We start from the raw sequence: 115343 nt of genomic DNA, 5'->3' as shown, positions 1-115343 counted from the left end.
GCGGCGGGCGGCATGGGCGGCTCCAGCGGTGGTGGCCGGGCGGTTCAGCGGGCGGCGCCGGGGCGGCGGGGCGGGCCGGGTGGGGCGGGTGGGACGGCCGGGTCCGGGCGACGGCGGGTGGGGCGGACGGAACCGCCGGCGGTGGGTGGGGCGGCCGGGTTCGTCAGCGGTGGGTGGTCCGGTTGCGGCGGGTCAGCCACAGGGTGCCCGCCGCACCGGCGAGAAGGACCGTGCCGCCGAGTGTGCCGAGGGCCACCGCGGAGTCCTCGGGGCCGGTCTGCGGAAGCTGCCCGCCGGCCGACGAACCGCCGGACCCGGAGGCGGAACCGGAGCCGCCGCCCGAACCGGAGCCGCCGCCCGAGCCGGAGGTGCCGCCCGAGGAACCGCCGGCCGCTGTCACGTCCAGGGTGAGGGACGCCTTGGGGCTGTTGGTCGGCGTGCAGGTCGTCGTCGTACCCAGCGCCTTGATGGTGAGCGTGCCCGCCGTGAAGGTGACCTTGCCGGTCTTCTTCGGCGTGTAGGTGCCGCTCAAGTCGCTGATCTTGATCGGGGTGTTGGCGGGGATGGCGGCGGAGTTGGCGGGACCGCTGACCGCGAGGGTGCCGCTGTCGGCGCCGCCCAGCTGGATGGTGGCGCTCGGGCTCATCGCCCCCTTGCCCAGTTCGACCGGACTGGAGGAGACGCCCTTCTGCCAGGACATGGTGATCCGGTAGCCGGTCCCGCTCTTGACGCCCTTGATGTCGATCGGCGAGACGGCGCTCTTGACGCCGATCGGCGTCTGGCAGCGGTAGTTGACGTCGACGACGTCGGCGTGGGCCGCCGGTGCGGCCAGCAGCACCGCCGCGCCGGCCAGGGCCGCGGCGGACGCGAGCGCGGCGGTTCGGTTCGGGTACGACACGTTCGGTCCACCCCATTCATTCCTGACGGCGTATCAGATTCGGCCGTCAAGGTACGCCCGGGGTCGCGAGGAAGGAAGACGCGTCACACGCCGGAGTTGTCGCGATCCGGCGTGTGTGACGGGGTGCCGGAGTGGAGACGGGGGCCCGGGTGGCCGCCCGGGTCGGTCAGGCGGGCGCGCCCAGTTCCGCCCACACCGTCTTGCCCGGCGCCCCGGTGACCCGGACCACGCCCCAGTCCAGGCACAGCCGCTGCACGATGAACATGCCGTGGCCGCCGGGGCGTCCGGCGCGGTGCGGGGTGCGCGGGGCCGGCTGTCCGGCGCCCCGGTCGGAGACCTCGATCCGGATCACCTTGTTGTCGCAGGCGAGCCGCAGTTCGTCGGGACCCTCGGCGTGCAGGCAGGCGTTGGTGACCAGTTCGGACACGACGAGCAGCACGTCCTCGGCCGCGGCCCGCTGGTCGGCGGTGGCGGCGGGCATCCACTCCCACGCGTACAGCGCCTGGCGCGTGAAGTCGCGGGCGAGCGGGACGACCGCGCTCTCGCCTTCCAGGCGGAGTCTGCGCACCTGCCGGCCACGGGCCTGCGGTGTGCCGCCGGTCGGCCCGGACGGCACGGACGGCGCGGCTGCCCCCGCGGCTGCGCCGACGGCCGGCACAGCCACCTCGGACGCCCCGGAAGCGCCGCTGGGCTCCGGGCCGCGGTCGCCCGGCGAGCAAGGCCGGGTGGTGCTCATCAGCGCTTCACCTCACCGATCCACCAGTTCACGATTCAAAAAGTCCGGTCAACAGTCCGGCCGGACGCCCGGCACCGTCGGCGCCGCCCGGTCGTCACGGCCTCCGGCCGCCGGCCGGGCACCGTACGCCCGCCGTCCGGGCGGGTTCCCGTACCCGCTCGTCCGCCGGACACGCGTTCCGTCCAGGTCGCTCGTCCGTACGTCCCGTCCGGGCCGTGCACCGGTTCCCATGGGATCCGACGGCCGGCGGAACGCCTCCTGCCTTCTTCTGCCCTCTCCTGCCCGACCGATCCGGCGGAACACCCCCGTATTGGACGTGACACGCGCAACGCGGCCGGGGCCGGCACACGGGCCGGGCCGGACGGGAGGGGGCGGCGGGTCAGTCGGCACCGTCGGCCAGCGCCGCCTCCAAGGAGTCGTGGACGGTGAAGACCGCCTCGGCTCCTGTGATCTCGAACACGCGGGCGACCACCGGCAGCATGCCGGCCAGGTGGACCCCGCCGCCGGCGGCGTCCGCCTTCAGCCGGGCGCCTAGCAGCACGTTCAGGCCCGTGGAGTCGCAGAACTCCAGGCGTGAGCAATCCACCACGAGCCGCGAGAAGCCCTTGGCCAGAAGGTCTTCGAGGGGCTCGCGCAAAAGATCGGCGGTGTGGTGGTCGAGCTCACCCGCGGGTGTCACAACGGCGCTGGAGCCCTGTTCCCGCACCTCCACCAGAAGCCGGCCCGACTGTGCGCTGCCGACCGTCCCGTGGTCCATGCCGTCTCTCTCCCGAGGTCGTGGCTGCTGATGCCCTCGAACATTACGCCTTCCTTGCGCACTCCGACACCCGAACAACCGCACACAAACGGACATATCGTCACGGAACGCACTTGCGACTCGCCGCGTGCAGCGGGTAGGGCTAGAAGGACACACATTCCTACACGCCGGCTTCGGAGGCGCCGCACACCGCAGTGCACGTACTGGCTTCGGCAGCCATATGCCGAGAACGATGGAGGACACCCATGTCACCCCGGCTCGACGAATCGCATACCCCGATCGCGACGTCGACACCCCCACCGGAACAACTGGATCATCCCATCTATCCTCTCGATCTCTTCGAGGGTCTCCCGGAGATCCCCCCGTACGACGAGATCGGCCCGGTCGACGCCCGGGCCCTGTCCAAGACCCTCTTCGAGCGGCTGGAGTCGCTGGAGGAAGGGACGCACGAGTACTCGTACGTCCGCAACACCCTCGTCGAGCTCAACCTCGCGCTCGTCAAGTTCGCCGCCTCCCGCTTCCGCTCCCGCAGCGAGCCGATGGAGGACATCATCCAGGTCGGCACCATCGGCCTGATCAAGGCGATCGACCGCTTCGAGCTGTCCCGCGGTGTGGAGTTCCCCACTTTCGCGATGCCGACCATCATCGGCGAGATCAAGCGGTTCTTCCGTGACACCTCGTGGTCCGTGCGCGTCCCGCGCAGGCTGCAGGAGCTGCGGCTCGACCTCGCCAAGGCGGGCGACGAGCTGGCACAGCAGCTGGACCGCGCCCCCACGGTCGCGGAACTCGCCGAGCGCCTGGGCATCTCCAACGACGAGGTCGTCGAGGGCATGGCCGCCTCGAACGCGTACACCGCCTCCTCGCTGGACGCCCAGCCCGACGAGGACGACTCCGAGGGCGCGCTCGCGGACCGCATCGGTTACGAGGACCACGGGCTCGAGGGCATCGAGTACATCGAGTCGCTGAAGCCTCTGATCGCCGACCTCCCGCCCCGGGACCGGAAGATCCTCTCCCTGCGCTTCGTGGCGAACATGACCCAGTCGGAGATCGGCGAGGAGCTGGGCATCTCCCAGATGCACGTGTCCCGGCTGCTCGGGCGCACGCTGGTACGGCTCCGCAAGGGGCTGACGCTGGACGAGTGACCTCCGTCCGGACCGTGGAAACGGCCCGGAGCGGCCCGTGACGACGGACCACCAGAACGGCCTGCGGGAAGCGGCCCGGCGACAGCGCCGGGCCGCTTCGCCGTGTCCCGGGGCCCAACTCACCGGGTGGTGGGTACCCGGCGCGCCGGCCGTCACACCGCCCTGTCCGTGTGCTGCACGCTGTTCGCGTTCTTCGTGCAGATGCGGCGGTCCGGCGCACCTCTCCGTCCCGGGTCAGCCTGCTGCTCGGCACGGAGCCGGTGTGGGCCGCGGCCGTCGGCATCGCCGTGGGCGGCGACCGGCCGGGCGTACCCGGACTGCTCGGCGCGGTCCTGGTGCTCGCCGGTACGGCGTGGGGCCGGACGACGGCGGACCGGGAACGGGGGACCACCGGAGCGGGAGCGGACGCCGGGGCGGTCGCCGGGTCCAGAGCGGGCGGCGGGGCGGTCGCCGGGTCCGGAGCGGGCGGCGGGGCGGTCGCCGGGTCCGGAGCGGGCGGCGGGGCGGTCGCCGGGTCCGGAGCGGACGGCGGGGCGGTCGCCGGGTCCGGAGCGGACGCCGGGACGTACGCGGGGACGGGAACGGACGGCGAGACGGACGCCGGGGCGGGAGCGGGCGGCGGGGTGGCCGCCGCGCCCGTCCGGGGTTCCTGACCGCCGGTCAGACGACGCGTACGCCCCCGCGCCACACCCCGCTGACCAGCGGCACCCCCGGCCGGTAGGCCAGGTGGACATGGCTCGGGGCGTCGAGCAGCGTCAGGTCGGCGCGGGCGCCCGGGGTGATCCGGCCGATGTCGGTGCGGCGGAGGGCTGCGGCACCGCCCGCCGTGGCCGACCAGACCGCCTCGTCCGGCGTCATCCGCATGTCGCGGACGGCCAGGGCGATGCAGAAGGGCACCGACGAGGTGAAGGACGAGCCCGGGTTGCAGTCCGTGGAGAGCGCGACCGTCACGCCCGCGTCCAGCAGACGGCGGGCGTCCGGCCACTCGGCCCGGGTGGAGAACTCGGCGCCCGGCAGCAGGGTGGCGACCGTGTCGCCGTTCGCGAGGGCGTCGACGTCCGCGTCCGTGAGGTGGGTGCAGTGGTCGGCGCTGGCCGCGTCCAGCTCGACGGCGAGTTGGACGCCGGGGCCGTAGGAGAGCTGGTTGGCGTGGACGCGCGGGTGCAGGCCCCTGGCCTTGCCGGCCGTGAGGATCGCACGGGCCTGGTCGCCGTCGAAGGCGCCCTTCTCGCAGAACACGTCGATCCAGCGGGCGTGCGGCGCGCAGGCGTCCAGCATCTCGCCCGTGACCAGGGCGACATAGGCCGCCGGGTCGTCGGCGTGGTCCGGGGAGACGATGTGCGCGCCGAGGTACGTCACCTCGTCGGTGTGGCGCGCCGCGATGCGCAGGGCGCGGGACTCGTCCTCGACGGTGAGGCCGTAGCCCGACTTCGTCTCGAACGTCGTCGTGCCCTGGCGCAGGGCCTCGCCGAGGTAACGGGTGAGGTTCGCCTCCAGTTCCGCGTCGCTCGCGGCCCGGGTGGCCGCGACCGTGGTGCGGATGCCACCCGCGGTGTAGGAGCGGCCGGACATGCGGGCGTTGAACTCCTGCGTCCGGTCGCCCGCGAACACCAGGTGGGAGTGAGAGTCCACGAAGCCGGGCAGCACCGCCCGGCCGCCCGCGTCGACCCGGTTGTCAGTGGCGGGTGCTTTGCTCGACTCACCGGTCCACGCGACGCGGTCGCCGTCGACGACGACGGCCGCGTCCTGGATCAGACCGAGGGGGGAACCGTCGCCGAGGGAGGGGTCGTTGGTGACCAGCGTGGCGATGTTGGTGATGACGGTGCTGCTGCTCATGGTGTCGTCCTCGTGGGGGTCGGCGTTCCTCAGCCCCGCAGGGCTTCGACTGCGGCGGCGAGCGCCTGGGGCACGTCCGGCACGAGCGTGTGCGCCCCGTCGCGTACGACGTGCCGGCCGCCCACGACCGTGTGCCGTACGTCCGCCGCGCCCGCCGCGAATACGGCCGTCTCGGCGCCCAGCCTGGGCAGCGGCCCGGCCGTCCTGACCGAGTCCAGGGCGATCGTCGTCAGGTCGGCGAGCGCTCCGGGCTCGATGGTGCCGGCCTCGTCCCAGCCGAGGGCGGCGTGGCCGTCGGCGGTGGCGGCCCGCAGCAGCGCCGCGGCCGTCCAGTGGCCCCGGGTGCGGGTGCGCAGCCGCTCGTTCAGCTCCATCGCGCGCGCCTCTTCGAGCAGGTCGATGACGGCGTGGCTGTCGGAGCCGAGGGAGAGCGGGGAGCCGGCCCGCTGGAGGGCGACGGCCGGGCCGATGCCGTCGGCCAGGTCCCGCTCGGTGGTGGGGCACATGCAGGTGCCGGTGCCGGAGCCGCCGAGCAGGGCGATGTCCTCGTCGGTGAGGTGGGTGTTGTGCACGCCGGTGGTGCGCGGCCCGAGGACACCGTGGTCGGCGAGCAGCCGGGTGGGCGTGCGGCCGTGCGCGGCGAGGCAGGCGTCGTTCTCGGCGGTCTGCTCCGACAGGTGCACGTGCAGCGGGGCCCGCCGCTCCTCGGCCCAGCGCGCCACGGTTCCCAGCTGACCGGCGGGCACGGCCCGTACGGAATGGATCGCCGCACCGATCCGCGCGTGGTCCCGCTCCTTGAGAAGTGCACAGCGTTCGGCCCAGGCCTCCGCGTCGCCGTCGGAGAACCGCAGCTGCTCGGCGCCCGGCGGCGCCCCGAAGCCGGAGGAGAGGTAGCAGGTGTCGAGGAGGGTGATCCGGATGCCGGCCTCGGCGGCGGCCGCGATCAGCGCCTCGCCCATGGCGTTGGGATCGGCGTAGGGGGTGCCGCCGGGGGCGTGGTGCACGTAGTGGAACTCGCCGGCACAGGTGATGCCGGCGAGGGCCATCTCGGCGTACACCGCGCGCGCCAGGGCGTGGTAGGTCTCCGGGGTCAGCCGGTCGGCGACGGAGTACATCACCTCGCGCCAGGTCCAGAAGGTCCCGGAGCCGACCTGGACGGTGCCGCGCAGTGCCCGGTGGAAGGCGTGCGAGTGGGCGTTCGCGAGGCCCGGCAGGGTCAGTCCGCGCAGCGCCTCGGCGCCGGGCGGCGGGGCGGGCGAGTCCGTGCGGACGGCGCTGATCCGGCCGTCCGCGACCTCGACCACGACCCCCGGCTCGACGTAGGTGCCGAGCCAGGCGTGCTCCAACCAGTAGGTCCGCGTGGTCACCTGCAGGCCAGCCCTTCCAGTACGTCGGCGAGTGCGCGCACCCCGGCCACGCAGTCGTCCTCGGCCGCGAACTCGGCCGGGGAGTGCGAGACCCCGGTGGGGTTGCGTACGAACAGCATGGCGGTCGGGACGCGTCCGGAGAGGATCCCGGCGTCGTGTCCGGCGCCGGTTCCGAGGACCGGCACCTTCAGGCCGGTGTCCTTGCCCAGGATGCGGCCGAGTTCGTCGCGCAGGGCGTGGTCGAACTCGACGACCGGGGTGAAGGACTCCCGGACGACGTCGAGGTCGACGCCATGGGCGTCGGCGTACTCCCGGGCCGCCTTCTCGATGCCGCTGACGACGGTGTCGAGGGTGTCCTGGCCGGCGGCGCGCGAGTCGAGCCAGCCGCGCACCAGGGAGGGGATGGCGTTGACGCCGTTCGGCTCCACGGAGATCTTGCCGAAGGTGGCGACGGCACCGGCGAGTTCGGCCTCGCGGCGGGCGGCGAGCACGGTCTCGGCGTACGGCAGCATCGGGTCACGGCGGTCGGCCAGCCGGGTGGTGCCCGCGTGGTTGGCCTCGCCGCGGAAGTCGAACCGCCACCGTCCGTGCGGCCAGATGGCGCTGGCGACGCCCACGCGGTCGCCGGACAGGTCCAGCGCGCGGCCCTGTTCGACGTGCAGCTCCACGAAGGCGCCGATCCGGGCCAGCCGCTCGGGGTCGGGCCCGATGGCCTCGGGGTCGTAGCCGGCGGCCTCCATGGCCCGCGGCAGCGTGATCCCCTCGCCGTCGGTGAGCCGGTGGGCCTGCTCGACGGTCAGCTGCCCGGCGGTGAGGCGGGAGCCCACACAGGCGAGCCCGAACCGGGCGCCTTCCTCGTCCCCGAAGTTGACGAGGGCGAGCGGCTTGTCGAACCGCGCTCCCCTGTCGCGCAGTTCGTCCAGCGCGGCGAAGGAGGACACGACCCCGAGGGGCCCGTCGAAGGCGCCGCCGTCCGGTACGGAGTCCAGGTGGGAGCCGGTGACGACGGCGTCCCCGGCGGCCGGGTCCCCGAGCCAGGCCCACTGGTTGCCGTTCCGGTCGACCTCGTACGCCAGCCCCCGCGCCTCGGCCTGTTCCCGGAACCAGGCCCGGCAGTCGGCGTCGGCCGGGGTCCAGGCGAAGCGGCGGTAGCCGCCGGGGGCGGAGCCGCGGCCGACCGGCAGCAGCTCCGCCCACATGCTGTGGAAGGTCACGCCTGGTCACCCTCGCGCATCGGCACCCGGACCCCGCGCTCCTCGGCGACGGACTCCGCGATGTCGTACCCCGCGTCCACGTGCCGGATGACACCCATGCCGGGGTCGTTGGTCAGCACCCGGCGGATCTTCTCCCCGCCGAGCTTCGTGCCGTCGGCGACCGTCACCTGGCCGGCGTGGATGGAGCGGCCCATGCCGACGCCGCCACCGTGGTGGAGGGAGACCCAGGAGGCGCCGGAGGCCACGTTGACCATGGCGTTCAGCAGCGGCCAGTCGGCGATCGCGTCGGAGCCGTCGAGCATGGCCTCGGTCTCGCGGTACGGGGAGGCGACGGAGCCGCAGTCCAGGTGGTCGCGGCCGATGGCCAGCGGGGCCGCCAGCTCACCGGAGGCCACCATGTCGTTGAAGCGCTCGCCGGCCTTGTCGCGCTCGCCGTAGCCGAGCCAGCAGATGCGGGCGGGCAGGCCCTGGAAGTGGACGCGCTCGCCGGCCATCTTGATCCAGCGGTGCAGGGACTCGTTCTCCGGGAAGAGCTCCAGGAGCGCCTTGTCGGTCTTGGCGATGTCCGAGGCCTCGCCGGACAGGGCGGCCCAGCGGAAGGGGCCCTTGCCCTCGCAGAACAGGGGGCGGATGTAGGCCGGGACGAAGCCGGGGAAGGCGAAGGCGCGGTCGTAGCCGGCCAGCTGGGCCTCGCCGCGGATGGAGTTGCCGTAGTCGAAGACCTCGGCGCCGGCGTCCATGAAGCCGACCATCGCCTCGACGTGCTTGGCCATGGACTCCCGGGCCCGCGTGGTGAAGCCCGCCGGGTCCTTGGCGGCGGCGTCGGCCATGTCCTCGAAGGCGACGCCGACGGGCAGGTAGGCCAGCGGGTCGTGGGCGGAGGTCTGGTCGGTGACGATGTCGATGGGGGCGCCCATCGACAGCAGCTGCGGGACCAGCTCGGCCGCGTTGCCCAGCACACCGATGGAGAGCGGCTTGCGCTGGTCGCGGGCCTCGGTGGCCAGCTGGAGGGCGTGCTCCAGGCTGTCGGCCTTCACGTCCAGGTAGCGGTGCTCGATGCGGCGCTCGATGGCGCGCGGGTCGCAGTCGACGCAGATGGCGACGCCGTCGTTCATGGTGACGGCCAGCGGCTGGGCGCCGCCCATGCCGCCGAGGCCGGCGGTGAGGGTGATCGTGCCGGCGAGGGTGCCGCCGAACTTCTTCGCGGCGACGGCGGCGAAGGTCTCGTAGGTGCCCTGGAGGATGCCCTGGGTGCCGATGTAGATCCAGGAGCCGGCGGTCATCTGGCCGTACATGGTCAGGCCGAGGGCCTCCAGACGGCGGAACTCCTCCCAGTTGGCCCAGTCGCCGACCAGGTTGGAGTTGGCGATGAGGACGCGCGGGGCCCACTCGTGGGTCTGCATCACGCCGACCGGGCGGCCGGACTGGACCAGCATGGTCTCGTCCTGCTTGAGGGTGCGCAGCGTGCGGACCATGGCGTCGAAGGAGCGCCAGTCACGGGCCGCCTTGCCGGTGCCGCCGTAGACGACGAGCTTGTCGGGGTGCTCGGCGACCTCGGGGTCGAGGTTGTTCTGGAGCATCCGCAGGGCGGCCTCCTGCTGCCATCCCAGGGTGCTCAGTTCCGTGCCGCGCGGTGCTCGTACGGGGCGGGGTCCCGACATCGTCTGCCTCCTCCATGCCTATGTCTATTCACATCCTGTCCCTCTGAATAGAGCTAGTCAATACGTCGAGGCGGCCCCGTCCGCGCGTCGCGGGTGTTTGGCTGGAAGCACCGGTGGCCGACACAGGACGGGGAAGCCGTGGAACACGACATGGAGCGCGAGGCACGGGAGCGCGCCGCCCGCCGCGACCGGGCGGTGCGGGCCGCGGTCGAGCAGGGGCTGCTGGGGCCGGACGCGGCCGTGGTCGGGCTGCTGGACGTCGTCGGCATCCAGCGGGCGGCGGCGGACCTGCGGGCCGCCTTCGACGCGGTCACGGCACCCGGCACGCCGGTGCTGCACGCCTTCGCGGTGAAGGCGACCCCGCTGGTGCCCGTGGTGCGGCTGCTGCACGAGGCGGGCATCGGCGCGGAGGTGGCGAGCCCCGGCGAGCTGGCGCTGGCCCGGGCCGCCGGGGTGCCGCCCGCCCGGACGGTGCTGGACTCACCGGCGAAGACCCGGGCGGAGCTGCGCGAGGCGCTGGCCCTCGGCATCGCCGTGAACGCGGACAACCCGCAGGAGCTGGACCGCCTGGACGCCCTGGTCGGATCCGCGCCCACCCGGTCCCCGCTCGGCCTCCGGGTCAACCCGCAGATCGGCGCCGGCACCATCGGGGCGACCTCGACGGCCACGCGGACCTCGAAGTTCGGGGTGGCGCTGCGGGACGAAGGGGCGCGCGCCTGGGTCGTGCGCGCGTACACGGAGCGGCCGTGGCTGACCCGGCTGCACGCGCACACCGGCTCCCAGGGCGTCCCGCTGTCGCTGCTGGGCCGGGGGGTGGCGGAGGCGTACGCGCTCGCCGAGGAGATCAACGCCGCCGCCGGGCGGCGGCAGGTCGACACGATCGACATCGGGGGCGGACTGCCGGTGAACCTCGCGTCGGAGGGGACGACACCGTCGTACGCGCAGTACGCGCGGCTGCTGGCCGGCGAGGTGCCGGGGCTGTTCGACGGGCGGTACGGACTGGTGACCGAGTTCGGACGGTCGCTGCTGGCCAAGCAGGGGACGGTGGTGGCCCGGGTGGAGTACGCCAAGAGCGCGGGCGGACGGCGGATCGCGGTGACGCACGCGGGTGTGCAGGTGGCGACGCGGACCGTGTACGCGCCGGGCACCTGGCCGCTCCGGATCGCCGCGTACGACGCCACGGGACGGCCGAAGACCGGGCCGGAGGTGGAGCAGGACATCGCCGGGCCGGCCTGCTTCTCCGGCGACCTGCTCGCCGAGGGACGCGCGCTGCCCCCGCTGGAGCAGGGCGACTACGCGGCGGCGCTGGACACCGGCGCGTACTACTTCGCCCACCACTACGCCTACAACTCCCTCGCCCGGCCCGGCATCCACGGCTACGCGCCGGTCGGCGACGGCGGCATGGTGTTCGCGACCGTGCGGGAGGCGCAGACCGTCGCCGAGGTGGTGGCGGAATCCGGTGGGGCGCATGCGTCCGCGCTCACCACCCTGCGCACGCCCGCGAGCCGTTGACGCACTCCGGCCGCCCCTCGAACAAATGGTTCAACGGCGTTGTGACACACCTCAGTTGACCAACCCTAGTACGCCGGACGCATGTTCCACCGGAAAATGCCAAAGGCCTCACCTCTCGCGCACACGTTGCGTAGTGTCAACGTCACTCAGCCGGAGTCCCAGGCGGGAGGGGAGCCACGGTGCCCGGAATCGACGAGTGCCTACTGGAAGCGATGCGGCTGCCCGGTGCCCGGGGGGCCGCGCTGGTCGACTGGACCAGCGGACTGGCCCTCGGCACGGTCGGGGACGCCCCCGGCGGCGATCACGAGACGACCGCGGCCGAGGCCGCCGAACTGGCCCGGATGGCCGCAGAACACGGCACCTTCGCCGCGCACGGCGACGAACTGCCACCGGTGGAGGACGTGATCATCAGCAACGGCGACAGCTATCACCTGCTGCGCTTCGTGGACACGTCCTTCGACAGCAGCGTGTTCCTGCACCTGTGGCTCGGCCGCGAGGACGGCAACCTCGCGCTCGCCCGCATCCGGCTCGGCGAGATGGCCGCCCGGCTGGTGCTGGGATGACCATGGTCAGGACCACTCCGCCGGCCCTGCCGGTGCGGGACCGACAGGCCACGCGCGCGCTGTCCCCGATGCTGACCCGGCTCGCCGAGGAGCGGGCCACCGGCGTCCTGGTCCGCGAACACGGCGTCCTCTACCTCGCCGAAGGCCGGGTGGTGCACGCAGAGAGCCCCCACGCACCCGGCCTCGACGTGCTCCTCACGGCCCACGGCACCCTCGCGGGTGCCGCCTGGCAGCAGGCCGCCGCACAGACCCCGGGCCCCCTGCACGCGGCCGAACTCCTGCTGCGCTCGGGCATATTGCCCACCGGGGCGCTGGAGCTGTGCCACCTGGACGCGCTGTACGACGCCGGGTACTTCGCGCTGGCACCGAGCAGCACCCCGGGCCGCTTCCGGTACGACCCCGCACCCCGGCCCGGCCCACTGCCCTCGGTCCCGGTCGTGGCGCTGGAGCGGGAGACACTCCGCCGCCGCCTGCTGCTGCACCGGCTGTGGCCCGACCCGGCCGCCGACAGCACCCCGCTGATCCGCGCGGACCCGGCCGCCGGCCGTGCCCCGGCCGCACCGGTCACCCCCCGGCAACGGGCCGTCCTGGACCGCGTGGACGGCCTGCGCACCGCCGCCGACATCGCCCGGAACCTGGGCCGGCAGGCATACCACACGCTGGTCGACGTGCGCCGGCTCACCGCGGCCGGGCATGTGTCGCCGACGGCACCGGCGCCACCGGCCCCCGTACCACTTCCGCCCCACCAGGTCACCACCGACCCCGACATCGCGCTGCTGAAGAGGCTCAGGGATGCGCTTGAGGCGCTTTGAACGGCACCGCCCCGCCGAGAGGAGACACCCGATGGTGGCCGAAGAGGACCTGCAGACCGTCCTGGACGAGCTGCGCCGGCTGCGCACCCGGGTACCGCAGCTCACCGGCGCGCTCGCGGCGGGCGTCGACGGCCTCGTCGTCGCCCACGACACCCCCGGCGTCGACCCGGAGGGCCTGTCCGCGCTCACCGCCGCGGCGCTCGGCGTCGCCGTGCGGGTGGCCGACGCCACCGGCAACGGCGGCTTCCGGGAGCTGCTGGTGCGCGGCGAACGCGGCTACATCGCCACCTACGCGGCCGGCCGCACCGCCGTCCTGACGCTGCTCGCCCAGGACCGGGTCAACGTCGGCCGGCTGCACCTGGAGGGCCGCCGGTCCGGCGCCCGCATCGGGGAGGTGCTGGACGCCGCCGAGGCCGCCGCCCGGGCCGTACCCACGGCCGCCCGAATCCCACCCGCACGATCCCGTACCGCACGCGCGCCACGCACCACGGCCGCCGAAACACGCACCGCGACAGACAGCTGAGAGGACCATCATGGCCAACACCGAAACCGCGCTGAAGGAAGCCCTCACCTCCATCGAGGGCACCACCGGCGTCGCGCTCGTCGACTACACCAGCGGGATGGCGCTGGGCACGATGGGCGGCAGCAAGAGCTTCGACCTGAACGTGGCCGCCGCCGGCAACACCGACGTGATCCGCGCCAAGATGCGCACGATGGAGATGCTGGGCCTCAAGGGCGAGATCGAGGACATCCTCATCAGCCTGTCCGACCAGTACCACCTGATCCGCCTGCTCAAGAGCCGCGGCGGCAACGGCCTGTTCCTCTACCTGGTGCTGGACGCGAGCCGGGCCAACCTGGCGATGGCCCGGCACCAGCTGAAGAAGATCGAGGAGGACCTGGAGGTCTGACGAGCGGTCAGACCACGGCCGCGGTACGGCGGCGGGCCCCGCCCGGGGCCGCGTCGCCGGCCGCGATGCCCGTGCCGCGCAGGCCCTTCACGGCCCGGCCCGCCGGCCGCCCGCCGCGCCGGTCGAGCCGGTCGACGCGCACCCACAGCAGGGTCTCACCGGTCCGCTCCAGCCGCCCGAGCCAGGCGGCCTTCAGCCACAGCCCGGTGCCGAGCCCGGCCAGCAGCATGCCGCCGGCCGCGGGCACCACGAAGGCGGAGCCGAGCGCGACCGCCCAGCCCAGCAGCAGCCACCAGCGGTGCCCCCGGCGCCAGGCGCGGACGGTCACCGCCCGGTCCTGCAGCACGTCGTACTTGCCCGCGCGGGCCGCCTCGCGGGCGAGGGCGGCGTACCGGCCCCGGCGGGCCAGCGCCACGCCGGCCGCGCCGATCAGGAACAGCGCCGCCCCGGCCGGCACGCCGATCCGGCGCCCGGTCACCCCCTCCGGTACGACACCGATCCCCGCGGCGGCCACTCCGAGCCACCACAGCGGCGCGGCACCCGCCCGTACGACGACGGCGAGCCGTGCCAGCCCCTGTCCTCCGCGCGCCACGCCGGCCTCCCGTGTCCCATGTCCGCACTGCGCGTCTGTTCCGCGGGGACGCTAGCGGCCGAACGTGAGACGAGTCTGAGAGCCGCACCGCTCCCGGACGGAGCCGGGAGCGGTGCGGACCGGTCAATCGACGAACAGCTGGCGGGTCGCCGCCCGGGCGTCGAACTCCTCCAGGCGGGCCTGGGCGTCCGGCAGGTCGTCGCAGAGCGCCTCCAGCAGCACCCGGCCGAGCAGCATCGGCGCGCAGGCGGTGTCGAAGGCGAGCCCGGTGCCGACGGCCGCGGGCAGCAGCAGGTCGGAGTACTTGGCGACCGGCGCGAACGCCGAGTCGGCGACCGTGACCACCGTCAGGCCCGCGTCCTTGGCGTACGCGAGGGTGTCCACGACCTCCCGCGGATGCCGGGGCAGCGCGAAGCAGAGCAGGGCGGTGGCGCCGGCCCGGACCGCGGCGTCCACCCGGTCCTGGATCATCGTGCCGCCCTCGTGCAGCAGCCGGACGTCCGGGTGGACCTTGGCGGCGAAGTAGGCGAAGCCGTAGGCCTGGGAGGCGGCGGCGCGCAGCCCGAGCACCGGCAGCGGGCGGGATGCGGCGAGGATCCGGCCGGCCCGCTGCACCGGGCGCGGGTCGGCGAGCAGCTCGGCGAGGTGCCTCAGGTTCTCGATCTCGGCCTCGACCGCCTGCTGGTACTCGTTGTAGGCGCCGGCCCCGGCGGCCGGTTCGGCCGGGACGACCTCGCGCAGGTGCTTGCGCAGGGCGGGGTAGCCGTCGAAGCCGAGGGCGACCGCGAACCGGGTCACCGACGGCTGGCTGACCCCGGCCAGTTCGGCCAGCTCCACGCTGGACAGGAAGGGCACGTCGGCGGCCCGGCGCACCATGCTGTGCGCGATGCGGCGCTGGGTCGGCGTGAGCCGGTGGCTCTCGAAGAGCGCCTGCAACCGGTTCGCAGGGCTGTCGTTCGCGCTCATGACGTACTCCCCCTCCAGATCTCCTCGACGCCCCGGGAGAGTACAGCGCCGGGGCATCGACAAACACCGGCCGTCTATTCAGACAGTGTGCCGCTGCATACCGTTATACAGCCCAGCGTGGGGAGAACGCATGGCACAGCTCGTGGAACCGCGCTCCGCAACCAGCGGGTACAGCACCGCCGGCACTGCCGCGGCGCGGTGGTTGTCCCGGCCCCGGAAAGGGGGGTTGACCCCAGTGCGGCGGAGCGGACCGCTCCCTAGGCTGACCGGTATGAACACTCTCGATCCGCGTGACGACGTCCACCTCGGGGAGGACCCCGGCCTCGGGACGGACCCCGACTTCAGGAAGGACCTCGACGCGACCGTGCGGGCCCGCGGGGAGCTGGGCGACGCATACGACTCCGCGCTGGTGGACTCGTTCCTGGAGAAGGTCGAGCGGCGGATCGACGACACGGTGGACCGCCGGGTGCGCCGGCAGCTGGCCGAGCGGCAGATGGCGGCCGCGCGCGAGACCCGGCGGCCGAAATCGTCCGACTCCTGGGCGGAGCGCTACGGCTTCGCCCTGATCACGCTGGTCATGGCGATCCCGCTGTCCGCGATCGCCGGTGCCCTCGCCGGACTGGCCGGGATGGTGGTCACCTGGATCGGCATCATCGGCGTCAACGCCGTGCAGGCCGTCCGTCTCAACCCGGAACTCCTCGGGCGCGGCGGACCGGACCGGTCGGCCGAGAACGGCTGAGCCGGGGGCGGCCGAGGCGGGGGCGGCCGGGCGGACCGGCCGTCCGGCGCTCACGCCTGCCGGGTCGGGAGCACCACGATCCGGCGAAGGCTGACGTGCCGGGGCCGGCTGGTGGCGCAGGCGACGACGTCGGCGACCTCCGCCGCCGAGAGAGCCACGGCGGCGAGCGGCCACGTCCGCGAGAGCGGCGCCGGCTCCGGCGCAAGGGGTGTGTGCGCGGGGACCGCCGCACCCCCGTTGCCGGGGGGCGGGACGACGGCGGTCCCCGCGGGGGACGCGGGCCGGGTCAGGGCCGGGCTTGCGCGTCCGTGGCGTCCATGGAGGTCCGGGAGCCGCTCCGGAGGTCCTTGACGCCGTTCGGCGCCGGCCGGGCGGGGAGCCTCCCCCAGTGCTCAACGCCTGGGAGGTGCCCATCGCCCTGCCGACACCGTCCAGCGTGCCGGATCCGTGTTAAGCGGGTGCTGCGCGCACGTGACACGCTCGTACCACTTGCGCGAACCGCGTCTCCCAAGTTCACCGCGGACCAGGGCGGTTCACCGGGCGTTCGCTACTTGTTGCCGCCCTTGGCCAGGAAGGCCAGCAGGTCCTGCCGGCTGACCACACCGGTCGGCTTGCCCTCGACCAGGACGATCGCCGCGTCCGCCGTGCCCAGCACCTGCATCAGGTCGCCGACCGGCTCGCCGGAGCCGACCTGCGGCAGCGGGGCGCACATGTGCTTCTCCAGCGGGTCCTCCAGCGAGGCCCGCTTGCTGAACAGGGCGTCGAGCAGCTCCCGTTCCACCACGGAGCCGACGACCTCGGCGGCCATCACGTCCGGGTGGCCGGCGCCCGGCTTGACGACCGGCATCTGCGAGACGCCGTACTCGCGCAGCACCTCGATGGCCTGGCCGACGGTCTCCTCGGGGTGCATGTGCACCAGGGAGGGGATGGCGCCGGCCACCTTGTCGTTCAGCACGTCGGCGACGCGGGCGCTGGGGCCCTCGTCCTCCAGGAAGCCGTAGTCGGCCATCCACTCGTCGTTGAAGATCTTGCTGAGGTAGCCGCGGCCGCTGTCCGGCAGCAGCACGACCACGACGTCGTCCGGGCCGAGCCGCTCGGCGACCTCCAGCGCGGCCACGACGGCCATGCCGCAGGAGCCGCCCACCAGCAGGCCCTCCTCCTTGGCCAGCCGGCGGGTCATCTGGAAGGCGTCCTTGTCGGAGACGGCCACGATCTCGTCCGCCACGGTGCGGTCGTAGGCGGTCGGCCAGAAGTCCTCGCCGACGCCCTCGATCAGGTACGGCCGCCCGGACCCGCCGGAGTACACCGAGCCCTCGGGGTCGGCGCCGATGACCTTGACCTTGCCCTGGCTGGCTTCCTTGAGGTAGTTGCCGGTGCCGGAGATGGTGCCGCCGGTGCCGACGCCCGCCACGAAGTGGGTGATCTTCCCCTCGGTCTGCTCCCACAGCTCGGGGCCGGTGGAGTGATAGTGCGAGAGCGGGTTGTTGGGGTTGGAGTACTGGTCGGGCTTCCACGCGCCGGGCGTCTCGCGGACGAGCCGGTCGGAGACGTTGTAGTAGGAGTCCGGGTGCTCGGGGTCCACGGCGGTCGGGCAGACCACGACCTCGGCGCCGTACGCGCGCAGTACGTTGATCTTGTCGGTGCTCACCTTGTCGGGGCACACGAAGATGCACTTGTAGCCCTTCTGCTGGGCCACGATGGCAAGACCGACACCGGTGTTCCCGCTCGTCGGCTCGACGATCGTGCCGCCCGGCTTCAGCTCCCCGCTCTGTTCGGCGGCCTCGATCATGCGCAGGGCGATGCGGTCCTTCACGGAGCCGCCGGGGTTGAAGTACTCCACCTTGGCCAGGACGGTCGCCTGGATGCCCTTGGTCACGTTGTTGAGCCGCACCAGCGGGGTGTTGCCGACGAGGCTGATCATCGAGTCGTGGAATCGCACCGTTGTCTCCGGTCGCTGCAAAAAGATGTGTTCGTAGTGGTGTCGCCAGCCTAAGGCCAGCTGTGTGGAGAGCGTGGCCGTTCACTGCGCGTTGAGATTGGCACACGGCCTGTACGGGGCAAGGAGTGGTTGTACGGCTACGAGGAGGTGGCGGCGACGCATGACGAGCATGTCGAGGGCGAGGGTGGCCCGGCGGATCGCGGCCGGCGCGGCGTACGGCGGTGGCGGGGCCGGGCTGGTGGGAGCGGCGGCCGTCGGACTGCTGCTGGCGGAGGTCCGGCTGGCGCGGCGCCATGTGGGCAACGGCAGCAGCGACCGGGTACCGGTGGCCGACGGGGTGTACGGGCACGCGTACGACATCCCCGGCGAGCTTCCCCTCCGCCTGGTCATGCTCGGTGACTCGACGGCGGCGGGGCAGGGCGTGCACCGGTCGGGCCAGACGCCGGGGGCGCTGCTGGCCTCCGGGCTGGCGGCGGTGGCGGAACGTCCGGTGGAGCTGCGGAACGTGGCGCTGCCCGGCGCGCAGTCCGACGACCTGGACCGCCAGGTGGCCCTGGTGCTGTCCGCCGCCGCCCCCGTCCCCGACATCTGCGTGATCATGGTCGGGGCGAACGACGTGACGCACCGGATGCCGCCGACCCGCTCGGTGCGGCACCTGTCGGCGGCGGTGCGGCGGCTGCGCACGGCCGGCGCCGAGGTGGTGGTCGGCACCTGTCCCGACCTCGGCACGATCGAGCCCGTGCAGCAGCCGCTGCGGTGGCTGGCCCGGCGGGCGTCCCGGCAGCTGGCGGCGGCCCAGACGATCGGGGCGGTGGAGCAGGGCGGGCGCACGGTGTCGCTGGGCGACCTGCTCGGGCCCGAGTTCGAGGCGAATCCGCGGGAGCTGTTCGGGCCGGACAACTACCACCCCTCGGCCGAGGGCTACGCGACGGCGGCGATGGCGGTGCTTCCCACGGTGTGCGCGGCGCTGGGGCTGTGGCCGGCGGAGGAGGAGCGGCCGGACGTGTCGCGTCGCGAGGGCTTCCTGCCGGTGGCCCGCGCCGCGGCCGAGGCGGCCTCGGAGGCGGGTACGGAGGTCACCGCGGTGATGCCGACGGGGCCGCGGGGACCGTGGGCGCTGCTGAAGCGCCGGCGCAGGCGGCGGGTTCCCGAGGCGGAGCCGGCGACCCCGTCGCTGTGAGCGCCTGGGCACTCCGCCGGCGGCTCGGCAAGCAAGCGCTTAGTAAATTGCGGTCAGTGTCACACCCCGACACCGATGACCTCGCAGGTACGGCCGGGTAACTTCCGAACCGCCCCTGCCCAACCCGCTTTCTCTGGAGCCGTGATGCCCGAAGCCGTCATCGTCTCGACCGCCCGCTCCCCGATCGGCCGCGCCGGCAAGGGATCCCTCAAGGATCTGCGCCCCGACGACCTGACCGCCACGATCATCCAGGCGGCGCTCGCCAAGGTTCCCGAGCTTGACCCGCGGGACATCGACGACCTGATGCTCGGCTGCGGCCTGCCCGGCGGCGAGCAGGGCCACAACCTCGGCCGGATCGTCGCCGTGCAGATGGGCATGGACCATCTCCCGGGCTGCACGGTCACCCGTTACTGCTCCTCCTCCCTGCAGACCTCGCGCATGGCGCTGCACGCCATCAAGGCCGGCGAGGGCGACGTCTTCATCTCGGCCGGCGTCGAGACGGTCTCCCGCTTCGCCAAGGGCAGCTCCGACGGCCTCCCGGACACGCACAACCCCCTCTTCGCCGAGGCCGAGGCCCGCACCGCAGCCGTCGCCCAGCAGGAGGGCACCACGTGGCACGACCCGCGTGCGGACGGCCTGATTCCCGACGCGTACATCGCGATGGGCCAGACCGCCGAGAACCTGGCCCGCTGGAAGGGCGTCACCCGCGAGGAGATGGACGAGTTCGGCGTCCGCTCCCAGAACCTCGCCGAGCAGGCCATCAAGAACGGCTTCTGGGAGCGCGAGATCACCCCGGTGACCCTCCCCGACGGCACGGTGGTCAGCAAGGACGACGGACCTCGCGCCGGTGTCACGCTGGAGGGCGTGTCCGGGCTGAAGCCGGTCTTCCGCCCGGACGGGCTGGTCACGGCCGGCAACTGCTGCCCGCTCAACGACGGTGCCGCGGCCCTCGTCATCATGTCCGACACCAAGGCCCGCGAGCTGGGCCTGACCCCGCTCGCCCGGATCGTGTCCACCGGTGTCTCCGGTCTCTCGCCCGAGATCATGGGCCTCGGCCCGGTCGAGGCCAGCAAGCAGGCGCTGCGGCGCGCGGGGCTCACCATCGACGACATCGACCTGGTCGAGATCAACGAGGCCTTCGCCGCCCAGGTGATCCCGTCCTACCGGGACCTCGGCATCGACATCGACAAGCTGAACGTCAACGGCGGCGCCATCGCCGTCGGCCACCCCTTCGGCATGACGGGCGCCCGGATCACCGGCACGCTCATCAACTCGCTGCAGTGGCACGACAAGCAGTTCGGCCTGGAGACGATGTGCGTCGGCGGCGGCCAGGGCATGGCGATGGTCATCGAGCGCCTCAGCTGACCCACCGTCCGTAGCGGATCACGCACGTCACGTCGCAGAAGGGCCCAGAACCTGGGAAACGCCAAGGTTTTGGGCCTTTCCGTGATCCAATCCCCCCCAGGATGTGACCTAACTCGCTCCCCGGGCATATCGATGCAGGTCAGCGTGGGTCAGCACAGCGCACGACGGAATGGTGAGACCAAAGTTCTGTCCGTTTCGTGATGTTACGCACTGACAGCTGGTTAGTCCGCCCTTCAAGCTGATGTAGGAAGTCGGGGGTCGACTTTGGAACCGGGAGTATGTCAGTGAGCGCCATGCCGATCGCCCTGCTGCTCACCACGGCAGCCACCGGCGCCGTGGGCGTCGCAGTCCTGCGTACCGTGCTGAAGCTGCGCCGCCAGCTCACCGAGCTGCAGCGCCAGCTCGGGCAGGAGCAGGCGGCCACCGCGCGCGCCCTGCTGCCGAACGCCCGCAGCGCCGCCGACACCGACCGGATACGGGCGGCCGTGGCCGAGGCTCTCGCCGAGGAGCGGGAGCGTGAGCTGGCCGAGGCGCGCGCCTTCTGGGCGGCGCAGGAGGCCCGCGACGCATCCGAGGCACCGTCGCTGTTCGGTCTGCCCGAGGCCGATCTCTTCATGCCCCGGCAGGCGGACTTCGTGGGCCTGGAGCCGGTGTCCGAGCCGGCCGCCGACGCCGACGAGTTCTCCCCCAAGGACTTCGTCCAGGGCGGCACCCCCAGCGAGTCCCCGGAGCTGGCCGCGGCCCGCCGCCGCCACCCCTCGCACCCGGACTTCGTTCCCGTCCAGTCCCCGGCCGTGAACGACCACGAGCGCACGGTGACCGCCCTGGAACAGCTCGCCGCGGAGCAGGTCGAGCTCTCCGACGTCCGTCCCGGCCCGCTCGGCACGCTCGACGTCTACGTCTTCGCCGACGGCACCACCCTGTGCATGACCCCGGGGCACCGCGAGACGGCGGAGCGCCTGGCCGCGGCCCTGGAGTCGGGCGAGTCCCCGTTCCTCCTGGGCGGCTCGGGCATCTCCGGCGCGTACGCGCTGACCTTCGCGTGCGGCGAGGACATGGTCTACATCCTGGCCGACCGGGTCATCGCGTCCCTGTAGGGTGCGCCTCGCGGGGGCGGGGAACCGCGCGCCGGACTCCGGCCGGCCCGCCCGCGGGCCGCGGCCTCACACCCCCGCCCGCTGCCGCGCCTCCTCCACCAGCCGCACGGCCTCGGCGACCTGTTCGTCACTCCGTACCGCCACGGCCAGGTCGTGCGCGGCCACGAGGATCTGGTCCGCGACGGCGAACATCCCGGCGTCCGGCATCTCCCGGGGCTCGCTTCCGGGCTCCTCCAGCGCCTGGGCCCACCGGGAGAGTTCCCGCGCCATGGCCAAGGCCTCGGCCGCGGCGCTGCGTTGGAGCCGGCTCTGCGGTGCCGCCCGCAACCGGTCGGCGAAGTGATCCACTGCTTGGGTCAAGGGCGTCGTATCAACCACCCGCCGAGCGTAACGCGCCGCACTGTTGCCAATACGCGAACGCTCAGGCACGGTGACGTGAAGGACCGGCTTACATCCCCTTTGCGTTCGGAGGCGCCGATGTCCCACGTCTTCTCCGAGGAGACCCACCGCAATCTGCTCGCCCGCATCCCGCACTGCACCGGTCGTGAGGTCTCCGACTGGCTGCGCACCGTCGAAGAAGGCCCCGCACTGTTCCGCTTCGAGGAGAAGGTCAGCTGGCTCCGGCACGAGTACGACCTGGCGTACGGCCACGCCAAGGCGATCGTGCACGAGTACGACCTGAGGAGGGCGGCGCGCAAGCTGCTCTGAACGCCGAAGGGCCCCGGGTGTGTTGCCCGGGGCCCTGCCGTACGGCCGGCGCGACGCGCTAGTCGTTACTGCTGAAGATCGCCACCAGCCGCAGCATCTCCACGTAGATCCACACCAGGGTCATGGTGAGGCCGAACGCGGCGAGCCAGGACTCGTTGCGCGGGGCGCCGTAGGCGATACCTTCCTCGATCTGCTTGAAGTCGAGGGTCAGGAAGAACGCGCCGAGCACGATCGCGATGATGCCGACGAGCGCGCCGAGCGGGCCGAAGCTGCGCAGTCCGCCGTCCTCGGCGACGCCGAAGGCGACCAGCAGCAGGTTCACGGCCATGACCACCAGGAAGGCCATCGCGATGGCCATGCCGATGCGTGCGTAGCGGGCGGTGACGCGGATCCAGCCGGCCTTGTAGATCAGCAGGGTCGCGCCGGAGACCGCCATGGTGCCGAGCACCGCCTGGAAGGGGGCCCCGCTCCAGCGGCTGTTGTACATCTCGCTGATGACGCCGAGGAAGACACCCTCGAAGGCGGCGTACCCGAGGATCAGCGCGGGCGACGGGGTGCGCTTGAAGCTCTGCACCATCGCCAGGACGAACGCGATCAGCGCGGCGCCGACGGCCAGGCCGTAGCTGGTGCCGGAGACCGGCAGCAGCGCCCAGGCGAGGACGGCGCCGACGGCGACCGTGCCGAGCGTGATGGCCGAGCGGACGACGACGTCGTCCATCGTCATCCGGTCGGTGGTGGCCGGGGCCTGCGGCGGGGCTCCGCCCTGGAGGTCCGCCTGCGCGTAGGGGTTCTGGGCGTAAGGGTTCTGCGCGTACGGGTTGCCCTGTGCGTACCCGGCCTGCGGTGCGGTGTTGAAGCCGGCGTAGCCGTTGTCGCGGCTGAACCCCCGTCGCGAGAAGACCGGGTTACTGCTCCTCATTTCGCTCCTCCATGACTGCCGAGTGCAGTCTTGGCTCAAGAGTAATGGATTGGCAAAGGATCGACCATGGTACCTGAGGAGGATCTTTCCCCTGCCGTGCTGCGCAACACGCTACGCGCACGTCCCATTCCCGGCCATGGCCGGACGGCTAACCGAGCGGAAACCCCGTGTACGCCTCCGCCAGATCGGTCTCGGCCGCGCGGGAGGACGCGATCCGCTCCAGGCGGGCCGACTGGAGGCGGGCGTCGAAGGCGGTGGCGTCCGGGGCGCGGTGGAGCAGCGTCGTCATGTCGGAGGAGAACCGCTCGGTCTGCCAGACGCGGCGCAGACAGGTCGCGGAGTAGGAGTCGAGCAGGTCCGGGGAGCCGGTCTCCTTCTCGTGGACGAGGGCCCGGGCGAGGGTGACGACGTCGCCGACGGCGAGGTTCAGCCCCTTGGCGCCGGTCGGCGGCACGATGTGGGCGGCGTCGCCGGCGAGGAAGAGCCGCCCGTGCCGCATCGGCTCGTGCACGAAGGAGCGCATGGGGGTGACCGACTTCTGGGTGACGGGCCCGCGCTCCAGCCGCCAGTCGTCGTCCGTCTCCAGGCGCCGCTCCAGCTCGTCCCAGATCTCCTCGTCGCTCCACCGGCCGGCGTCCGTCCCGGCGGGCACCTGGAGGTAGAGCCGGGAGACGGACGGGGAGCGCATGGACAGCAGGGCGAAGCCGCGTTCGTGGCGGGCGTAGACGAGTTCGTCGTGCGAGGGCGCGACGTCAGCGAGGACGCCGAGCCAGGCGTAGGGGTACGTCCGCTCGAAGACACGGCGGCCGCCGGCCGGGAAGGCCTCGCGGGCCACCCCCCGGAAGCCGTCGCAGCCGACGGCGTAGTCGCACTCCAGCACGTCCTCGCGGCCCTGGTGGCGGAAGGGGATCCGCGGCCGGCCGCCGTCCGCCCCTTCCACCGCCAGCGCCTCGGCCTCGAACAGCAGCGGGCCGCCCTCCTTCAGCTGAAGCGCGATCAGGTCCTTGCAGACCTCCGTCTGGGCGTAGACGGTGACGGACCGCCCGCCGGTGAGCGCGGGGAGGTCGACCCGGTGACGGTGCCGGTCGAACCGCAGCTCGATCCCGTCGTGCCGCAGTCCCTCACGGTCCATCCGCTCCCCGGCCCCGGCGGCGCGCAGTGCGTCGGCCGTGCCCTGCTCCAGGATCCCGGCCCGCTGCCGTCGCTCGACGTAGGCGCGGTCGCGGCTCTCCAGGACGACCGAGTCGACGCCGGCGCGGTGCAGCAGCCGCGCGAGCAGCAGACCGGCCGGTCCCGCTCCGATGATCCCGACGGTGGTGCGCATCGGTCGCCCCCTCCCCTGCCGCGTCCCGCCGCAAGGACTCCCCCCGGACGGAACCTTGTTCGCCTGGTGAACTTTTCTTCACCAACTTCTGGACGTGAGTCTCCGACCGCACGGCGCCGCTGTCAACGGTCGCGGGGGTCCGCGCCCTACCTCGGCCCACCCGCGCCCGCCGCGGCCCCGCCCCGTCCGGCCCCCGACTCACCGCCACCGAGCGGGCCGCTTTCTTCCGCCGCATGCGAGCCACCGCCGAGCAGGCGCGCGGCGCCGACCAGTTCCTACTGCGCCGCCAGGCCCTCTACCTGTCCGGCTACGACCGGGAGGCGGAAACCGCCGGCTGGCTGGCCCACCAGCAGCGCACCGAACGCCCTGACGACTGGCTGACGGCCTGGCTCAACAACCGCTCCGTGGCCGCCGTCGCCGCCCGACACGGCGACCGGGACCGCATGGCCCACTTCATCGACACCTCCCTCCGGGACGACGACCCCGGCGAGGCCGCGAACCTGGCGTACTGGGCGTACTGGGTGGGCGAGGCACCCGTCCCCCAACTCTCGGACGACTTCATCGCGAACGGCTCCCTGGGCCACTGGCACGGGGACAAGCTGCTCGCCCACCTCGTGGCCGGTATCGCCCCCCAGCACGGCTACGTGGACCTCAACATCCACAGCGTGTGGGCACTGCTCCAAGCACGCCCCAACCTGCTCCGGTCCGGCCAGGCCGCCCACGCCCTACACGAACGGCTTCCGATCATGCTGGATAGCCGAGGCCTCTCGTCGCGCGCGCGGCGGGAATTGGAGAGCATCCGGTACGCGATCCGCCTCACCGAGGCGTGAGAGGAGGCCCACGGTGTCCGAGGACCAGGAGCTGACTGCGGTAGCGCGCTTCCTGTACGAGGCCGGGACGCTCAAGAACACCAGGCGCAGCGGCTGGTGGATGGCCGGGATCAAGGACCCGGAGTCCGTGGCCGACCACTCCTGGCGCACCGCCCTCATCGCCTCGATCATCGCCCAACTGGAAGGCGCCGACCCGGCACGCGCCGCATTCCTCGCCGTGTGGCACGACTCCCAGGAGACCCGCACCGGCGACGTCAACCACCTGGGCAAGCGGTACACCAAGGGCGAGGCGGACCCGCGCGACATCACCGCCGACCAGGTCGCCGGAATGCCCGAGGGCCTGGCCGGCGCCATCCGCGCACTGGTCGGCGAGTACGAAGCAAAGGAAAGCCCGGAGGCCGTCTGCGCCCGGGACGCCGACAAGCTGGAGTGCATGATCCAGGGCCTGGAGTACCGCGCCCAGGGCTACGCCGACGTACAGCGGTGGATCGACAACTCCCGGGGCCGGATCACCACCAAGAGCGGCCAGGCCCTGGCGGACGCCGTACTCGAAACCGGCTCCCTGGACTGGCTGCGGGCCGCCCTCGGTGAGCCACGGCGCGAGCCGTGATCGGGATACGGGCACTGTCAGACCACGCCCTTAACGTGGGTGTACGGCCAACTCCCTTCGGCTGCCGGGCACTCAGTCCTCCCCCACTCGGGACGACCTCAACGACGCCATCCGCACTCTGACGGACCAGGTGTTCGAGCGGCGCGGCATCCAGGCCGCCGTCGACCTCGACGAGCGCGCCCGGAGCTGGCAGCCGCATACGCGTGATCCGGTCGGGCGGGGGTGTCAGCCCCCGCCCGTACCGTAGGGGGCATGCCTCACGGCACCCGGATACCGGGCTCGTTGTGCTGCCCATGCCCGGCCCTCACGGCCTCCGCAGCCGCCACTTCACGTGGTAGCTGGTGATCTCCCCGTCGGCGTTCTTCCGCTTCGCGACATGCGCCATGGCAGGGCACCGTAGACCACCGTGCGCCCGCGGTGCGCCCGTTCGGGAAACACGAAACGGCCCCTCCGGGCCGTTCGTGCGGGGCAGACGCGTTTTTGATCCAGTGCCCGGAGCCGGACTCGAACCGGCACGCCCGCGAAGGGGCAGCGAGGTTTAAGCTCGCCGTGTCTGCATTCCACCATCCGGGCAGGCCATGGGCTCCGCAACGAGGTTCCGAGCCTATCGGGACCCATCCCCCGAACAGCGGCAGGGTGGACCGATGTTGTCTTATTTTATTGACGTCTGAGGGTGCATCAGCCCCCGGAACGCGCCATCCGCACTTGCCAATAGCCTGACGGGGCGGAAGTGTCCGCGTACGTGAAATGACGGAATTTCACCGCCCGAACGAGGGCGGTCCACCGGTTCTTGACACCCGGCGGGGCATTCGGCGCCGACGCCCTCTCGGGGTCGGCCGTCCTCCCCAGGTATGACGCGGCGGCCTCCTGTCCGACCCCAGTCGCCCCTCGGAACCGGAACAGCGACTGACTACACGCGCGCCCCGCGCCGGGACGATGGAACGGTCCGCAGGAACACACGCCGTCCCGACAGGAGCACCGCCCCGTGACCACCACACCCACCGCCGGCCGGACCACCGCCGTGGCCGCACGCGCCACGGAGCTGTCGAAGATCTACGGGCAGGGTGAGACCCGGGTGGTCGCCCTGGACCGGGTCTCGGTCGACTTCCGGCAGGCCGAGTTCACCGCGATCATGGGACCGTCCGGCTCCGGCAAGTCCACGCTGATGCACTGCGTGGCCGGTCTGGACACGTTCTCCTCCGGGTCGGTGCGCATCGGCGACACCGAGCTGGGCAAGTTGAAGGACAAGCAGCTCACCAAGTTGCGCCGGGACAAGATCGGCTTCATCTTCCAGGCGTTCAACCTGCTGCCGACGCTGACCGCGCTGGAGAACATCACCCTCCCGATGGACATCGCCGGCCGCAAGGCGGACAAGGCGTGGCTGGACCAGGTCATCCAGATGGTCGGGCTGTCCGGACGGCTCGGTCACCGGCCCTCCCAGCTCTCCGGCGGCCAGCAGCAGCGTGTCGCCGTCGCCCGTGCCCTCGCCTCCCGGCCCGACATCATCTTCGGTGACGAGCCCACCGGAAACCTGGACTCCCGCTCCGGCGCCGAGGTCCTCGGCTTCCTGCGCAACTCCGTGCGCGAACTGGGCCAGACGGTGGTCATGGTGACCCACGACCCGGTGGCCGCCGCCTATGCCGACCGCGTCGTCTTCCTCGCCGACGGCCGGATCGTCGACGAGATATACGGCCCCACCGCCGACTCCGTCCTCGACCTGATGAAGCAGTTCGACGCGAAGGGCCGTACCAGCTGATGTTCCGCACCGCCCTGCGCAACGTCCTCGCGCACAAGGCCCGGCTCCTGATGACCGTGCTCGCCGTCATGCTCGGCGTGGCGTTCGTCGCCGGGACGCTGGTCTTCACCAACACCATCTCCGACGCCTACCAGAAGAGCTCCGCCAAGGGCTTCGAACGGGTCGACGTCGCCGTACGGCCCGAGTACCAGGACTCCGAGGGCAACAAGGTCGGCAAGTCCGCCGAGCTGACCCAGGCCCTGCTCGACAGGGCCGCCGAGGTCCCCGGTGCCGCCTCCGCGACCGGTGTGGTCACCGGCTTCACCGCCGTCGCCGACCAGGACGGCAAGCTCGTCGGCGGCGACTGGCAGTCCGCCGGCGGCAACTACTGGGGGGCGAAGGACCCCCGTTACCCGCTGGTCGACGGCCACGCCCCGCGCGGCAAGGGCGAGGTGCTGCTCGACTCCGAGACCGCGAAGCGGGCCGGCTACAACGTCGGCGACACCGTGCGCCTCTCCGTCGACGGCCCGGTCCTCACCCCGGTGGTCAGCGGCATCTTCACCACCGACGACGGCAACGTGGCCGCGGGCGGCAGCCTCACCCTGTTCGACACGCCGACCGCGCAGGCCCTCTTCGGCAAGAAGGGCACGTACGACGAGATCGACGTGCAGGCCGCGGCCGGCACCGGCCAGGCGGCGCTCAAGGCCCGGCTGGACAAGGCCCTGCCCGCCAAGCTCGTGGACACCACCACCGGCCGGCGGCTCGCCGACGACCAGGCCGAGGCGATCTCCTCGTCCATGAGCGGTCTGAAGCAGGCCCTGCTGGTGTTCGCCGGTATCGCCCTGTTCGTCGGCACGTTCATCATCGCCAACACCTTCACCATGCTGGTCGCCCAGCGCACCCGGGAACTGGCCCTGATGCGGGCGGTCGGCGCCTCCCGCCGCCAGGTCACCCGCTCCGTGCTCATCGAGGCGTTCGCGGTCGGCACGGTCGCCGGTGTGACCGGTCTGGCCGCCGGTGTCGGCATCGGCGCGGGCCTGCGCTCCCTGCTGGGCTCCTTCGGCGCGAGCCTGCCCGACGGTCCGCTGGTGATCAGCCCCGGCACGGTGGCGACCGCCCTGGCGGTCGGCATCCTCATCACCATGCTGGCCGCGTGGCTGCCCGGCCGCCGGGCCGCGAAGATCCCGCCGGTCGCGGCGATGAGCAGCGTGCACGCCAAGGCCACGACCAAGTCGCTGGTGCTGCGCAACACCCTGGGCTCGCTGTTCGCGGCGGCCGGCGTCGCGGTGGTCCTCGCGGGCACCGGGATGGCCACCGACACCGGCCAGGCCGCGATGGGCATCGGCGCGGTCCTGCTCATCATCGGCGTGTTCGTGCTGACCCCGCTGCTGTCCCGCCCGCTGATCGCCGCCGCCTCGCCGGTGCTGCGCGTCTTCGGGGTGTCGGGCAAGCTGGCCCGGCAGAACTCGGTGCGCAACCCGCGCCGTACGGCGGCCACCGCCTCCGCCCTGATGATCGGGCTGACCCTGATCACCGGCATGACGGTGATGGCGGGCAGCCTGCAGACCTCGATCGACAAGATGGCCAGCTCGGCGATCCGCGCCGACTACGTCGTCTCGATGGCCAACCGCGGCCCGCTCTCCCCCGACGTGGCGCGGAAGCTCGCCGGCGCCGACGGTGTCACCGACAGCAGCCCGCTGCGCAACGGTGAGTCCCGCATCGACGGCTCGACCGAGTTCCTGACCGGCGTCGACGGCGCGGCCATCGGCAAGCTGACGGACCTGAAGGTGACCGACGGCTCCTTCTCGGTGGGCGGCACCCGGGTCGTCGTGGACGAGGACCGGGCCAAGGACCACGGCTGGAAGCCCGGCTCGCAGTTCACCGCGCACTTCGAGGACGGCAAGGCACAGCGGCTGACCGTCGCAGGGGTGTACGAGGGCAACGACATGCTCAACGGCATCCTCCTCGACAACAAGGTCCTCACCCCGCACCTGACCGACCCGGCCGACATGCAGGTCATGGTCAAGACCGCGGACGGCGCCTCCGACTCGGCCAAGGACGGGCTGGAGAAGGTCCTCGGCTCCAACCCGGCGATCAAGGTCCAGGACAAGCAGGACATCTCCGACGAGATCGCGAAGATGTTCACGCTGATGCTGAACCTGGTCTACGGCCTGCTCGGCATGGCGGTGATCGTGGCCGTGCTCGGCGTCATCAACACCCTGGCGATGTCCGTCTTCGAGCGTGCGCAGGAGATCGGCATGCTCCGCGCGATCGGCCTGGAGCGCAGGGCGGTCAAGCGGATGGTCCGCCTGGAGTCCCTGGTGATCTCCCTGTTCGGCGGTGTGCTGGGCATCGGGCTGGGCGTGTTCTTCGGCTGGGCGGCGGGCGAGCTGCTGGGCACGAAGATGCCGACGTACGAACTGGTCCTGCCCTGGGGCCGGATGGCGGTCTTCCTGCTGCTGGCGGGTGGGGTCGGCGTCCTGGCCGCGCTGTGGCCGGCCCGCCGTGCCGCCCGGCTGAACATGCTGGCGGCCATCAAGGCCGAGTAGCCGTACGGACGGTACGCCGACCGGAAGGGGCCCCCGCGACCGCGGGGCCCCCTTTCGTCGTTCCGGGGCGGTGCCGGCCGTCAGGCGTGCCAGGTGCGGGCCCGCAGCGGCAGTCCCGAGGCGCCGGACTCCGGGGCGCGGACCGCCAGGACCTGGTTGACGCCGATGCGGTTGTGCTCGAAGGCGAGGGCGCAGGCGGCCATGTACAGCCGCCAGACGCGGGCCCGGTTCGGCCCGGCGAGCCCGGCCGCCCGGCCCCAGCCGGCCTCCAGATTGGCCACCCAGCCGCGCAGCGTGCGGGCGTAGTGCTCGCGGAGGGACTCCACGTCACGGACCTCGAACCCGGCGTGCTCCAGCTGGGTGACGGTGGTGCCGAGAGGGGCGAGTTCGCCGTCGGGGAAGACGTAGGCGTCGATGAACGCGTCCACCTCGTACGCCGTCTCGTCCCGCTGCGGGCGGCGGGCGATCTGGTGGTTGAGCAGCCGGCCGCCGGGACCCAGCAGGGCGTACAGCCGGCGGGCGTACTCCAGGTAGCGTTCGGCGCCGACGTGTTCGGCCATGCCGATGGAGGAGATCGCGTCGAAGGGGCCGTCCGCGACGTCCCGGTAGTCCTGGACCCTGATCTCCACCCGGTCGGTCAGCCCCTCGTCGGCGACGCGCTTGCGGGCGTACGCCGCCTGTTCCTGGGACAGGGTGACCCCGAGGACGCTCACCCCGTGCTCGCGGGCCGCGTGGATGGCCATGGAGCCCCAGCCGCAGCCGACGTCCAGCAGCCGCTGCCCCTCCTTCAGGCCCAGCTTGGCGCAGATCAGTTCGAGCTTGTCGCGCTGGGCGGACTCCAGGGTGCCGGCGTCCTCCCAGTAGGCGCAGGAGTACACCATGGAGGGGCCGAGGACGAGCTCGTAGAAGTCGTTGCCGACGTCGTAGTGGTGGCTGATGGCCCGTCGGTCGGTGCGGCGGGTGTGCAGGTGCCGGCGGGGTCTGCGGATCTCCTCGCGCGGCGGGGCGGGCGGGATCGGCGGGCCCGCAAGCTTCAGCAGGTCGCGGGCGGCGGCCCGGACGGCGGGGTCGCGCACGGCCCGGACGAGGCCGCGGGAGTCCTCCCCGCGCTCCCAGACGAGGCCCGCCATCGCGTCGAGCGCGGTGTACAGGTCGCCCTCGATCTCCAGGTCGCCGGCGACCCAGGCGCGGGCGAGGCCCAGTTCGCCCGGTTTGAACAGGATGCGGCGCAGGGCGCGGCGGTTGCGCAGCACGAGCGCCGGCGCGTCCGGCGGCCCGGCCTGTGATCCGTCCCAGGCCCTCACCCGCAAGGGGAGCGGGGCTCCCAGCATCTGCTCGGCAAGACTCCTCAGCCGCGACGCGGCGTCGGCCATGGCGCACACCTCCAAGACGACGATCCCGGATGCCGGTTACCACGTAAACACCGCACGGCGCTCAGCACAGTCCCGCAATGGAGTTACGAGTGGGCAAAGCAGGCGTATGGGCCATTGGACCGCTGCCCGGGAACGCCGAAGGACCTCCCGCACCACGGATGGCAGGAGGTCCTTCGGTCGGTGAGGCGACCGGTGAGGGTCAGGAGGCCTTGGCCTTCTCCTCGGTCTTGGCGGCGGCGACCGGCGCCGGCTTGGCGGCCTCGTAGAACTCCTCGCGGGGGTTCTCCATGGCGCCGAGGGAGACGACCTCGCGCTTGAGGAACATGCCGAGGGTCCAGTCGGCGAAGACGCGGATCTTGCGGTTGAAGGTCGGCATCGCCATGCCGTGGTAGCCACGGTGCATGTACCAGGCGAGGCGGCCCTTGAGCTTGATCTTCATCTTGCCCATGACGATCATCGCCACGCCCTTGTGCAGGCCGAGACCGGCGACCGCACCCTTGTTGGCGTGCTCGTACTCCTTCTGCGGGAAGCCCCGCATACCGGAGATCACGTTGTCGCCGAGGACCTTGGCCTGGCGCAGCGCGTGCTGGGCGTTCGGCGGGCACCAGGCGTTCTCGTTGCCCGCCTTGCGGCCGACGAGGTCCGGGACCTGTGCGTTGTCACCGGCGGCCCAGATGTAGTCCGTGCCCTTGACCTGGAGGGTCGGCTCGCAGTCGACGTGGCCGCGGGGGCCGAGGGGCAGACCGAAGCGGGCGAGGGCCGGGTTCGGCTTGACGCCGGCGGTCCAGACGATCGTGTTGGAGTCGACCTCGAGGCCGTTCTTCAGCACCACGTGACCGTCGACGCAGGAATCCATCGAGGTGGAGAGGTAGATCTCCACGCCGCGGCTCTCCAGGTGCTCCTTGCCGTACTGGCCGAGCTTGGGGCCGACCTCGGGAAGGATCTTGTCGGCGGCGTCGACGAGGACGAACCGCATGTCCTCGCGGGACACGTTCTTGTAGTACTTGGCCGCGTCCCGGGCCATGTCCTCGACCTCGCCGATGGTCTCCGCGCCCGCGAAGCCACCGCCGATGAAGACGAAGGTCAGCGCCTTGCGGCGGATCTCCTCGTCGGTCGTGGAGTCGGCCTTGTCCAGCTGCTCCAGGACGTGGTTGCGCAGGCCGATGGACTCCTCGATGCCCTTCATGCCGATGCCCTGCTCGGCGAGGCCGGGGATCGGGAAGGTGCGGGAGACCGCGCCCATCGCGATGACGAGGTAGTCGAAGGGCAGCTCGTACGCCTCGCCCACGAGCGGGGCGATCGTGGCGACCTTGCGGTCCTGGTCGATGGTGGTGACCCGACCGGTGAGGACCTCCGCCTTCGGCAGCACGCGTCGCAGCGGGACGACGACGTGCCGAGGGGAGATGTTGCCGGCGGCGGCTTCGGGGAGGAAGGGCTGGTAGGTCATGTACGACCGGGGGTCGACGACCGTGACGGTCGCCTCGCCGTAGCGCATCTTCTTGAGGATGCGCCGAGCTGCGTACAGGCCTACGTACCCACCGCCTACTACGAGGATCCTGGGACGCTCCGTGGTGCTCATGCCATCGAGTATCCACCCGCCTCGGCAGGGGTGCTCGTGCGCCCCTTCACAAGGTTCGACAGGCCCTGTGCTAAACTCCGCGACTCGCGTGACGCAGGTCATGCCGCCGCAGGGGAACCGCTGGGCGGTCTGACCCGTTGTCAAGGCCGCGTGAGCTGCCTCTCTGAGTCGGACGGGTGGCGGTGAGCCCCTCGCGACGACCGCGGAACACCCCCCTCAGGGCCCCTTCTGCACCCACCGTCTGAACATGTTCAAACGGGCGAGGATCCCCCGGAAGGGCCGATCGGCCCTCTTTCGCGGGCCTGCCGGACGGAATTCCTTGTGAAGAACTTCACGAACTTTTCCGACCGGCCGTCACCGAGGGGCCCCAGAAGGGCCCTCAGCCCCGCTCAGACGTTATCCGACCTGCTCAGCCGATGGCTACCGGCTAGTAACAAAAGAGCGTCACGCCACCGACCACGCGATGCCGTCGAGGATGTCGTGCTCGCTGACGACGACCTCCTCGGCACCGGTCCGCTCCATGATCGCCAGCAGCACGAGGGCGCCCGCGCCGATGACGTCGACCCGGCCGGGATGCATGGACGGGACCGCGGCGCGCTCGGCGTGCGTGGAGCGCAGCAGCCACTCGGTGATCTCGCGCACGCGGTCCCGGGAGATCCGGGAGTGGTGGATGCGCGCGGAGTCGTACTCGGGCAGCTCCTGGGCGATGGCGGACACCGTGGTGACGGATCCGGCCAGGCCCACCAGGGTGTGCGCCTCGCGCAGCGGGACGGTCTCCTCGGCGAGGTCCAGGGCGGCCTCGATGTCGGCCCTTATGGCCGCGATCCGCTCCTCGGCGGGCGGGTCGTCCACCTTGCCCTCGTGCACCAGGTGCCGCTCGGTCATCCGCACACAGCCGACGTCGACCGACCGGGCGGCACGTACGTGGTCGTCGCCGACGACGAACTCGGTCGAGCCGCCACCGATGTCCACCACCAGGTAGGGCCGGGTGAGGTCGGCACGGCCGGCGAGTTCCCGCGTGGCGCCGGTGAAGGAGAACTCGGCCTCCTGGTCACCGGTGATGACCTCGGGCTCCACCCCGAGGATGTCCAGCACGCCGCGCACGAAGTCGTCCCGGTTCTCGGCGTCCCGGGAGGCGGAGGTGGCGACGAAGCGGAGCCGCTCGGCGCCGTACTCCTTGATGACGGCCGCGTATTCACGGCAGGCGGCGAAGGTGCGCTCCAGCGCCTCGGGGGCGAGCCGGCCGGTGCGGTCGACACCCTGGCCGAGCCGCACGATCGTCATCCGGCGGTCCAGGTCGGTCAGTTCGCCCGTCACCGGATCGGCGTCGGCGACCAGCAGCCGGATGGAGTTGGTGCCGCAGTCGATGGCGGCGACGCGGGTCACTGCTCGTCCTCCTCGACGGGTCGCACCGCGAAGGGGCCCGTGCCGTCCTCCGCCGTCTCCATCTGCCGTCCGCCGCACGGCGGCCCGGACGGCGTCACGCAGGGGCCCTTGCGCCACCATTCCGGGAGCATGGCGATCGCCTCGTCGCCGAGCGGGTTCACGCCCGGCCCCGCGGCCAGCGAGTGGGCCACGAGGACGTGCAGGCACTTCACGCGGTCCGGCATGCCGCCCGCGCTGGGGAAGCCCGCCAGGACCTCGATCTCGTCCCGGCGCCGGATGTAATCCTCGTGCGCGGCCCGGTAGGCGGCGGCCAGCTCGGGGTCGGTCGCCAGCCGCTCGGTCATCTCCTTCATGACGCCGTCCGCCTCCAGCGTGCCGATCGCCGAGGCGGCGCGCGGGCACGTCAGGTAGTACGTCGTCGGGAAGGGCGTGCCGTCGGGCAGGCGCGGCGCCGTCTCCACGACGTCCGGCTGACCGCACGGGCAACGGTGCGCGATGGCCCGCAGGCCCCGCGGCGGGCGGCCCAGCTGCTGCTTGAAGGCCTCTACGTCCGCGTCGGTGGGCTCGGTGCGCGGAGTGGGCGGCGGAGGCGTTTCCATGACTGCTTTCAGACTGGCTTTCTGTCGGTTACCGGCCCGGCGGGCCGGTCACTGGTCGGAGGCGTCGGACTTGTCGACGCCGTCCCAGACGTTCGCGTACCAGGGCCGGTGGGCGGCCCCGAGAGCGGCGCGGGACTGCTTGGCCGTGCCCGGGTCGATGACCACGTACCCGGTCTCACCGGGCCTCACGTAGTGCAGCCTGCGCCGGATCTGCTGCTCGGCGTAGGCGTCGTCCCGCCAGCGCGCCTTGAGGTCGCGCAGCTGCTCGACGCGTTCGCGGGCCTGCTCCTGCTGCCGTCGCTGGTCGGCGATCTCGGCGCGCTGGGAGACGTACTGCCGCATGGGGTAGGCGAGCGCGACGATCATCGTGCACACCACCAGGGCGAGCAGCGCCGCGCGGCCGGTGAGCCGGGAGCGGCGGGCCTGCCGTTTGGTCTGGGAGCGGTAAACCCGGGCCGCGGTCTGTTCGCCGAGCAGCCTGAGCCTGGTCGCGGTGGAGAACCGGTCCCGGTCCTTCACGGCCATGTCCCGCCTCCCCTTCACGTGCGTACGTCCCCGCACACGGTACGGGACCGAGTACGGGGACGTACGTACGACTGGCGGAGCCGTGACCCTGGTGGGGTCAGCCCTTGAAGCGCGGGAAGGCGCTGCGGCCCGCGTACACCGCGGCGTCGTCGAGGATCTCCTCGATGCGCAGCAGCTGGTTGTACTTGGCGACGCGCTCGGAGCGGGCCGGCGCGCCGGTCTTGATCTGGCCGCAGTTGGTGGCGACGGCCAGGTCGGCGATGGTGACGTCCTCGGTCTCGCCGGAACGGTGGGACATCATGCACTTGAAGCCGTTGCGCTGGGCCAGCTCGACGGCGTCCAGGGTCTCGGTCAGCGAGCCGATCTGGTTCACCTTGACCAGCAGGGCGTTGGCGGCGCCGTCCTCGATGCCGCGGGCGAGGCGCTCGGGGTTGGTGACGAACAGGTCGTCGCCGACCAGCTGGACCTTGTCGCCGAGCTTGTCGGTGATGACCTTCCAGCCGGCCCAGTCGTCCTCGAACAGCGGGTCCTCGATGGAGACGAGCGGGTAGGCCGCGACGAGCTCCTCGTAGTACTCCGTCATCTCGGCGGCGGAGCGCTCCTTGCCCTCGAAGAGGTACTTGCCGTCCTTGTAGAACTCGGAGGCGGCGACGTCGAGCGCGAGGGCGATCTGCTCGCCGGGCGCGTAGCCGGCTTCCTTGATCGCTTCGAGGATGAGGTCGAGGGCCTCGCGGTTGGAGCCGAGGTTCGGGGCGAAACCGCCCTCGTCGCCGAGGCCGGTGGACAGGCCCTTGTTCTTCAGGACCTTCTTGAGGGTGTGGTAGACCTCGGTGCCCCAGCGCAGGGCCTCGGAGAAGGACTCCGCGCCGATCGGGGCGATCATGAACTCCTGGATGTCCACGTTGGAGTCGGCGTGCGAGCCGCCGTTCAGGATGTTCATCATCGGCACCGGCAGCAGGTGCGCGTTCGGGCCGCCCAGGTAGCGGAAGAGCGGGAGGTCGCTGGCCTCGGAGGCGGCGTGCGCGACGGCGAGGGAGACGCCGAGGATGGCGTTGGCGCCGAGCGAGCCCTTGTTGTCGGTGGCGTCCAGGTCGAACATGGCCTGGTCGATCAGGCGCTGCTCGGTGGCGTCGTAGCCGACCAGCTCCGGGCCGATCTGCTCGATGACGGCGAGGACGGCCTTCTCGACACCCTTGCCCTGGTAGCGGTTCGGGTCACCGTCGCGCAGCTCGATGGCCTCGAAGGCGCCGGTCGAGGCGCCGGACGGGACGGCGGCACGACCCGTGCTGCCGTCGTCGAGGCCGACCTCGACCTCGACCGTGGGGTTGCCTCGGGAGTCCAGGATTTCCCGGGCTACGACGACGTCGATGGACGGCACGAGCATCTCCTTCTTGGATGTGACGCTGGAAGTGCGGGGCTGGTGGGCCTTGCGACTAGAGCCTAACCGTCCCGGGGCCGTCGGCCACCGACCGACCGCCCCGTGGACATGCCGACCGTACCTTTTGTTCGTTCACGAAACAAAGGGCTTCGGCGGACTCCCGTGCGCTGCGGGCACAAAAAAGCCCCGCCCCGGTGCGTACGGGGGAACACGCACCGGGACGGGGACCCGTGGGGACGGGGGGTGGCCCGCACGGGGGCCTTCGGGGTGGCCCGCACCGCTGTGCGGGCCCCGCGGTCCGGCTCGGAGCCGGAGGTCACTTCAGGTGCAGCTGCTGACCGGGGTAGATGAGGTCGGCGCTCTCGACGACGTCCTTGTTCAGCTCGAACAGCTTCTGCCAGCCGCCCTGGACGTGGTGCTTGTCGGCGATGGTGCTGAGGGTGTCGCCGGTGACGACCTTGTACTCGCCGTCGCCCTTCTTGACCTTCTTGCCGGTCGGGGTGGTGACGGTCTTGCTCTGGCTCTTGCCCGTGGACGCGGCGGGGCGCTCGGCGGAGCGGGAGGCGGCCTGCTGGTCGGTGGAGCGGGTGGCGGTGCTGCCCGAGTCCGGCTTCGCGGGGGCGCTCGGGGCGGAGCCGTTGTTCGGGGTGCTCGACAGGCCCGTGCCGCAGACCGGCCAGGCACCCTTGCCCTGCGCGGCGAGGACCTTCTCGGCGACGGCTATCTGCTGCGCCTTGGAGGCCTGGTTGGCCTGCGGGGCGTAGGCGGTGCCGCCGTACGCGGCCCAGGTGGAGGCGGAGAACTGCAGACCGCCGTAGTAGCCGTTGCCGGTGTTGATGGACCAGTTGCCGCCGGACTCGCACTGGGCGACCGTGTCCCACTCGGCGGAGGTGGCCGCGGAGGCGGTGCCGGCCGCCATGAGCGGGGCGGCGACGGCGGCGCCGGTGACACCGGCCAGCGCGACGGCGCGGATGGCCTTGGACGGACGACGGTGCTTGCCCTTGCCGGTAAACAGCATGGATCGATCCCCTCACCGACGCCTACGAGGTGAGCTGTCGGGTTCGGGCCGGTTGAGTTGCCCGGCCGCATCCCACGCTTCCGTGAGATGCGGCTTCACCCCCAGCCGGTGCCAGCTTCAACTGCTGGTCCCGGCACTTACCTTGGGTCCCCCGCTCCTGCCTACGGCGCTTGACGCGACGACTGTTCCCGGGCAACCACTGGCAGGATTCGGCGTGGCGATTGCCGGGGCTCGTGGTGACGAGCGGCCTCGACCGTAGACACGCGATCCGCGGAATTTCAAAGACGATCAGGGCTTCTGAGACTCATCCCACACTTTCGCCAAACCGGACATTAAGGCGCTTAGTGGGGCGTCAACTCCCGCTACTTCGTGTCCTTTTCGCCCCTGACTTCCAGGGTCTGACCGGCAGTGATGTGGTTCGGGTCGGACCCGATGGCCTTCTTGTTCGTCGCGTACAGCGCGTGCCATCCGCCGTCGACGTCAAGGGAGTCGGCGATGGAGACGAGGGAGTCGCCCTCGCGGACGACATAGGTGCCCGGTTCGCGGGAGGCGTGCCGGCCGGAGCCGGTGGCGCTCTGACCGTTTGCGCCGCTTTCGTCCGCGCTCACGCCCCGGTGGCGTCCGCCGTTGCCGAGGGTCCCGGTGTCGACCAGGCTCCAAGAACCGGCGGCCTGCCGCGCGTTGTCCTCGGTCCCGGCGTCCGGGGTGGCCGTGGGGGTGCTGCCGGTTCCCTGCGGAGTTCCGGTGTCCCGCGAGGGGGACTTGTCGGACTTGGGAGTGTCGGTCCCGGCGGAATCGGCGTCCTTGTCGGCATCCGTGCCCGGCTTCGGGGTGGATTTGCCGTTCTTGTCCGACGAGGACCCGGCAGGGGAGCCGGCATCGGCGTCGGCACCGGTGGAGGGTGAAGAATCCGGCAGACCGGACGAGTCCGAGGTGTCGGAGGTGTCGGACTTTCCGTTGTTGTCGCTCTGTCCCTGCGAGTTGCCCGAGCCGCCGTCGGCGTCGTCGGAGGCGCCGACACCCGTGTCGACGTCCGCCGAGCCCGAGTCCGTGGTCAGCCCGGACAGCAGGGCGCAGGTGGCCCAGGGGGTGGTGCCGCGGTCGGCCAGGATCTTCTCGGCGACGGAGATCTGCTGCTGGCGGCTGGCCTGGTCGGCGCTGTCCGCGTACTGGGTGCCGCCGTACTTGCCCCAGTCGTCCTGCGAGATCTGCAGGCCGCCGTAGTACCCGTTGCCGGTGTCGGCGCTCCATGAGCCGCCGCTCTCGCACTCGGCCACCTTGTCCCACGTCGTACCCTCGGCCGCGTTGGCGCTCGCGGCGCCGAGGAGCGGGATGGCGATGGCCGAGCCGGTCACTCCGGCCGCGACGAGAAGAGCAGGAGCCTGACGAGGGCGACGGTGTCGACCGTTCCCGGAGAGCATGCAGATGCCTTTCGAGCGACAGCGGGACCGGCGCGGCGGAGATGCCCCGCCACGCTGATGGGTGAACGTATAGGCAGACGATCACTTGTCACAAGTTCATGCCGCGCAGATCACGTGAAGATCACAGAGCTGAACGCGTGTCATGTTGCGCGGAGGGACTGTGTTCAGGCGGTGGGCGTGAACTCGACCGGCAGGGTGCGCAGCCCCCGCATGATGAGTCCGCCGCGCCAGCGCAGCTCGGCCGGGTCGGCGGCCAGCCGCAGGTCGGGCAGACGGGTGAGCAGCGTCGCGAGCGCGGTCTGGCCCTCCAGGCGGGCGAGCGGCGCGCCGAGGCAGTAGTGGATGCCGTGGCCGTAGCCGAGGTGCTGGTTGTCGCGGCGGGCGAGGTCCAGCACGTCCGGATCGTCGAACCGCTCCGGGTCCCGGTCCGCGGCGGCGAGCACGACGAGCACCGGGTCGCCCGGCGCGATGTCCTGCCCGCCGATGGCCAGCGGCTCCGTGGCGAACCGCCAGGTGGCCAGCTCCACCGGGCCGTCGTAGCGCAGCAGTTCCTCCACGCCGGTCGCCAGCAGGTCCGTCTCCCGGCGCGCCAGGGACTCCTCCAGCCGCCGGCGCTGCTCGGGGTGGGTGAGCAGGGCGTAGGTCCCGTTGCCGATGAGGTTGACGGTCGTCTCGAAGCCGGCGAACAGGAGGATGAAGGCCATGGCGGCGGCCTCGTTCTCGGTGAGGTGCTCGCCGTGGTCGGAGGCGCGGATGAGGCCGGAGATCAGGTCCTCGCCGGGCGCGGGCGTGGCCGGCAGCGCCTCGCGCTTTTTGTGGATCAGCTCGGCGAGGTAGCCGCGCATCTTCTTCACCGACCGGGCGACCCCGCCCCGGGGCCCTCCCCCGTGCCGGATCATCATGCCCGCCCAGTCCCGGAAGTCGTCCTGGTCCTCGCGCGGGACGCCGAGCAGGTCGCAGATGGCGTAGATGGGCAGCGGGAAGGCGAACTCGTGGATGAGGTCGGCGGAGCCGGTCTTCGCGAACCGGTCGATGAGGTGGTCGGTCAGCTCCTGCACCCGGGGCGCGAACTCGGCGACCCGGCGCGGGGTGAACGCCTTGCTGACCAGGCGGCGCAGCCGGGTGTGGTCCGGGGGGTCGATGTTGAGCAGATGCGTCATCAGCTCGGCCTTGCGCTCGCCGGGGATGCCGGTCTTGCCCTTGGCGTGCGCGGGCTCGTCGTGATGGGCCGGGTTCTTGCTCAGCCGCTGGTCGGCGAGGGCCTGCCGGGCGTCTGCGTACCGGGTGACCAGCCATGCCTCGACACCGCTCGGCAGCCGCGTCCGGTGCACGGGGGCGTGCTCGCGCAGCCAGGCGTAGGCGGGGTAGGGGTCGGTGGCGAACTCCCACGTGAAGAGGGCGGGGGACGGCTCCGTGGGGGGCAGCTCGGCGGCGGCCGGCTCGGTGGGGGACGGCTCGGTGGGGGACGGCTCCGTGGGGGACGGCTCGGTGGGGGACGGCTCGGTGGGGGCCGGCTCGGTGGGGGCCGGCTCGGTGGGGGACGGCTGCCCGGAGGGGGGCTGCTCGGAAGCCGGCTGCTCGGTGTCCGGCCGGGGCTGGGAGGGGGCCGGCTCGCCGGGGTGAGGCTGGTGAGGCCCGTCGCGGTGGAGCTGGGCGCGGTGCGGCTGGTCGGGGTGGGGCTGGTCGGTCACTCCTTGACGGTATCCGGACCGTCGGGCAGCTCGCCGAGGGCCTTGCGGGCGGCGTGGTGCCCTTGGTCGGCCGCCCTGCGGTACCACTCCCGGGCCTCCTCCGGTTTGCCCTGCCGGTCGAGCAGGGCCCCGAGCCGGTAGGCGCCGTAGGGGTCTCCGCTCTCGTACGCGGCCCGGTACTGCTCCACGGCTCCCTCCATACGGTCCATCCTCTCCAGGACGACGCCGTGATGGGCGAAGTCCAGCGGATAGTCTCCCGATTCGGCGAAGTGGGCGAAGTACTCCTCGACCTCGCTCAGCGGCGGCTGCGCGGCCTGGAGCCCCCGCAGGATCCCGGCCGCCGTCTTGTCACCGGCGTGCGCCGCGCGCTCCAGCCACACCTCGGCCAGCACGCGCTCGTTCGTCACGAGGTGGTGCATCCCCAGGCCGCGCGCGACGTCGGGGTAGCCCCGGGAGGCGGCGAAGTCGTACCGGTCCCAGGTCAGCTCCGGGTCCGCCACACAGAACCGCATGTCCGCCAGCAGGCGCGCGCCCCTCGGCCGCTGTGCCGCGAGCAGCCAGCGCTCCGCCCTGCCCATCAGCGCCTCGGCGAGCAGCGTCGCCGCGTCGCGGTCCCCCGCCTGCGCGGCCTGCTCCAGGAGCGGCTCCGCCTCCTCGCTCCGGCCGCGTTCCACGAGCAGCCGGCCCATGTGCCCGGCCGCCTCCGGCACTCCGGCCTCGGCCGCCCGCAAGAACCAGCTCTCGGCCTCCTCGTGGTGCCCCAGGGACTCCTCCAGCAGCCCCAGCCGGTACATCACCGGTCTGTCCCCGCCGTCGACCGCCCGCTCGAACGCGGCGCCCGCCAGCGTGGCCACCAGCTCGACGTCGTACCCCTTCTCCGTCCGCGCGACGTCCAGGGCCCGCGACCACAGCGCGTCCCGCACCGGCGGGAACTTCTCGTCGTACCGGGCCGCGCTCACCAGCGGGCCCGCCGCCGACCAGGCCCGCGGCCCCTCGCGCCGCAGCAACGGCAGCACCCCGTGGCGTTCCCGGGCCGCCCACTCCAGCGCCTCCTCGACGGTCTCCGGTTCCGTCCCGCCCGGTGGCCCGTAGCCCTCGGCGACCTCCACGAGCAGGTCCTGGGACAGCGGTCCCCGCAGCCCGCACCGCGCCAGATCGATCGCCGCCCGCACCAGCGCCTGTCCGCGCGGGTGCTTGCGCCGGGAGCGCCGGAAGTCCGCCCACAGCCGCGGTTCCACGGCGAGGTGGGTCGCGATCCCTTCCGGTCCGCTGAGCCCGGCGGCCTCCCTCAGCCGCGGGTCCGCCTGCTCGGCGGCGCGCGCCCGCTCGGCGTCCGTCCACTCCCGGGGCAGCTCCACCATCTGCGCCAGGTCCAGCACCCGGCCGCGCGGGGTCTGCCGGTACTCGTCGTAGGCGTCCTCGCGCAGGGTGGCGAGTACGACCGCTCTCAGCCCGGCCAGCCGCGCCAGCAGCCGCGGCTCCAGGCCGCCGTCGCCGAGGTGGCCGTCGAGGTCGTCGAGCCACAGCACGTGGTGCCCGGCCGCTCCGCGCAGCAGGTCGGGCAGGCCCCGCAGGTCCGCGCCGGCGTCCGGCGCGTACACCCGGGCCGTCGGGAGCACGGCCGCCAGGAGCGCGAGCGCCGTGCGCGACTTGCCCGCGAACGGCTCCCCCAGCACCACGACGAGGCCGCCGTCCGCCGCCGCGGAGGCCAGGGCGGACAGCAGGGCTTCGTCGGCGTCCCGGGGGACGTACGGCGGCAGGGGCGGGCCGCCCTCCGTCCGGCGGGCGGGCCGCACCCCGTGCGCCAGCGGCTCCAGTGCGGTGGCCGTCGGCCACTCGTCCGGGCCGGGGAGGCCGATCGGTGACCGGGGGCCGTAGGCGTGCTGGATCTGGACCCCGATGACCGGCCCGTGGATGTCCGCCTGCCGGAAATCGACATGGTCACCGACGACCGGCTCGGGCCCCTCCGGGGGGAGAGCCGGCAGCGCACGCGGGGGCCCCTCCGGACGGGGGCCGGACCGGGGCTCGGACTCGGACCGGGGGTCAGGTGCGGGCCGGGGCTCGGGAATCTCCCTCTGGTACGGGACGGCCTCGATCTCGGGAACCTCCACCGGGTGCCGGACGGGAGCCGGACCGGGATTCTCCGCCGGCTGCCGGACGGAGTCGGGCCAGGCGTCCTCCACCAGGTACCCGACGGGGGCCGGTCCGGGTTCCTCCAGGTGCCGGGCGGGAGCCGGACCGGGATTCTCCGCCGGCTGCCGGACGGAGTCGGGCCAGGCGTCCTCCACCAGGTACCCGACGGGGGCCGGTCCGGGTTCCTCTGCCAGGGCGGGGGCCGGCGCGGGGGCCGGTAAAGGTTCCGGGAGGGGAGCCAGGGCGTGGATCAGGTCCCGCAGTTGCCGGGCCGCGGCGTTCTTGTCCGCCGCGTGGACAAGGGTGGTGCGCAGCCGGGGAGCCCAGACCGCTTCCAGCGGCTCCGGGGAACCGGGGTCCGTCTTCCCGGTGTTCAGCAGTTCCCGTGCGTAGGAGGAAGCCCGCTGGTCCGCGAACCATCGCGCGAAGCGTTCCCGGACCCGGACCCACTCCTCCGTGCCGAGCGCCGCCGCGAGCACCTCGGCCCCGACGCCCGCCAGATCCGTCCCCAGCCTCACGCACGCCCCCCGCACCTCGTGACCACGCTGTGCTTCAACGGTACTGACACGGAAGGGAATCGGCGGCGCCGTGCGTCGATCCGCCTACTCTTCGTCCTCCTCCCCGCCGCCCGCCGTCCCCGGGTCCTCCGCCGCCTTGATCGCGTCCCGGTACACCCGTGCCGCCGCCCGCAGCGCCGCCTCCGGGTCCACCCCGTCCGCCTCGGCGCGGACCGCCAGGGCGAGGAGTTCGTATCCGATGCCCTCACCCTCGGGCAGGGGGACCCGCAGGGCCGCGGTACGGACGCGGGAGGCGAGCTTGGCGGCCAGGGCCAGGCCGGGCTGGCCGAGCGGGACGCCGTCCGTGACCGAGGTGCGCCGCTTCTCCTCTGCCTTGGTGCGCAGCCAGTGCTCCTTGACGTCCTCCGGAGTCTCGGCCCGCTCGTCGCCGAAGATGTGCGGGTGCCGGCGGATGAGCTTGGCGACGATGCCGCCGGCCACGTCGTCGATGGAGAACGGCGTGTCCGGGTGCTCCTCGGCGATCCGGGAGTGGAAGACCACCTGGAGGAGGACGTCGCCCAGCTCCTCGCGCAGCTCCGTGCGGTCGCCGGCCTCGATCGCCTCGACCAGCTCGTACGCCTCCTCGATGCCGTACTTCGCCAGTCCCTCGTGGGTCTGCCGGGAGGACCACGGGCACTCGGCGCGGATGCGGTCCATGACCTGCACGAGATCCAGCAGGCGGGCGCCGGGCAGGTCGTAGGAGGCGGGGAGGAGCTCCAGCTCCGGCATGACGACCCGGCCGGAACCGGCCAGCCGGGCGAGGCCGTCGGTGAGCGCCGGCTCGCCCTCGCCCGTCGCCACGACCACCACCGTCCGCCCGCCGGCGCAGGCGTCGACCAGCTCCTGCGCGGTGGGGGACGTCTCCGCCACCGCTATCCCGGCCTCACGCAGATACGGCAGCTGCGGATGCGCGCCGTCCGCGCACAGCACGGCGTCGGCGGCGTGCAGGGCCTGCCAGGCGGGCCAGGACAGCAGGCCGGGGGCGACGCGGTGGCTGGTGGTGAGCAGGACGATGCGGCCGGGGGCGGCTTCCGGGCCGGCCTGGGGACGGGCTGCGGGACTGGTTTCGTTCACGATCCGAACGTAGCCCACGGCACGGGCGAGCGGTTCGCGTTGTCCACAGGGCCGAGGGGATCATGTGATCGTACGACCGACGGTCCGGTGCCGTACCGTTCCGGCACCGGTGCGCGAGCGGGCCCGCACCGTCGGCCGGGCTACGCCGTCAGCTCGTCGCCCGCCCCCGTGACCTCCCGCACCCACGGCGTCTTGGCGTCCACCCGGCTGCTCTTCTGCACGTCCCAGGAGCCGTAGCGCGGGTTGAGGTCCACGTGGAGTTCCCCGGACGCCTTGGACAGGGCCTGCCAGAAAGCGGGCTGGCTGGTGTCGGTGCCGAGCTTCGCGGCGAGCTTCTGCGCCTCCAGCTGCAGGCGCAGGTTGTCGTCGAGGTGGCCCGGGGCGATGCCGTACTTCTGCAGCCAGGCCGTCTCCAGGCCCTTGCTGCCACCGGTCTGCCGCTCCAGGTCCGCCCGCATCTGCTGGATCTCCTTGCGGGTGACCGTGACGCCCGCGTCCCGGGCGGCGCGGTGCAGCACCTGGTCGAGCACCATGTTGTGCAGGGTGTCGCGGGTGAGGCTGCTGGTGGAGGAGACGACCTGCTGGTACTGCGTCTCGTCCGGCACCGCGGCCCGCTGCGCCTGGCGGACCTCGTTGACCCGGCTCTCCAGCTGGGCGACGGTGATCCGCTGCCCGCCGACGACGGCCGCGGCACCCGGGTGGGCGTCGTTTCCGCAGGCGGTCAGCAGGGGTGCCGCGGCGGCGATCGCGGCGGCGAGGACGAGCGCGGTGCGACGGCGGCGGTGCAAGGAAACCTCCAGGGGGAGATTGTGCGACGGTGCACAAAGTCTTGCGATGATCGATGGTAGGCAGTGAGCAGGCTGCGGCCAACCCATTCGACCAACGATTCGCGGGCGCTTCGGGCACCGCCGCGCCACGCCGGAAGGCCGCCGGGTCAGCCGACGACGGCCACCGGTGCGTCCCAGGCGTCCCGGTCGACGGTCAGCGTGACACCGCCGCGCGTCTCCTTGCTGTTGACCATGTACTGGTGGGCGCGGCTGTGGTCGGTGAACTGGGTGGAGCCCCACGGCCAGTCCGCGGTCGTCGTGTACTGCTTGTCCCACAGCGCGTACCAGAGGTTGCCCGGCAGGTCCGTCTTGTTCGGCGCGGTGGCGATCGCCTTGGCGCTGGAGCTGGTGAAGCCGTAGTAGCCGCCGCGGTAGGTCTTGCCGCGCAGCGTCTTCATGAACGAGCGCACATACGTGAGCACGGCGTCGTTGCACGCCTTGTTCGTGATGTCGTACGGCTCCATGTCGAGGTAGACGGGGCTGCCGGCCTTCATGCCGAGCGCCGACGCCTTGGCGACCGCGTCCTGGGCGTCGCTCACGCCGAGGGAGGCGGCCGTGGAGGCGGTCAGCTTCTCGGGGCTGCGGCTGGTCTGGCAGGGCGGCTGGGCGCCGACGTAGATCGGGATGAGCTTCCAGCCGAGGGAGTTGACCGACTTCACCCAGGAGGCCGTGAGGTTGGGCTGGGCGCAGCCGCGGTTCTTGCCGCCCACGTAGACGGCGGCGGCGCCGTAGTAGCCGGTGTGCCAGGCCTTCATGGCGGTCAGCGACGGCGCGGTGCAGGTGTCGAACGCGCGGCCGGTGAAGGTCTTCTGCGCGGGCCACGCGGTGGCGGCCATGGAGGTCTGCGCGGCGATACCCGCCCCGGTGACGACGGCCGCGCCGGCCACCGCCCAGGTCACGTATCTGCGCTTCTTCGACTGCCGGTGACCGGCCATGAATCCCACCCCTGATCGTGCACGGCGGTCCACGCGCGTGCGTGCTCGGCGAAAACGAAGCGCAAGGTATCGAACGCCGGGTCCGCAACGGAAAACACAGACCCCTGTAACGCACATGAATCGCCCAGGGGGCGGCAAAAACTAGCCGCGCACCTGCCCCAGCCACTGGAGGGTCCGCCGGACCTCGACGGCCAGCGGATGACCGGGGCCGTGCAGCCGCTCGACGTCCATGACCAGCCGCGCGAGCGTGTCGTGGGCCGCCGGCCGGTCGCCGAGCGCCAGCAGCAGATGGCCGATGCGCCGGCGCACCTCGTGGGCGAGCTGCGGGTCCCCGGAGACGTACTGGTTCTCGTAGTACGGCAGCAGCGCGCGGTACTCGGCGAGCGCTGCCGCCGGTTCGCCCAGCTGCTCCAGGCACTGCGCGGCCTCGTAGCGGTAGCGCAGCGACTGCGGGTCGGCCTGGCCCGCCTCGGCGGCGCGTTCGTCGGCGAGACGGCGCAGTTCGGGCAGCGCGCGCCGGTACTGGCCGTCGTCCATGAGCGTGGCCGCGTACTGCTTGCGCAGGGTCCGCACGACCGGGGACTGCTCACCGTGCTGCTCGGCGGCGGCCGGCAGGATCGCGCCCAGGATGTCCACGGCCTGCGTGATACGGCCCTCCCCCAGCAGCCGCTTGACCTCGTCCACGGCGGCGGCCACATCGGGCTTCCCGGCCACCGGCGGGGCCGGCGCGACGGGGGCGGGCTGGGGCGCGGGGGTCCGCGCGCGGTCCGGCCAGGGGGCGTGCGGACGCAGGAACGGGCGCGTGGGATCCAGCGGCGCCCCGGTGGGTGTGCCGCGCGCCGGCAGCAGCCGCGCCAGGTCCTCGTAGACCTCCTGCGCGGACGCCGGGCGGTGCTGCGGGTCCTTGGCCAGCAGCCGCAGCACCAGGGTCTCGAGCGCCTCGGGCACCTCGGGCCGGATCCGGCGCACGGGCAGCGGCGGCTCGTACAGGTGCCGGTGCAGCACCCCGAGCGCCGTGGAGCCGACGAACGGCACCTCGCCGCTGAGCAGTTCGTGCATCAGCACGCCGAGCGCGTACAGGTCGGTGTACGGGCCGACGGCGCCGCCCATCGCCTGCTCGGGCGCCATGTAGGCGGGCGAGCCGATCGGGGAGCCGGTGTGGGTGAGGCGGGTGGTGTCGGTGTCCATCACCGAGGCCACGCCCAGGTCGAGGACGGTGATGGTGCCGTCCTGCTTCACCATCACGTTGCGCGGCTTCAGGTCGCGGTGCACGATCGGCACGGCGTGCACCGCGCTCAGCACCGCGCACAGTTGCGCGGCCACCGCGACGACCCACTGCCACGGGTACGGGTCGTGCTCGGCGAGGTGGTCGGAGAGGTCCGCGCCGTCGACGTACTGCATGACGAGGAACAGCTCCTCGCCCTCGCTGCCCGCGTCGTGCACCGTCACCAGACCGGGGTGGTCCACCTGCGCGGTCACCCGGCACTCGCGCAGGAACCGGCGGCGCAGTTCATCCGCCTCGTGGCCCGCCACCTTGTCCGGGCGCAGCAGCTTCACCGCCACGCGCCGGTCCAGCCGCCGGTCGTACGCCGTCCAGACCTGGCCCATGCCGCCCTGCCCGATGAGGGTGGACAGTTCGTAACGGTCCGCGACGACACGTCCTGTCGCCACGGTCACCGTCCGCCCTCGTGGCCGTCCTGGCGGCGCAGGTAGTCGCTCAACTCGTCCAGCTCGGCCCGCACCTGGTCGATCCGCGCGGGCGCCGGACGCTGCGGCGGCGGGGTGGCCAGCGGGGGCTGGGGCGCGGTCGTGTGCGCCACCGGGGGCGGGGTGTGCGGCGTGGCGGGGGGCGTCGGCAGCACGGTGGGCGCCCGGTGCCCGGCCGGCGGGACCGGTACGGTCGTCGCGCCGTACGAGACCGCGGGGCCCGGGTAGCCGTACGCCGCGGCCGGACGCTGCTGCGCCTGGTACGCCTGCTGCCGCAGCAGGAAGTGCCGGGTGTCCGCGGCGAGGTAGTACGCGATCGTGGCCACGAGCGTGCAGAGCAGCAGCAGGAGGCCGAACCAGCCGCCTCCGGTGTGGATCTCGTCGCCCGGTTCGACCGCGAGCAGCGTGATGCTGAGGATGTCGGCGGCCAGCACCGCCACGAACAGCCCCCAGTCCAGCGACCGGCGCGTGACGACCGCCAGCCGCAGCATCATCGCCCAGGCCAGGAATCCGATGCTGAGGAAACCGAGCGCCACGAACAGCACGCGCAGGAAAACCAGCCACGCGGTGTGCGGTGGCTGCTTCACCGGCTGTCCGTAGCCGTGGCCTTGCATGGCTGCTCCCGATGCCTGAAGTGGGCGTACGTGCCCGCCCGGCGCGATCCGCGGGGGCGGACGACGCCGGGCGTGCGAGTGTCGCTTCGAGCATATGGCCCGGCGGGGACACGCGGCCCGGGTTGTACCGAACCGTTGTCCGGGGGCCGGAACGGCATCAAGGGGACCAACCGGGCCAACAGGGTCAGTCGGGTGCGACCTCACCGCCGCCAGAGCCGGCCTCCGCCGTGCGATGAGGGCCGTTCCGTCCGAGTAGCCTCCGGCCAGGCGTACTGCCTCTTTGTCTGGCCGTCCCTCGGTTCTCGCCAGCCTCGGGCATGCTGGCGGGGTCCAGCTCCAGAGGTCACGAACAGGTGGGGCTGGCGCTGGTCGCCAGCTGGTCGCCGAGGGAGCTGCGGCGGTACAGGACCTGTCGTCCGTCGCGCGCCCGGGCGACGAACCATGGGCTCCTGGCTCGGGGTCCACGCCTACCACCACGTCGGATAGTGGGGGGTATGCGCGCTCGTGGCAGTGCTCACCATGCTCGCCCTGGCCCGTCACCTCGCAGCACTGCGTGCTCCCTGCTGGCGTCCTGACCGGCAGAGCGTGCGAGGGCACACCGATGCCGTCGAGCTTGAAGAGGGAGCGGCGGCGACGGCAGCACAGACCGCTGCTACCCGCCGCACTGCTCCAACATCATCTGTTTGTCCGCCGCCGTCACCGGCAGCTTGTACTTCAGTGAGACCTGCGCGAACCGCACGCTGTATGAGCAGCGCATGCTCTTGTTCGGCGGCAACCACGTCGCCGGACCCGAGTCGCTCTTCGCGCCGTTGGTCGGCCCGTCCACTGGGATCAGGTTGAGCGGATCATTGGCTATGTCCTCCCGCTTTCCCTGCGTCCAGCGCGAGGCACCCATCTGCCAGTCGTACGACAGCGGCATGACGTGATCTATCTGGACCTTCGTCGCACGGGACTTGGTCCACTCGATCGTCTTCCCGGTGTACGGGTCATGCAGCGTCATGGAGGTGACGACGCAGTCCGACCCGGCCCGGAAGCGGACCTTCTCGCCATCACGTTTCAAGAGATCGTTTCGCGAGTCACACCCGTTGTGAGCAAAGGGAATGCCGCCCGGAGCCGAGTCCATCCAGGCGTAGCCGAACTTGTCCCGCTCATATCCCGTTTTGGGGCCGCGCCCCTTTGTCGCCACTTTCTCGATCAACGACCGCGCCTTCGTCCTGTCCGCAGCGGATGTGATCGCCGCCAGCCCAGGCTTCGTTCCGTCCGGATTGTCCAGCGGGCTCACAGCCCGACCGTTGTCGGCGGTCGGGACGGCGGAACCGGAGGATCCGCCGGCCACGGGCGGAGTGAGATCGTCGCAGCCGACGAGCATGAATCCGGTGGCCAGCAGCGCGGCGGACGCCAAGAGAGCACGCCGACTTCCGCGACTGTTCCTCATGTGCCTCTCAGTACGCATAGCGCACCGACCCGGACATGAGCTGCGAGAACCCTGCGATCATGCCGCGCAGCATAGAGATAACGCGGGTGTCGCAGGAGTTGGAGTCGGTGTCCGCCCAGGCGGTGCCGAACCGGTCCCGCGCGTAACCGGTCTTCGGCGCACGCCCCTTGACGGTCAGTGAGCCGGCGGCGGTCAGGGCGGCGCCCCCGCTCCCCGTCTCCCCGGGCCCGGACGCCCCCTTGTTCTGCTCGGCCTTGCAACCGGTCACGGCGACCAGCACGGCCACGGCGGCGACCGTCCCGCCCCTCAGACGCGTCACGGTGCGCCCCCCTCGCTCGCCCTGTCCGTCCCCGGCCGGGGACGGATCGTTCCGTCCCACGGTAACCGTCCTTCCGCTTGCGCGAGATGGGGCGCAAACGGGTGATAGAGAGGCAAGACGGGCTCGACTCGGGTCACTTGAGGCCATGGCGGGGGAGCACGGGCGCCGGGTGCGTGCGCCCGCTCACACCTTGCCTATGCCCAGGGTGGATTCCGAGGGCAGCAGTCCGGTGGAGAGGAAGGCGACCCAGGGGTCGCCGAGGAGCTCGGTGAGGCGGTCGACGCCGGTGCCGCCGAGGGCCTGCCAGGGGGCCACGGCGAGACGGTCGGTGTCCTCCTCCACCTGGCGGCGCAGGGCGCGGCCCGCCTCCGTGGCGGTGCCGTCCCGGGCGACGAGACCGCGGTCGGCCAGGCGGGCTCCGGCGGCCGACCACTGCCCGGGGCTCCAGCCGCGGCTCTCGAAGCGCTCGACGGAGGCGGCGCCCGTCGCCGCGAAGGAGACCAGGGACTCGACGGGGTCGAGGTCCGCGTGGAGCAGGGCGGCGACATGGCCGTCACCGCGGTGTTCGCGCAGGATCGTGGCCGCGTGCCAGAGTTGGAGGTGCGGGGCTTCGGGCCAGGGCAGTTCGGCGTTGGCCGCGGCGAGCGGGCGGCCCGCCGTGCCGGCGGCCTCGGCCGCGCGCCGGGCGAGGGCGGCGGCCTCGGCCAGTCCGGGACCCTCGACACGGTCGCCCAGGATCGCGCGGTAGGTCCGGTCGATGCCGCGCAGGCGTGCCTCCAGCACCCGCTCCGGCCGGGCGACGGTCCAGGCGGGGCCGATGTGCTCGGCGACCATGTGCGGGGCGAAGCTGTAGAAGGCGGAGGCCACCCGCTCGGGTCCGGCCGCGCCCAGCGGGGCCGCGCGCAGCGGGAAGTAGCTCGGCCAGCGGTCTGTCACGGCATAGCCGAGGGCGGCCGACTCCTCGAAGATCTCGGGCGCGTAGTACAGCACCGCGTGCAGTGGCTCCAGCAGGTGCCACAACTGGCGCGCCCGCGCCGGCGGCACCGCCTCGGCACGCCCGGTCGCCGCCGCACTCCCGCTCGCATTCCCGATCGCACTGCCGGTCCGCTCGGACATGGCGTCACCCCTCCCCCGTGCGCGGCCCGTCCGGCCACGCTCGAACTTGACACTGACTAGATTGCCTCGGCGGCCACGAACTTGTCAATGCCTAGATGGCGCGTAGGCTGCTTCCCATGAGCCCCGCGAAGTCCCCGGCCGCGTCGCAGCGGTCGTACCACCACGGTGACCTGCGCCGTGCCGTGCTCACGGCCGCGCTGGACGTGATCGCCGCCGACGGTCCCTCGGCCCTGAGCCTGCGCGATCTGGCACGCCGGGCGGGGGTGTCGCACGCGGCGCCCGCGCATCACTTCGGGGATCGCGCCGGTCTGCTCACGGCGATCGCCGCAGAGGGCTACGGGCTGCTGGCGCGGGCGCTCGGCGACGCCCGCGACCTGCGCGAGGCGGGCGTCCGCTACGTCCGCTTCGCCCGCGAGCACCCCGCCCACTTCCAGGTGATGTTCTCCCCCGGACTGCTGCGCGGCGACGACCTGGAACTCGGCACGGCCCGCGCCCTGGCGGCGGACGCGCTGCGTGCCGCGGTCACCGCCGTCGACCCCGGCGACCGCGGTCCCGACGCCCGCCTGGCCGGAGTCGCCGCCTGGTCCCTGGCCCACGGTTTCGCCACGCTGCTCCTCGGCCACAACCTCGACGGAGCCGTCGGCGACGACGATCCGGAGGAGGTGTTCCGCGCCCTCGCGGCGATGCTGTTCCACTCGGCCGGCCCGGACACCCCCCGCACTTGAACTCTCGGCCGGCCCGGACACCCCCGCGCTTGACCTTGTCACCGGCGTCAGGGTCGGACGATCCCGGCATGAGCGAGAACAGCCACTCCCGTACCCCCCGTACCGTCCTCGTGACCGGCGCCGGCACCGGCATCGGCCGCGCCACCGCGCGCGCGTTCGCCGCCGAGGGCGCGCAGGTCGTCGCCGTCGGCCGCCGGGCCGCGCCCCTGGCCGAGACCGCGGAAGGGCACCCCGGGATCACGCCCCTGCCCGCCGACCTGACCGCCGAGGACGGGCCCGAGACCGTCGTACGGGCCGCGTCGGAGCGGTACGGCGGGATCGACGTGCTCGTCAACAACGCGGCCGTCATCACCACCGACTCCCTGCGCAGCTACACGCGTGCGTCGGTGCGGCCGCTGCTGGAGACCAACCTCCTCGCGCCCCTGCTGCTCACCCAGGCCGCGCTGCCGGCGCTGGAGGAGAGCCGGGGTGTGGTGGTGAACGTGACGACCTCGGTGGGCCAGCGGGCCTGGCCCGGCAACTCCCTGTACGCGGCGGGCAAGGCGGCCCTGGAGGTGCTGACCCGCAGCTGGGCGGTGGAACTGGCACCGCACGGCATCCGGGTGGCCGCCGTGGCCCCGGGCGCGATCGAGACACCGATCACCGACCACGCCGGCCACACCCCCGAACGGCGCGCCGCGATCCGCAGGTGGCAGCTCGACCACACCCCGCTCGGCCGGATCGGCCGCCCCGAGGAGGTCGCCTGGGCCATCACCCGCCTCGCCTCCCCCCAGGCGTCGTTCGTGACGGGCGTGGTCCTCCCCGTCGACGGCGGTGCGGTCGTCGCCTGACGGGCTAGCCCCCCGGGAACGGTGCCCCGCAGGCCTTCCGGGCACGCCGTCAGGCGGATTCGCCCGCATCTCTCAGGGCCGCCGCCAGCCGTTCCCGTACGGCCGCCTGGGCCGCTATGCGGGCGTCGAGGACGGCCAGCCGGTCCCGGGCGATCTTCAGGCCCTTGGCGGAGGCGGGGCCGGCGGTGACGTCGCCGTCCAGGCAGGGCAGGAACGCCCGCACGTCGTCCAGGGTGAGGCCCGCCTCCAGCAGCCGGCGGATGTTGCGGACGCGGACCGCCGTACGGGCGTCGTACTCGCGGTAGCCGTTGGCGGCGCGCGTGGAGGTGATCAGGCCCTGCTGCTCGTAGTGGCGCAGGGCGCGCGGTGTCGTCCCGGTCGCCCCGGCCAGCTCACCGATCCGCACGCGCGCCCCCGTCCCTGTACTCAACCGGCTAGCTCAGGACCGAGGTGAGGAACTCGCCGACCCAGCCGAGCAGTTCGCGGCCGACCAGCGGCTTGCCGCCGACCTTCGCGGTCTTCGGGCGCGGAACCAGCACCTGGTGCACGGCGGGCTTGATGACCGTGCCCGGATAGAGCCGCTTGAGCCGCAGCTCCTGCGACTCGCGCAACTCCACCGGCGCGAAGCGGATGTTGGTGCCCTGAAGGACGACCTCGCCGACGCCGCACGCGCGCGCGAGCATCCGCAGCCCCGCCACCAGCAGCAGGTTCTCCACCGGCTCGGGCAGCTTGCCGTAGCGGTCGGTGAGCTCCTCGCGGACGGCCTTGACGTCCTCCTCGGAGTTCGCGGAGGCGATGGCCCGGTACGCCTGGAGGCGCAGGCGCTCGCCGGGCGCGTAGTCGTGCGGGACGTGCGCGTCGACGGGCAGCTCGATCTTGACCTCGAGCGGCGGCTCCTCCTCCACCTCGCCGGTCTCCAGCTGCCGCCGGTAGTCGGCGACCGCCTCGCCGACCATGCGGACGTACAGGTCGAAGCCGACGCCCGCGATGTGCCCGGACTGCTCGCCGCCGAGCAGGTTTCCGGCGCCGCGGATCTCCAGGTCCTTCATCGCGACGTACATGCCCGCGCCCATCTCCGTGTGCTGGGCGATGGTCGCCAGGCGCTCGTGCGCGGTCTCGGTGAGCGGCTTCTCCGGCGGGTACAGGAAGTAGGCGTAGCCGCGTTCCCGGCCACGGCCGACGCGGCCGCGCAGCTGGTGCAGCTGGGACAGGCCGAAGTTGTCGCCGCGCTCCACGATCAGTGTGTTGGCGTTGGAGATGTCGATGCCGGACTCCACGATCGTGGTGGACACCAGCACGTCGAACTTCTTCTCCCAGAAGTCGACGACGACCTGTTCCAGCGCGGATTCCGACATCTGGCCGTGGGCCGTCGCGATACGCGCCTCGGGGATGATCTCGCGCAGTCTCGCCGCCGCGCGGTCGATGGACTCGACGCGGTTGTGGATGTAGAAGACCTGGCCCTCGCGCAGCAGCTCACGGCGGACGGCCGCGCCGATCTGCCGCTCCTCGTACGGCCCGACGAAGGTGAGCACGGGGTGGCGCTCCTCCGGCGGGGTGGTGATCGTGGACATCTCGCGGATGCCGGTGACCGCCATCTCCAGGGTGCGCGGGATCGGCGTGGCCGACATGGTCAGCACGTCGACGTTGGCGCGGAGCTTCTTCAGCTGCTCCTTGTGCTCGACGCCGAAGCGCTGCTCCTCGTCGACGATGACCAGGCCCAGGTCCTTGAACTTCGTCTCCGAGGAGAACAGGCGGTGGGTGCCGATGACGACGTCCACCGCGCCGTCCTTCAGGCCCTCCAGGACGGCCTTGGCCTCGGTGTCGGTCTGGAAGCGGGAGAGCGCCCTCACGTTCACCGGGAACTGCCCGTACCGCTCGGAGAACGTCCCGAAGTGCTGCTGCACCAGCAGCGTCGTGGGGACGAGGACGGCGACCTGCTTGCCGTCCTGTACGGCCTTGAAGGCGGCCCGCACCGCGATCTCGGTCTTGCCGTAGCCGACGTCGCCGCAGATCAGGCGGTCCATCGGGACCGACTTCTCCATGTCCTCCTTGACCTCGGCGATGGTGGTGAGCTGGTCCGGGGTCTCCGCGTAGGGGAAGGCGTCCTCCAGCTCGCGCTGCCACGGGGTGTCGGAGCCGAAGGCGTGGCCGGGGGCGGCCATCCGCGCGCTGTACAGCTTGATCAGGTCGGCGGCGATCTCCTTGACGGCCTTCTTCGCGCGGGCCTTGGTCTTGGTCCAGTCCGCGCCGCCGAGGCGGTGCAGGGTGGGGGCCTCGCCGCCGACGTACTTGGTGATCTGCTCCAGCTGGTCGGTCGGGATGTACAGCCGGTCGCCGGGCTGGCCGCGCTTGGCGGGCGCGTACTCGACCACCAGGTACTCGCGGGTGGCGCCCTGCACGGTGCGCTGCACCATCTCGATGTAGCGGCCGACGCCGTGCTGCTCGTGGACGATGTAGTCGCCCGGCTCCAGGGTGAGCGGGTCGATGGTCTTGCGGCGGCGGGCCGGCATCCGGGTGCCGTCACGGCCGGCGGCCTTCTGGCCGGTGAGGTCAGTCTCGGTGAGGACGGCGAGCTTGAGCGCCGGGTCGACGAAGCCGTAGTCGATGCAGCCGCAGGAGACGTGGACGACGGACGGGCTCAGGTCGCCGAGGTCGACGTCCAGGCGGGCGGCGATGCCCTCGCCGCCGAGCACCTCGACCGTGCGCGCGGCCGGGCCGTGGCCCTCGGTGACGAACACGGTCCGCCAGCCGTCGGCGAGCCAGCCCTTGGTGTCGGCGAGGGCCCGCGCGGTGTCGCCGCGATAGGTCTCGGGGGCGTGCATGCCGAGCTTGAGGGTGTCCGCCTCCAGTTCGAGATCGGCCGCGAACGGCGACACCGACCACCACATCATGTCCAGCTCTCGCGCGCGGTCGCGGACGTCGGCGATGGACCACAGGGAGGCGGCGCCGACGTCGATCGGGGCTTCGCCGCCGCCGGCGGTGGCCGCCCAGGATGCCTGCAGAAACTCCTGCGAGGTCGCCACGAGGTCGGCGGCGCGCGTGCGGACCCGCTCCGGGTCGCAGACGACGGCCATCGCGCCCTTGGGCAGCACGTCGAGCAGCAGCTCCATGTCGTCCACCAGGACCGGCGCCAGGGACTCCATGCCCTCCACGGCGATGCCCTCGGCGATCTTGTTCAGGAGTTCGCCGAGCTCCGGGTGCTCCTCGGCGAGGGCACGCGCGCGTGCGCGGACGTCGTCGGTGAGCAGCAGTTCGCGGCACGGCGGCGCCCACAGGCCGTGCTCGGCCACTTCGAGGGAGCGCTGGTCGGCGACCTTGAAGTAGCGGACCTCCTCGACGTCGTCGCCCCAGAACTCGATGCGCAGGGGGTGTTCCTCGGTGGGCGGGAAGACATCCAGGATGCCGCCGCGCACGGCGAACTCGCCGCGCTTCTCGACGAGCTCCACGCGCGCGTAGGCGGCGGCCGCGAGGGCTTCGACGATGTCGTTCAGATCGGCGCTCTGGCCGGTCCTCAGGGCGACCGGTTCCAGGTCGCCGAGGCCCTTGACCTGCGGCTGGAGCACGGAGCGCACGGGTGCGACGACGACGGAGACCGGGCCGGTCTCGGGGTCGTCGGGGCGGGGGTGGGCGAGGCGGCGCAGGACGGCGAGGCGGCGGCCCACGGTGTCGCTGCGCGGGCTGAGCCGCTCGTGCGGGAGAGTCTCCCAGGAGGGGTACTCCACGACGCCCTCTTCGGGCAGCAGGGAGCGCAGGGCGGCGGCCAGGTCCTCGGCCTCCCGGCCGGTGGCGGTCACCGCCAGGACAGGCCGGCCCGCCTCGCGGGCCAGGGCGGCGACCGCGAAGGGCCGGGCCGCCGGGGGGCCGACGAGGTCGACGTGCATGCGGTTGCCGTCCGTCGCCGCCGTGATCGCTTCCGCGAGGGCGGGGTCCTTGACGACGGCGTCGAGCAGACCGTGCAGGCTCATGGAGGAGGCTTTCCGTCCTGGGGTTGGCAACGCGAAGAGCCCGACGCGGGTGACCGGCCGGGGGTGTCCAGCGTACGTCGCTGCCGGGCTCGCCGTCGGCGCCTGTGGACAACCGGGGCGCCACGCCTCCCGAGTCCCCGCTTTCCCGCCCGCCACGCCGGAAGTCGTCGGGGCGGGGCGGGGCGTCCCGGGAAACGCCGTCGACCCGGCGCCGGGAAGTCCCGCAGGACTTCCCGGCGCCGGGTTCTCCCCCGCAACCCCCGTGTGCGGTGGCCGTCGGCCCGGTCCGGGCGGCTAGTCGGTCGCGATGGCCTTCAGCACGTTCATCCGGCCCGCCCGGAACGCCGGGACCAGCGCGGCGAACAGGCCCACGAAGGCCGATCCGATGAACACCCCGGTGATCGTCGGCCAGGGGATCTCCAGGACCTTCAGGCCCTCCAGGGCGAGGAGCTTCTGGGCGGTCGCGCCCCAGCCCATGCCGAGGCCGAGGCCGAGCAGGGCGCCGAAGACGGCGATCACCACGGACTCCAGGCGGATCATGCGGCGCAGCTGGCGGCGGGAGAGGCCGATGGCCCGCATGAGGCCGATCTCCCGGGTCCGCTCGACCACGGACAGTGCCAGGGTGTTCACCACACCGAGGACCGCGACGATGATCGCGAGCGCCAGCAGGCCGTAGATCAGGTTCAGCATCTGGCCGATCTGGTCCTTCAGCTCCTGCTTGTAGTCGGTCTGGTCGCGCACGGTGTACTGCGGGAAGTCGTCGTGCAGCGCGGCCTTGAGGGCCTTGTAGGCGGCGGCTTCCTGCCCGTCCTCGGCGGTGGCGAAGACCAGGTCGTCGAGCGGCATCCGGTCGGCCGGCACGTACCGGGCGGCGGTGGCGATGGACGCGTACATCGCGCCCTTGTCGATGACGGTGTCGTCGCTGGTGATCGCCCGGACCGTCAGCCTGGCCGTCCGGCCGTCCTTGAAGTCGACCGCGACCGTGGAGCCGAGCTTGATGCCGTGCTTCTTGGCGAAGCCCTCGAAGACGGACATCGAGTCGGGCTTGTAGGCGTCGGCGAGGCTGCCGGCGACCGTCTCGGTCCGCAGGTCCTTCGGGTAGGTCGGGTCGGCCGCGTTGATCGTCTCGTCCTCGGAGACACGGCCGTCCGGGGTGGTCAGGGTCGCGTCCAGGAGCTTGTACTCGGTGACCCGCTCCAGGCCCGGCGCGCCCTTGATCGCGTGGACCGCCCGCGCGTTGATCTCCTTGCCGTTGTCGTCCTGGATGATGAAGTCGGCGCCCACGGTCTTGTCGAGCTGGTCGGTGGCGGAGGCCACCATGGAGGAGCCGACCACCGACAGGCAGGCCACCAGGGCCAGGCCGATCATCAGGGCGGCACCGGTGGCGCCGGTGCGGCGCGGGTTGCGCAACGCGTTGCGCTCGGCCATGCGGCCCACGGGCCCGAAGACCCGCAGGATGATCGCGGCGAGGACGCGGACCAGGCCGGCGGCGAGCAGCGGGCCGATGACGACGAAGCCGATCAGGGTGAGCACCACGCCGAGGCCCAGCCAGCCGGAGCCGGTCTTGGCCTTGTCGGCGGTGGCGGCGACGTAGAGGCCGTAGCAGCCGGCGCCGGTGAGCAGCAGGCCGATGACGGCGCGGACGGCACCCGACCTGGCGTCGGCCGGGGCGCCCGCGTCGCGCAGGGCGGCCATCGGGGAGACCTTGCCGGCGCGCCGGGCGGGCAGGTAGGCGGCGAGGACGGTGACCACCACGCCGAGCAGCAGGCCGAGGGCGGGAGTGGTCCAGGCGACGGTCAGGTCGTCGGTGGACAGGTGCATGCCCATCAGGCCCATGAGCTTCATCAGGCCGATCGCGATGCCGACGCCGGCGCCCACGCCGAGCGCGGAGCCGATCACGCCGAGCAGCAGCGCCTCGATCAGCACGGACCGGTTGATCTGCTTGCGGGAGGAGCCGATGGCGCGCATCAGGCCGATCTCGCGGGTGCGCTGGGCGACCAGCATGGAGAAGGTGTTGATGATGAGGAAGATGCCGACCAGGAAGGCGATCCCGGCGAAGCCGAGCATCGCGTACTTCATGACGTTCAGGGAGCTCTGGACGCCCTTCTGGTTGGCCTCGGCGACCTCCTTGGCGGTCTGCACCTTGTAGCCGTGCCCGAGGGCGGCGGTCACGTTCTGCTTCAGCCGGTCGTCGGTCACGCCCTGGGCGGCGGTGACGTTGACGTTGGTGTAGACACCGGTCCGGCCGACGAGGGTCTGCTGGGCGGTCTTCGTGTCCAGGTAGAAGATCGCCGCGCCGGGATTGGTGACCTTGAAGGTGGCGATGCCGGACACGCGCGCGTGGTGGGTCTCGACGGCGGTGATGACGCCGATCTCGTCGCCGAGCTTCAGGTGGTGCTTGTCGGCGGTGTCGGCGTCGACCATCACCTGGTCCGGGCCCTTGGGCGCCGTACCGGAGCTGATCTCCATGGTGCGGGCGTCGTTGCCGTTCCAGCTGCCGACGATGGTGGGCGCGCCGCTGCTGGGCGACAGCTTGTCCTTGTCGGCGTCGACGACGGTCACCGAGGTGGAGAACACGGTGCCCTCGGCCGACTTCACGCCCCCGGCCCCGCGGACCTCGTCGAGGACCGAGGCCGGCACGACCGGCGGCATGCCGGTGCGGGAGGTGGTCTCGCCGGTGTCGGAGGCGTTCTTGGCGCTGACCGTCACGTCCGAGGCGGTCGCCTGGAACAGCTTGTCGAAGGTGGTGTTCATGGTGTCGGTGAACACCAGCGTGCCGCACACGAACGCCACCGACAGCAGCACCGCCGTCGCCGACAGCGCCATGCGTCCCTTGTGCGCGAAGAAGTTGCGCAGCGAGGTCTTCAGGACGGTCATGACGTGCGCCCCCGGGCGTCGAAGTCCTTCATGCGGTCAAGGACCTGATCGGCCGTCGGGTTGTACATCTCGTCGACGATCCGGCCGTCGGCGAGGTAGAGCACGCGGTCGGCGTAGGAGGCGGCCACCGGGTCGTGGGTGACCATGACGATGGTCTGGCCGAGTTCGTCCACCGAGCGGCGCAGGAAGCCCAGGACCTCGGCTCCCGCACGCGAGTCGAGGTTTCCGGTCGGCTCGTCACCGAAGATGATCTCCGGGCGGGCGGCGAGCGCGCGGGCCACCGCGACGCGCTGCTGCTGGCCGCCGGAGAGCTGGGTCGGCCGGTGCTTGAGGCGGCCGGCGAGCCCGACGGTCTCCACGACCCGGTCCAGCCAGGCCCGGTCGGGCTTGCGGCCGGCGATGTCCATGGGCAGCGTGATGTTCTCGATCGCGTTCAGCGTGGGCAGCAGGTTGAACGCCTGGAAGATGAAGCCGATCCGGTCCCGGCGCAGCTGGGTGAGCTTCTTGTCCTTCAGGCCGGTTATCTCGGTCTCGTCCAGGAAGATCTGACCGCCCGTCACGGTGTCCAGGCCGGCGAGGCAGTGCATCAGGGTGGACTTGCCGGACCCCGAGGGACCCATGATCGCGGTGAACTGACCGCGGGCGATGTCCACGTCGACGTGGTCCAGGGCGACGACCCGGGTCTCTCCGGACCCGTACGCCTTCACGACCTGCCGCGCCCGCGCGGCAACGGCCGTACGCCCTCCAGTGCCCCCGTGCCTGGGAATGGTCACAGCCGATGTCACGGTATGTCTCCTATGTCGGTCGACAAGTCGGTGAGGTGCCCGGTGTTCCGGGTCGTCGTTGCGGGTACGTCGATGAGTCTCGCGGTCGGCGGGGGTGCCGCGCGCTGGTGCGAAGCCCCGTCTTTCCGGGGGGCTAACCCCACCCCCGCCGCTGCGGTTCGCCGCCCCCCAGCGGCGTAAAGCCAGGTTAAGGAACGACCCCGGCCGGTCTCGTCCTCCGGCGGGACGAACCCTCCCCGAGCCGTAGTACGGAGATACCCCTAGGGGTGCTCCACCGCCGGGTGGAGCCGTTCTCGGGGTTGTCTCCACCCTTCGGTGCGCAAAGGCTCCACCCTTCCGTAGCGTCGGGGTCAAGCCGCAGTCCCGTGGGAAGCTGTCGTGCCGGACATGGATGCAGGGGGCAACGGGGTAGCTTCCGGCGGGAAGCACGGGAGGGGTGTGCGGTGGGGAGTACGACACCGGCGATACGCGGCGGCGCCGCCCGGCGTGCCGGACCCGCGCGGCGGGGCGCGGTGGTCGCCGCGCTCATGCTGGCGATGGCACTGGCGGCGCTCGACTCCACCGTCGTCTCCACGGCCGTACCGCAGATCGTCGGCGACCTCGGCGGGTTCTCCGTCTTCTCGTGGCTGTTCTCCGGCTATCTGCTCGCCGTCACCGTCACGCTCCCCGTGTACGGCAAGCTGTCCGACACCTTCGGCCGCAAGCCGGTGCTGGTGGCGGGCGCGGCCGTGTTCCTGCTGGGTTCGCTGCTGTGCGCGGCGGCCTGGAACATGGCGGCGCTGATCGCGTTCCGGATCGTGCAGGGCCTGGGCGGCGGGGCGTTGCAGGGCACCGTGCAGACGCTGGCCGCCGACCTGTACCCGCTGGCGGAGCGCCCGAAGATCCAGTCCAAGCTGTCGACGGTGTGGGCGGTCTCCGCGGTGGCCGGCCCCGGGCTCGGCGGGGTGCTCGCCGCCTACGCCGACTGGCGCTGGATCTTCCTGGTCAACCTGCCGATCGGCGCGGCCGCCCTGTGGCTGATCGTCCGTCATCTGCACGAGCCGGAGCGGGAGAAGGTGCCGCACGCGCGCGTGGACTGGGCGGGCGCGCTCGCGGTGTTCATGTGCGGCGGTGTGCTGCTGACCGCGCTGGTGCAGGGCGGGGTCGCGTGGCCGTGGCTGTCGGCGCCGTCACTGGCCCTGTTCGGCGCGGGCCTGGTCCTGGCCGCCGTGGTGGTGGCGGTGGAACGGCGGGCCGCCGAGCCGGTCATCCCGGGGTGGGTGTGGCGGCGCCGGACGATCGCGGCCGTCAATCTGGCGCTCGGCGCGCTGGGGCTGCTGATGGTGGCACCGGCGGTGTTCCTGCCCACGTACGCGCAGTCGGTGCTCGGGCTCGCGCCGGTCTCCGCCGGGTTCGTGCTGTCGGTGTGGACGCTCAGCTGGCCGCTGTCCGCCGCGTTCAGCCAGCACCTGTACCGGCGGATCGGCTTCCGGGACACCGCGCTGTGCGGCATCGGCCTGGCGGCGCTGATCCTGTGCGCGTTCCCGTTCCTGCCGTATCCCGGGTCGTGGTGGCAGCCGACGCTGCTGATGCTGCTGCTGGGCGGGGCGCTGGGGCTGTTCCAGCTGCCGCTGATCGTCGGGGTGCAGTCGACCGTGGGCTGGTCGGAGCGGGGCACCACGACCGCCTCGGTCCTCTTCTGCCGGCAGACCGGGCAGACCCTCGGCGCGTCCCTGTTCGGCGCCGTCGCCAACGGGGTGCTCGCCGCGCGGCTGGGCGGGGCGGGCGATCTGGACTCCGTCACGCGCGCGTTGGACGCCGGTACGGTTCCCGAGGCGACCCGGCGCGCGATCGCCGCGGCGGTGCACGCGGTCTACCTGGGGGCGGCGGGCGCGGCGGCGCTGGCGTTCGTGGTGCTGCTGGTGGTGGCGCCCCGGCGGTTCCCGGTGCTCCAGGACTGAGCGCCGCCGGGTCCGGTCGCCGAGCGGACGCGTCCGGGGCGGGCGGCCGCGCGTAGTAAGCGCATACCGACTGGCCAGTTCGGTGAAAACGCCGCGCACCCCCACGTCCCCGAGTAGCGTGCGTGACCCAGTTCCTCCCCCCACCTCCCTGCGGTCCGCCGCCACGGACCCGAGCCACGCAAGGAGCCCCGGGATGTCCTACGACCCGCCGCACCCGTCGTACCCGCCGCCGTCGCCGTACTCGCCGCCGCCCTCGTCGCACTCGCCCCGGCCGACCTACCCCTGGCAGCCCCCCGAGCCCCCCGACCCCGTCCGTCCGGCCCCCCGGCCGCCCCGTGAACCCCTCGGCCACCACAGCGACCTGCGCGTCCTGCGCAGCGCCTACCGCTGGCAGCGGCGCACCGCCACGCTCACCGCGCTGGGCTACTTCATCCTCTTCCTCGTCCTGTCCGCGTGTGCGCCCGGCGTCATGACGAGCACCGTCGCCGACGGCATCCCGGCCGGGCTGCTGCTCGCCCTGCTCACGCTCCCCGTCACCTGGCTCGCGATCGCCCTGTACGAGCACACCGCGCGCCGGCGCGTCGACCCGCTCGCCGACCGCATCCGCAAGCAGGCCGAACTGGACGCGCGCCGAGGGGCGACGCGATGACCGGCGCGACGACCGGCTCTCTGACCGGTTCGCTGACCGGCGCCACCGGCTCCTCGCCCGGCGCGGGCTTCGCCGGCTTCAGCGACTCCGCCCAGTCCATGTCCCTGGTCGCCTTCTCCACCGTCGCCACGGTGACCCTGCTGCTGTGCGTGATGACCGGACCCGACCGGGACGACCTGGACGAGTTCTACACCGGCTACGGATCCCTGTCCCCGCTGCGCAACGGCCTCGCCATCGCCGGCGACTACATCTCCGCCGCCACCGTCCTCGGCACCGGCGGGGTGATCGCCCTGTGCGGCTACGACGGTGTCGTCCTCGCCCTCAGTACGACGCTGTCGCTGATGCTGCTGATGTTCCTGCTGGCCGAACCGCTGCGCAACGCGGGCCGGTTCACCATGGGCGACGCGCTCGCCCGCCGGCTGCCGGGCCGCTGTGTGCGCGCCGCGGTGTGCGCGGTGACCATCGCCGCGCTGCTGCCGCTGATGCTGGTCCAGCTGGCCGGCACCGGGCAGCTGATGGCCTTCATCCTCGGCTTCACCAACGAGTCGCTGCAGACGGGGTGCGTCGTCGGCCTCGGCGCGCTGATGATCGCCTACGCGGCGATCGGCGGCATGAAGGGCACCGCGCTCATCCAGATCCTGAAGATCGTGATGCTGCTGGGTTCCGGCGCGGTGGTCGCCGTCCTGGTCCTGCGCCGCTTCGACTGGGACCCGGGCGCCCTGTTCACCACGGCGGCGCGGCAGAGCGGCGCCGGGCCCGGCTTCCTGCGCTCCGGGCTGCAGTTCGGCACCGCACCCGCGTCCCGGCTCGACATGGTCGCCTCGGAGCTGACCGTCGTGCTCGGCGGTGCCTGCCTGCCGCACGTCACCATGCGCATGTACACCGCCGCGAGCGCCCGCCAGGTACGCCGCTCGCTGTCCTGGGCCGTGTCGCTCGTCGCCCTGTTCGTGCTGGTCATCACGGTGGTGGGGTTCGGCGCCACGGCACTGCTCGGGCGTACGGCGATCTCCGCGGCCGACCCGCAGGGCAACACGGCGTATCTGCTGGGCTCGCGCGCGGTGTTCGGGACCGGCGTGTCCACAGCGGAGACCTTCCTGTTCACCATGGTCACCACCGCCGTCTTCCTGACCCTGCTCGCCTCGGTGGCCGGGATGATCCTGGCGTGCGCCAACTCCCTCGCGCACGACGTGTTGGCGGCCCGGGTCCAGGAGATGACGGCCCGCCGCGAGATGGTCCTGGCCCGCGTCTCCGCGCTCGCCATAGGGGTGCCGACGATCCTGCTGGCCACCCTGGTGCAGCACTACAGCCTGCAGCCCCTGGTGACGCTCTCCTTCTGCCTGGGCGCCTCCGCCCTCGCGCCGGCCCTGGTCTACGGCCTCTTCTGGCGCCGTTACACCCGTGGCGGGCTGCTGGGCACGCTGATCGGGGGCTCGGTGACCGTACTGCTGCTCATGCCGGGCACCAATCTCGTCTCGGGGTCGCCCGTCTCGGCGTTCCCGCACGCCGACTTCAACTGGTTCCCCTTCACCACCACCGGCATCGTCTCCATCCCGGCCGGCTTCTTCTTCGGCTGGCTGGGCACGGTGCTGTCGGGCCGCGCGAAGGCGGAGCGGCAACGGCGCCAGTACGAGGCGGTGGAGGGACGCATCCTGGCGGGGGCGGTGCGGAAGGGGGCCTGACGCGGCGTCCGCCGGGCCGGGCGCGCTACTCCATGGTCACCCGGCCGGTCAGTGAGATGAGGCTGTCACGTACGGAGTCCATGTGCGCCTGGACGTCGTCCCAGGTGTCGCCGTGCTCGCGCAGCACCTGTTCCGTCTCCTGGGCGATGAGCTCCTCGCGCGCGCGGGCTTCGGCGATGATGTCGGCGGCACGCGCGCGTGCCTCGTCCGGGGCGTTCCGGGCGAACTCCTCGGCGTCGGCGAGGGCCTGCTCGGCCTCGGCCAGCGCGGCCTCGGCCCGGTTCGACCGGTCGGCGTTCCGGGCGTCCAGCGCGGCCATCTGCTCGGCCTCCTCACGTTCGGCCGCGGCCCAGCGGCCGGCGTACTCCCGGGCCTGTTCGGCGAGCATGCCGGTGGCGCACTGACGTGCCTCGCGTACGGCGGCGAGCGCCTCTCCGCGCCCCGTCTTCATCTCGCGCCGGGCGCCGACGCGGACGGCGTCGGCCTCGGCCTGAGCGGCGAGGAGCGTCTGCTCGGCGCGTTCGTCGGCCTCCGCGCGGATCGCGTCCGCCGCCTCCCGCGCCTCCTGGAGCACCCGTTCGGCGTCCGCCTCGGCCTGCGCCGCCTGCCGCTGGGCTTCGCGGCGCGTGCGGTCCAGCAGGTCCGCCGCCTCCTCCTGCACGAACTGGAAGAGCCGACCCGCGTTCCCGCCGAGCGTCTCGTACGTCTGCGGCGGGAGTTCCGCGACGGCCTGGCGCACCCGTACGGCCTCCGCCTCCATCTCCTTGGCGAGGACGGTCAGCCGGGCGGCCCGCTCCCAAGCGGCGTCCCGGTTGTCGGACAGCGCCTCCAGGTACGCGTCGACCTGGTCGGGGCGGTAGCCGCGCCCCCGGACGGTCACGAAGCCGTGCGGCGGCATCGATGCGTTGCTCACCTGGGGACTCCTCTCCACCGGACCTGCACGACATAATGATTTCGCGCATATCTTGATGGATCGGACATAAGTGTTCATAACGCGACACTCCGCAGACACGTCACGTTCGGAACGTCGCAGTTGGCGATCGGTGTGGCGGACGCGGACACCCGGAACGGACCCGCCGCAAGGGTGACGGTGGCGGTGACGACAGGCCGGGGCGCCCACGGAACGCGTCGGGCCCTTCACGCGCGCGCGTGAAGGGCCCGGTGACGCGCCGCCGCCCGGCCGGGCGGCGGCGCGCTACGGCGACCGGGGAAGGGAACGCGTTACAGCAACCCGTCCCACATCTGCTCCAGCAGCACCGACCACCAGCTCTCCGGCGAACCGAGCGCCGCCGGGTCCAGAGCGGCCAGCTGCGCCTGGAAGTCGACCGTCCAGCGGCCCGCCTGCTCCTGGTTCAGCCCGTACCGCAGCCGCCACATCCGGCCCAGCAGCGCCAGGCACCGCGCGAACTCCGGCAGCCCGCTGTTCACGAACTGCGGCGGCACCGGCGCACCGCCCGGACCCGCCTCCACCGGCACGGCCACGATGTTCGCCGTCCCGTACTGCACACAGATCGCCTTGCCGAAATCGGTGCCCATGACGAGGTACGAGCCCGCGTCCGCCGCCGGCTGCACCCCGCGCTCGGCCGCCAGCTCCGCCAGCGTCGGCACCGGACGGCCCGGCTGCGCCTGCGCCCAGAAGAACGGGCCCATGTCCAGCGGCAGTCCGGCCACGACCAGCGTGTGCGCCACGACCGGCGGCACGCCCTGCCGGGACACCGCCTGCTGCTCGAACCGGAACACACCCGGCCCGAACGCCGCGGCCAGCTCGTGCGCGATCCCCTCCGGCGGCACCGGCGGCACCGCCTGCACCGGCGGCAGCGGCGCCCGCACCGGCGCCGGCCGCGCGGGACCGTCCGCCACCTGGTGCAGCTCACCCTGGTGCGCCAGCAACTGGTGCATGCCCTGCTGCCGGCTCGCGTGATCCGTGCCGTACGGCGCGATGCTCGTGATCCGCGCCTGCGGCCACTGCTCGCGGATCATCCGCGCGCAGTAGGCGCCCGGCAGCTCGCACGACTCCAGCTCCGTGTGCAGCTCCAGCACCTGGTCCGCCGGCACGTTCATGGCCCGCAGCTCATGGAAGATCTGCCACTCCGGGTGCGGCGTGCCCGGCGCCGAACGCCGGATCAGCTGCTGCTCGGAACCGTCCTGCGCGCGGTAGCGCAGCACGGCCTGATAGCCCGGGCCCACCGTCGGCTGCCCCTGCTGCGGATGCCCGTACGCCGGCGGCTGCCCCGGCACGGGCGCACCCGGCGGAGGCATCGCACCCGGCGGAGGCATCGCCCCGGGCGGCATCGGCTGCGGGGCGCCCGGAGGCGTACCCGGAGCACCCGGCATGCCGAGTGCGCCGGGGGCGGGCGGCGGCGGAGGCGCGCCGGGACCGGCCACCGGCGGAGCGGACAGCACCGTCTCCGCGTGGTGCACGGCCCCACGGGCGCCGCCCCCGGCACCGGGCGCGCCAGGAACACCGGGGACACCCGGAGGCTGCGGAGCACCGGGGGCGCCAGGAGCGCCGGGGACGCCCGGAGGCTGCGGGGCACCCGGCGCGGGGGGCATGCCCGGGGCACCGGGCAAGCCGGGCGGGTTCGGCACACCCGGCGCGCCCGGGACACCCGGAACACCCGGGGGCTGCGGGGCGGCGCCCATCTGGCTCGGATCGGCCAGCATCGTGGCCGCGTGGTGCACGTTGCCCGGAGGCGTACCACCCGGACCGGCCGGAGGCGCGGCAGGCGGATGGGGGGCACCCGGAGCGTTCGGCGCACCCGGCGCCTGCGGCCCGTTCGCACCACCCGGACCGGCCGGCGGGTTCACGCCGCCCGCCTCGGGACCCTCCGGCCCCAGCGCCGACACGAGCTGCGTCGGCACATACCCACCCGCCGGCGCACCCGGCGCGGGCGGCGGCGTCGCACCCGCCGGGCGCGCGCCCGGCGTGCCGGGAACACCCGGCGGCGGAGGCGGCGCACCGGCACCACCGCGCGCCTTCTTCGGCGGCGGCGCCGCCTTGCTCGTCGCGGCGTCCGCGATGTCCCCCGCGTGGGGTGCGAGCGGCCGCGCAGGCGCACCCGGGCCCGCCGGAGGCTGCGGCGCGCCCGGCGCACCGCCCGGCCCCTGCGGATAGCCGTACCCCGGAGCACCGGGCCCCTGCGGATAGCCGTACGACGGGGCGCCGGGCGGCGGAGGCGGGGCGCTGCCGTGCGGAGCGCCCGGCGACGGAAGCGGCGTGCTGCCCTGCGGCGGAGGCGGCGGCGTGCTGCCCTGCGGAGCGCCCGGCACGCCGGGAGCCATGGGGGGCGCGGGCGGAGCGGCGTGCGCCGGAGGGTAGGGCGCCACGCCCGGCGGCGGTGTGCCCGGAACCGGCGACGCGTGCGGATGACCGTACGCCGGAGAGCCCGGCGGCGGGGGCGTACTGCTCTGGCCGGCGCTCGGCGCGCCCGGCACGTCAAGCGCCTGTGCGATCGCCGTCGGCGGCAGCTGGCTGCCTGCCGACATCAACGCCGTCGGCGCGTCCGGCGCGACCGCCGGCGGACGCGCCACGTCGTCCGGTTCGCTCAACGGCGGCGCGAACACCGTCGCGGGCAGCGGCACGGACCGGTCGTCCTCACTGGCTTCCGCGTTCGTGTCCGTACCGGCCCAGGGCGTGGCGCCCGGAGGCACGTCCGCCGGAGCGGGCGCCCCCGGCACGCCGCCGGTCCCCGCATCTCCCGGCGCACCGGCACCGGCGTGCACCGCGCCGGGCGTACCCGCCGGCGCCCCGGCCTGCGTCTCGGCGAGCCCGCCCCCACCGGAGGAGGCACCACCCGGCGCCGCACCACCGGAGGAAGCCGGACCACCCACGGAAGCCGGACCCCCGACAGAAGCCGGACCCTGACCGGAGCCCGACACCACGCCCGACCCCGTGGCCGCGGCCGCAGCCGGTCCCGCAGCCGGTGTCGGCGTCGCCGTACCCGCCGCCGCGTCCTGCGGCCGCCGGTCGCCCAGCCCCAGCTTGTCCGCCGCCTCCTGCAGCCACTCCGGCGGAGTCAGCAGGAACGACGTCTGATTGAGGTCCAGCCGGGCGGGAGCGGGCGCCGGAACCGCGTCCTGCGGCTCGACGGCCCCGCCGTACTCCTCCTCGTACCGGCGGATCACCTCACCCACCGGCAGAGCCGGCCACAGCGTCGCCTCCCCGCTGTCCCGGGCGATCACCAGCCGCTGGCCGCCCGCGTCCGAACGCGGACCCTCGGCCCGGTCCTCGCCCCACACCACGAACCCCAGCTCGAACTCGCGCACCCGCACCTCACGGTGCTGGTACACGGGCACGTCACCGTTGATCCACTCCTCGGCGCGCTCCTGCGCCTGCGCGTAGGTCACCATCGCCTGCAGCTCACTCCCCCACCGGGCCGGAAGACGCCGAGCCGGAAGACACCGGGACGACACGGGCGAAACCGCCGTCCACCATCAGATTGGCCACCGTCTCCAGCTCCGGCGGACTGCCCGCCAGCCGGGACAGGAAGCCGTCGAAGTCGTCACCGCACGGCAGCAGCAGACGCTCCACCCGCTCCGCCGGCGACCACGACGGATCCACGTCCCGCACATCGTCGAACGCGCAGAACCACACCGTGCCGAGCCGCTCGCCCTTCACCTTCACCGCGAGCAGCCCGCCCTGCACGAACCCCACACCCAGGTAATCCTTCGTCAGGTGGTCGCGCAGACACTTGTTCACGTACACCAGGTCATTGACCGCGGCCTCGTCCCGCACCGTGAAGAACGGCTGGTCCAGCAGCAGCCCCAGCTCGGCGACCAGCGCCGTGCCGACCGGCGCACAGCCGCCCGCCGCCTTCAGGAACGAGCGATAGGCACCCGGCAGCCGGTAGCCGAGCTCCTCCTCGACCCCCTGCACCTGCGCCTCCGACACCGCCACACCCGACTTCGGCAGCCCGAAGTGCGCCGGCCGGGACTCCTGCAACGGCCGTGTACCACGCTTGGCATGGTCCACCGCCGCCGTCGCCACCCCGCCGTGATGCCGCAACAGCGCCTTCACCTCGACCGGGACCAGCTCCAGCCGCCGCGTGCCCGCCACGTGATGCCACGTCCAGCCGTGCGGCGTCGCCACATCCGGAACCGTGTCCCACAACTCGTGCCCCGTCGCCGCCAGCGCCGCGTTCGCCGACACGTAGTCCGTCAGCCGCAGCTCGTCGACCCCGAAACCCTCCGGAGGCTCGGCGATCTCCACCGCCACGCGCGCGTACGGCGAGAAATCCGGATGACCACGCTCATCGACCCGTACCCCTCTCGGGTGACGTGCCGCCCGGACCGGATCCGGAAAGTGCACGACCTGCCCGGCGTAGGCCGCGTTCGGCGGCATGGCTTGTCCCCCGGCCTGGCGGCTGGGCGGCGTCCCCAGCCCGAGCCGACCTGTCGTCATGGCGGTTGCCCCCTGCGGCGTTCTCTCTGGCCTGAACGGCGGTGTCGATCGCGGATGCCGACAGCCTATGCGGTACACGAACCCCGGTCACCGGCCCACCACATCCCGCGGCCCACACCCGCCCGGCGCGGACCAGAAGGATCCCGGCGAACGATACGGAACCTCCCCACACCCCCGTGACCAGCCGTCACCCCACCGTCACGGCCTGCCCGGAACGGGCGTGTCGCGGCGCCCCAGCTTCCGCACGAGCCACGGCATTTGGCACCCTGTGTCCTTCGGGGGGATGCCCGGGGAGGAAAACGATCATGAACACGTTGCAGACCGGAGGCGCCGACGTGCGGACCGGCGACCCTCGCATCGACTGGAGCGGCGCCGACACACCCCCCGCACCGACCCTCAGGCACCGCCGCGACGGAATCCTGCCCACCGTCGCCGCCGCCCTCTCCGTCCGCGGCACCACCCTCACCGGCACCGCCGCCCGCGCCGACCAGCCCCCCGCGCTGCACCCCCTCGTCCAGGACTTCCTCGACACCCTCACCAGCGCCCAACGCGACCGCTTCACCGGCCGCTGCGCCGAGACCATCCTCATCTCCCGGCACATCACCGCCGCCGACACCGCCCGCAGCAAACGCGCCGCCCGCCGGCCCATGACCAACAGCGAAGCCCGCAAAGCACTCAGACAAGCCAAACTCACCGCCCGCCGCATACGCGAGGACGGCGACCCCCTCCACGGCAGCTTCGCCGCCCCCTGCCGCGCCTGCACCGCCCTCAGCGCCCACTTCGGCGTCCGCGTCGTCGACCCCGCCGCAACCGACGACTGACCACGCCCGTCAACCCCGACAGCACCGTCACCACCGGCACCACCACGCGAGCACACGCGCGCGCACGACGAACGAAGGGCAGATGCACGCCGACCGCACCACCACCACACGCTTCCCCGTACCCGTCGACGCCGCCCTGCGCGCCGCCGGCTGGCAACCCGGACGCTGGGACATAAAGCAGGCCGAGATCTGGGCCGACACCCTGCGCGAACACACCTCACCCGCCGGACACCGGCACACCGTGTTCCCCGCCGCCGTCGAAGCCTGGGCCGAATTCGGCGGCCTGCGCATCACCCCCACCGGCCCCGGCCGCCAGATCGCCCCCGCCAGCCTGCACCTCGACCCCCTGCACGGCCTCCACCTCGCCCGCACCCTCGGCGACCTCGGCCGCGCCCTCGGCACCGAGCTGTGCCCCCTCGGCGAGGAGACCGACACCGCCGCCCTCCTCGCCATCGACGCCGAAGGCCGCGTCTACACCATCGACCACACCGGCGACTGGTACGTCGGCCCCGACATCGACCACGCCCTGGCCACCCTCGTCACCGGCATCGAACCCGCACGCCTCACCGCGGGCTGACCCCGCCCCCCTCCGGCACCGGGGAACGGCCCGACACGGAGAAAGCACCTGCCGGACCACCTCACGGCGAAAACTCCCGGCACCCCCCGCCGAACGACCCCGGCAGGCCGCCCTACACCGCCGGAATCACCGCCGACACCCGGAACCCGCCCGCATCCGTCGGCCCCGACACGAACACACCACCCAGCGCCACAACCCGCTCCCGCATCCCCACCAGGCCGTTCCCACCCGACGGCAGACCCGCCGCCGACGCCGACGCGAGCTCCGGCGGCGGACCGTTCTCCACCTGCATCGCGATCTCGGACACCCGATGCGCCAACCGCACCCGCGTCTTCGCACCCGCCGCATGCTTGTGGACGTTCGTCAACGCCTCCTGCACCACCCGGTACGCCGTCTGCTCGATCTCCGCCGCATACGACCGCACCTCCCCCTCGACCGACAGGTCCACCACCATCCCCGCGGCAGCCGACTGCCCGACCAGCTCCTCCAGCTCCGACAGACACGGCCCCTCCGCCGCCCCCGCCTCCGCGGCCGCCGCCCTGGACGCCGCCTCCGCGGCCGCCTCGCCGACCGCCGCCAACGGCACCGCCGCGGCCCGCCGCTCCACACCCTCCCCCGCCCGCAGCACACCGAGCATCTCCCGCAGCTCGGTCAACGCCTGCCGCCCCATGTCCCCCACGAGCGCGGCGTTCCGCACCGCCTTCTCCGGATCCTTCCGCGCGACCGCCTGCAACGCCGCCGCGTGCACCACCATCAGACTCACCCGATGCGCGACCACGTCGTGCATCTCCCGGGCGATCCGCGTCCGCTCCTCGTTACGCGCCCACTCCGCACGCTCCTCCGCCCGCTCCGCGAGCAGCTGAAGCTCCCGCTCCAGCGAATCCGCCCGCTCCCGCAGACTCTCCATCAGCCGCCGCCGCGCCCCCACGTACAACCCCAGCAGCACCGGCGGGGCCGTCAGCCCCAACGCCGTCGCGGCCGCCGCGAACGGCACGAACCAGTCACCCAGCGTCAGATCCCCGCGCGCCATGTCCTGCCGCACCCGCACGAACGTCACGATCGCCGTGCCCAGCAGCGACATGCTCGCCAGCGAGCCGATGACCCGCCGCGGCAGCTCACAGGCGGCCAGGGTGTACAGGCCGACGACACCCATCAGGAAGCCCATCTCGGCGGGCGTGATCGCGATCGACACCAGCACCACGGCGAGCGGCCACTTCCGCCGCACCAGCAGCACCGAGCCGGCGATCAACCCGAACACGATCCCCACGGACGCGGGGATTCCGGCATCCCGGGCGAACGGCACCCCCTCGGCGGCACACTCCATGGCGGACAGTGCCGCGAGACTCCCGTCGAGCAGCGCGCTGCGCCACCTTGCCCACCACCAAGGGCCGGTCAGGGCCCTGGCATGCTCTTCCCCCGTCGTGGTCATGTCTCCAGCCTACGGGCGAGGGGTGAGGCTTTTCCGGTGAGTTTCACCTACCTCCACACACGACACTCCGTAATCGATCGACCTCGAAACCACCCGGTATCCCTCGAACTGGTGAACCTCCCCCGTTCGACACCGGAAGCGGCCATTCCGGCCGGACGGTATGCGCATGGCACATTCAATCGGCACATACGCCGACTTCGAGGCCCTGCGGGAACAGGCGGTCGCCCTGCGCCGCGCCGGCCACAGCCTCCGGCAGATCCGGGACGAGCTGAAGATCTTCAACAACGACATCCTCAACCGGCTCGTGAAGGGAGAACCGCCACCGGAATGGACCAAGCGCCCGCGGGCCAAGGACGACCTGCGGGCCCGCGCCCGGGAACTCCGCCTCCAGGGCTGGACCTACGACCGCATCCAGGCAGAGCTGGGGTGCTCCAAGAGTTCCATCTCACTGTGGGTGCGAGACCTGCCGAAGCCAGAGCCGCGCTACACACCCGAGGAGCAGCGAGCCCTCATGAACGAAGGACTGGCGCACAAGCGGGCGACCCAGGATCGCGAACGCGCATCGATCAAACGGCAGGCCGCAGAAGCAGTCGGCAAGCTCTCCGACCGTGAACTGTTCCTCGTCGGCGTTGGCCTCTACTGGGCCGAGGGCGGCAAGGACAAGCCGTACGACCGACGCGAACTCGTGCTCTTCGTCAACAGCGATCCAGGGATGAACTCGGTATTCCTGGCATGGCTCGACCTGCTGGAAGTAGAGCGCGGCCGCCTGCGCTTTCGCGTGATGATCCACGAGTCGGCCGAGGTGGAAGAGGCGGAACAGTACTGGTCCGACCTGGTTGGCATCGATCGCACCTCCCTCAGCAAGACCACCCTGAAGAAGCACAACCCCAAGACCGTTCGCAAGAACGTCGGCGCCGCCTACCGGGGCTGCCTGGTGGTCAGCGTTCTCCGGAGCACCGATCTGTACCGTCGCATCGAGGGCACTTGGTACGGCATAGTAGGTGCTGTCCTTCCGGGCGATCTATCGAACCGGACATAAGGGCTATCCCGGGTCGTCTAAGGGCAAGACGGTGTCTTTTGGTGTCACTTATGGGGGTTCGAGTCCTCCCCCGGGAGCCCCACCCGTGCGGGCCCTGACTGGAGCGTCAGGGCCCGCACTCGTACCCCCCAAACCCCGCCCCGGTATCCTGCGGCTGTCACCCCCACACACCGAAGCCGAAGGGCAACCCCGTGAGCGCCATCCGCCCGGCCGCCGTCGTCGTTCTCGCAGCGGGTGAGGGCACCCGTATGAAGTCGGCCACACCCAAGGTCCTGCACGACATCTGCGGCCGTTCCCTGGTCGGCCATGTACTGGCCGCCGCCCGTGAGTTGGACCCCGCGAACCTGGTCGTCGTCGTGGGCCACGCCCGTGAGCAGGTCACCGCCCACCTGGCCGAGATCGACCCCGGCGTACGGACGGCCGTACAGGCTCAGCAGAACGGGACCGGGCACGCCGTGCGGATGGGCCTGGAGGAGCTGGGCGGGGCCGTGGACGGGACCGTGGTCGTGGTGTGCGGCGACACGCCCCTGCTGACCGCCGACACCCTCGCGCGGCTCGCCGGGACGCACCACGCCGACGGCAACGCGGTGACCGTGCTCACCGCCGAGGTGCCGGACGCGACCGGTTACGGCCGGATCGTGCGGGACGACGCCACGGGCGCCGTCACGGCGATCGTGGAGCACAAGGACGCGACCGACGCCCAGCGCTCGATCCGTGAGATCAACAGTGGTGTGTTCGCCTTCGACGGGCAGCTGCTGGCGGACGCGCTGAAGAAGGTGCGGACGGACAACAGCCAGGGTGAGGAGTACCTCACGGACGTGCTGGGGATCCTGCGGGAGGCCGGGCACCGGGTGGGGGCCTCGGTGGCCGGCGACCACCGGGAGATCGCCGGGATCAACAACCGGGTGCAGCTCGCCGAGGCCCGGCGCACCCTGAACGACCGGCTGCTGACGCGGGCGATGCTGGACGGCGTGACGGTCGTGGACCCGGCGTCGACCTGGGTGGATGTGACCGTGACCTTCGAGCGGGACGTCATCGTGCAGCCGAACACGCTGCTCCTCGGGTCGACGCAGCTCGGTGAGGGCGCGGAGGTGGGCCCGAACAGCCGGCTGAAGGACACCCGGGTGGGTGCGGGGGCGCGGGTGGACAACACGGTGTCCGACGGTGCCGTGGTGGGCGCGGGGGCGGGTGTGGGGCCGTTCGCGTACCTGCGTCCGGGGACCCGGCTGGGCGCGAAGGGCAAGATCGGCACGTATGTGGAGACGAAGAACGCCTCCATCGGGGAGGGCACGAAGATTCCTCATCTGTCGTACGTGGGGGACGCGACGATCGGTGAGTACACGAACATCGGCGCGGCGAGTGTGTTCGTGAACTACGACGGTCAGGACAAGCACCACACGACGGTGGGGTCGCACTGCCGGACCGGTTCGGACAACATGTTTGTGGCTCCTGTCACGGTGGGGGACGGTGCCTACACCGCGGCGGGGTCCGTGATCACGAAGGATGTGCCGCCCGGTTCGCTGGCCGTGGCCCGCGGTCAGCAGCGGAATATCGAGGGCTGGGTGGCCCGGAAGCGTCCGGGGAGTGCGGCGGCGAAGGCTGCCGAGGCGGCGTCCCGGCAGGGTGAGGGCGAGGACTGAGCGGGAACGGGTGCGTCAAACACGGCGTACCGTGATAAGTGCACATCCGCACGCGTGCACCCGCACCCTTACCAGCTGATACGGCCTCTCATGCCCAGCCGAGAGGTCGCCGAGCAGCCGGCTGGCTGAGACAACCTCTGAGGAGACAGTGCTGTGACCGGGATCAAGACGACCGGCGAGAAGAAGATGATGTTCTTCTCCGGCCGCGCCCACCCCGAGCTTGCCGAGGAGGTCGCCCAGCAGCTGGGTGTCGGGGTCGTCCCGACGAAGGCCTTCGACTTCGCGAACGGTGAGATCTATGTCCGTTACCAGGAGTCGGCTCGTGGTGCGGACTGCTTCCTGATCCAGAGCCACACGGCTCCGATCAACAAGTGGATCATGGAGCAGCTGATCATGATCGACGCGCTGAAGCGTGCGTCGGCTCGTTCCATCACGGTGATCGTGCCGTTCTACGGTTACGCGCGGCAGGACAAGAAGCACCGGGGTCGTGAACCGATTTCGGCGCGTCTGATCGCGGATCTGATGAAGACGGCGGGGGCTGACCGGATTCTGACCGTGGATCTGCACACGGATCAGATTCAGGGCTTCTTCGACGGTCCGGTGGACCACCTGTTCGCGCTGCCGCTTCTGGCGGACTACGTGGGGGCGAAGGTGGACCGGTCGAAGCTGACGGTGGTGTCGCCGGACGCGGGCCGGGTGCGGGTGGCGGACCGGTGGTGCGACCGGCTCGGTGCGCCGCTGGCGATCGTGCACAAGCGGCGTGACAAGGACGTCGCGAACCAGGTGACGGTGCACGAGGTCGTCGGTGATGTGAAGGGCCGGATCTGTGTGCTGGTGGACGACATGATCGACACCGGTGGCACGATCTGCGCGGCGGCGGACGCCCTGTTCGCGCACGGTGCGGAGGATGTCATCGTGACGGCGACGCACGGTGTGCTGTCGGGTCCGGCGGCGGACCGGCTGAAGAACTCGAAGGTGAGTGAGTTCGTGTTCACGAACACGCTGCCGACGCCGAGCGAGCTGGAGCTGGACAAGATCACGGTGCTGTCGATCGCTCCGACGATCGCGAGCGCGGTGCGTGAGGTGTTCGAGGATGGCTCGGTGACCAGCCTCTTCGACGAGCAGTGAGGTTTCTGCGGGCCCTTCTCGCGGGCTAACTGAAGATCCTTTTGGGTGCGGCCTCCCCTGCCGAGTAGACTGCTGCAGTTGCTCGGCGAGGGAGGCCGTGGTCGTTTGCGCGACCGTGGTGATCCGTTATCGACGCGCTCTTCGTAGCAGGCCGTTCGTGGCCGGGTGACCACGTCCGTTCCCAGTTCTGCGAGGAGTGATCAATATGTCCGAGGTGAAGCTCGCCGCCGAGACGCGCACCGAGTTCGGCAAGGGTGCCGCCCGTCGTATCCGCCGTGAGAACAAGGTGCCCGTCGTTCTGTACGGCCACGGTTCCGACCCGCTGCACCTGACCCTCCCGGGCCACGAGCTGCTGCTGGCGCTGCGTACGCCGAACGTCCTGATCTCCCTGGACATCGACGGCAAGGCCAACGAGCTGGCGATCCCGAAGGCCGTGCAGCGTGACCCGCTGAAGGGCTTCCTGGAGCACGTCGACCTGCTGCTGGTCAAGCGTGGCGAGAAGGTCACGGTCGAGATTCCGGTGCACGCCGAGGGCGAGCTGGCCCCGGGTGGCAACCTGCTGGAGCACGTCCTGGCCGCGCTGCCGGTCGAGGCCGAGGCCACGCACATCCCCGAGGCCGTGACGGTGTCCGTCGAGGGCCTGGCGGCCGGTGCCTCCGTCCACGCCAAGGACATCACCCTGCCGAAGGGCGTCTCCCTGGCCGTGGACGCGGACGCGGTGGTGCTGCAGGTGCTGCAGGCGCAGGCCGAGGAGACCGCGGGCGAGGAGACCGAGGGCGAAGAGGCCGCCGAGGCCTGAGCCTGGCCGGCGGCTCGGCCACAGCTGTCGTGAGCCTGTCTTCGAGGCGCCCGGCACTGCGGGCTGTGCCCACCCCTCCCCCCTCTCGGCTTCGCCCGAGCGGGGGGACTCCCATCGCCGTGCGGATCGATTGCCCACAGCGGTAGCCATACAGCTTCAGCCGCTGCTTCCCTTGGGGGAGCAGCGGCTGTTGCCTTGCATGAGGAGACATGGACGTGACCACCCCCGCCAGCGGCCCCTGGCTCATCGTCGGGCTCGGTAATCCCGGGCCGGAGTACGCCATGAACCGGCACAATGTCGGCTTCATGGTGGCGGACCTGCTCGCGGAGCGGATCGGGGGGAAGTTCAAGCGGGCGGGCAAGGCGCAGGCGCAGGTGCTGGAGGGGCGGATCGGTCCCGTCGGGCCGGCGAACCGCCGGGTGATCCTGGCGAAGCCGATGTCGTACATGAACCTGTCCGGCGGTCCGGTGAACGCGCTGAAGGACTTCTACAAGGTGCCGCCGGCGAATGTCGTGGCGGTCCATGACGAGCTGGACATCGACTACGGCACGCTGCGGCTGAAGCTGGGCGGCGGTGACAACGGGCACAACGGTCTGAAGTCGATGACGAAGGCGATGGGGCCGGATTACCACCGGGTGCGGTTCGGGATCGGCCGGCCGCCGGGCCGGATGCAGGTGGCGGACTTCGTGCTGAAGGACTTCTCCTCCACCGAGCGCAAGGAACTGGACTACTTCGTGGACCGTGCGGCGGACGCGGTGGAGGCTCTGGTGATCGAGGGGCTGGAGCGGGCGCAGAGCGCGTACAACTCCTGACTTGTCCGCCCAGGACGCCCGCCGGAGTTGACCGGCCGTAGGGGTATGGCCAATGATCCCGGCCATGCCAGCCACAGCCAGTACCGCCCGTCAGGCGTCCGTGTCCGCGCTGCGGTTCGGACGGGTCGCGGCGATGGGTGCGGTCGCCGCCCTGATCGTGTTCGCCGGGGTGTGGGGTTCCTGGGGGACCGCACAGCACGTGATGCTGACCAAGGGGCGTGAGCGGGGCACGGTCCGGGTGACGGAGTGTGCGGGGGACGTGTGCGACGGCCCGTTCACGCCGACGTCGGCGGGGGCGCGGGCCCGCGCGCGGGTGGAGATCGAGAATTCCGTGGCGGTGCGTGCGGGGACGACGTACGACGTGGTCCTGAAGCCCGGCGGCGGGGACGCGGTGCGGTCGGGTCCGGCGGGGATCCTGTTCGCCTGGGTGCCGCTGGGCGGCGCGCTGCTGCTGGCCTCGGTGGTGGTCGCGGGCGGGATGCGGCTGGTCCGGGCGGCGTGGGTGCTGGGGCTTGCCGGGGCGGGGCTGCTGACGGCGACGTTCGTGGTGCTGCAGTGAGCGGGCCGGTGTCGCGGTAGCCGTGAACAGACGAGGGTGCCCCCGGGGTCGTACGACCCCGGGGGCACCCTCGTTCCTGGAGGTCAGCCGGTGTTGCGCAGACCGGCCGCCACGCCGTTGACGGTGAGGAGCAGGGCGCGGGAGAGCAGCGGGTCGGGGGTCGCGCTCGCGGCGGCGGCGTCGCGCTGCCGCTTGAGCAGGGTGACCTGGAGGTAGGAGATCGGGTCCAGGTAGGCGTCGCGGATGGTGAAGGTCTGCTTGAGGTCGGGCTGGGCGTCGAGGAGTTCGGTCTCGCCGGTGATCTTGAGGACCTCGCGGACCGTCAGCTCGTGTTCGGTCTTGATGGTGTCGAAGACGTGCTTGAGCTCGTCGGGGACGAGGGTGTCGACGTAGTGCTGGGCGATGCGCAGATCGGTCTTCGCGAGGGTCATCTCGACGTTGGAGATGAAGTTCCGGAAGAAGTGCCACTGTTCGTGCATCTCGCCGAGCACGGTGTCCAGACCGGTCTCGCGCAGCGCCTTGAGGCCCGAGCCCACGCCGAACCAGCCGGGCACGATCTGCCGGGACTGGGTCCAGCCGAACACCCACGGGATGGCGCGCAGGCCGTCGAGCGAGACGCCCGAGCCGGGGCGGCGGGAGGGCCGTGAGCCCAGGTGCAGCTCGGCGAGCTGGTCGACCGGCGTGGAGGCGAGGAAGTACGTCGGCAGGTCGGGGTCCTCGACGAGCCGGCGGTAGGCGGCGTGGGCGGCGTCGGAGACGACGTCCATGGCGGCGTCCCAGCGGGCGAGGGCCTCGTCGGACTGGCGGGGGGCGGTGTGCAGGGCGGAGGCCTGCAGCGTGGCCGCGACGGTCAGTTCCAGGTTCTCCCGGGCGAGGGAGGGGATGAGGTACTTGTCGGAGATGACCTCGCCCTGCTCGGTGACCTTGATCTCGCCCTCCAGGGTGCCCCAGGGCTGGGCGAGGATGGCGTCGTGGGAGGGGCCGCCGCCGCGGCCGACGGTGCCGCCGCGGCCGTGGAAGAGGCGCAGGCGTACGCCGTAGCGGTGGGCGACGTCGCGCAGCCGGCGCTGGGCGCGGTGGATCTCCCACTGGCTGGTGGTGATGCCGCCGAACTTGGAGGAGTCCGAGTAGCCGAGCATGACCTCCTGGACGTCGCCGCGCAGCGCGACCAGGCGCCGGTAGGACGGGTCGGAGAGCATGTCCTCCAGGATGGTGTCGGCGGCCTTGAGCTCGTCGGTGGTCTCCAGGAGGGGGACGATGCCGATCTTGGCCCAGCCGGCGTGCAGGTCGACCAGGCCGGCCTCGCGGGCGAGGACGGTGGCGGCGAAGACGTCGTCGGCGCCCTGGCACATGGAGATGATGTAGGACTCGATGACCTCGGGGCCGAAGACCGCCAGGGCCTTCTTGACGGTCTCGAAGACGCCGAGGGTCTTCTGTCCGGCGGCGTCGACGGGTGCCGGGGTGGGGGCGAGGGGCCTGCGGGACCGCAGTTCCTTGGCGAGGAGCTTGGCGCGGTACTCGCGGGGCATGTCGGCGTAGCGCCAGGACTCCTCGCCGAGGCGGTCGAAGAGCTGGCCGAGGGCGTGGTGGTGGGCGTCGGCGTGTTCGCGGACGTCCATGGTGGCGAGCTGGAGGCCGAAGGCGGCGAGGGTGCGGATGGTGCGGGCGAGGCGGCCGTCGGCGAGGAGGGCGCCGCGGTGTTCGCGCAGGGACACCTGGATGATCCGCAGGTCCTTCAGCAGTTCGCCGGTGCCGAGGTAGTCGCGGCCCGCCTCGTGCGGGGTGCCGGTGGCCAGGCGCTGCTTGGTGTTCTCCAGCTTCTGCCGGACGCAGGTGGCCTTGAGCCGGTAGGGCTCCTCGGCGTTGAGGCGCTTGTAGCGGGGGCTGATCTCGGGGAGCAGCTCCAGGTCGGCCTTGAGGGACTCCAGCAGCTCTTCGGTTGCTCCGGCGTAGCGGATGGAGTTGGAGAGCAGGCCGCGCAGCTCGTCGATCATCTCCAGGGCGTCGTTGATGCCGTGTTCGTGCTGGAGGATGAGGACGTCCCAGGTGACCTGGGGGGTGACGTTGGGGTTGCCGTCGCGGTCGCCGCCGATCCAGGTGCCGAAGGTGAGGGGGCGGGTGTCGTCGGGGAGCTTGACGCCGACGCGCTCCAGTTCCGCGGTGAGGTCCTCCAGGACGTCGCCGACGGCGTCGGCGTGGAGTTCGTCGAGGTAGTAGATGGCGTTGCGGGCCTCGTCGGCGGGCTCGGGGCGTACGACGCGCAGTTCGTCGGTCTGCCAGACGAGGTCGATGTTCTCGGCGAGGCGGATGTCGTGGCGGCGGCGGTCGGAGTCGAGGACGGGGGTGTCCAGGAGCGCGGCGATGCGCCGGAGCTTGTTGAGGACCGAGCGGCGTGCGGCCTCGGTGGGGTGGGCGGTGAACACAGGGCGGACGTTCAGGTGCTGAACGGTCTGCTTCAGGTGTTCGGGGTCGGCGTCCTTGAGCCGGTCGGCGGTGCGGGCGAGGAGACCGCCCTCGGCGGCGCGCCGGGCGCGCAGCTCGCGGCCGCGGTGCACCTGCTCGGTGATGTTGGCGAGGTGGAAGTAGGTGGAGAAGGCGCGGACCAGCTTGGCCGCGGTCTCCAGTTCGGTGCCGCGCAGCAGCTCGGCGGCGGCGTCGCCGTCCTCGCGGGTGAGGCGGCGGACCTTCTCGACCAGTTCGAGGAGCTCGGGGCCCTCCTGGCGGACGAGGGTCTCCCCCAGGAGATCACCCAGCCGGCGGATGTCGGCGCGCAGCTCGGTGCTGGTCGTGGTGGTCTGGTCGTCGGCACTGCTCACAGGTGCGGCTCCTTGCAGTGTTGAAGCTCGTCTGGAGGGGAACCCGGCCGGCTGCCGCGCGGCGGGCGCCGCATACGGGCCGGAGCGTCCGGGAAGGAAACTTCAGCGGACCGCGCTGTCCGACCGAGTTCAAGGATAGGTGGCGATGTGGACGCGCCGGGTCTGGGGCTCTTGCCGCCGCGTGACACGCTGCCATACTTACGTTGCCGTAGGTTACGGAACCGTAGGGAAGTACCGTCGAGTCCCGTGCGGTCCGGGTGCCCGGCATCTGACTCGACTCTCGACCCTCGACCCCACAGGGGACGCGCATGACCTCAAGTTCCGATGTGATCGAAGACGCCCGCAAGGCCACCGGCTCGGCTGTTCCCTCCGCCACGCTGGGCGGTGAGCAGAAGGGGTCGATCGAGCAGATCACGCTGCTGCTCTTCATCGCCGTGCCGTTCCTGGCGCTGGTGGCGGCCGTGCCGCTGGCCTGGGGCTGGGGGGTGAGCTGGCTCGACGTGGGCCTGCTGGTGTTCTTCTACTTCCTGGGGTGCCACGGCATCACGATCGGTTTCCACCGGTACTTCACCCATGGTTCGTTCAAGGCCAAGCGGCCCCTGCGGATCGCGTTGGCGGTCATGGGCTCGCTGGCGGTCGAGGGTCCTCTGGTGCGCTGGGTGGCCGATCACCGCAAGCACCACAAGTTCTCCGACGCGGAGGGTGACCCGCATTCACCGTGGCGGTTCGGTGAGACGGTTCCGGCGCTGATGAAGGGCCTGTGGTGGGCGCACATCGGCTGGATGTTCGATGAGGAGCAGACCCCGCAGGACAAGTACGCGCCGGATCTGATCAAGGATCCGGCGATCCGGGCGATCTCCCGCCAGTTCGTCTTCTGGACGGTCCTGTCGCTGGCGCTGCCGCCGCTGATCGGCGGTCTGGTGACGATGTCCTGGTGGGGCGCGTTCACGGCGTTCTTCTGGGGTTCACTCGTGCGGGTGGCGTTGCTGCACCATGTGACGTGGTCGATCAACTCGATCTGTCACGCGGTGGGCAAGCGGCCGTTCAAGTCGCGGGACCGCTCGGGCAACGTGTGGTGGCTGGCGGTGCTGTCCTGCGGTGAGTCCTGGCACAACCTGCACCACGCCGACCCGACCTCGGCGCGGCACGGTGTGATGCGCGGCCAGATCGATTCGTCGGCCCGTTTCATCCGCTGGTTCGAGCTGCTGGGCTGGGCGTACGACGTGCGCTGGCCGTCACGCTCGCGTATCGATTCGCGGCGCGACACCGGGGAAGGCGGCTCCCGGCGCCGGAGGGAGACCGCCGAGACGGCATGATTGACGCCGTGGCGACCGACTCCAGCAGCACCTCCGGCAACGACAAACCGCGGCGCACCCGCAGGACCCGTATGACCGGTGCCGAGCGCCGTCAGCAGCTACTGGAGATCGGTCGTACCCTCTTCGCGGCCAAGGGCTTCGAGGGCACGTCGGTGGAGGAGATCGCGGCCAAGGCCGGGGTGTCCAAGCCGGTGGTGTACGAGCACTTCGGCGGCAAGGAGGGGCTGTACGCGGTGGTGGTGGACCGCGAGATGCGGCGGCTGCTGGACATGGTGACCGGGTCGCTGACCGCCGGTCATCCCCGCGAGCTGTGCGAGCAGGCCGCGTTCGCGCTGCTCGACTACATCGAGGAGTACACGGACGGCTTCCGCATCCTGGTCCGGGACTCTCCCATCCCGCAGTCCACGGGCTCCTTCGCGTCGCTGATCTCGGACATCGCGACGCAGGTGGAGGACATCCTGGGCCGTGAGTTCAAGTCCCGGGGCTTCGATCCGAAGCTGGCTCCGCTGTACGCCCAGGCCCTGGTCGGCATGGTCGCGCTGACCGGCCAGTGGTGGCTGGACGTGCGCCGCCCGAAGAAGGCGGAGGTGGCGGCCCATCTGGTGAACCTGGCGTGGCACGGCCTGGACGGCCTGGAGCAGAAGCCGCGCCTGATAGGACACCGGAAGAGCTAGGGCTCACCAGAAAAGGTGACACTAGTGGTCACTTAGGGCACCTTGGGGGACCCTGGCGGCATGCCCCAGATCGCGATCAGCGCAGCCCGCTCCCAGCTCGGTGACCTCGTCCGCCGCGCGGCACACAGTCGCGAGACCATCGCCCTCACCGATCACGGACATGTGGCCGCGCTCCTCGTATCGCCCCAGGTGATAGAGGATCTCGAAGACGCGCTGGCGGTCGCGGAGTATCAGTTGCGCAAGGCCGCGGGGACATTGGGCGAGGGCATCCCCATGGCAGAGGTGCGCAGGCGGCTGGGGCTCGAAAAGCCGTGACCTACGAGATCATTTTCGAACCGAACGCCCTGAACGCCGCAGCCCGGTTCCTGGAGGAGGACCCGGCAGGCCTCGCCAAGGTCCTGGACGCGATCGACGAGCTGGCTCAGGATCCGCGACCGGTGGCATCGACGCCGTACGGCTTGGACATCCGCCGTCTTCGCGTCGATGACTACCGAGTCCTGTACGTCATCGAGTCCGAGATCATCCGCATCTTGGTCACCCACCTCGGCCGGACGGCCTGGCTCGGGGATCTCCGTCATGGCGAGAACGCCGGCGTCGTGCGACCGCAGCGCGTCCTTTGACGCGGGCGGGGCGGCCGGCTGTACGTGATCGACGGCCGCCGGCATCCTCACCCCTCCTTCACGGCCACCGCGAACAGGCGGCGGAACGGCATGGGCGTGCCGTACGGGGCGGTGGGGTAGGCCTTGCGCAGCAGGTCGCGGTATTCGGTGAGGAAGGCGTCGCGCGCTTCGGGGTCGTCGGCGAGGGCGGTCAGGGCGGGGCGCAGTCCGGTGCCCTTGACCCAGTCGAGCACCGGGTCCTCGCCCTTGAGGACGTGGAGGTACGTCGTCTGCCACACGTCGGCCGCGCAGCCGAGACGGGCGAGCCGGTCCAGGTAGGCGCCGGGGGTGTGCACGGAGTCGGTGCGGCGCAGGACGTCGGCGAGGCGGGACTTCCAGCGGGGGGTACCGGCGAGTTCGCGCATCAGGGCGTGCATCGGGGCGTCGATGTTGTCGGGGACCTGGAAGGCGAAGGTTCCGCCGGGTTCCAGTGCGGCGATCCAGCCCTCGAACCGGTCGGCGTGGCCCGGTACCCACTGGAGGGTGGCGTTGGAGACGATCAGGTCGTAGGGCTCTTCGGGCGCCCAGGTCCGCAGGTCGGCCTGGGCGAAGTCCAGTCCGCCGCCGCCGGCCGTGGGTCCCTCGTGCTCGACGTGGGCCTTGTCGAGCATCTCGGGGGAGTTGTCGTAGCCGGTGATGCGGGCGGCGGGCCAGCGGTCGGCGAGGAGGGCGGTGACGTTGCCGGGGCCGCAGCCGAGGTCGGCGATGCGGGGCCGGTCGCCGGGCAGGGCCGGGATCCGGGCGAGGAGGTCGGCGAAGGGGCGGGCCCGGTGGCCGGCGTGGCGGAGGTACTGGGCGGGGTCCCACTGGGGCTGCGTCATGTCTTCCACTTTCCCCGTCCGCTTCTCTCGATGTCAAGAGACTCGATATCAAGAGACTTCATGTCGACACAACCACTACACTGATCTCCATGGAGGACGAGGTCGATCGGCTGGTCGCAGCGTGGCGCCGGGAGCGTCCGGACCTCGACGTGGAGCCGCTGGAAGTGCTGAGCCGGGTGAGTCGTCTCGCCCGGCACCTGGATCGCGCCCGCCGGCTCGCCTTCGCCGAGCACCAGCTGGAGCCCTGGGAGTTCGACGTGCTGACCGCGCTGCGGCGCGCGGGCACGCCGTACCAGCTCTCCCCCGGGCAGCTGCTGACGCAGACCCTGGTCACCTCGGGCACGATGACCAACCGGATCGACCGGCTGGCCAAGAAGGGGCTGGTGGAGCGGCTGCCCGACCCCAGCGACCGGCGGGGCGTGCTGGTCCGGCTCACCGACGAGGGCCGGGACCGCGCGGACCAGGCGCTGGCGGGCCTGCTGGAGCAGGAGCGGGCGATCCTCGCGGAGCTGTCCCGGGCCCAGCGCGGGGAACTGGCCGGCCTGCTACGCCAGCTGACCGCCCCGTTCGACAACATCCCCGGTTAGGGGTCCACCGAGATCCACCGGGCCCACACCGGCCCGCCGGGCCAGCGCGACGGCGGCCAGCGTGGAGTGGACGCCCAGCTTGCCGAGGACGTTCTGCATATGGGTGCGGACGGTGTGCGGGGAGAGGAAGAGCCGCTCGGCGACGGCCTTGCGGCCGAGTCCGGCGACCATGCAGCGCAGCACCTCCTGCTCCCTCGGGGTGAGGGACTCCACCAGCCGCTCACTCTCGGTGCGGTGCCGGCGGGCCGCCGTCAGCTCCTTCAGCACCCCGGTGAGCAGGGCGGGCGGCAGATGCGTCTCGTCGCGCAGCACTCCCCGGATCACCGTCAGCAGCCGGGAGAGCGAGCAGTCCTTGGCGACCCAGCCGGAGGCCCCGGCCTGCAGGGCGAGGGCCGCGCGGCGCGGGTCGTCCTTCTCGGCGAGGACGACGGTCCGTACGGCGGGCTGGGCGGCGCGGACGCCTGCGACCAGGGAGATCCCGTCGACCAGGCCCTCCTCGTTGCCCTCGCGCACCGGCACGGCCGGGCGGGTGCCGGGCAGGTTGCCGCCCAGGTCGGCGTCGACCAGGAGGACGTCGTAGCGGCGGCCCTCGCCGGCCGCGCGCTCCAGACAGCGCAGCGCGGCCGGGCCGCTGCCGGCGGCGAAGACGTCGACGTCGGGCTCCGCGGCCAGGGCGGCGGCGAGCGACTCGGCGAAGATGCGGTGGTCGTCGACGACCAGGACTCGGATACGAACCACGAAACCCCCTTCCCCAGGCTCCGCGTGGAGCAGGGGATACCCAAGGTCCGGAAAGCTCCGGATAGGCCGGTCCGGAAATACCCGGAAAAAGGTCCGGAGAACGACGACCGGCGCGGGTACGACACCCGCGGACGGGGATGCGCGCCGCACGGCCGCCGCCGTTGCGGAGACTGCTACCCCCACCGCGGGCGCCGAACCCGCCTGTCTCGCCCCCTGAGCGGCACCGGCCCCCACCGGTGCTGTTCCACAGAGTACGGATACGAGCACGCAGCGGAAGGGGATTTGCAGAACTGGCCGTCCGGCGCGTTTATGGTGTGCCGCATGTTTCGTTCTGAGGCGGAAGTCGACAAGGACCGACGGGATCTGCTCCGCTCACGGCTACGGGACACCAACACGGCGGCGCCACCGGTCCTGGCTGCACGTCACCTGTCTGTGGTGGGCACGATCCCCGAACACCCGCCGGGCATCACCGAGTTCCTCCTGACGAAGCAGCTCGCCCGACTCAACTCTCCATGGCGGCGGCAGGGTTGCGCCCCTCATCTGCACGGCCCGGGAGAGGGCGGCCCGCGCATCACCTGTTCGCGCCTGGTTCCCCGCGGGCGACCGTGGTGCGAGCGGGGTGCGGTGAGGTCCGCAGATGACGCCGGCCCCGCGCGCGACACGCGTGTGCGGGGCCGGGGTGCGGGGTGTGGTGGGGTCAGTGGAGGCGGTGGGCGCCTGGGGACGGGGTCGCTTCGAAGACGCGGGGGGCCGTGAAGCCGGACGTGGCGAAGGCCTCCTCGACCGCCTTGGTGAGGGTGTCGACGTCCGTCGCCTCCGCCAGGACGATCGCCGAGCCGCCGAAGCCGCCGCCGGTCATCCGGGCGCCCAGCGCACCGGTGGCGAGGGCCGTCTCGACGACCAGGTCCAGCTCCGGGCAGGAGATGCGGAAGTCGTCGCGCAGGGAGGCGTGGCCCTCGGTGAGGACCGGGCCGATCGCGCGGGTCTCGCCGGAGCGGAGCAGGTCGACGACGCGTTCCACCCGGTGGTCCTCCGTCACCACATGGCGGACCAGGCGGACGACCTCCTCCTCGTCGCCCAGGCGGGCGAGGGCCTCGTCCAGGCCCGCGTACGGGACGTCCCGCAGGGCGTCGACGCCGAGCAGGGCCGCGCCCTTCTCGCAGCCGGCCCGGCGCTTGCCGTACTCGCCGCCGCTGTGGGCGTGCTTGACCTGGGTGTCCACGACCAGCAGTCGCAGGCCCTCGGCCGCGAGGTCGAAGGGGATCTGCCGCTGGGACAGGTCACGGGTGTCCAGGAAGAGCGCGTGCCCCTGCTCGCAGCAGGCCGACGCCGTCTGGTCCATGATGCCGGTCGGCGCGCCGACGTAGACGTTCTCGGCCCGCTGGCACAGACGCGCCAGTTTCCAGCGCGGCAGCCCGAGTCCGTACAGGTCGTTCATGGCCAGCGCGATCACGACCTCCAGCGCGGCCGAGGAGGACAGGCCCGCACCCGTGGGGACCGTGGAGGAGAGGTGGACGTCGGCGCCGGTGATCGCGTGGCCCGCCTCGCGCAGCGCCCAGACCACGCCCGCCGGGTACGCCGTCCAGTTCTCGTCGCCCTGCGGGGTGAGGCCGTCCAGCCGCAGCTCCGTGATCCCGCCCCCGACCTCCGCCGAGTGCAGGCGCAGGACGCCGTCCGTGCGGCGGGAGACCGCCGCGAGCACCTGGTGCGGCAGCGCGAACGGCATGACGAAGCCGTCGTTGTAGTCGGTGTGCTCACCGATGAGGTTGACGCGGCCCGGTGCCGCCCAGACGCCTTCGGGCTGCGCCCCGTACAGCTCGGCGAAGCGCTCCGCGACCTGCTGTGCCCCCACTAGTGCTCCTTCGTGATGCGCTGGGTGAACTCCCACGCGTCCGCGACGATGCCCGCGAGATCCGCGCGGGCCGGGTTCCAGCCCAGCCTCTCCCGGGCGGTGTCCGCGGAGGCGACCAGGACCGCGGGGTCGCCGCCCCGGCGCGGGGCCACCACCTCGGGGATCGGGTGGCCGGTGACCTCGCGGACGGTCTCGATGACCTGGCGGACGGAGAAGCCGTTGCCGTTGCCGAGGTTGCAGATCAGGTGCTCGCCCGGGGTGGCGGCCCGCAGAGCCAGCAGGTGGGCGTCGGCCAGGTCCGCGACGTGGATGTAGTCGCGCACGCAGGTGCCGTCGGGGGTCGGGTAGTCGTCGCCGTAGACCGAGATGGCGTCGCGGCGGCCCTGGGCGACCTGGAGGACCAGCGGGATGAGGTGCGACTCGGGGTCGTGGCGCTCGCCGTACGCGCCGTACGCGCCGGCCACGTTGAAGTAGCGCAGCGACACCGCGGCCAGGCCGTGGGCGACGGCCTCGCCGGTGATCATGTGGTCGACGGCGAGCTTGGAGGCGCCGTAGGGGCTGGTGGGCTTCGTCGGGGCGCTCTCCAGGATCGGGACCTGCTCCGGCTCGCCGTAGGTCGCCGCGGTGGAGGAGAAGACCAGCTTGCGCACGCCCGCCTCGCGCATCGCGGCGAGCAGGGCCATCGTCCCGCCGACGTTGTTGTCCCAGTACTTCTCCGGCTTCACCACCGACTCGCCGACCTGCGAGAAGGCGGCGAAGTGCAGCACGCCGCCGAAGGAGGGGTCGAGCCACTTGGCGGCGTCGCGGATGTCGCCCTCGATGAACGCGGCACCGGCGGGCACGCCCTCGCGGAAGCCGGTGGAGAGGTTGTCGAGGACGGTGACCTCGTGGCCGGCTTCCAGCAGATGCTGGGCCACGACACTGCCGACGTATCCCGCGCCACCCGTCACCAGGTACTTCATGAACTCGCTACCTCTCGCAGTCGCTCGGCCGCGCGCTCCGGCGGCACGTCGTTGATGAACACGTTCATGCCGGACTCGGAACCCGCGAGAAACTTCAGCTTGCCGGAAGTGCGGCGGATGGTGAAAAGCTCGAGGTGGAGCGCGAAGTCGTCGCGCGTCACGCCGTCGAGGTCCGCCAGGGTGCCGAACGGGGCCTGGTGCCAGGCCGCGATGTACGGCGTCGGAGGCTCACCCTCGCCGAAGATCCGGTCGAAGCGCCTCAAGAGTTCCAGATAGATCTGGGGGAATTCTGTGCGTGCCGCCTCGACGAGCGCCGTCAGGTCGGGCACGCGGCGCTTCGGGTACAGGTGGACCTCGTACGGCCAGTGCGCCGCGTAGGGCACGAAGGCCGCCCAGTGTTCACCCTCAAGGACGACCCGCTCACCGGCGAGCTCCCGCCGCAGGACGGCGTCGAACAGGTTCTCCCCGCCGGTCGCCCTCCGGTGCGCGGCGACCGAGCGGAGCATCAGCGCGGTGCGGGGGGTGGTGAAGGGGTAGGCGTAGATCTGTCCGTGCGGGTGGCCCAGGGTCACGCCGATCTCGGCACCCCGGTTCTCGAAACAGAACACCTGCTCGACGGAGGGCAGATGCGACAGCTCCGAGGTGCGGTCCGTCCACGCGTCCAGCACCAGGCGCGCCTGTTCGGCGGTCAGGTCCGCGAAGGAGGCGTCATGGTCGGAGGTGAAGCAGACCACCTCGCAGCGGCCGGAGTCGCCGGCCAGGGAGGGGAACCGGTTCTCGAAGACGACGACGTCGTACGAGGAGTCCGGGATCTCGCTCAGCCGGTCGCCGTGCGTCGGGCACAGCGGGCACTCGTCGGCCGGCGGGTGGTAGGTGCGGCCCTGGCGGTGCGAGGCGACGGCGACGCAGTCGCCGAGCAGCGGGTCGCGGCGGATCTCGGAGGTGGTGACCGTGCGGTCCAGGGGGCGCCGGTCGGCCGCGTCCCGCACGGTGTCGTCCCGGAGGTCGTAGTAGATCAGCTCACGACCGTCGGCCAGCCGGGTCGAGGACTTCTTCACACCGGGCTCCTCTGCGTCCCGCATCCAATGACTCAACACAATCAAACATAACAGACCACAACTCGACAACACCGAGGATCATCACAATCAAACAAAGAACATCAACAGAAGTGTTCAATTACTGAACATGGAGGCGTAGGTTCCGCACTGATCAGTTCGCGCGACGAAGCGAGTTCTTCATGCAAACCCCCACATACGGCCCCACCCACCTGGCGGCGGAGCTACGGCTCCCCACCAACTGGCTCGACTACACGATCCTGGCGATCTACTTCCTCGTCGTCCTGGGCATCGGCTTCGCCGCCCGCCGCTCCGTGAAGACCAGCCTCGACTTCTTCCTGTCCGGACGCTCGCTGCCCGCCTGGATCACCGGCCTCGCCTTCATCTCGGCGAACCTGGCGGCCACCGAGATCCTGGGCATGGCCGCGAACAGCGCCCAGTACGGGGCCTACACCGTGCACTGGTACTGGATCGGCGCCATCCCCGCCATGGTCTTCCTGGGCCTGGTGATGATGCCCTTCTACTACGGCAGCAAGGTCCGCTCGGTCCCCGAGTTCCTGCTGCTGCGCTTCGACCGGGCCGCCCACCTGCTCAGTTCGATCCTGTTCGCGTTCGCCGCCATCCTGATCGCGGGCGTCAACCTCTACGCCCTCGCGATCGTCGTCGAGGCCCTGCTCGGCTGGCCGCAGTGGGTCGCCATCGTCGTCGCCGGCGCCTTCGTGCTCGCCTACATCACCCTGGGCGGCCTGTCCTCGGCGATCTACAACGAGGTGCTCCAGTTCTTCGTGATCCTGGCCGCCCTCATCCCGATCACCATCCTCGGCCTGAAGAAGGTCGGCGGCTGGGGCGGTCTGACGGACAAGCTCACCGCGACCCACGGCGCCGACTTCACCACGGCCTGGGGAGGCACCGGGATCGGCCATGCCAACCCGCTGGGCGCCAACTGGCTCACCATCGTCCTCGGCCTCGGCTTCGTGCTCTCCTTCGGCTACTGGACCACCAACTTCGCCGAGGTGCAGCGCGCCCTGTCCGCGAAGAACCTCTCCGCGGGTCAGCGGACCCCGCTGATCGCCGCCTACCCGAAGATCTTCATCGTCTTCCTGGTGATGATCCCGGGCCTGGTCGCCGCCGCGATCGTCCCGAAGTTCGGCACCACCGGCTCCGGCTACCAGTACAACGACGCCATCCCCTACCTGATGCAGGAGCTGCTGCCCAACGGCGTGCTCGGCATCGCCGTCACCGGTCTGCTCGCGGCCTTCATGGCGGGCATGGCGGCGAACGTGTCGTCCTTCAACACCGTGTTCACCACCGACATCTGGGCCAAGTACGTGGTGCGCGGCCGTGAGGACGCGTACTACGTACGGTTCGGCCGGCTGATCACCGCGATCGGCGTCGCCGCCTCCGTCGGCACGGCGTTCCTGGCGTCCTCGTTCTCCAACATCATGAGCTACCTCCAGACGCTGTTCTCCTTCTTCAACGTGCCGATGTTCGTCGTCTTCATCGTCGGCATGTTCTGGAAGCGCGCGTCCGCCAAGTCCGGCTTCTGGGGCCTGCTCGCCGGCACCGTGACCGCGATGATCAACTACTTCGTCTTCTACAAGAAGGGCATCATCTCCATCCCCTCCGACCAGGGCGCCAACTTCGTCTCCGCCATCGCCGGATTCGTCGCCGGCGCGGTCGTGATGGTCGCGGTGTCCTTGTTCACCCGGCCGAAGCCGGCGCAGGAGCTGCAGGGCCTGGTCTACGGGACCCGCTCCCCCGGCATGTCCGAACCGCCCGCCGAAGGCGACGACGCGTGGTACCGCAAGCCGGCCCTGCTGGGCTGGGGTGCGGTCGTCCTGGCCGCCGCCTGCTACATCCCGTTCTCGTTCTGACGCGGGAGGACCGAGGAAACCATGACCGAGCATCCTGAGCAGCCCCGTCGGCCGCACTACACCGAGCAGGACCTCCAGCGGGAGGTCACCGAGCTGGAGAGCAAGTCGGCGACCGCCGCCCGCATCTTCGACCTGCGCCGCATCATCGGCGGTCTGTTCGTGGTCTACGGCGTCATCGTCACGATCACCGGCATCACCGACTCCCAGGCGGCGATCGACAAGGCCGAGGGCGTCAACATCAATCTCTGGACCGGGATCGGCATGCTGCTCCTGGGCATCTTCTTCCTGGCCTGGCTGAAGCTGCGGCCGACCCCGCCGCCGCTGCCGCCGGAGGGGCTGCCGGAGGAGCCGGGACAGTAAGCACCGTTCGCCGCCGCGAGCAGGGGGCCGACAGGAGCGTTTCTGGCCTCGGGTGCGTGGGGGCTGGTCGCGCAGTTCCCCGCGCCCCTTTCGGGGCGCGGGGGGGGGCTACAGCAGGTCCGGTTGGGATTCGTCGGGGCGGTGGAGGGGGGCCGCTCGGTCCAGCAGGCCCGTGCGCGCGGCGAGTGCCGCCGCCTCCAGGCGCGAACCGACCCCCAGCTTCATCAGCACCCGCTGCACATGCGTGCGGGCCGTGCTCGGGGCGATCCCCATGCCCGCCGCGATCAGCCGTGTGTCCTCCCCGTCGGCCACCCTGACCAGCACCTCCACCTCACGCGGTGTCAGCATCTCCAGCAGCCGCTGGGCCTCGTCATCGGGCTGTGCGGCGGGGTTCAGCAGTTCGCCGAACGCGCCCTGGAGCAGCTGCGGCGCCACCGCCGCCTCCCCGGCCCGGGCCTTCATGATGGCCCGCTCGACCCCCTCGATCCGCTCGTCGTGCCGCACGTACCCCGACGCGCCCGCCGCGAAGGCCGCCGCGATCCCGCGCGGTGACGGCACCGGGCCCAGCACCACCACCGCCACCTGCGGGCGTTCCCGCTTGATCTTCACCACCGGGTCGAAGACCCCCGGATCGGCCGGTGCCCCGGTGCCCAGCAGGCACACCTCAGGCGCCCGCGCGATCACCAGGTCCGCCGCACCCACGGCCGGCGCCGCCGCGGCGACCACCCGGTGCCCGCGCAGCTTCAGCGCCGATGCCAGCGCCTCCGCGAGCAGGCGATGGTCGTCGACGACGATGAGCCGCACTCCCATTGAGCAACCCCCCAGTCCCCCTGGACCCCCGCCCTTCATGCCCCCGGAAGCTACACGCTTGTTCGACGTCGCGCTGCCCCTCCCGATGAGAAGTGCCCCGGATCGATGAAATCCGGGGCACTTCTCGGCAAGTCACTCATTCGGGCGACACCGGCGACGGGGCCGGCGGCCGGGTCAGCCGTCCGTACCGAACGCCATCACCAGGTACTCCTTGCTGTAGACGCTCGACTTGTGGGCGTAGACGGCCGACATGTACAGGCGGCCCTCGCCGAAGAGCAGCTCCGCGTAGTCCGGCAGCAGGCCGGTCTCCGCCTCGTGCACGCTCCGCGCGCCGGGGTTCTCCAGCAGCGTCGTCGACTTGAACGAACCGCCGTCGATGCTGACGACCTGTCCGCCCTTGTTGTACGGCGGCGACTTGTAGGCGAGCAGGTTGCCGCCGTCCATGCGCAGCGGGTTGAGCGTGTAGCCGTCGCCCGCCTCGGCACGCTGGCCGGTCGGCTTGCCGGTCTTCAGGTCGAAGGCGACGACCTCGTTGGTCTGGGAGTACTCGCCCTTGCCGTCGTGCTGCTCGGTCGCCAGGTACAGGCGGCCGTTGCCGGCGACGACCTGCCGGCAGCCGTCGATCTGGCTGAGGCCGTTGCAGCGGCCCAGGTACGTGTCCTTGGGCGCGGGGATACGGGCGAGCAGCTTGCCGGTCTTGCCGTCGACGGAGAAGTAGTCCGAGACGTTGTCGCTGCTGCCCCCGACCACCAGCGGGTCGGTGGAGACGACGGCCGCGTACTCGACGCCGTCGGGCATCTGGTACTCGGAGATCACCTTCCCGTTCGCCGGGTCGATGGTCTGGATGTGCAGCTGCCGGTTGTCGTACGTGCCGCACCGGCGCACCGCGACGAGCTTGGTGCCGCCGCCGTACCCCTCGTCGAAGCAGGTGTCGTCCGTCTTCGGCTGCCACAGCACCTTGCCCGACTCGATGTCGAACGCGGCACCGCCCTCCAGGCTGCCGACCGCGACGGTGTGCTGAGCGACCGTCACATTCTCGAAGGTGATCGGGAAGTCACCGGAGTTGACCGACTTCGACCACAGCTTCTTGCCTGCGGTGAGGTCGATCGCCCCCACCTGGCTGCAGCCGGCGGTGGAGCCCTTCGCGGGCATCTTCGGCTGGAAGAGGATCGCCGTCCGGCCGGCGTCGTCGACACGGGTGCTGGCCGCGCACATGGGGCCGGGCAGCTTGATCGTCCACAGCTTGGAGCCCTTGGCCGGGTCGTAGCCGACGATCTCCGCGATGCCGCTCTTGGCGTACACCGTGTCCGTCAGCCACGAACCCGAGGTGACGACGGTGTCCTGCGGCTGGGGCAGCGGCACCTGGAAGAGCACCTTGGAGGCCGGGTCGTCCGGTGCCTTCTCCTTGCCGCCACCGCCGGCCGGGCCGCCGGAGCCGCCCGTGCCGTTCGAGCCGCCGCCGGAGGAGGAGGCGGTGTCGTGCGCCTTGCCGTCGTCCCCGGAGGACCTGGCGTACCAGACGCCGCCGCCGATGATCAGCGCGATGGCGACGACCGCCGCGACGACGATGAACAGCACGGTGTTGTTCCGCCCGCCGCCGGTACCCGGCTGGGGCGGCGTCACCACGGTCGGCGGCTGCCCTGGGCCCGGGTAGCCGTACCCCGGCTGGACGCCCTGCACGGGCTGCGTGGGCTGGGCGTAGGGGTTGTGCGGCTGGGCCCCGTACCCGGGTGCCTGCTGGGCGGGGTACGCCTGGGGCTGGGCCGGCGGCTGCTGGGCGTACGGGTTCTGCTGTGCGCCGGGGTAGCCGTAACCGGGCTGCGGCGGCTGCGCGGGCGGGGTCTGGGGGTAGCCGTAGCCCGGCTGCGGCGGCTGGGCCGGCGGCTGGTTGGGGGGCTGGTTCGGTGGCGGCGGGGGCGGCTGGGTCATGACGCGGGTACCTCGGTGACGCTCGGAAGGCCGGACGGCGGAAGGGACGGGGCTGAGGGCGGGCTGAGGCCGGGGCGGTGCGCCGGGCTCAGTCGCCGAAGGCCATGATCAGCTTCTCCCCCGAGTCGTCGTCGCCGGAGACCCGGCCCGAGGAGATGAAGAACCGCCCGCCGGACCAGTCGACGACGCCGTCGTAGAAGGAGTTCTCGGTGCCGGCGGCGGCCGCCGGGTTCTGCAGCAGCTTGCCCGCCGTGTGGGAGGAGCCGGCGACCGGGACCGCCACCACCTGGCCGCCCGTGTCGTACGACGGCTGCACATACGCGATGAGCTTGCCGTCCTCGACCTTGACCGGCGACATCGGCCGGTCCCCCGGGGACTTGACCCGCCACTTCTCCTTGCCGTCCGAGAGGCTGATCGCGACGACCTCGTTGGCGCTGATGGTGGAGTCGGTGGGCAGGTAGAGCGTGTCGGCGTCGACCGCGACGCCCTGGCAGCCCTGCAGTTCGCGTTCGAGGATCGCCCAGCCGCAGCGGGGAGCGAACTTCTCGTCCACCTTGACCTCCGAGCGGAACTTGCCGTCCTTGGTGAAGGTGGAGATGTTCCAGGTCTTCTTGTCCCGGTTGGTCAGGTAGACGACGAGCGGGTCGACCGAGTAGGTCCGGGTGACCTCCCAGCCCTTCTTGACCTTCTGGGTCCAGCGCACCTTGCCGGTGGCCGGGTCGAGCTCCTGGATCTCCTCGTGCTCGCCCGAGGTGCCGACCCCGCAGGAGGCCACCTGGATCAGCCGGCCGGTGCCGCCCGCGAAGGCGGCCGGGAAGCAGGCCTCGCCGTACCGCTTCTTGTCGTACAGCTTCTTGCCGCTGTCGATGTCGTACGCCGTGCCGGACTGGGAACGGCCCACCATCAGCGTCTTGCCGCTCACCGACAGCTCGACGCTCATCGCGCTGTCGAACAGGCCGCCGTCGGCGACCTCGCCGCTCCAGCCCTTCTCGCCGGTGCGCAGGTCGATCTGCTGGAGCTGGTTGCACTTGGCGCGGTCGTTGGCGCCGTTCATGTAGGCCACGACGATCTTGTCGTCGGCCGACTTCTGGGGGGTGACCGAGCAGATCTTCTGCGGGAAGGCGATGGGCCCCCAGGCGGTGCTGCCGTCACCGGTGCCGAAGGCGAAGACCTGCTTGTACGCCGCCTTCACCGCCGTGTCGCCGCTGACCCACATGCCGGGCGCGTCGGCGCCGGACGCCGGGACGTCGGGTGCCGGCTTGTACCAGAGCACCTTGGCCTCACCGGGGCGGCGCCCCCCGTTGAGGTTCTCCGGGTCCGCGCCGCCGCTGGAGGCCGTCGGCGAGGCGCTGGCGGAGGACTGCTTGGGGTCGTCGCTCTTCCCGGCGACGGGCTTCTTCCCGCCGCCGTCGTCGCCGCCGGAGAGCGCGAACACCGTGCCGCCGATGACGAGCAGCGCGGCCACCGCGCCGCCGATGACCAGCGCCGTCTTCTTGCGGGAGCCCTGCCCGCCGCCGACCGGTCCGCCGGGCGCGGTGCCGGGCATGCCGGGGTACGGCGGCTGCTGCGGGTGGCCGTAGCCGGGCTGCGGGGCGCCGTACGGGCCCGGCTGGGGCTGCTGCGGGTAGCCGTAGGGGCCCGGGGTGCCCGCGTACGGGCCCGGCTGCTGGGGATAGCCGTAGCCCGGCTGGGGCTGCTGCGGGGGCCCGGCGGGCGGCTGGGGCGCGCCGAAGCCGCCCTGCGCCGGCGGGTTCTGGGGGGCGCCGAAACCGCCCTGGGCCGGCGGCGTCGCCGGTGGCGGCGGGGCGCCGAGCCCGCCGGGCTGCGGCGGCTGGTCCTGCGGTGCTCCGAACCCGCCCTGCGGCGGCTGGTCGGGCGGCTGATTCATCAGCGCTCTCCCCCTCGTTCACTGATTTCTAGCCACGCCCTGAGGGTCGTGACAGACCCAAGGTCGTTCTTCAGACAGTTGTCAGACGGCCCTTTCTATCACCCGGCACCGACAGCCCAGGGGCCCGCGCCCGCCGCTGTTCCCAAGGGAGAACCGGCCCGTGATGTCGCCGTTACGCGCCTTCACGCCCCCTTCACGCGGCGCGCGCAACGGCCTTGCACGCGGCCGGAACACGCCGTCCGCGCCCCCTGTCACGGGACCCCGGTCACGGGACCCCGGTCACGGGACCGCTGTCAGGCGGCCCCCGTCACGCATCCTCCGCGAGCTCCAGCCAGCGCAGCTCCAGTTCCTCGCGTTCCCCGGCGAGGTCACGCAACTGGGCGTCCAGACCGGCCACCTTGGCGAAGTCGGTGGCGTTCTCGGCGATCTGGGCGTGCAGCTTGGACTCCTTCTCGGAGATCTTGTCCAACTGGCGCTCGATCTTCTGGAGTTCCTTCTTCGCGGCACGCTGGTCGGCGGCGCTCTTCTCCGTGCCGGCCGGCCTGGGCGCCGTGGCGGCGGCCTGCGTGGCGACGGCCTCCTCCATGCGCTGCCTCCGCTCCAGGTACTCGTCGATCCCGCGGGGCAGCATCCGCAGGGCGCCGTCGCCGAGGAGGGCGAACACCCGGTCCGTGGTGCGCTCCACGAAGAACCGGTCGTGGGAGATGACGATCATCGAGCCGGGCCAGCCGTCGAGGACGTCCTCCAGCTGGGTCAGGGTCTCGATGTCGAGGTCGTTGGTGGGCTCGTCGAGGAAGAGGACGTTGGGCTCGTCCATCAGGAGGCGGAGGAGCTGCAGGCGGCGGCGCTCACCACCGGAGAGGTCGCCCACCGGCGTCCACTGCTTCTCCTTGCCGAAGCCGAAGGTCTCGCACAGCTGCCCGGCGGTCATCTCGCGCCCCTTGCCGAGGTCGACGCGCTCGCGGACCTGCTGGACGGCTTCCAGGACCCGCGTGTTCGGGTTCAGCTCGGCGACCTCCTGGGAGAGGTAGGCGAGCTTGACGGTCCTGCCGACGGCGACCCGGCCGCCGGCCGGCTGCTCCTCGCCCTCGGTGCGGGCGGCCGCCGCCATGGCACGCAGCAGGGAGGTCTTCCCGGCGCCGTTGACGCCGACGAGACCGATCCGGTCACCGGGGCCCAGCTGCCAGGTCACGTGCTTCAGCAGCACCTTGGGCCCGGCCTGCACGGTGACGTCCTCCAGGTCGAAGACGGTCTTGCCGAGCCGCGAGGAGGCGAACTTCATCAGCTCGGAGCTGTCCCGGGGCGCCGGCACGTCGGCGATCAGCTCGTTGGCGGCCTCGACCCGGAAGCGCGGCTTGGACGTCCGCGCGGGCGCGCCGCGCCGCAGCCAGGCCAGCTCCTTGCGGATCAGGTTCTGCCGCTTGGCCTCCTCGGTGGCGGCGATCCGCTCGCGCTCCGCGCGCGCGAAGACGTAGTCGGAGTAGCCGCCCTCGTACTCGTAGACGTCCCCGCGCTGCACGTCCCACATGCGGGTGCAGACCTGGTCCAGGAACCACCGGTCGTGGGTCACGCAGACCAGCGCCGAGCGGCGGTTCTGCAGGTGCTGGGCGAGCCAGGCGATGCCCTCGACGTCGAGGTGGTTGGTGGGCTCGTCCAGGACGAGCAGGTCCTGCTCCTCGATCAGCAGCTTGGCGAGCGCGATACGACGCCGCTCGCCACCGGACAGCGGTCCGATGACGGTGTCGAGCCCCTTGGGGAAGCCCGGCAGGTCCAGCCCGCCGAACAGCCCGGTGAGCACGTCCCTGACCTTGGCGTTGCCCGCCCACTCGTGGTCCGCCATGTCGCCGATGACCTCGTGGCGGACGGTGGCGGCGGGGTCGAGGGAGTCGTGCTGGGTGAGCACGCCGAGGCGCAGCCCGCCGGAGTGCGTGATGCGCCCGGTGTCGGCCTCCTCCAGCTTGGCGAGCATCCGGATGAGGGTGGTCTTGCCGTCGCCGTTGCGCCCGACGACCCCGATCCGGTCCCCTTCCGACACGCCGAGCGAGACGCCGTCCAGCAGGGCACGGGTCCCGTACACCTTGCTGACGTTCTCGACATTGACCAGGTTGACGGCCATTTCACTCCTGCCCGGGGGGATGGATCGACCATCCAGAGTAGTCGGAGGTCAGCCTTCGTTCCCGTGCTCCTCCCGCCCGCGTCGACAGCGACCGAGGGAGCGGAGCCTGGAGCGGTCCCGCCGTCGGCGCAGTCGTATTACCACTCAGCGCGCGGGGCGTGGTGGGTCACCGTGGCACCCGGGGCGGGTGCCGTCGCTGTGCGGACCGTGCGGCAGGTGCCGGAGGCGCGGAGCGCGTCGGCGGTCTTGGCGGCCGACTCCGGGTCACGGACGAGGAAGGCCGTCGTGGGGCCCGAACCCGAGACCAGCGCGGCGAGGGCGCCGGCCGCGCGTCCCGCGGCCAGGGTGTCGGACAGCTCCGGGAAGAGGGAGAGGGCGGCGGGCTGCAGATCGTTGGAGACGGCGGCCGCGAGCGCGTCGGGGTCGCCCTTGGCGAGGGCGTCGAGGAGTTCTTGGGAGGCGGCCGGCTCGGGGATGTCACGGCCCTCCGCGAGGCGGTCGAACTCCCGGAACACCGCCGGGGTCGACAGCCCCCGCTCGGCCATCGCGAACACCCAGTGGAAGGTGCCGCCGGTCTCCAGGGCCGTCAGCCGCTCGCCGCGCCCGACGCCGAGCGCCGCCCCGCCGACCAGGCTGAACGGCACGTCGCTGCCCAGTTCGGCGCAGATCGCGAGCAGCTCGGCCCGGGAGGCGGCCGTGCCCCACAGCGTGTCGCAGGCCAGCAGCGCGCCCGCGCCGTCCGCGCTGCCGCCCGCCATGCCGCCGGCGACCGGGATGTCCTTGGCGATGTGGATGTGCACGTTCGGTTCGATGCCCCGCCGCTCGGCGAGCGCGATCGCCGCGCGTGCGGCGAGGTTGGTGCGGTCCAGGGGGACCTGGCCGGCGTCGGGGCCCTCGCAGGTGATGCGGAGTTCGTCCGCGGGGGTCACCGTCACCTCGTCGTGCAGGCCGACGGCGAGGAAGACGTTGGCGAGGTCGTGGAAGCCGTCGGGGCGGGCCGCGCCGACCGCGAGCTGGACGTTGACCTTGGCGGGAACGCGTACCGTGACGCTCACGTGCCGGACTCCTTGTGCTCGGCGATGGACGCGAACTGCTCCACTGTCAGCGACTCCCCGCGCGCCTGCGGCGAGACCCCGGCGGCGACCAGGGCGGCCTCGGCCGCGGCGGCGGATCCGGCCCAGCCGGCGAGCGCGGCGCGCAGGGTCTTGCGGCGCTGCGCGAAGGCCGCGTCGATCACCGCGAAGACCTGCTGCCGGGAGGCCGCCGTCCTGATCGGTTCGGCCCGCCGGACGAGGGAGACCAGCCCGCTGTCGACGTTCGGCGCCGGCCAGAAGACGTTGCGTCCGATGGCGCCGGCCCGCTTCACGTCGGCGTACCAGTTGGCCTTCACGGAGGGGACGCCGTACACCTTGTTGCCCGGCGCGGCGGCGAGCCGGTCGGCGACCTCGGACTGCACCATGACGAGCGTGCGCTCGATGCTCGGGAAGGTCTCGAGCATGTGCAGCAGCACCGGTACGGCGACGTTGTACGGCAGGTTCGCCACCAGGGCGGTCGGTGGGGGGCCGGGCAGTTCGGCGACGTGCATCGCGTCGGAGTGGACCAGCGCGAACCGGCCGGCCCGCTCCGGCATGCGCGCGGCGATGGTGGCGGGCAGCGCGCCGGCCAGGGTGTCGTCGATCTCGACGGCGGTGACCCGGTCGGCGGCCTCCAGCAGCGCGAGGGTGAGCGAGCCGAGCCCGGGGCCGACCTCGACGACCACGTCGTCGGGGCGTACCTCGGCGGTGCGGACGATACGGCGGACCGTGTTGGCGTCGATCACGAAGTTCTGGCCGCGCTGCTTGGTGGGGCGCACACCGAGCGCTGCCGCGAGCTCACGGACGTCGGCGGGCCCGAGAAGGGCGTCGTGGGTGGGGCTGCTCACGGGGACAAGGGTACGGGGACGCGAGCACCCGCCTCGCCAGCCGCCCGGCACGAAGACCGCACGACCAGCCCCGACGCGCCCGCACCCGGCGTCCCTGCCCGGCCCCCACGGCGGTGCCCCGCCCACGCACCCGTCGGCTACCCCCGCAACCGCGCCCCGCAGTGCGGCCAGGGGCTCGCCCCACGGCTGATGTACAGCTTCTTCGCGCGGTACGTCTGCTCTTCCTCGGTGGCGTCCTGGGGGCGCCCCCTGCCGCCGAGGCTGTGCCAGGTGCGGCCGTCGAACTGGTACAGCCCGCCGTACGTCCCCGACGGGTCGACCGCGTGCGCCCGGCCGCCGGACTCGCAGACCGCGAGCCCGTGCCAGTTCAGGTGGTCGGCGCCGTGCACGGACGGGGGCCGCGGCTTGGTGCCGACCTTCACCACCTGCTTGCGCGGCTCGCGCACCACCTCCGTCTTCTCGGGGCGCGGCTTCTGCCGGACCCCGTTGACGGTGCGCAGGTAGTAGGTGGTGCGGCGCAGCCCCGGCTGACCGGGCCGGACGACGACCTCGGTGCCCTTGAAGAGCGAGGGATCCGCCGTCCGCTCGACCGCGAAGGGGATCTGCTGTTCACGGACCTCCCGCAGTCCCCTCACCCGCAGCACGGTCACCGTCTGCCCGTCGCGCGGGAAGCTGTCCGGCGCGACGGAGGTGGTGTCCTGGCCGTGCAGGGTGATCCCGGCCTCCTCGACCGCCTCGCGGACGGTGGCCGCGTTGGTGCGGACGGTGCGGGTCCGGCCGTCCGCCATGACCGTGACCGCCCGCTCGGTGCGCACGTCGAGCGTGAGCCCGGCGCGTCCGATGCGCCGCGAGCGCGAGGTGGACAGGTACGCGCCCTCGGCGCGCACCCCCAGCTCGTCGAGCGCGCCCTCCACCGTGGGCGCCGTCGTCCACACCTCGTGCCGCCGGCCGTCCAGAGTGAGCCGCACGGGGCGCCCGTACCGCACCGCGACCGTGTCGCCGCTGGCGAGCGCCGCGCCCGGGGCGGGGGCGATCAGGTCGTGCGCCCCCGTGCGGACGCCCTGCTCGGTGAGCAGCTCGCTCACGTCGTCGGCGAAGGTGTGCAGGGTCCGTTGCCTGCCGTCGACGCTCAGCTCGATCGCCTTGTCCTCGGCGACGAAGGCGGTGGTGCCGCCGGCGAGGAAGGCCACGACCAGCGCCTGCGGCAGCAGGCGGCGCACGGCGGACTCCGGACGCTCGGTGTACCGCGCCCTGCGCCGGCGCGCCGTCCGGCTTCTCAGCCCGGCACGCGCACCGCCCCCGTACTCCTCCGCACCCACGGCGTACGCGTCCTCGCCGAACGCGTCCTCGCCGTACACGTCCTCGGCCGCTGCGCTGCCGTTCTGCCGCGGCAGCACCGGCTCGTCCACGAGGGTGTGCCCCGGCGCATCGGCGTGCGCCCTGGTCTCGTACGCGGGCCGGTAGGTGTCCCCGTACGCCGGCACCCCGTACCCCACCGTCTCCGCGTCGTGCAGGCCGGGCCACGCCCCGCCGGGCACACCCGGCGGGGCCGTGTAGGGGCCGTACGCCTGAAAGGTCTCGTACTGCGAGCTGCTCACGCCGACACGCTCCAGAAGGCCAGAGGGGTCCGGATCGGGCCCAGAACCTAGCGGAGCCCCCGTCACTCTCCAAAGCGGCGCGACTACACAAGGTCATGACGAGACCCGCGCCAGGTCCCGCCGGACGTTATCGGCCAGTTATGATCAATGCACTCTCAGTAATCGAAGGCACGGGCGGTGTTCGCGCCCAGCGCTGTCGCCAGCGCGTCCTCGTCGATGCCGCGCACGGCGGCCATCGCGCGGACCGTGACCGGAATGAGATACGGGGCGTTGGGCCGTCCGCGGTACGGCGCCGGGGTCAGGAACGGCGCGTCGGTCTCCACGAGGACCAGTTCCAGCGGGGCGACGGCGAGGGCGTCCCGCAGGTTCTGGGCGTTCTTGAAGGTGACGTTGCCGGCGAAGGACATGAAGTAGCCCTCGCGGGCGCAGATCTCCGCCATCTCGGCGTCGCCGGAGTAGCAGTGGAAGACGGTGCGCTCCGGGGCGCCCTCCTCCTTCAGGATCCGCAGCACGTCGGCGTGGGCGTCCCGGTCGTGGATGACGAGCGCCTTGCCGTGCCGCTTGGCGATCTCGATGTGGGCGCGGAAGGACCGCTCCTGGGCGGCTTTGCCCTCGGGGCCGGTGCGGAAGTGGTCCAGGCCCGTCTCGCCGACGCCCCTCACCTGCGGCAGCCCGGCCAGCCGGTCGATCTCGGCGAGGGCCTCGTCCAGGGCGGCGTCGCCGCCGGGCACACGGGCGCCCTGCCGGGACCAGCCGTCGGGGTCGCCGTGCACGATGCGCGGGGCCTCGTTGGGGTGGAGGGCGACGGTGGCGTGGACGTTCTCGTGGGCTGCGGCGGTCTCGGCGGCCCACCGCGAGCCCGAGATGTCGCAGCCGACCTGGACGACCGTCGTGACGCCCACCGAAGCGGCCCTCGCCAGGCCCTCCTCGACCGTGCCGGACTGCATGTCGAGGTGGGTGTGGGAGTCGGCGACGGGCACCCGCAGGGGGGCCGGGAGCGGCGGGGCCGCGGTTTTGTCGTCGCCCTTGGAGCTCGGGCCGGCGTTCGAAGGCATGCCCCGATCCTACGAAAGGGGCATGCCGTCGCGGACCGGTGATCCGTTCAGCCCGCCTTGCGCTGGAAGGGGTGCAGCAGGTCGGACAGATGCCAGTGGTGCGGCTCCCTGGCCGGCACCGGCCCGCGCGAGTCCGTCCCCGGTACCCGCGGCGCCTCGACCGGGCCCGCCTGCGGCACCCGGTGGTGCTGCCGGTCGGCCACGCTGCGCACCGAGGAGACCTGGCCCGCGCGCATGATCCGCACGACGTGGCCGTCGCAGTTCTGGCAGCTCGGCCGGCTCAGGGGTGAGGGCACGACGTGGCCGTCGGCCACGTAGAGCACGAACTCCGCCCCCTCGGCGTCCGTGTGGTGCTCTATCTCGTACGACTGCTCCCAGCCGTGCCCGCAGCGCATGCAGGCGAACGAATACGACTCGTGAACGACGGCTGTGGCCGTACCGCGGAGGCCGGTCTGCCCTGCTATGTCACTCATGCCAGCTCCTCTTGTCCGCTGGACAAGCGCCCCGGCGCGGGGATTCCCCCGGGTTCCCTGAGGCGAGGGACGGGTGCGTCCCTTCGACCAGTGGACGCCTCTCCCGGCGCGAACGCAGCAGGGCTGTCGAGTGTTGGAGGCGATTTGGCCGTCGCTTGCCCAAGCGGCCCGGATGAGCCGGCTGAGCTTTGCCTTCGACGCCGGTGCTTTGCCCGCCCATGGGGCGTGGTGGCGCCCTGGAGGAGCGCGGGGCGGTGTGCGCCACGAAACCCGCCCTCGCACCCCAGCCGGCCCGGCCCCCGCAGCGCTACCCGGGCAGCGGCCCGTCACTCACCGGCGCGCTTGGCCGCGACCACGGCGTCGAAGACGACCCGCTTCGGCAGGCCGGCCTCCGCCGCCACCGCCGCGATGGCCTCCTTGCGCCGCTCCCCGGCCTCCTCCCGCACCCGCACCCGGCGCACCAGCTCCGTGGCGTCCAGTTCCTCGGGCCCGGTCTCCGGCGCGCCCTCGACCACGACGGTGATCTCCCCGCGCACGCCCTCCGCGGCCCACCGTGCCAGCTCGGCCAGCGGACCGCGCCGCACCTCCTCGTAGGTCTTGGTCAGCTCGCGGCAGACGGCGGCCCGCCGGTCCGCGCCGAAGACCTCGGCCATGGCTGCGAGGGTGTCGTCGAGCCGGTGCGGGGCCTCGAAGTAGACGAGGGTGCGCCGCTCGCCCTCGACCTCGCGCAGCCGGGACAGCCGTTCGCCGGCCTTGCGGGGCAGGAAGCCCTCGAAGCAGAACCGGTCGACGGGCAGCCCGGACAGGGCGAGCGCGGTGAGCACGGCGGACGGCCCGGGGACGGCGGTGACCTTGATGTCCTGCTCGACGGCGGCGGCGACCAGCCGGTAGCCCGGGTCGGAGACGGAGGGCATGCCGGCGTCGGTCACCAGCAGCACGCGCGCCCCGCCCACCAGCTCCGTGACCAGCTCGGGGGTGCGGGCGGACTCGTTGCCCTCGAAGTACGAGACCACGCGGCCCTTGGGCGTGACGCCCAGCGCCTGGGTGAGCCGGCGCAGCCGCCGTGTGTCCTCGGCGGCGACGACGTCGGCGCCGGCCAGCTCCTCGGCGAGCCGGGGCGGCGCGTCCGCGACGTCGCCGATGGGGGTACCTGCCAGGACAAGGGTTCCAGTCACACCCCCATCCTCCCAGGAGTTCCCGGGCCGCTTCCGGGCACCCGCGAGCGGGAGGAATCCGACCGTCTCCCCACCGGTACCCCACATGCACGGGACTCGCACAGAACGGTTCCCTACGATGGCGCGGTGACCAGTACCGCGTCCTCCATGGACCTCCGGCAGGGCCAGGCACCGCACGACCGGCGGCCGTCGTGGCAGCAGCGGCTGCGCCGATTCGGGTACGTACCGGCCGCGGACGCGCCCTCGGGCGACGTCCGCGGCCGGCTGGTGCCGCCGTACGCGGAGCCGAGCCCCCGGCTGTGGCGGGCGCTCGGCCTGCCGCCGGTCCTCGCCGAGCGGATCACGCGCTGGTCGGGCTGGGGCGGTCCGCTGCTGGTGACGCTGCTGGCGGGCGTGCTGCGGTTCTGGAACCTGGGCAGCCCGCGCGCGGTGATATTCGACGAGACGTACTACGCCAAGGACGCGTGGGCGCTCGTCCACCGCGGTTTCGAGGTCAGCTGGGACCAGTACGGCAAGCACGCCAACGACATGGTGCTGCGGCAGCACGGCGGGCTGGCGGTCCCCACGGACCCGGCGTACGTGGTGCACCCGCCGGTCGGCAAGTACGTGATCGGGCTCGGCGAGCTGGTCTTCGGGTTCGACCCGTTCGGCTGGCGGTTCATGACGGCGCTGCTCGGCACGCTGAGCGTGCTGATGCTGTGCCGGATCGGGCGCCGCATCTTCCGTTCAACGTTCCTGGGCTGCCTCGCGGGCGGGCTGATGGCGGTGGACGGCCTGCACTTCGTGATGAGCCGCACCTCGCTGCTCGACGGGGTGCTGATGTTCTTCGTGCTGGCCGCCTTCGGCTGTCTGGTGGCCGACCGGGACCGGGCGCGGGAGAGACTGGCCGCCGCGCTGCCCGTGGGGCAGGACGGCAGGGTCCGGCCGGACGCGCGCCTCGCCGACACCTTCCGCTTCGGGTGGCGTCCCTGGCGCTGGGGCGCCGGGGTCATGCTGGGCCTGGCCGCCGGCACGAAGTGGAACGGCCTGTACGTCCTGGCCGCGTTCTGTGTGATGACGGTCCTGTGGGACGTCGGCACCCGCAAGGTGGCCGGTGCCCGTCACCCGTATGCCGCCGCCCTCAAGTACGACACCGGCATCGCCTTCCTGGCGACGGTTCCGGTGGCGCTGGTCGTCTACGTGGCCTCCTGGACCGGCTGGATCCTCTCCCCGGCCGACGGCACGGGCGGCTACTACCGCAACTGGGCGGCCACCGACGGCAGGGGCGGCACCTGGTCGTTCCTGCCGGACTGGCTGCGCAGCCTGTGGCACTACGAGCACGAGGTCTACAACTTCCACGTCCACCTCGACCAGCCGCACACGTACCAGTCCAACCCGTGGAGCTGGATCGTGCTGGGCCGCCCGGTGTCGTACTTCTACGAGTCCCCCTCCCCCGGCGTCGACGGCTGCCCGGCGGACGCGGGCGAGAAGTGCGCCCGGGAGGTGCTGGCGATCGGCACGCCGCTGCTGTGGTGGGCGGCCTGCTTCGCGATCGGTTACGTCCTGTGGCGCTGGGCGTTCCGCCGCGACTGGCGGGCCGGTGCCATCGCGTGCGGGATCGCGGCCGGTTACCTGCCCTGGTTCCTGTACCAGGAGCGGACGATCTTCCTCTTCTACGCGGTCGTCTTCCTGCCGTTCCTGTGTCTGGCGGTGGCGATGATGATCGGCGCGATCGTCGGCCCACCGGGTTCCAGCGACACCCGCCGGCTGATCGGCTCCACGGCGGCGGGCGTCCTGGTGCTCCTGATCGCCTGGAACTTCATCTACTTCTGGCCCCTGTACACCGGCCAGGCGATCCCGATCGACCAGTGGCGGTCCCGGATGTGGCTGGATACGTGGGTCTAGCGGGGCAGACGCGCTAGGACGGCTCGGCAGGACGCCGGGCCGTCCTGGTCGTTGTTGGTTATCCGAGGTCGTCAATGGCTGCCCCCAGACGGCCCGTAGTCGGCCCAGCCAGCGCGACCGGCAGGTTTACAGCGGGCTCCGCCCACGCCCTGCGCTTCCCCTGATAGCAGGCACGGCCGAGGGACGCCCTGGGGGATTGATGCACGGCTGGTTGGGAGGCGAAGAGACTCGCGCACAAGCAGTCCGCCAACCAGCGCGACTAGCGCTCATCTCGGCAGCCCGGTCGTGCCGTCCTGCTTTGCACCGTCCAGCTTGGCGCCGTCCAGCTTGGCGCCACTGAAGTCCGCGTCGGTCAGGTTCGCGCGAGTGAGGTCCGCGCCACGAAGGTCAGCACCCGCCAAGAACGCTCCCTGAAGGTTCGCGTCTCTCAACTTCGCGTTTCGAAGATCCGCGCCGGCCCGCCCTGCGCCCTCCAGCGACACGCCAGCCGCCTTGGCACCACTAAACACCGTAAAGTCCGCATGGGTCAGATTCGCGCGAGCGAGGTCCGCGTCACGAAGGTCTGCGCTCCGCAAGAACGCATCCTGAAGGTTCACGTCGCTCAACTTGGCGTTCCGAAGATCCGCGCCGTTTAGCTGGGAATCATGCAGGTCAACGCACTCTCCTCGCTTGGTTGGCCCCAGCTCCGCGCATGTCCGGTCCACGCCCCGCAGGTTCGCGCCCCATAGGGCTGCGCCGGCCAAGCTCGCCCTGTACAGGGCGGCGCCCTGGAGGTTGGCCTTGTCCAGCCAAGCGTTGTCCAGGTGTGCGCTGTACAGATTCGAGGCCCGAAGGTCCGCTCCTGACAGATAGGCCTGGCGCAAGTCCGCCTCGATCAAGACCACCCTAGGGAGCCTGATGGCGGCTTCGCCAGGAAAGCGGAGGTGACGGAGATCGGTCTTGCTGAGGTCGATGACCGCTCCGGCGTCTCGGTCGGGGTTGCGTCTGGCCAGCGTGTCGATGGCTGCCTGGACGTCTGGCTTCGGCGTGTTAACAAAGGGTCTAGTGTCGTCGAGCGGTTTTTTCAAGCTTTCTGCACTCGACCCGGCATGCTCCTGTGCGAAGGCGCTCAGTACGGAGACGACCGCGGGGTGGTCGCGTGCGGAGTCCTCCATGATGCGCCGCAGGGCGTAGATGCCACCCAGACGGATGTCCAGGGACTGCGACCCCAGATTGCCGATTGCGGTGTTGAACCGAGTGGTGATCTGTCCCTGTTCGGAGATCCGCAGTTCCTTGCTGGCCTGTCCGACCTGCATCCAGGTAAAGAGCAGTGCTCCCAGAGCGGCGAGCCCTGGGAGGCCGGCCGCGATCAGACCCACCCACTGCGCCCGGTCACGGTTCTCGGACCTGGGCAGCACCGATCTGCCCTGATGCCGACGCTGGCGAACACCACGCCGACGTGCAACACGACGAAGCCCATCAGCACTCCGATTCCCGACCACCTGTCCAGCGCATCCCGCAGGACCAAGCATCAGCAACTTGTCCTGCTCCAGAAGGACCACAGCCACCCGAAGAAGCGAGCGCGGCTCAACTCCCGATGTGGCTTGCGCACTCCTCAGGAGCGACGTCACGGCCTCAAGCGTTCAGCCGACTTCACAGACTCCGGCGTCTCGCCCTACATCCCCCCATGCCCACCCCACAACTACGGAGATCTGTTCCTACCCTCTAGTGGCCGCCTCGGGTTGTACGGGCCGAGTCAGGTACGTCACGGTGGCACTCGATAGGTCACTCAGTGGGCAGAGGGCTAGGGAGGTTGCACGTTGCCTCGTCGTGTCATAAGGGCCCGACGCAGCGGGACACCTCCGTCAAGCATCGAACGGTTGTCTGCCAGAGCAGCCGTCGCCAGTACTGTCATCGCCTTACTGTCCGCCATTGCTGCCACAATCTCCGCCTTCTACGGTGTCAGCGCTTCGAGAAACCTCGCCGATGCACAGGGGCAAGACCTGGCCCGTAACGAAATCTCGCAATACGTCGTACAGATGAGCGAGTTCGACCGTACAGGTGGTAACGCTCGACGAAATGAAATCGTCACACTCGCCAGCCAAATAGACGCCCTTATTGCACAATACGGCCAGGACAAGCTTCACTTGAGCGCTTCAACCTATCGACTAATAGGACTATTCCTAACCCTTTCAACCACCGACCTCGAACTTGCCGAGCGCATGGGCCAGCGAGCATTGAGATTATCTGCCCGAATGGAGCCCGACGGAGCCGGCGGCTTGCGGATGACGGATCCACTGGAGGCTCTGCAGGCACATCGAGTGCTTGCAGATGTTGCCGCTCAGAACCTGGATCTGGCCAAGATGAACACGGAATATTCAGCAGCACTCAGCATAACCAAGTCGGAAGGAAAAAGAAATAGATACATCAGGATGGAAGCGCGCCACTTCACCCGCATCTACTGGGCACTAAGCGCGATGATGCTGGCTGACGCTAAAGGCGATCCGGATGTAACCTTGTGCGAAGAAGTGAGGCGCCTCGCCGATGCTGCGCGCGCCGACTTCGGGACCGTGGGTAAAAACTCGGAGATCGTTCGCCGAGCAAGACGAATCAAGCGCAATAGATGTGCGACATGGATAAACCTCACAAGTTGGCAGAAATATTGATCCCTCTTGGCGGCGGGAGCAGCCCGCCGCCCCTGGTCACTGGGAGTTGTAGGCCTTGACGCTCACTGCCGGGCCGTCGGAGTATCTGGCGACCGCGCGGGCGGCATCGCCGGTGACCTTCACGACTGCCGTACCGTCAGCCGGGACGCGGACCAGCCCTCCGACGGGGGTGACGGAGATCGCTTGCTGCGTCTCGCCCTCAACCGGCTGGTCGTAGACGAGGTAGGCGACACGCACCTTGACCGCGAAGGCGTCGGGGTTCGTCACGCGCACGGCGGTGAAGCGGGAAAACTTGCTCACGGCGCGCCCAGCAGCGTCCAGCGGCTGGGCGGTCACCGGGTGGATGTTGGCCGGGACCTTGGCGGTGGCCAGGTGAGCAACGGTGACGCGAACGTCGTACACCTGATGCTCGCCGGATCCCGAGAAGCGCAGGATGTCGTAACCCCACCCGTAAGGAACGACCAAACGGCCACTGTCGCTGCCGTAGACGGTTCGGACCTGCACCCCTGGTAGCCGGTGACCGTGCCGGTCAAGCGCGGTGAACGCCAATACAGGGACGACCGAGCCCCTGGTGGTGTTCCTGATGGACACTGTCTGGCTGATGTAGTTGTCGCCGCTTTCCCGGTGATACGTGAACGTCAGCGCGTTCTTGTCCGGATCGGATGACGACTTGGCCGTGCCTATGGCGACGACGACCAGCGCTGCCATAGCCACCGAGACCAACGCCGAAGCCCGTCCTCGTTCCACTTTCGCCCCTCCCCGGCATGCAGCCGCTGCGCCAGCCGCGATACGGCGACTCCATCTACTTCTGGCCCCTGCACACCGGCCAGGTGATCCCCATCCACCAGTGGCGCTCACGGATGTGGCTGGACACCTGGGACCAGCGGGTGGTCCGTCCCCGGCGGGTCGGGCGCGGCCCACCTAGACTCAAGGGGACGGAGCTCACCGCGAGCCCGCCCTGCTGACGGCTCGGCCGTCGGTTCGTGCGCAGGGTAGGGGATTGTGCATGTCAGGTCCACGGAAGAGGTGCGCACGTGTGGGGCTGGTGCCCCTCACCGCCGTCGCCGGTGGACTGCTCGTCCTGTTGATCGGGCTCGCCTTCACGATGCTGCTCTGGACGATCATCGGGCTCGGCGCGTCGACGGCCGCCGACCGTCACGCGCGGGCGGCGCTCGCCCAGGCGAGGACGGTCGAGGGACTCGTCGTCGACCTGGAGACGGGCCAGCGCGGCTTCGTCATCACCGGGGGGAAGCAGTTCCTCGAACCGTGGCAGGCCGCCCGGACCGCGTTCTCCGGCCAGGCACGGGAACTCGTGCGCCTCAGCGCCACCCCCGGGCAGAAGGCACTGGCCCGGGACATCGAGCGGGCCGGCGACTCCCTCATCCACGACTACTCGATTCCGCTGGTCACGGCCGCGAGCCGAGGTGATCACCAGGCACACGGTGTGGCGGCGACGCTGGAGGGGAAGCGGCGCGTCGACGCGCTCCGCAAGCAGTTCGACCGGTACGAGTCGACCCAGGAAGCCGTGATCACGGCGCGTGAGAGCGCGGCCGACGAGGACGCCCGGGAAGCGGTCGTGGCGGCGTCGGTCGGCCTCGCGGGCTCCATGCTCCTCATCGCGACCTTCGCCGGGTACGTGGTCCGGGCCGTCGTCTGGCCGGTCCGCAAGGCGGCCGGCGTGGCGTCCCGGCTCGCCGGCGGCGACCTCGCCGTGCGGATGCCCGAAGCCGGCCGGGGCGAGATCGGGCAGCTCGGGACGTCGTTCAACACCATGGCCCGCTCCCTGGAGGAGAGCCGCGAGCAGGCACGTCACGCTCATGAGCGCCTCGGGCTGCTGTACGAGGCCAGCATCGCCATCGGCACGACCCTCGACGCGGAGCAGACCGCGCGGGAGCTGGTGCGCGTGCTGGTCCCGCGCTTCGCCGACTTCGTCACCGTCGATCTGGCCCTGCCCGTCCTGCTCGTCGACGAGTCGCTCGCCGGCCAGGGCGCATGGGCTCGCCGCGTCGCCCTGGGCGGGGTCCGCGACGCCCCGCCGCTCGATCCCGTGGGCGCGCAGATCGCGCTCTCGACCGCGGACGCGGTCTTCGTGCCGGACCTGCGGACTGCCTCCGCGTGGCAGGCCCGGCACGGCCACCGGGCCCGCAGGCTGCTGGACTACGGCATGCACTCGCTGATCACCACCCCGCTGTACTCGCGGCGCACACTGCTGGGCGCGGTCGGTCTGTGGCGGGCGGAGAACCCCGGCCCGTTCGCGGGGGACGAGCTGTCCGATGCCGAGGAGATCGCCGCCAAGGCCGCCGTGGCCATCGACAACGCCCTCCGCTACGCCCGTGAGCACGACACGGCTCTGACGCTGCAGCGGAGCATGCTGCCCCGCAGTTTCAGCCCTCCCGGCGGTATCGAGATCGCCCACCGCTATCTGCCCGCCTCCGACGCCAACGAGGTGGGCGGCGACTGGTACGACGTGGCCGCCATGACTCCCGGCAGGGCCGCCCTGGCCATCGGCGACGTCATGGGGCACGGCATCCCCGCCGCCGCCGTCATGGGGCAGATGCGCAGCACCCTCCGTGCCCTGGCCCGCCTGGACCTGCCCCCCGACCAGCTGCTGCACCATCTCGACCAGACGATGCAGGACCTCGACGGCCCGATCCTGGCCACGTGCCTGTACGGCGTCTGTGACGCCGCGGCCAACCGCTGCCGGCTCGCCCGGGCCGGTCACCCCCCGCCCGCCCTGATCGCCCCCGACGGCACCGCCCGCCTCGTCGACCTGCCCTCCGGCGCACCGCTGGGCATCGGTGGCATCTCCTTCACGACCACCGACGTCCCCGTCGTTCCCGGGACCGTGCTCGTCCTCTACACCGACGGGCTCGTCGAGGCCCGGGAGCACGACCTCGACGAGCGCCTGGAGGAGCTCACCCGCCTCCTCGCCGGCACCCATCCGTCCCTCGACGAGCTGGCCGACACCCTCATCGACCGCCTCGCCCCGAGCCCCGCGCAGGACGACATCGCCCTCCTCATCGCCCGCGTCGGCCCCCCGATCCTCCGGTGAACCCCGGATGAGGTCGATCGACGGAGGCGGACGGTCAGCCTCGGTCACGGTTCAGACAACTTCGGCCACCCCGGCGCCACAACCGCTTACAGTGCTCCCGCACACCTGTTTTGAACGCGTTCAACAGGTTGAACGGGAGGGGTTTCCGCGCCATGCGCAACGGGGTCAAGGCGGCCGTCATCGGCGGCGTGTGCGTCACGCTGCTGGGCGGCGCCGGTTACGGGGTCTACACCTTCGGGTCCGCGCTGAGCGGCGACGGCGGCACGGGAGGCGCGGCGGCCGTCGAGACGGGCCCGCCGAGCGGCTCCGAGGTGAAGGAGACGACCGGGGCGTTCTTCGCCGCCTGGGAGAAGGGCGACGCGGCGGCCGCGGCGTCGTACACCAACTTCCCGGAGGCGGCCCGGGAACTGCTGACGGCCTACGGCGGCGACGCGCACATCGGCGGGGTGCGGATCGCGCCCGGCAGGGCCACGGGCGACACCGTGCCCTTCACGGTGCGGGCGACGGTGTCGTACGGCGGCACCTCCCACCCGCTCTCCTACCGGAGCGCACTGACGGTCGTCCGCGGTGAGACCTCGCACCGCGCGCTGGTCGACTGGCAGCCCTCCGTCGTCCACCCCCGGCTGCACAAGGGGGACACGCTCACCACCGGCACGTCGGCCGCTCCGGAGATCGAGGCCGTCGACCGCGACGGCACGGTGCTGACGCGGCGGAAGTACCCGTCCCTCGGCCCGGTCCTGGACGAGTTGCGCAGACGGTACGGCGACAAGACCGGCGGCCGGCCCGGCGTGGAACTGGTGATACGCCATCAGACGGCGGCGGACGGCAGCCAGGCCGCGGACACCACGCTCCTCACCCTGGCCGAGGGCAGGCCCGGCAAGCTTCCGACGACGCTCAGCGCGAGCGCCCAGGCGGCGGCCGAGAAGGCCGTCCTGAAGTATCCCGAGTCCTCCGTGGTGGCCGTCAAGCCGAGCACCGGCGAGATCCTCGCCCTCGCCAACAACCGCCGGGACGCCTTCGACGCGGCCCTCCTGGGCGAGCGCGCGCCCGGCTCCACCATGAAGATCATCAGCGCCGCGACCCTCATCGACAACGGCCTCACCACGGCGAACGGCCCCGCGCCCTGCCCGTCTGACGCCATGTCGGAGGGCCAGACCTTCCACAATCTCAAGGGCCTGGAGCCGGACGGGCACGCCACCCTCTCCGAGAGCTTCGCCCGCTCCTGCAACACGGCCTTCATCAAGTTCGCGGACGAGGTGAAGGTGGACTCCCTCACCCGGGAGGCCGAGGACCGGTTCGGGCTCGGACGGGACAACTGGCAGATCGGCGTGCCGTCGTTCGACGGCCGGGTGCCGGCCGCCGGCGGTCCCGACACGGCGGCGGCCCTGATCGGCCAGGGCCAGGTCCAGATGAGCCCGCTGAACATGGCGTCCGTGACGGCGACCGCGATGTCCGGCGCCTTCCGCCAGCCGGTGGTGGTGCCGCTGAAGCTGGACGGCCGTGAACCGGCACGCGCGCGTGGACTGTCGTCGGCCACCGTCCAGCAGCTGCGCGCGATGATGAGCCGCACCGCGCACAGCGGCACCGCGGCGGGCGTGATGGCGAGACTGGGCGGGGACGTCGGCGCGAAGACCGGGTCGGCCGAGGTCGACGGGGAGGCCAGGCCGGACAGCTGGTTCGCCGGTTACCGCGACGACATGGCGGCGGCGGCCCTGGTCCAGGACGGCGGGCACGGCATCGACGCCGCCGGGCCGATTGTCGCAAGCGTGCTACGGAACGGGG

Annotated in this window: 96 protein-coding genes, 2 tRNA genes, 4 pseudogenes and 1 riboswitch (2 of these 103 running past the window's edge); of the genes and pseudogenes, 43 read left to right on the top strand and 59 right to left on the bottom strand. The window is 71.9% G+C overall.

Annotation, left to right across the window (positions count from 1 at the left end):
* The 4 genes from FHS34_RS17505 to FHS34_RS17490 all read right to left on the bottom strand — a co-directional run.
* Positions 1-14, bottom strand: partial view of a COG1470 family protein gene (locus FHS34_RS17505; RefSeq protein WP_308288297.1) — the beginning only. The gene continues 1123 nt to the left of window position 1, outside the view; 14 of the gene's 1137 nt are visible here — the first part of the coding sequence; the start codon lies at positions 12-14; its stop codon lies beyond the left edge, outside the window.
* Between the two features lie 149 nt (positions 15-163).
* Entirely contained in the window at positions 164-898 is a 735-nt protein-coding gene (locus FHS34_RS17500; protein ID WP_184966222.1) for an LPXTG cell wall anchor domain-containing protein, read from the bottom strand.
* 166 nt (positions 899-1064) lie between these two features.
* Positions 1065-1634: an ATP-binding protein gene (locus tag FHS34_RS17495; protein ID WP_184966220.1), complete on the bottom strand. Its 570-nt coding sequence runs from the start codon at positions 1632-1634 to the stop codon at positions 1065-1067.
* 379 nt (positions 1635-2013) lie between these two features.
* Positions 2014-2391: an STAS domain-containing protein gene (locus FHS34_RS17490; RefSeq protein ID WP_184966218.1), complete on the bottom strand. Its 378-nt coding sequence runs from the start codon at positions 2389-2391 to the stop codon at positions 2014-2016.
* A gap of 245 nt (positions 2392-2636) precedes the next feature.
* Here FHS34_RS17490 and FHS34_RS17485 point away from each other — a divergent pair, with 245 nt between their 5' ends.
* Both FHS34_RS17485 and FHS34_RS17480 read left to right on the top strand, forming a co-directional pair.
* Positions 2637-3533 (top strand): RNA polymerase sigma factor SigF, encoded by an 897-nt coding sequence (locus tag FHS34_RS17485; RefSeq protein ID WP_184966216.1) that lies wholly within the window; start codon positions 2637-2639, stop codon positions 3531-3533.
* A gap of 162 nt (positions 3534-3695) precedes the next feature.
* A pseudogene (locus FHS34_RS17480) lies at positions 3696-3907 on the top strand (EamA family transporter); the annotation flags it as partial.
* A 286-nt stretch (positions 3908-4193) separates the two neighbouring features.
* Here the strand turns inward: FHS34_RS17480 and hutI are convergent.
* Genes hutI through hutU form a run of 4 tightly spaced genes read right to left on the bottom strand, consistent with a single transcriptional unit; the run spans position 4194 to position 9611 of the window.
* Complete coding sequence (hutI, locus tag FHS34_RS17475) at positions 4194-5369, bottom strand: imidazolonepropionase (protein ID WP_184966214.1); 1176 nt, start codon at positions 5367-5369, stop codon at positions 4194-4196.
* Positions 5370-5398: 29 nt separating this feature from the next.
* Entirely contained in the window at positions 5399-6736 is a 1338-nt protein-coding gene (locus FHS34_RS17470) for a formimidoylglutamate deiminase (RefSeq protein ID WP_184966213.1), read from the bottom strand.
* Positions 6733-7950 (bottom strand): allantoate amidohydrolase, encoded by a 1218-nt coding sequence (locus tag FHS34_RS17465; RefSeq protein WP_184966211.1) that lies wholly within the window; start codon positions 7948-7950, stop codon positions 6733-6735. Before FHS34_RS17465 ends, FHS34_RS17470 begins: the two co-directional genes overlap by 4 nt.
* Positions 7947-9611: a urocanate hydratase gene (hutU, locus tag FHS34_RS17460; protein ID WP_184966209.1), complete on the bottom strand. Its 1665-nt coding sequence runs from the start codon at positions 9609-9611 to the stop codon at positions 7947-7949. Before hutU ends, FHS34_RS17465 begins: the two co-directional genes overlap by 4 nt.
* A gap of 150 nt (positions 9612-9761) precedes the next feature.
* On the opposite strand from hutU, the gene FHS34_RS17455 reads away from it, so the two are divergent.
* The 5 genes from FHS34_RS17455 to FHS34_RS17435 all read left to right on the top strand — a co-directional run bounded on the left by FHS34_RS17455 (position 9762) and on the right by FHS34_RS17435 (position 13406).
* On the top strand, positions 9762-11123 hold the full coding sequence (locus FHS34_RS17455; RefSeq protein ID WP_184966381.1) for a type III PLP-dependent enzyme domain-containing protein: 1362 nt from the start codon (positions 9762-9764) through the stop codon (positions 11121-11123).
* Positions 11124-11302: 179 nt separating this feature from the next.
* Complete coding sequence (locus FHS34_RS17450) at positions 11303-11686, top strand: hypothetical protein (protein ID WP_184966207.1); 384 nt, start codon at positions 11303-11305, stop codon at positions 11684-11686.
* Positions 11683-12498, top strand: a complete 816-nt coding sequence (locus tag FHS34_RS17445; RefSeq protein ID WP_184966205.1) for a transcriptional regulator — start codon at positions 11683-11685, stop codon at positions 12496-12498. Before FHS34_RS17450 ends, FHS34_RS17445 begins: the two co-directional genes overlap by 4 nt.
* 31 nt (positions 12499-12529) lie before the next feature.
* Positions 12530-13021, top strand: a complete 492-nt coding sequence (locus FHS34_RS17440; RefSeq protein WP_184966203.1) for a roadblock/LC7 domain-containing protein — start codon at positions 12530-12532, stop codon at positions 13019-13021.
* A 10-nt stretch (positions 13022-13031) separates the two neighbouring features.
* Positions 13032-13406 (top strand): roadblock/LC7 domain-containing protein, encoded by a 375-nt coding sequence (locus FHS34_RS17435; protein WP_184966195.1) that lies wholly within the window; start codon positions 13032-13034, stop codon positions 13404-13406.
* A gap of 7 nt (positions 13407-13413) precedes the next feature.
* On the opposite strand, the gene FHS34_RS17430 is transcribed toward FHS34_RS17435, so the two are convergent.
* Together FHS34_RS17430 and FHS34_RS17425 are read right to left on the bottom strand one after the other, a co-directional pair.
* The gene (locus FHS34_RS17430; protein WP_184966193.1) at positions 13414-13998 is read right to left on the bottom strand and encodes a hypothetical protein; all 585 of its coding nucleotides are present in this window, start codon (positions 13996-13998) and stop codon (positions 13414-13416) included.
* A gap of 123 nt (positions 13999-14121) precedes the next feature.
* Positions 14122-14964 (bottom strand): MurR/RpiR family transcriptional regulator, encoded by an 843-nt coding sequence (locus FHS34_RS17425; RefSeq protein WP_184966191.1) that lies wholly within the window; start codon positions 14962-14964, stop codon positions 14122-14124.
* A gap of 271 nt (positions 14965-15235) precedes the next feature.
* On the opposite strand from FHS34_RS17425, the gene FHS34_RS17420 reads away from it, so the two are divergent.
* Positions 15236-15703, top strand: coding sequence for a hypothetical protein (locus tag FHS34_RS17420; RefSeq protein ID WP_184966189.1), 468 nt, complete (start codon positions 15236-15238; stop codon positions 15701-15703).
* 547 nt (positions 15704-16250) lie between these two features.
* Here FHS34_RS17420 and FHS34_RS17410 read toward each other — a convergent pair.
* On the bottom strand, positions 16251-17642 hold the full coding sequence (locus FHS34_RS17410; RefSeq protein ID WP_184966187.1) for a cystathionine beta-synthase: 1392 nt from the start codon (positions 17640-17642) through the stop codon (positions 16251-16253).
* A 160-nt stretch (positions 17643-17802) separates the two neighbouring features.
* Between FHS34_RS17410 and FHS34_RS17405 the strand changes: the two genes are divergently transcribed.
* From FHS34_RS17405 to FHS34_RS17395, 3 genes are all read left to right on the top strand, one after another.
* Positions 17803-18822, top strand: coding sequence for an SGNH/GDSL hydrolase family protein (locus tag FHS34_RS17405; protein WP_184966185.1), 1020 nt, complete (start codon positions 17803-17805; stop codon positions 18820-18822).
* 144 nt (positions 18823-18966) lie between these two features.
* Positions 18967-20187 (top strand): acetyl-CoA C-acetyltransferase, encoded by a 1221-nt coding sequence (locus FHS34_RS17400; protein ID WP_184966183.1) that lies wholly within the window; start codon positions 18967-18969, stop codon positions 20185-20187.
* Between the two features lie 284 nt (positions 20188-20471).
* Complete coding sequence (locus FHS34_RS17395; protein ID WP_184966182.1) at positions 20472-21284, top strand: hypothetical protein; 813 nt, start codon at positions 20472-20474, stop codon at positions 21282-21284.
* 66 nt (positions 21285-21350) lie between these two features.
* On the opposite strand, the gene FHS34_RS17390 is transcribed toward FHS34_RS17395, so the two are convergent.
* Positions 21351-21662 (bottom strand): hypothetical protein, encoded by a 312-nt coding sequence (locus tag FHS34_RS17390; protein ID WP_184966180.1) that lies wholly within the window; start codon positions 21660-21662, stop codon positions 21351-21353.
* Between the two features lie 99 nt (positions 21663-21761).
* Between FHS34_RS17390 and FHS34_RS17385 the strand changes: the two genes are divergently transcribed.
* Positions 21762-21992, top strand: a complete 231-nt coding sequence (locus FHS34_RS17385) for a DUF4287 domain-containing protein (RefSeq protein WP_030653267.1) — start codon at positions 21762-21764, stop codon at positions 21990-21992.
* 58 nt (positions 21993-22050) lie between these two features.
* Here FHS34_RS17385 and FHS34_RS17380 read toward each other — a convergent pair whose 3' ends face one another.
* On the bottom strand, positions 22051-22911 hold the full coding sequence (locus FHS34_RS17380) for a Bax inhibitor-1/YccA family protein (RefSeq protein WP_184966178.1): 861 nt from the start codon (positions 22909-22911) through the stop codon (positions 22051-22053).
* 148 nt (positions 22912-23059) lie between these two features.
* Entirely contained in the window at positions 23060-24235 is a 1176-nt protein-coding gene (locus tag FHS34_RS17375) for a 4-hydroxybenzoate 3-monooxygenase (protein WP_184966176.1), read from the bottom strand.
* 137 nt (positions 24236-24372) lie between these two features.
* On the opposite strand from FHS34_RS17375, the pseudogene FHS34_RS17370 reads away from it, so the two are divergent.
* Together FHS34_RS17370 and FHS34_RS17365 are read left to right on the top strand one after the other, a co-directional pair.
* Positions 24373-25065 (top strand): annotated as a pseudogene (locus FHS34_RS17370) (transcriptional regulator); the annotation flags it as partial.
* Positions 25066-25078: 13 nt separating this feature from the next.
* A complete protein-coding gene (locus FHS34_RS17365) occupies positions 25079-25675 on the top strand; it encodes an HD domain-containing protein (protein ID WP_184966172.1) in 597 nt (198 codons plus the stop codon).
* Positions 25676-26164: 489 nt separating this feature from the next.
* Here the strand turns inward: FHS34_RS17365 and FHS34_RS17360 are convergent.
* A tRNA-Leu gene (locus FHS34_RS17360) sits at positions 26165-26248 on the bottom strand.
* Between the two features lie 412 nt (positions 26249-26660).
* Between FHS34_RS17360 and FHS34_RS17355 the strand changes: the two genes are divergently transcribed.
* Positions 26661-27431 (top strand): ABC transporter ATP-binding protein, encoded by a 771-nt coding sequence (locus FHS34_RS17355; protein ID WP_184966170.1) that lies wholly within the window; start codon positions 26661-26663, stop codon positions 27429-27431.
* Complete coding sequence (locus FHS34_RS17350) at positions 27431-29959, top strand: ABC transporter permease (RefSeq protein WP_184966168.1); 2529 nt, start codon at positions 27431-27433, stop codon at positions 29957-29959. Before FHS34_RS17355 ends, FHS34_RS17350 begins: the two co-directional genes overlap by 1 nt.
* An 80-nt stretch (positions 29960-30039) precedes the next feature.
* Here FHS34_RS17350 and FHS34_RS17345 read toward each other — a convergent pair whose 3' ends face one another.
* From FHS34_RS17345 to FHS34_RS17260, 18 genes and pseudogenes are all read right to left on the bottom strand, one after another.
* A complete protein-coding gene (locus FHS34_RS17345; RefSeq protein WP_184966166.1) occupies positions 30040-31332 on the bottom strand; it encodes a class I SAM-dependent methyltransferase in 1293 nt (430 codons plus the stop codon).
* Between the two features lie 199 nt (positions 31333-31531).
* The gene (locus tag FHS34_RS17340) at positions 31532-32911 is read right to left on the bottom strand and encodes an NAD(P)/FAD-dependent oxidoreductase (protein WP_184966164.1); all 1380 of its coding nucleotides are present in this window, start codon (positions 32909-32911) and stop codon (positions 31532-31534) included.
* Positions 32912-33355: 444 nt separating this feature from the next.
* Positions 33356-34297 (bottom strand): Ppx/GppA phosphatase family protein, encoded by a 942-nt coding sequence (locus FHS34_RS17335; protein ID WP_184966162.1) that lies wholly within the window; start codon positions 34295-34297, stop codon positions 33356-33358.
* Positions 34294-34896, bottom strand: a complete 603-nt coding sequence (locus FHS34_RS17330) for a DUF501 domain-containing protein (protein WP_184966160.1) — start codon at positions 34894-34896, stop codon at positions 34294-34296. The genes FHS34_RS17335 and FHS34_RS17330 overlap by 4 nt, the downstream gene beginning before the upstream one ends.
* Positions 34897-34944: 48 nt before the next feature.
* Entirely contained in the window at positions 34945-35421 is a 477-nt protein-coding gene (locus tag FHS34_RS17325) for an FtsB family cell division protein (protein WP_184966158.1), read from the bottom strand.
* A gap of 97 nt (positions 35422-35518) precedes the next feature.
* The gene (gene eno, locus FHS34_RS17320) at positions 35519-36805 is read right to left on the bottom strand and encodes a phosphopyruvate hydratase (protein ID WP_184966155.1); all 1287 of its coding nucleotides are present in this window, start codon (positions 36803-36805) and stop codon (positions 35519-35521) included.
* A gap of 310 nt (positions 36806-37115) precedes the next feature.
* The gene (locus FHS34_RS17315; protein WP_184966153.1) at positions 37116-37817 is read right to left on the bottom strand and encodes a LysM peptidoglycan-binding domain-containing protein; all 702 of its coding nucleotides are present in this window, start codon (positions 37815-37817) and stop codon (positions 37116-37118) included.
* Positions 37818-37821: 4 nt separating this feature from the next.
* Positions 37822-37996: riboswitch (cyclic di-AMP (ydaO/yuaA leader) on the bottom strand.
* Positions 37997-38179: 183 nt separating this feature from the next.
* Positions 38180-39238, bottom strand: coding sequence for a LysM peptidoglycan-binding domain-containing protein (locus FHS34_RS17310; protein WP_184966151.1), 1059 nt, complete (start codon positions 39236-39238; stop codon positions 38180-38182).
* A gap of 164 nt (positions 39239-39402) precedes the next feature.
* Positions 39403-40662: a cytochrome P450 family protein gene (locus FHS34_RS17305; RefSeq protein ID WP_184966379.1), complete on the bottom strand. Its 1260-nt coding sequence runs from the start codon at positions 40660-40662 to the stop codon at positions 39403-39405.
* A 263-nt stretch (positions 40663-40925) separates the two neighbouring features.
* Complete coding sequence (locus tag FHS34_RS17300; protein WP_184966149.1) at positions 40926-43580, bottom strand: SEL1-like repeat protein; 2655 nt, start codon at positions 43578-43580, stop codon at positions 40926-40928.
* A gap of 84 nt (positions 43581-43664) precedes the next feature.
* On the bottom strand, positions 43665-44693 hold the full coding sequence (locus FHS34_RS17295; protein WP_184966147.1) for a nucleoside triphosphate pyrophosphohydrolase: 1029 nt from the start codon (positions 44691-44693) through the stop codon (positions 43665-43667).
* A 140-nt stretch (positions 44694-44833) separates the two neighbouring features.
* A complete protein-coding gene (locus FHS34_RS17290; RefSeq protein ID WP_184966145.1) occupies positions 44834-45481 on the bottom strand; it encodes a SurA N-terminal domain-containing protein in 648 nt (215 codons plus the stop codon).
* A 146-nt stretch (positions 45482-45627) separates the two neighbouring features.
* Positions 45628-46455: a glycoside hydrolase domain-containing protein gene (locus FHS34_RS17285; RefSeq protein ID WP_184966143.1), complete on the bottom strand. Its 828-nt coding sequence runs from the start codon at positions 46453-46455 to the stop codon at positions 45628-45630.
* Positions 46456-46596: 141 nt separating this feature from the next.
* Positions 46597-48090, bottom strand: coding sequence for a serine/threonine-protein kinase (locus FHS34_RS17280; RefSeq protein ID WP_221509082.1), 1494 nt, complete (start codon positions 48088-48090; stop codon positions 46597-46599).
* Positions 48091-48128: 38 nt separating this feature from the next.
* Entirely contained in the window at positions 48129-48776 is a 648-nt protein-coding gene (locus FHS34_RS17275; RefSeq protein ID WP_184966139.1) for a hypothetical protein, read from the bottom strand.
* Between the two features lie 652 nt (positions 48777-49428).
* The gene (locus tag FHS34_RS17270; RefSeq protein WP_184966137.1) at positions 49429-50211 is read right to left on the bottom strand and encodes an HNH endonuclease family protein; all 783 of its coding nucleotides are present in this window, start codon (positions 50209-50211) and stop codon (positions 49429-49431) included.
* An 82-nt stretch (positions 50212-50293) separates the two neighbouring features.
* A pseudogene (locus FHS34_RS17265) lies at positions 50294-50530 on the bottom strand (hypothetical protein); the annotation flags it as partial.
* A 183-nt stretch (positions 50531-50713) separates the two neighbouring features.
* On the bottom strand, positions 50714-51646 hold the full coding sequence (locus FHS34_RS17260) for an SCO6745 family protein (RefSeq protein ID WP_225817492.1): 933 nt from the start codon (positions 51644-51646) through the stop codon (positions 50714-50716).
* Positions 51647-51762: 116 nt separating this feature from the next.
* On the opposite strand from FHS34_RS17260, the gene FHS34_RS17255 reads away from it, so the two are divergent.
* Both FHS34_RS17255 and FHS34_RS17250 read left to right on the top strand, forming a co-directional pair.
* Entirely contained in the window at positions 51763-52371 is a 609-nt protein-coding gene (locus FHS34_RS17255) for a TetR/AcrR family transcriptional regulator (protein ID WP_184966135.1), read from the top strand.
* 68 nt (positions 52372-52439) lie between these two features.
* Positions 52440-53201, top strand: a complete 762-nt coding sequence (locus tag FHS34_RS17250) for an SDR family NAD(P)-dependent oxidoreductase (RefSeq protein WP_184966133.1) — start codon at positions 52440-52442, stop codon at positions 53199-53201.
* A 49-nt stretch (positions 53202-53250) separates the two neighbouring features.
* On the opposite strand, the gene FHS34_RS17245 is transcribed toward FHS34_RS17250, so the two are convergent.
* From FHS34_RS17245 to FHS34_RS17230, 4 genes are all read right to left on the bottom strand, one after another.
* Positions 53251-53607 carry a MerR family transcriptional regulator gene (locus tag FHS34_RS17245; protein ID WP_184966376.1) on the bottom strand — a complete coding sequence of 119 codons (357 nt, stop codon included), beginning with the start codon at positions 53605-53607 and terminating at the stop codon, positions 53251-53253.
* Positions 53608-53635: 28 nt separating this feature from the next.
* Positions 53636-57166 carry a transcription-repair coupling factor gene (mfd, locus tag FHS34_RS17240; RefSeq protein ID WP_184966131.1) on the bottom strand — a complete coding sequence of 1177 codons (3531 nt, stop codon included), beginning with the start codon at positions 57164-57166 and terminating at the stop codon, positions 53636-53638.
* Between the two features lie 294 nt (positions 57167-57460).
* Positions 57461-60043 carry an ABC transporter permease gene (locus tag FHS34_RS17235; RefSeq protein ID WP_184966130.1) on the bottom strand — a complete coding sequence of 861 codons (2583 nt, stop codon included), beginning with the start codon at positions 60041-60043 and terminating at the stop codon, positions 57461-57463.
* Positions 60040-60828 carry an ABC transporter ATP-binding protein gene (locus tag FHS34_RS17230; protein ID WP_184966128.1) on the bottom strand — a complete coding sequence of 263 codons (789 nt, stop codon included), beginning with the start codon at positions 60826-60828 and terminating at the stop codon, positions 60040-60042. The genes FHS34_RS17235 and FHS34_RS17230 overlap by 4 nt, the downstream gene beginning before the upstream one ends.
* 443 nt (positions 60829-61271) lie before the next feature.
* On the opposite strand from FHS34_RS17230, the gene FHS34_RS17225 reads away from it, so the two are divergent.
* The 3 genes from FHS34_RS17225 to FHS34_RS17215 all read left to right on the top strand — a co-directional run bounded on the left by FHS34_RS17225 (position 61272) and on the right by FHS34_RS17215 (position 65096).
* On the top strand, positions 61272-62768 hold the full coding sequence (locus tag FHS34_RS17225) for an MFS transporter (protein WP_184966126.1): 1497 nt from the start codon (positions 61272-61274) through the stop codon (positions 62766-62768).
* A 193-nt stretch (positions 62769-62961) separates the two neighbouring features.
* Positions 62962-63417, top strand: coding sequence for a DUF485 domain-containing protein (locus FHS34_RS17220; protein ID WP_184966124.1), 456 nt, complete (start codon positions 62962-62964; stop codon positions 63415-63417).
* A 98-nt stretch (positions 63418-63515) separates the two neighbouring features.
* Positions 63516-65096, top strand: coding sequence for a sodium/solute symporter (locus tag FHS34_RS17215; protein WP_225817502.1), 1581 nt, complete (start codon positions 63516-63518; stop codon positions 65094-65096).
* Positions 65097-65121: 25 nt separating this feature from the next.
* Here FHS34_RS17215 and FHS34_RS17210 read toward each other — a convergent pair whose 3' ends face one another.
* From FHS34_RS17210 to FHS34_RS17200, 3 genes are all read right to left on the bottom strand, one after another.
* Positions 65122-65994, bottom strand: a complete 873-nt coding sequence (locus FHS34_RS17210; RefSeq protein ID WP_184966374.1) for a cellulose-binding protein — start codon at positions 65992-65994, stop codon at positions 65122-65124.
* 323 nt (positions 65995-66317) lie between these two features.
* Complete coding sequence (locus FHS34_RS17205) at positions 66318-69446, bottom strand: SUKH-4 family immunity protein (RefSeq protein WP_184966120.1); 3129 nt, start codon at positions 69444-69446, stop codon at positions 66318-66320.
* Between the two features lie 10 nt (positions 69447-69456).
* Positions 69457-70497 (bottom strand): SMI1/KNR4 family protein, encoded by a 1041-nt coding sequence (locus FHS34_RS17200; RefSeq protein ID WP_184966118.1) that lies wholly within the window; start codon positions 70495-70497, stop codon positions 69457-69459.
* Positions 70498-70802: 305 nt separating this feature from the next.
* Here FHS34_RS17200 and FHS34_RS17195 point away from each other — a divergent pair, with 305 nt between their 5' ends.
* Together FHS34_RS17195 and FHS34_RS17190 are read left to right on the top strand one after the other, a co-directional pair.
* Positions 70803-71318 carry a YwqJ-related putative deaminase gene (locus FHS34_RS17195; RefSeq protein WP_184966115.1) on the top strand — a complete coding sequence of 172 codons (516 nt, stop codon included), beginning with the start codon at positions 70803-70805 and terminating at the stop codon, positions 71316-71318.
* A gap of 82 nt (positions 71319-71400) precedes the next feature.
* Positions 71401-71895, top strand: coding sequence for an SUKH-3 domain-containing protein (locus tag FHS34_RS17190; RefSeq protein WP_184966113.1), 495 nt, complete (start codon positions 71401-71403; stop codon positions 71893-71895).
* 112 nt (positions 71896-72007) lie between these two features.
* Here the strand turns inward: FHS34_RS17190 and FHS34_RS17185 are convergent, their stop codons facing one another.
* A complete protein-coding gene (locus FHS34_RS17185) occupies positions 72008-73324 on the bottom strand; it encodes a sensor histidine kinase (protein ID WP_184966111.1) in 1317 nt (438 codons plus the stop codon).
* A gap of 166 nt (positions 73325-73490) precedes the next feature.
* On the opposite strand from FHS34_RS17185, the gene FHS34_RS17180 reads away from it, so the two are divergent.
* The 7 genes from FHS34_RS17180 to FHS34_RS17150 all read left to right on the top strand — a co-directional run bounded on the left by FHS34_RS17180 (position 73491) and on the right by FHS34_RS17150 (position 79301).
* Positions 73491-74363, top strand: coding sequence for a helix-turn-helix domain-containing protein (locus FHS34_RS17180; RefSeq protein ID WP_184966110.1), 873 nt, complete (start codon positions 73491-73493; stop codon positions 74361-74363).
* 6 nt (positions 74364-74369) lie between these two features.
* A tRNA-Gln gene (locus FHS34_RS17175) sits at positions 74370-74440 on the top strand.
* Positions 74441-74554: 114 nt separating this feature from the next.
* Positions 74555-76003, top strand: coding sequence for a bifunctional UDP-N-acetylglucosamine diphosphorylase/glucosamine-1-phosphate N-acetyltransferase GlmU (glmU, locus tag FHS34_RS17170; RefSeq protein WP_184966108.1), 1449 nt, complete (start codon positions 74555-74557; stop codon positions 76001-76003).
* Between the two features lie 153 nt (positions 76004-76156).
* Positions 76157-77131 carry a ribose-phosphate diphosphokinase gene (locus tag FHS34_RS17165; protein ID WP_184966106.1) on the top strand — a complete coding sequence of 325 codons (975 nt, stop codon included), beginning with the start codon at positions 76157-76159 and terminating at the stop codon, positions 77129-77131.
* 205 nt (positions 77132-77336) lie between these two features.
* Positions 77337-77930, top strand: a complete 594-nt coding sequence (locus FHS34_RS17160) for a 50S ribosomal protein L25/general stress protein Ctc (protein WP_184966104.1) — start codon at positions 77337-77339, stop codon at positions 77928-77930.
* A gap of 209 nt (positions 77931-78139) precedes the next feature.
* Entirely contained in the window at positions 78140-78742 is a 603-nt protein-coding gene (pth, locus tag FHS34_RS17155) for an aminoacyl-tRNA hydrolase (RefSeq protein ID WP_184966102.1), read from the top strand.
* A 52-nt stretch (positions 78743-78794) separates the two neighbouring features.
* On the top strand, positions 78795-79301 hold the full coding sequence (locus FHS34_RS17150) for a hypothetical protein (protein WP_184966100.1): 507 nt from the start codon (positions 78795-78797) through the stop codon (positions 79299-79301).
* Between the two features lie 83 nt (positions 79302-79384).
* Here the strand turns inward: FHS34_RS17150 and ppc are convergent, their stop codons facing one another.
* Positions 79385-82117: a phosphoenolpyruvate carboxylase gene (gene ppc / locus FHS34_RS17145; RefSeq protein ID WP_184966098.1), complete on the bottom strand. Its 2733-nt coding sequence runs from the start codon at positions 82115-82117 to the stop codon at positions 79385-79387.
* Between the two features lie 308 nt (positions 82118-82425).
* Here ppc and FHS34_RS17140 point away from each other — a divergent pair, with 308 nt between their 5' ends.
* Genes FHS34_RS17140 through FHS34_RS17125 form a run of 4 tightly spaced genes read left to right on the top strand, consistent with a single transcriptional unit; the run spans position 82426 to position 84727 of the window.
* Positions 82426-83433: an acyl-CoA desaturase gene (locus FHS34_RS17140; protein ID WP_184966096.1), complete on the top strand. Its 1008-nt coding sequence runs from the start codon at positions 82426-82428 to the stop codon at positions 83431-83433.
* Complete coding sequence (locus tag FHS34_RS17135) at positions 83430-84107, top strand: TetR/AcrR family transcriptional regulator (protein ID WP_184966094.1); 678 nt, start codon at positions 83430-83432, stop codon at positions 84105-84107. The genes FHS34_RS17140 and FHS34_RS17135 overlap by 4 nt, the downstream gene beginning before the upstream one ends.
* A gap of 60 nt (positions 84108-84167) precedes the next feature.
* Positions 84168-84422: a type II toxin-antitoxin system Phd/YefM family antitoxin gene (locus tag FHS34_RS17130; RefSeq protein ID WP_184966092.1), complete on the top strand. Its 255-nt coding sequence runs from the start codon at positions 84168-84170 to the stop codon at positions 84420-84422.
* Positions 84419-84727 carry a type II toxin-antitoxin system RelE family toxin gene (locus FHS34_RS17125; protein WP_184966090.1) on the top strand — a complete coding sequence of 103 codons (309 nt, stop codon included), beginning with the start codon at positions 84419-84421 and terminating at the stop codon, positions 84725-84727. The genes FHS34_RS17130 and FHS34_RS17125 overlap by 4 nt, the downstream gene beginning before the upstream one ends.
* Before the next feature lie 47 nt (positions 84728-84774).
* Here FHS34_RS17125 and FHS34_RS17120 read toward each other — a convergent pair whose 3' ends face one another.
* Positions 84775-85587 (bottom strand): trans-aconitate 2-methyltransferase, encoded by an 813-nt coding sequence (locus FHS34_RS17120; RefSeq protein ID WP_184966088.1) that lies wholly within the window; start codon positions 85585-85587, stop codon positions 84775-84777.
* An 89-nt stretch (positions 85588-85676) separates the two neighbouring features.
* Here FHS34_RS17120 and tamR point away from each other — a divergent pair, with 89 nt between their 5' ends.
* Positions 85677-86174, top strand: coding sequence for a MarR family transcriptional regulator TamR (tamR, locus tag FHS34_RS17115; protein ID WP_184966086.1), 498 nt, complete (start codon positions 85677-85679; stop codon positions 86172-86174).
* Here the strand turns inward: tamR and FHS34_RS17110 are convergent.
* Positions 86133-86912: a LuxR C-terminal-related transcriptional regulator gene (locus FHS34_RS17110; RefSeq protein ID WP_184966084.1), complete on the bottom strand. Its 780-nt coding sequence runs from the start codon at positions 86910-86912 to the stop codon at positions 86133-86135. The genes tamR and FHS34_RS17110 overlap by 42 nt on opposite strands.
* 309 nt (positions 86913-87221) lie before the next feature.
* Between FHS34_RS17110 and FHS34_RS44180 the strand changes: the two are divergent.
* Positions 87222-87332 (top strand): annotated as a pseudogene (locus FHS34_RS44180) (GNAT family N-acetyltransferase); the annotation flags it as partial.
* A 277-nt stretch (positions 87333-87609) separates the two neighbouring features.
* On the opposite strand, the gene galK reads toward FHS34_RS44180, so the two are convergent.
* From galK to galT, 3 genes are read right to left on the bottom strand one after another with little or no spacing between them, the layout of a single operon-like run.
* Complete coding sequence (gene galK / locus FHS34_RS17105; RefSeq protein WP_184966082.1) at positions 87610-88764, bottom strand: galactokinase; 1155 nt, start codon at positions 88762-88764, stop codon at positions 87610-87612.
* Positions 88764-89726 (bottom strand): UDP-glucose 4-epimerase GalE, encoded by a 963-nt coding sequence (gene galE / locus FHS34_RS17100; protein ID WP_184966080.1) that lies wholly within the window; start codon positions 89724-89726, stop codon positions 88764-88766. Before galE ends, galK begins: the two co-directional genes overlap by 1 nt.
* Positions 89723-90784 (bottom strand): galactose-1-phosphate uridylyltransferase, encoded by a 1062-nt coding sequence (gene galT, locus FHS34_RS17095; protein ID WP_184966078.1) that lies wholly within the window; start codon positions 90782-90784, stop codon positions 89723-89725. Before galT ends, galE begins: the two co-directional genes overlap by 4 nt.
* A gap of 179 nt (positions 90785-90963) precedes the next feature.
* On the opposite strand from galT, the gene FHS34_RS17090 reads away from it, so the two are divergent.
* Together FHS34_RS17090 and FHS34_RS17085 are read left to right on the top strand one after the other, a co-directional pair.
* Positions 90964-92655 carry a sodium:solute symporter family protein gene (locus FHS34_RS17090; RefSeq protein ID WP_184966076.1) on the top strand — a complete coding sequence of 564 codons (1692 nt, stop codon included), beginning with the start codon at positions 90964-90966 and terminating at the stop codon, positions 92653-92655.
* A 21-nt stretch (positions 92656-92676) separates the two neighbouring features.
* The gene (locus FHS34_RS17085; protein ID WP_184966074.1) at positions 92677-93015 is read left to right on the top strand and encodes a hypothetical protein; all 339 of its coding nucleotides are present in this window, start codon (positions 92677-92679) and stop codon (positions 93013-93015) included.
* 108 nt (positions 93016-93123) lie between these two features.
* On the opposite strand, the gene FHS34_RS17080 is transcribed toward FHS34_RS17085, so the two are convergent.
* From FHS34_RS17080 to rsmI, 10 genes are all read right to left on the bottom strand, one after another.
* Positions 93124-93825: a helix-turn-helix transcriptional regulator gene (locus tag FHS34_RS17080; RefSeq protein ID WP_184966072.1), complete on the bottom strand. Its 702-nt coding sequence runs from the start codon at positions 93823-93825 to the stop codon at positions 93124-93126.
* 174 nt (positions 93826-93999) lie between these two features.
* On the bottom strand, positions 94000-95754 hold the full coding sequence (locus FHS34_RS17075) for an outer membrane protein assembly factor BamB family protein (protein WP_184966070.1): 1755 nt from the start codon (positions 95752-95754) through the stop codon (positions 94000-94002).
* An 88-nt stretch (positions 95755-95842) separates the two neighbouring features.
* Positions 95843-97642, bottom strand: a complete 1800-nt coding sequence (locus FHS34_RS17070; protein WP_184966068.1) for an outer membrane protein assembly factor BamB family protein — start codon at positions 97640-97642, stop codon at positions 95843-95845.
* Positions 97643-97949: 307 nt separating this feature from the next.
* Positions 97950-99758, bottom strand: coding sequence for an ABC-F family ATP-binding cassette domain-containing protein (locus FHS34_RS17065; protein ID WP_184966066.1), 1809 nt, complete (start codon positions 99756-99758; stop codon positions 97950-97952).
* A gap of 137 nt (positions 99759-99895) precedes the next feature.
* Positions 99896-100813 (bottom strand): 4-(cytidine 5'-diphospho)-2-C-methyl-D-erythritol kinase, encoded by a 918-nt coding sequence (locus FHS34_RS17060; protein ID WP_184966064.1) that lies wholly within the window; start codon positions 100811-100813, stop codon positions 99896-99898.
* Positions 100810-101679, bottom strand: coding sequence for a 16S rRNA (adenine(1518)-N(6)/adenine(1519)-N(6))-dimethyltransferase RsmA (gene rsmA, locus FHS34_RS17055; RefSeq protein WP_184966062.1), 870 nt, complete (start codon positions 101677-101679; stop codon positions 100810-100812). Before rsmA ends, FHS34_RS17060 begins: the two co-directional genes overlap by 4 nt.
* Before the next feature lie 137 nt (positions 101680-101816).
* Positions 101817-103277, bottom strand: coding sequence for a resuscitation-promoting factor (locus FHS34_RS17050; RefSeq protein ID WP_184966060.1), 1461 nt, complete (start codon positions 103275-103277; stop codon positions 101817-101819).
* Positions 103278-103432: 155 nt separating this feature from the next.
* Positions 103433-104332, bottom strand: a complete 900-nt coding sequence (locus FHS34_RS17045; RefSeq protein ID WP_184966053.1) for a TatD family hydrolase — start codon at positions 104330-104332, stop codon at positions 103433-103435.
* A 47-nt stretch (positions 104333-104379) separates the two neighbouring features.
* On the bottom strand, positions 104380-104805 hold the full coding sequence (locus FHS34_RS17040) for a hypothetical protein (RefSeq protein WP_184966051.1): 426 nt from the start codon (positions 104803-104805) through the stop codon (positions 104380-104382).
* 326 nt (positions 104806-105131) lie between these two features.
* Complete coding sequence (rsmI, locus tag FHS34_RS17035) at positions 105132-105980, bottom strand: 16S rRNA (cytidine(1402)-2'-O)-methyltransferase (protein WP_184966049.1); 849 nt, start codon at positions 105978-105980, stop codon at positions 105132-105134.
* Between the two features lie 126 nt (positions 105981-106106).
* Between rsmI and FHS34_RS17030 the strand changes: the two genes are divergently transcribed.
* The gene (locus tag FHS34_RS17030) at positions 106107-107864 is read left to right on the top strand and encodes a dolichyl-phosphate-mannose--protein mannosyltransferase (RefSeq protein WP_184966047.1); all 1758 of its coding nucleotides are present in this window, start codon (positions 106107-106109) and stop codon (positions 107862-107864) included.
* A 266-nt stretch (positions 107865-108130) separates the two neighbouring features.
* Here FHS34_RS17030 and FHS34_RS17025 read toward each other — a convergent pair whose 3' ends face one another.
* A complete protein-coding gene (locus FHS34_RS17025) occupies positions 108131-109222 on the bottom strand; it encodes a pentapeptide repeat-containing protein (RefSeq protein ID WP_184966039.1) in 1092 nt (363 codons plus the stop codon).
* A 501-nt stretch (positions 109223-109723) separates the two neighbouring features.
* On the opposite strand from FHS34_RS17025, the gene FHS34_RS17020 reads away from it, so the two are divergent.
* Positions 109724-110509: a hypothetical protein gene (locus FHS34_RS17020; protein WP_184966037.1), complete on the top strand. Its 786-nt coding sequence runs from the start codon at positions 109724-109726 to the stop codon at positions 110507-110509.
* Positions 110510-110545: 36 nt separating this feature from the next.
* On the opposite strand, the gene FHS34_RS17015 is transcribed toward FHS34_RS17020, so the two are convergent.
* Positions 110546-111217: a hypothetical protein gene (locus tag FHS34_RS17015; RefSeq protein ID WP_184966035.1), complete on the bottom strand. Its 672-nt coding sequence runs from the start codon at positions 111215-111217 to the stop codon at positions 110546-110548.
* 56 nt (positions 111218-111273) lie between these two features.
* Here FHS34_RS17015 and FHS34_RS17010 point away from each other — a divergent pair, with 56 nt between their 5' ends.
* From FHS34_RS17010 to FHS34_RS17000, 3 genes are all read left to right on the top strand, one after another.
* Positions 111274-111474, top strand: a complete 201-nt coding sequence (locus tag FHS34_RS17010) for a hypothetical protein (RefSeq protein ID WP_184966033.1) — start codon at positions 111274-111276, stop codon at positions 111472-111474.
* A 71-nt stretch (positions 111475-111545) separates the two neighbouring features.
* Positions 111546-113561 carry a SpoIIE family protein phosphatase gene (locus tag FHS34_RS17005; RefSeq protein WP_184966030.1) on the top strand — a complete coding sequence of 672 codons (2016 nt, stop codon included), beginning with the start codon at positions 111546-111548 and terminating at the stop codon, positions 113559-113561.
* Between the two features lie 152 nt (positions 113562-113713).
* Positions 113714-115343, top strand: partial view of a penicillin-binding transpeptidase domain-containing protein gene (locus FHS34_RS17000; RefSeq protein ID WP_184966028.1) — the 5' portion only. It continues 5 nt past the right edge of the window; the window shows 1630 of its 1635 coding nt (coding positions 1-1630); it begins with the start codon at positions 113714-113716; its stop codon lies off the right edge, out of view.

The organism is Streptomyces echinatus (genome assembly GCF_014203595.1).
Lineage (GTDB): Bacteria > Actinomycetota > Actinomycetes > Streptomycetales > Streptomycetaceae > Streptomyces > Streptomyces echinatus.
This window is presented reverse-complemented; position numbering and strand designations above follow the sequence as displayed.

Excerpts from the sequence above, each read along its gene's own strand:
- FHS34_RS17495 (WP_184966220.1), bottom strand. The coding sequence starts at position 1,634 with ATGAGCACCACCCGGCCTTGCTCGCCGGGCGACCGCGGCCCGGAGCCC.
- FHS34_RS17490 (WP_184966218.1), bottom strand. The coding sequence starts at position 2,391 with ATGGACCACGGGACGGTCGGCAGCGCACAGTCGGGCCGGCTTCTGGTG.
- FHS34_RS17485 (WP_184966216.1), top strand. The coding sequence starts at position 2,637 with ATGTCACCCCGGCTCGACGAATCGCATACCCCGATCGCGACGTCGACA.
- hutI (WP_184966214.1), bottom strand. The coding sequence starts at position 5,369 with ATGAGCAGCAGCACCGTCATCACCAACATCGCCACGCTGGTCACCAAC.
- hutU (WP_184966209.1), bottom strand. The coding sequence starts at position 9,611 with ATGTCGGGACCCCGCCCCGTACGAGCACCGCGCGGCACGGAACTGAGC.
- FHS34_RS17455 (WP_184966381.1), top strand. The coding sequence starts at position 9,762 with ATGGAGCGCGAGGCACGGGAGCGCGCCGCCCGCCGCGACCGGGCGGTG.
- FHS34_RS17445 (WP_184966205.1), top strand. The coding sequence starts at position 11,683 with ATGACCATGGTCAGGACCACTCCGCCGGCCCTGCCGGTGCGGGACCGA.
- FHS34_RS17440 (WP_184966203.1), top strand. The coding sequence starts at position 12,530 with ATGGTGGCCGAAGAGGACCTGCAGACCGTCCTGGACGAGCTGCGCCGG.
- FHS34_RS17435 (WP_184966195.1), top strand. The coding sequence starts at position 13,032 with ATGGCCAACACCGAAACCGCGCTGAAGGAAGCCCTCACCTCCATCGAG.
- FHS34_RS17425 (WP_184966191.1), bottom strand. The coding sequence starts at position 14,964 with ATGAGCGCGAACGACAGCCCTGCGAACCGGTTGCAGGCGCTCTTCGAG.
- FHS34_RS17420 (WP_184966189.1), top strand. The coding sequence starts at position 15,236 with ATGAACACTCTCGATCCGCGTGACGACGTCCACCTCGGGGAGGACCCC.
- FHS34_RS17405 (WP_184966185.1), top strand. The coding sequence starts at position 17,803 with ATGACGAGCATGTCGAGGGCGAGGGTGGCCCGGCGGATCGCGGCCGGC.
- FHS34_RS17400 (WP_184966183.1), top strand. The coding sequence starts at position 18,967 with ATGCCCGAAGCCGTCATCGTCTCGACCGCCCGCTCCCCGATCGGCCGC.
- FHS34_RS17385 (WP_030653267.1), top strand. The coding sequence starts at position 21,762 with ATGTCCCACGTCTTCTCCGAGGAGACCCACCGCAATCTGCTCGCCCGC.
- FHS34_RS17380 (WP_184966178.1), bottom strand. The coding sequence starts at position 22,911 with ATGAGGAGCAGTAACCCGGTCTTCTCGCGACGGGGGTTCAGCCGCGAC.
- FHS34_RS17375 (WP_184966176.1), bottom strand. The coding sequence starts at position 24,235 with ATGCGCACCACCGTCGGGATCATCGGAGCGGGACCGGCCGGTCTGCTG.
- FHS34_RS17350 (WP_184966168.1), top strand. The coding sequence starts at position 27,431 with ATGTTCCGCACCGCCCTGCGCAACGTCCTCGCGCACAAGGCCCGGCTC.
- FHS34_RS17345 (WP_184966166.1), bottom strand. The coding sequence starts at position 31,332 with ATGGCCGACGCCGCGTCGCGGCTGAGGAGTCTTGCCGAGCAGATGCTG.
- FHS34_RS17340 (WP_184966164.1), bottom strand. The coding sequence starts at position 32,911 with ATGAGCACCACGGAGCGTCCCAGGATCCTCGTAGTAGGCGGTGGGTAC.
- FHS34_RS17330 (WP_184966160.1), bottom strand. The coding sequence starts at position 34,896 with ATGGAAACGCCTCCGCCGCCCACTCCGCGCACCGAGCCCACCGACGCG.
- FHS34_RS17325 (WP_184966158.1), bottom strand. The coding sequence starts at position 35,421 with ATGGCCGTGAAGGACCGGGACCGGTTCTCCACCGCGACCAGGCTCAGG.
- eno (WP_184966155.1), bottom strand. The coding sequence starts at position 36,805 with ATGCTCGTGCCGTCCATCGACGTCGTCGTAGCCCGGGAAATCCTGGAC.
- FHS34_RS17315 (WP_184966153.1), bottom strand. The coding sequence starts at position 37,817 with ATGCTGTTTACCGGCAAGGGCAAGCACCGTCGTCCGTCCAAGGCCATC.
- FHS34_RS17310 (WP_184966151.1), bottom strand. The coding sequence starts at position 39,238 with ATGCTCTCCGGGAACGGTCGACACCGTCGCCCTCGTCAGGCTCCTGCT.
- FHS34_RS17285 (WP_184966143.1), bottom strand. The coding sequence starts at position 46,455 with ATGGCCGGTCACCGGCAGTCGAAGAAGCGCAGATACGTGACCTGGGCG.
- FHS34_RS17275 (WP_184966139.1), bottom strand. The coding sequence starts at position 48,776 with ATGCAAGGCCACGGCTACGGACAGCCGGTGAAGCAGCCACCGCACACC.
- FHS34_RS17270 (WP_184966137.1), bottom strand. The coding sequence starts at position 50,211 with ATGAGGAACAGTCGCGGAAGTCGGCGTGCTCTCTTGGCGTCCGCCGCG.
- FHS34_RS17260 (WP_225817492.1), bottom strand. The coding sequence starts at position 51,646 with ATGTCCGAGCGGACCGGCAGTGCGATCGGGAATGCGAGCGGGAGTGCG.
- FHS34_RS17255 (WP_184966135.1), top strand. The coding sequence starts at position 51,763 with ATGAGCCCCGCGAAGTCCCCGGCCGCGTCGCAGCGGTCGTACCACCAC.
- FHS34_RS17250 (WP_184966133.1), top strand. The coding sequence starts at position 52,440 with ATGAGCGAGAACAGCCACTCCCGTACCCCCCGTACCGTCCTCGTGACC.
- mfd (WP_184966131.1), bottom strand. The coding sequence starts at position 57,166 with ATGAGCCTGCACGGTCTGCTCGACGCCGTCGTCAAGGACCCCGCCCTC.
- FHS34_RS17235 (WP_184966130.1), bottom strand. The coding sequence starts at position 60,043 with ATGACCGTCCTGAAGACCTCGCTGCGCAACTTCTTCGCGCACAAGGGA.
- FHS34_RS17220 (WP_184966124.1), top strand. The coding sequence starts at position 62,962 with ATGTCCTACGACCCGCCGCACCCGTCGTACCCGCCGCCGTCGCCGTAC.
- FHS34_RS17215 (WP_225817502.1), top strand. The coding sequence starts at position 63,516 with ATGTCCCTGGTCGCCTTCTCCACCGTCGCCACGGTGACCCTGCTGCTG.
- FHS34_RS17210 (WP_184966374.1), bottom strand. The coding sequence starts at position 65,994 with ATGCCGCCGCACGGCTTCGTGACCGTCCGGGGGCGCGGCTACCGCCCC.
- FHS34_RS17205 (WP_184966120.1), bottom strand. The coding sequence starts at position 69,446 with ATGGTGACCTACGCGCAGGCGCAGGAGCGCGCCGAGGAGTGGATCAAC.
- FHS34_RS17200 (WP_184966118.1), bottom strand. The coding sequence starts at position 70,497 with ATGACGACAGGTCGGCTCGGGCTGGGGACGCCGCCCAGCCGCCAGGCC.
- FHS34_RS17195 (WP_184966115.1), top strand. The coding sequence starts at position 70,803 with ATGAACACGTTGCAGACCGGAGGCGCCGACGTGCGGACCGGCGACCCT.
- FHS34_RS17190 (WP_184966113.1), top strand. The coding sequence starts at position 71,401 with ATGCACGCCGACCGCACCACCACCACACGCTTCCCCGTACCCGTCGAC.
- FHS34_RS17185 (WP_184966111.1), bottom strand. The coding sequence starts at position 73,324 with ATGACCACGACGGGGGAAGAGCATGCCAGGGCCCTGACCGGCCCTTGG.
- FHS34_RS17180 (WP_184966110.1), top strand. The coding sequence starts at position 73,491 with ATGGCACATTCAATCGGCACATACGCCGACTTCGAGGCCCTGCGGGAA.
- FHS34_RS17160 (WP_184966104.1), top strand. The coding sequence starts at position 77,337 with ATGTCCGAGGTGAAGCTCGCCGCCGAGACGCGCACCGAGTTCGGCAAG.
- pth (WP_184966102.1), top strand. The coding sequence starts at position 78,140 with ATGGACGTGACCACCCCCGCCAGCGGCCCCTGGCTCATCGTCGGGCTC.
- FHS34_RS17150 (WP_184966100.1), top strand. The coding sequence starts at position 78,795 with ATGATCCCGGCCATGCCAGCCACAGCCAGTACCGCCCGTCAGGCGTCC.
- FHS34_RS17140 (WP_184966096.1), top strand. The coding sequence starts at position 82,426 with ATGACCTCAAGTTCCGATGTGATCGAAGACGCCCGCAAGGCCACCGGC.
- FHS34_RS17135 (WP_184966094.1), top strand. The coding sequence starts at position 83,430 with ATGATTGACGCCGTGGCGACCGACTCCAGCAGCACCTCCGGCAACGAC.
- FHS34_RS17130 (WP_184966092.1), top strand. The coding sequence starts at position 84,168 with ATGCCCCAGATCGCGATCAGCGCAGCCCGCTCCCAGCTCGGTGACCTC.
- FHS34_RS17120 (WP_184966088.1), bottom strand. The coding sequence starts at position 85,587 with ATGACGCAGCCCCAGTGGGACCCCGCCCAGTACCTCCGCCACGCCGGC.
- tamR (WP_184966086.1), top strand. The coding sequence starts at position 85,677 with ATGGAGGACGAGGTCGATCGGCTGGTCGCAGCGTGGCGCCGGGAGCGT.
- galE (WP_184966080.1), bottom strand. The coding sequence starts at position 89,726 with ATGAAGTACCTGGTGACGGGTGGCGCGGGATACGTCGGCAGTGTCGTG.
- FHS34_RS17090 (WP_184966076.1), top strand. The coding sequence starts at position 90,964 with ATGCAAACCCCCACATACGGCCCCACCCACCTGGCGGCGGAGCTACGG.
- FHS34_RS17085 (WP_184966074.1), top strand. The coding sequence starts at position 92,677 with ATGACCGAGCATCCTGAGCAGCCCCGTCGGCCGCACTACACCGAGCAG.
- FHS34_RS17080 (WP_184966072.1), bottom strand. The coding sequence starts at position 93,825 with ATGGGAGTGCGGCTCATCGTCGTCGACGACCATCGCCTGCTCGCGGAG.
- FHS34_RS17075 (WP_184966070.1), bottom strand. The coding sequence starts at position 95,754 with ATGACCCAGCCGCCCCCGCCGCCACCGAACCAGCCCCCCAACCAGCCG.
- FHS34_RS17070 (WP_184966068.1), bottom strand. The coding sequence starts at position 97,642 with ATGAATCAGCCGCCCGACCAGCCGCCGCAGGGCGGGTTCGGAGCACCG.
- FHS34_RS17065 (WP_184966066.1), bottom strand. The coding sequence starts at position 99,758 with ATGGCCGTCAACCTGGTCAATGTCGAGAACGTCAGCAAGGTGTACGGG.
- FHS34_RS17045 (WP_184966053.1), bottom strand. The coding sequence starts at position 104,332 with ATGCCTTCGAACGCCGGCCCGAGCTCCAAGGGCGACGACAAAACCGCG.
- FHS34_RS17040 (WP_184966051.1), bottom strand. The coding sequence starts at position 104,805 with ATGAGTGACATAGCAGGGCAGACCGGCCTCCGCGGTACGGCCACAGCC.
- FHS34_RS17015 (WP_184966035.1), bottom strand. The coding sequence starts at position 111,217 with ATGGCAGCGCTGGTCGTCGTCGCCATAGGCACGGCCAAGTCGTCATCC.
- FHS34_RS17010 (WP_184966033.1), top strand. The coding sequence starts at position 111,274 with ATGCAGCCGCTGCGCCAGCCGCGATACGGCGACTCCATCTACTTCTGG.